Annotated in this window: 102 protein-coding genes, 6 tRNA genes and 1 pseudogene; 42 read left to right on the top strand and 67 right to left on the bottom strand. The window is 52.1% G+C overall.

The window, feature by feature from the left end; all coding sequences use genetic code 11:
- Positions 1-122: 122 nt before the first annotated feature.
- From hemG to pepQ, 4 genes are read right to left on the bottom strand one after another with little or no spacing between them, the layout of a single operon-like run.
- Entirely contained in the window at positions 123-668 is a 546-nt protein-coding gene (gene hemG, locus ACJHX4_RS23075) for a menaquinone-dependent protoporphyrinogen IX dehydrogenase (RefSeq protein ID WP_000853959.1), read from the bottom strand.
- Positions 669-679: 11 nt separating this feature from the next.
- On the bottom strand, positions 680-2,131 hold the full coding sequence (gene trkH, locus ACJHX4_RS23070) for a Trk system potassium transporter TrkH (RefSeq protein ID WP_000545665.1): 1,452 nt from the start codon (positions 2,129-2,131) through the stop codon (positions 680-682).
- A 38-nt stretch (positions 2,132-2,169) separates the two neighbouring features.
- A complete protein-coding gene (locus ACJHX4_RS23065) occupies positions 2,170-2,784 on the bottom strand; it encodes an IMPACT family protein (RefSeq protein ID WP_001295262.1) in 615 nt (204 codons plus the stop codon).
- Positions 2,784-4,115, bottom strand: coding sequence for a Xaa-Pro dipeptidase (gene pepQ, locus ACJHX4_RS23060; RefSeq protein ID WP_000444561.1), 1,332 nt, complete (start codon positions 4,113-4,115; stop codon positions 2,784-2,786). Before pepQ ends, ACJHX4_RS23065 begins: the two co-directional genes overlap by 1 nt.
- A 189-nt stretch (positions 4,116-4,304) precedes the next feature.
- Here pepQ and fadB point away from each other — a divergent pair, with 189 nt between their 5' ends.
- Both fadB and fadA read left to right on the top strand, forming a co-directional pair.
- Positions 4,305-6,494 carry a fatty acid oxidation complex subunit alpha FadB gene (gene fadB, locus ACJHX4_RS23055; protein WP_000965911.1) on the top strand — a complete coding sequence of 730 codons (2,190 nt, stop codon included), beginning with the start codon at positions 4,305-4,307 and terminating at the stop codon, positions 6,492-6,494.
- 9 nt (positions 6,495-6,503) lie between these two features.
- Positions 6,504-7,667: an acetyl-CoA C-acyltransferase FadA gene (fadA, locus tag ACJHX4_RS23050; protein WP_000438747.1), complete on the top strand. Its 1,164-nt coding sequence runs from the start codon at positions 6,504-6,506 to the stop codon at positions 7,665-7,667.
- A gap of 180 nt (positions 7,668-7,847) precedes the next feature.
- Here fadA and fre read toward each other — a convergent pair whose 3' ends face one another.
- Complete coding sequence (gene fre, locus ACJHX4_RS23045; protein WP_000209826.1) at positions 7,848-8,549, bottom strand: NAD(P)H-flavin reductase; 702 nt, start codon at positions 8,547-8,549, stop codon at positions 7,848-7,850.
- Between the two features lie 45 nt (positions 8,550-8,594).
- Positions 8,595-10,088: a 4-hydroxy-3-polyprenylbenzoate decarboxylase gene (ubiD, locus tag ACJHX4_RS23040; RefSeq protein ID WP_000339804.1), complete on the bottom strand. Its 1,494-nt coding sequence runs from the start codon at positions 10,086-10,088 to the stop codon at positions 8,595-8,597.
- Positions 10,089-10,254: 166 nt separating this feature from the next.
- On the opposite strand from ubiD, the gene rfaH reads away from it, so the two are divergent.
- Complete coding sequence (gene rfaH, locus ACJHX4_RS23035) at positions 10,255-10,743, top strand: transcription/translation regulatory transformer protein RfaH (RefSeq protein ID WP_001192400.1); 489 nt, start codon at positions 10,255-10,257, stop codon at positions 10,741-10,743.
- Here the strand turns inward: rfaH and tatD are convergent.
- From tatD to rmuC, 8 genes are all read right to left on the bottom strand, one after another.
- A complete protein-coding gene (gene tatD / locus ACJHX4_RS23030) occupies positions 10,740-11,522 on the bottom strand; it encodes a 3'-5' ssDNA/RNA exonuclease TatD (protein WP_001296604.1) in 783 nt (260 codons plus the stop codon). The genes rfaH and tatD overlap by 4 nt on opposite strands.
- A 41-nt stretch (positions 11,523-11,563) precedes the next feature.
- Positions 11,564-12,340: a Sec-independent protein translocase subunit TatC gene (gene tatC, locus ACJHX4_RS23025; protein ID WP_000109949.1), complete on the bottom strand. Its 777-nt coding sequence runs from the start codon at positions 12,338-12,340 to the stop codon at positions 11,564-11,566.
- 2 nt (positions 12,341-12,342) lie between these two features.
- Positions 12,343-12,858, bottom strand: a complete 516-nt coding sequence (gene tatB / locus ACJHX4_RS23020; RefSeq protein WP_000459601.1) for a Sec-independent protein translocase protein TatB — start codon at positions 12,856-12,858, stop codon at positions 12,343-12,345.
- Positions 12,859-12,861: 3 nt separating this feature from the next.
- On the bottom strand, positions 12,862-13,131 hold the full coding sequence (tatA, locus tag ACJHX4_RS23015) for a Sec-independent protein translocase subunit TatA (RefSeq protein WP_001295260.1): 270 nt from the start codon (positions 13,129-13,131) through the stop codon (positions 12,862-12,864).
- Positions 13,132-13,209: 78 nt separating this feature from the next.
- Positions 13,210-14,850 carry a ubiquinone biosynthesis regulatory protein kinase UbiB gene (gene ubiB / locus ACJHX4_RS23010; protein ID WP_000187545.1) on the bottom strand — a complete coding sequence of 547 codons (1,641 nt, stop codon included), beginning with the start codon at positions 14,848-14,850 and terminating at the stop codon, positions 13,210-13,212.
- Positions 14,847-15,452, bottom strand: a complete 606-nt coding sequence (gene ubiJ / locus ACJHX4_RS23005; RefSeq protein ID WP_001296603.1) for a ubiquinone biosynthesis protein UbiJ — start codon at positions 15,450-15,452, stop codon at positions 14,847-14,849. The genes ubiB and ubiJ overlap by 4 nt, the downstream gene beginning before the upstream one ends.
- Positions 15,453-15,465: 13 nt before the next feature.
- Positions 15,466-16,221, bottom strand: a complete 756-nt coding sequence (gene ubiE, locus ACJHX4_RS23000) for a bifunctional demethylmenaquinone methyltransferase/2-methoxy-6-polyprenyl-1,4-benzoquinol methylase UbiE (protein ID WP_000227959.1) — start codon at positions 16,219-16,221, stop codon at positions 15,466-15,468.
- 94 nt (positions 16,222-16,315) lie between these two features.
- Complete coding sequence (gene rmuC / locus ACJHX4_RS22995; protein ID WP_000347720.1) at positions 16,316-17,743, bottom strand: DNA recombination protein RmuC; 1,428 nt, start codon at positions 17,741-17,743, stop codon at positions 16,316-16,318.
- A 216-nt stretch (positions 17,744-17,959) separates the two neighbouring features.
- On the opposite strand from rmuC, the gene ACJHX4_RS22990 reads away from it, so the two are divergent.
- The 6 genes from ACJHX4_RS22990 to ACJHX4_RS22965 are packed head-to-tail and all read left to right on the top strand — an operon-like array spanning position 17,960 to position 23,399.
- Entirely contained in the window at positions 17,960-18,727 is a 768-nt protein-coding gene (locus ACJHX4_RS22990) for an IclR family transcriptional regulator (RefSeq protein ID WP_000852398.1), read from the top strand.
- A gap of 23 nt (positions 18,728-18,750) precedes the next feature.
- Positions 18,751-19,755 (top strand): 2-dehydro-3-deoxygalactonokinase, encoded by a 1,005-nt coding sequence (locus tag ACJHX4_RS22985; RefSeq protein ID WP_001117531.1) that lies wholly within the window; start codon positions 18,751-18,753, stop codon positions 19,753-19,755.
- Positions 19,745-20,374 carry a 2-dehydro-3-deoxy-6-phosphogalactonate aldolase gene (locus ACJHX4_RS22980; protein WP_001116473.1) on the top strand — a complete coding sequence of 210 codons (630 nt, stop codon included), beginning with the start codon at positions 19,745-19,747 and terminating at the stop codon, positions 20,372-20,374. Before ACJHX4_RS22985 ends, ACJHX4_RS22980 begins: the two co-directional genes overlap by 11 nt.
- 24 nt (positions 20,375-20,398) lie before the next feature.
- On the top strand, positions 20,399-21,373 hold the full coding sequence (locus ACJHX4_RS22975) for a Bug family tripartite tricarboxylate transporter substrate binding protein (RefSeq protein WP_000589797.1): 975 nt from the start codon (positions 20,399-20,401) through the stop codon (positions 21,371-21,373).
- A gap of 16 nt (positions 21,374-21,389) precedes the next feature.
- The gene (locus ACJHX4_RS22970; protein ID WP_001093393.1) at positions 21,390-21,896 is read left to right on the top strand and encodes a tripartite tricarboxylate transporter TctB family protein; all 507 of its coding nucleotides are present in this window, start codon (positions 21,390-21,392) and stop codon (positions 21,894-21,896) included.
- Between the two features lie 12 nt (positions 21,897-21,908).
- A complete protein-coding gene (locus ACJHX4_RS22965; RefSeq protein WP_000463026.1) occupies positions 21,909-23,399 on the top strand; it encodes a tripartite tricarboxylate transporter permease in 1,491 nt (496 codons plus the stop codon).
- Between the two features lie 34 nt (positions 23,400-23,433).
- Here ACJHX4_RS22965 and udp read toward each other — a convergent pair whose 3' ends face one another.
- A complete protein-coding gene (udp, locus tag ACJHX4_RS22960) occupies positions 23,434-24,198 on the bottom strand; it encodes a uridine phosphorylase (RefSeq protein WP_000045178.1) in 765 nt (254 codons plus the stop codon).
- Between the two features lie 261 nt (positions 24,199-24,459).
- On the opposite strand from udp, the gene ACJHX4_RS22955 reads away from it, so the two are divergent.
- The 10 genes from ACJHX4_RS22955 to ACJHX4_RS22910 all read left to right on the top strand — a co-directional run bounded on the left by ACJHX4_RS22955 (position 24,460) and on the right by ACJHX4_RS22910 (position 34,767).
- Positions 24,460-25,269, top strand: coding sequence for a dienelactone hydrolase family protein (locus tag ACJHX4_RS22955; RefSeq protein ID WP_001296602.1), 810 nt, complete (start codon positions 24,460-24,462; stop codon positions 25,267-25,269).
- Between the two features lie 256 nt (positions 25,270-25,525).
- The gene (locus ACJHX4_RS22950) at positions 25,526-26,194 is read left to right on the top strand and encodes a cysteine hydrolase family protein (protein ID WP_000194418.1); all 669 of its coding nucleotides are present in this window, start codon (positions 25,526-25,528) and stop codon (positions 26,192-26,194) included.
- 5 nt (positions 26,195-26,199) lie between these two features.
- Positions 26,200-27,060, top strand: a complete 861-nt coding sequence (locus tag ACJHX4_RS22945) for a DUF2877 domain-containing protein (protein ID WP_001296601.1) — start codon at positions 26,200-26,202, stop codon at positions 27,058-27,060.
- A 94-nt stretch (positions 27,061-27,154) separates the two neighbouring features.
- Complete coding sequence (fdrA, locus tag ACJHX4_RS22940) at positions 27,155-28,714, top strand: acyl-CoA synthetase FdrA (RefSeq protein ID WP_000865632.1); 1,560 nt, start codon at positions 27,155-27,157, stop codon at positions 28,712-28,714.
- Complete coding sequence (locus ACJHX4_RS22935; protein ID WP_001093934.1) at positions 28,711-30,135, top strand: DUF1116 domain-containing protein; 1,425 nt, start codon at positions 28,711-28,713, stop codon at positions 30,133-30,135. The genes fdrA and ACJHX4_RS22935 overlap by 4 nt, the downstream gene beginning before the upstream one ends.
- Positions 30,128-31,084, top strand: a complete 957-nt coding sequence (gene arcC, locus ACJHX4_RS22930) for a carbamate kinase (RefSeq protein WP_000240546.1) — start codon at positions 30,128-30,130, stop codon at positions 31,082-31,084. Before ACJHX4_RS22935 ends, arcC begins: the two co-directional genes overlap by 8 nt.
- A gap of 16 nt (positions 31,085-31,100) precedes the next feature.
- The gene (locus ACJHX4_RS22925) at positions 31,101-31,490 is read left to right on the top strand and encodes a glutamyl-tRNA amidotransferase (protein ID WP_000214035.1); all 390 of its coding nucleotides are present in this window, start codon (positions 31,101-31,103) and stop codon (positions 31,488-31,490) included.
- 25 nt (positions 31,491-31,515) lie between these two features.
- A complete protein-coding gene (locus ACJHX4_RS22920; protein ID WP_001227356.1) occupies positions 31,516-32,739 on the top strand; it encodes a cytosine permease in 1,224 nt (407 codons plus the stop codon).
- Positions 32,740-32,816: 77 nt separating this feature from the next.
- Positions 32,817-33,722 (top strand): LysR substrate-binding domain-containing protein, encoded by a 906-nt coding sequence (locus ACJHX4_RS22915; RefSeq protein ID WP_000470720.1) that lies wholly within the window; start codon positions 32,817-32,819, stop codon positions 33,720-33,722.
- Positions 33,723-33,921: 199 nt separating this feature from the next.
- A complete protein-coding gene (locus tag ACJHX4_RS22910; protein ID WP_001060029.1) occupies positions 33,922-34,767 on the top strand; it encodes a MurR/RpiR family transcriptional regulator in 846 nt (281 codons plus the stop codon).
- Positions 34,768-34,796: 29 nt separating this feature from the next.
- On the opposite strand, the gene tkt is transcribed toward ACJHX4_RS22910, so the two are convergent.
- The 4 genes from tkt to metE form a co-directional block, all read right to left on the bottom strand.
- Positions 34,797-36,794: a transketolase gene (tkt, locus tag ACJHX4_RS22905; RefSeq protein ID WP_001088086.1), complete on the bottom strand. Its 1,998-nt coding sequence runs from the start codon at positions 36,792-36,794 to the stop codon at positions 34,797-34,799.
- Positions 36,795-36,844: 50 nt separating this feature from the next.
- A complete protein-coding gene (gene ptsG / locus ACJHX4_RS22900; RefSeq protein WP_000037971.1) occupies positions 36,845-38,353 on the bottom strand; it encodes a glucose-specific PTS transporter subunit IIBC in 1,509 nt (502 codons plus the stop codon).
- A 41-nt stretch (positions 38,354-38,394) separates the two neighbouring features.
- Positions 38,395-38,952, bottom strand: coding sequence for a 6-phospho-3-hexuloisomerase (gene hxlB / locus ACJHX4_RS22895; protein WP_000339043.1), 558 nt, complete (start codon positions 38,950-38,952; stop codon positions 38,395-38,397).
- A 338-nt stretch (positions 38,953-39,290) separates the two neighbouring features.
- Positions 39,291-41,552 (bottom strand): 5-methyltetrahydropteroyltriglutamate--homocysteine S-methyltransferase, encoded by a 2,262-nt coding sequence (metE, locus tag ACJHX4_RS22890; protein WP_000153956.1) that lies wholly within the window; start codon positions 41,550-41,552, stop codon positions 39,291-39,293.
- A 117-nt stretch (positions 41,553-41,669) separates the two neighbouring features.
- On the opposite strand from metE, the gene metR reads away from it, so the two are divergent.
- Entirely contained in the window at positions 41,670-42,623 is a 954-nt protein-coding gene (gene metR, locus ACJHX4_RS22885; protein ID WP_000573618.1) for an HTH-type transcriptional regulator MetR, read from the top strand.
- Here metR and bioP read toward each other — a convergent pair.
- From bioP to pldB, 3 genes are all read right to left on the bottom strand, one after another.
- Positions 42,511-43,410, bottom strand: a complete 900-nt coding sequence (gene bioP, locus ACJHX4_RS22880) for a biotin transporter (protein WP_001196237.1) — start codon at positions 43,408-43,410, stop codon at positions 42,511-42,513. The genes metR and bioP overlap by 113 nt on opposite strands.
- Positions 43,411-43,485: 75 nt before the next feature.
- Positions 43,486-44,286, bottom strand: a complete 801-nt coding sequence (gene yigL, locus ACJHX4_RS22875) for a sugar/pyridoxal phosphate phosphatase YigL (protein ID WP_000285360.1) — start codon at positions 44,284-44,286, stop codon at positions 43,486-43,488.
- Positions 44,287-44,293: 7 nt separating this feature from the next.
- A complete protein-coding gene (gene pldB / locus ACJHX4_RS22870) occupies positions 44,294-45,316 on the bottom strand; it encodes a lysophospholipase L2 (RefSeq protein WP_000487669.1) in 1,023 nt (340 codons plus the stop codon).
- 110 nt (positions 45,317-45,426) lie between these two features.
- On the opposite strand from pldB, the gene rhtB reads away from it, so the two are divergent.
- Both rhtB and ACJHX4_RS22860 read left to right on the top strand, forming a co-directional pair.
- Positions 45,427-46,047: a homoserine/homoserine lactone efflux protein gene (rhtB, locus tag ACJHX4_RS22865; RefSeq protein WP_000171710.1), complete on the top strand. Its 621-nt coding sequence runs from the start codon at positions 45,427-45,429 to the stop codon at positions 46,045-46,047.
- A 158-nt stretch (positions 46,048-46,205) separates the two neighbouring features.
- Entirely contained in the window at positions 46,206-47,066 is an 861-nt protein-coding gene (locus ACJHX4_RS22860; protein WP_000133649.1) for an Rpn family recombination-promoting nuclease/putative transposase, read from the top strand.
- Positions 47,067-47,103: 37 nt separating this feature from the next.
- Here ACJHX4_RS22860 and rhtC read toward each other — a convergent pair whose 3' ends face one another.
- From rhtC to pldA, 3 genes are all read right to left on the bottom strand, one after another.
- Positions 47,104-47,724 carry a threonine export protein RhtC gene (gene rhtC / locus ACJHX4_RS22855; RefSeq protein WP_000928838.1) on the bottom strand — a complete coding sequence of 207 codons (621 nt, stop codon included), beginning with the start codon at positions 47,722-47,724 and terminating at the stop codon, positions 47,104-47,106.
- Between the two features lie 64 nt (positions 47,725-47,788).
- Positions 47,789-49,618: an ATP-dependent DNA helicase RecQ gene (recQ, locus tag ACJHX4_RS22850; RefSeq protein ID WP_001442069.1), complete on the bottom strand. Its 1,830-nt coding sequence runs from the start codon at positions 49,616-49,618 to the stop codon at positions 47,789-47,791.
- A 124-nt stretch (positions 49,619-49,742) separates the two neighbouring features.
- A complete protein-coding gene (pldA, locus tag ACJHX4_RS22845; RefSeq protein ID WP_001259692.1) occupies positions 49,743-50,612 on the bottom strand; it encodes a phospholipase A in 870 nt (289 codons plus the stop codon).
- Positions 50,613-50,776: 164 nt separating this feature from the next.
- Here pldA and yigI point away from each other — a divergent pair, with 164 nt between their 5' ends.
- From yigI to ACJHX4_RS22825, 4 genes are all read left to right on the top strand, one after another.
- Positions 50,777-51,244 (top strand): acyl-CoA thioesterase YigI, encoded by a 468-nt coding sequence (gene yigI, locus ACJHX4_RS22840; RefSeq protein WP_001277142.1) that lies wholly within the window; start codon positions 50,777-50,779, stop codon positions 51,242-51,244.
- A gap of 51 nt (positions 51,245-51,295) precedes the next feature.
- Positions 51,296-52,186 (top strand): EamA family transporter RarD, encoded by an 891-nt coding sequence (gene rarD, locus ACJHX4_RS22835; protein WP_000339102.1) that lies wholly within the window; start codon positions 51,296-51,298, stop codon positions 52,184-52,186.
- A gap of 94 nt (positions 52,187-52,280) precedes the next feature.
- Positions 52,281-52,661, top strand: a complete 381-nt coding sequence (locus ACJHX4_RS22830; protein ID WP_001532065.1) for a hypothetical protein — start codon at positions 52,281-52,283, stop codon at positions 52,659-52,661.
- Positions 52,662-52,675: 14 nt separating this feature from the next.
- On the top strand, positions 52,676-53,056 hold the full coding sequence (locus tag ACJHX4_RS22825; protein ID WP_000031247.1) for a DUF2628 domain-containing protein: 381 nt from the start codon (positions 52,676-52,678) through the stop codon (positions 53,054-53,056).
- Positions 53,057-53,098: 42 nt separating this feature from the next.
- Here ACJHX4_RS22825 and corA read toward each other — a convergent pair whose 3' ends face one another.
- Positions 53,099-54,049: a magnesium/cobalt transporter CorA gene (gene corA, locus ACJHX4_RS22820; RefSeq protein ID WP_000947159.1), complete on the bottom strand. Its 951-nt coding sequence runs from the start codon at positions 54,047-54,049 to the stop codon at positions 53,099-53,101.
- A 151-nt stretch (positions 54,050-54,200) separates the two neighbouring features.
- On the bottom strand, positions 54,201-54,257 hold the full coding sequence (gene ysgD / locus ACJHX4_RS22815) for a protein YsgD (protein WP_211180520.1): 57 nt from the start codon (positions 54,255-54,257) through the stop codon (positions 54,201-54,203).
- A 161-nt stretch (positions 54,258-54,418) separates the two neighbouring features.
- Between ysgD and ACJHX4_RS22810 the strand changes: the two genes are divergently transcribed.
- Both ACJHX4_RS22810 and ACJHX4_RS22805 read left to right on the top strand, forming a co-directional pair.
- Positions 54,419-55,183 carry a phosphodiester glycosidase family protein gene (locus ACJHX4_RS22810; protein WP_000951146.1) on the top strand — a complete coding sequence of 255 codons (765 nt, stop codon included), beginning with the start codon at positions 54,419-54,421 and terminating at the stop codon, positions 55,181-55,183.
- An 82-nt stretch (positions 55,184-55,265) separates the two neighbouring features.
- Positions 55,266-56,168 (top strand): S-adenosyl-l-methionine hydroxide adenosyltransferase family protein, encoded by a 903-nt coding sequence (locus tag ACJHX4_RS22805; protein ID WP_000751617.1) that lies wholly within the window; start codon positions 55,266-55,268, stop codon positions 56,166-56,168.
- A gap of 54 nt (positions 56,169-56,222) precedes the next feature.
- Here the strand turns inward: ACJHX4_RS22805 and uvrD are convergent, their stop codons facing one another.
- The 6 genes from uvrD to lptM all read right to left on the bottom strand — a co-directional run bounded on the left by uvrD (position 56,223) and on the right by lptM (position 61,846).
- Positions 56,223-58,385, bottom strand: a complete 2,163-nt coding sequence (gene uvrD, locus ACJHX4_RS22800; protein WP_000383407.1) for a DNA helicase II — start codon at positions 58,383-58,385, stop codon at positions 56,223-56,225.
- 83 nt (positions 58,386-58,468) lie between these two features.
- Positions 58,469-59,185: a 5-amino-6-(5-phospho-D-ribitylamino)uracil phosphatase YigB gene (yigB, locus tag ACJHX4_RS22795; RefSeq protein ID WP_001213584.1), complete on the bottom strand. Its 717-nt coding sequence runs from the start codon at positions 59,183-59,185 to the stop codon at positions 58,469-58,471.
- Positions 59,185-60,081: a tyrosine recombinase XerC gene (gene xerC / locus ACJHX4_RS22790; RefSeq protein WP_000130676.1), complete on the bottom strand. Its 897-nt coding sequence runs from the start codon at positions 60,079-60,081 to the stop codon at positions 59,185-59,187. The genes yigB and xerC overlap by 1 nt, the downstream gene beginning before the upstream one ends.
- On the bottom strand, positions 60,078-60,785 hold the full coding sequence (locus ACJHX4_RS22785) for a DUF484 domain-containing protein (RefSeq protein ID WP_000812795.1): 708 nt from the start codon (positions 60,783-60,785) through the stop codon (positions 60,078-60,080). Before ACJHX4_RS22785 ends, xerC begins: the two co-directional genes overlap by 4 nt.
- Positions 60,782-61,606, bottom strand: coding sequence for a diaminopimelate epimerase (gene dapF, locus ACJHX4_RS22780; RefSeq protein WP_001160648.1), 825 nt, complete (start codon positions 61,604-61,606; stop codon positions 60,782-60,784). The genes ACJHX4_RS22785 and dapF overlap by 4 nt, the downstream gene beginning before the upstream one ends.
- A 36-nt stretch (positions 61,607-61,642) precedes the next feature.
- Entirely contained in the window at positions 61,643-61,846 is a 204-nt protein-coding gene (lptM, locus tag ACJHX4_RS22775) for an LPS translocon maturation chaperone LptM (RefSeq protein ID WP_000799889.1), read from the bottom strand.
- A gap of 158 nt (positions 61,847-62,004) precedes the next feature.
- On the opposite strand from lptM, the pseudogene ACJHX4_RS22770 reads away from it, so the two are divergent.
- Together ACJHX4_RS22770 and cyaY are read left to right on the top strand one after the other, a co-directional pair.
- Positions 62,005-62,190: pseudogene (locus ACJHX4_RS22770) on the top strand (DKNYY family protein); the annotation flags it as partial.
- Positions 62,191-62,315: 125 nt separating this feature from the next.
- On the top strand, positions 62,316-62,636 hold the full coding sequence (gene cyaY, locus ACJHX4_RS22765) for an iron donor protein CyaY (protein WP_000999947.1): 321 nt from the start codon (positions 62,316-62,318) through the stop codon (positions 62,634-62,636).
- A gap of 39 nt (positions 62,637-62,675) precedes the next feature.
- Here the strand turns inward: cyaY and cyaA are convergent, their stop codons facing one another.
- Positions 62,676-65,222, bottom strand: coding sequence for a class I adenylate cyclase (gene cyaA, locus ACJHX4_RS22760; protein WP_000281682.1), 2,547 nt, complete (start codon positions 65,220-65,222; stop codon positions 62,676-62,678).
- Positions 65,223-65,608: 386 nt separating this feature from the next.
- On the opposite strand from cyaA, the gene hemC reads away from it, so the two are divergent.
- From hemC to aslA, 6 genes are all read left to right on the top strand, one after another.
- A complete protein-coding gene (hemC, locus tag ACJHX4_RS22755; protein WP_012896879.1) occupies positions 65,609-66,550 on the top strand; it encodes a hydroxymethylbilane synthase in 942 nt (313 codons plus the stop codon).
- The gene (gene hemD / locus ACJHX4_RS22750; protein ID WP_000026072.1) at positions 66,547-67,287 is read left to right on the top strand and encodes a uroporphyrinogen-III synthase; all 741 of its coding nucleotides are present in this window, start codon (positions 66,547-66,549) and stop codon (positions 67,285-67,287) included. The genes hemC and hemD overlap by 4 nt, the downstream gene beginning before the upstream one ends.
- 21 nt (positions 67,288-67,308) lie before the next feature.
- On the top strand, positions 67,309-68,514 hold the full coding sequence (hemX, locus tag ACJHX4_RS22745; RefSeq protein WP_000139093.1) for a uroporphyrinogen-III C-methyltransferase: 1,206 nt from the start codon (positions 67,309-67,311) through the stop codon (positions 68,512-68,514).
- A gap of 2 nt (positions 68,515-68,516) precedes the next feature.
- Complete coding sequence (gene hemY / locus ACJHX4_RS22740; protein ID WP_000921791.1) at positions 68,517-69,713, top strand: protoheme IX biogenesis protein HemY; 1,197 nt, start codon at positions 68,517-68,519, stop codon at positions 69,711-69,713.
- A gap of 49 nt (positions 69,714-69,762) precedes the next feature.
- The gene (locus ACJHX4_RS22735) at positions 69,763-70,353 is read left to right on the top strand and encodes a hypothetical protein (protein WP_001260226.1); all 591 of its coding nucleotides are present in this window, start codon (positions 69,763-69,765) and stop codon (positions 70,351-70,353) included.
- A 629-nt stretch (positions 70,354-70,982) separates the two neighbouring features.
- Positions 70,983-72,638 (top strand): arylsulfatase AslA, encoded by a 1,656-nt coding sequence (gene aslA / locus ACJHX4_RS22730; protein WP_000395838.1) that lies wholly within the window; start codon positions 70,983-70,985, stop codon positions 72,636-72,638.
- A 90-nt stretch (positions 72,639-72,728) separates the two neighbouring features.
- Here the strand turns inward: aslA and ACJHX4_RS22725 are convergent, their stop codons facing one another.
- The 21 genes from ACJHX4_RS22725 to trxA all read right to left on the bottom strand — a co-directional run bounded on the left by ACJHX4_RS22725 (position 72,729) and on the right by trxA (position 91,161).
- Positions 72,729-73,964 carry an anaerobic sulfatase maturase gene (locus tag ACJHX4_RS22725; RefSeq protein WP_001187383.1) on the bottom strand — a complete coding sequence of 412 codons (1,236 nt, stop codon included), beginning with the start codon at positions 73,962-73,964 and terminating at the stop codon, positions 72,729-72,731.
- Positions 73,965-74,110: 146 nt separating this feature from the next.
- Positions 74,111-74,187 (bottom strand) — tRNA-Pro (locus tag ACJHX4_RS22720).
- A gap of 42 nt (positions 74,188-74,229) precedes the next feature.
- A tRNA-Leu gene (locus tag ACJHX4_RS22715) sits at positions 74,230-74,316 on the bottom strand.
- A 20-nt stretch (positions 74,317-74,336) separates the two neighbouring features.
- Positions 74,337-74,412 (bottom strand) — tRNA-His (locus tag ACJHX4_RS22710).
- A 58-nt stretch (positions 74,413-74,470) separates the two neighbouring features.
- Positions 74,471-74,547, bottom strand: a tRNA-Arg gene (locus ACJHX4_RS22705).
- A gap of 102 nt (positions 74,548-74,649) precedes the next feature.
- Complete coding sequence (gene thrP, locus ACJHX4_RS22700; protein ID WP_000774733.1) at positions 74,650-76,035, bottom strand: bifunctional threonine/serine APC transporter ThrP; 1,386 nt, start codon at positions 76,033-76,035, stop codon at positions 74,650-74,652.
- Positions 76,036-76,225: 190 nt separating this feature from the next.
- Positions 76,226-76,966, bottom strand: coding sequence for a lipopolysaccharide N-acetylmannosaminouronosyltransferase (gene wecG / locus ACJHX4_RS22695; RefSeq protein WP_001064038.1), 741 nt, complete (start codon positions 76,964-76,966; stop codon positions 76,226-76,228).
- 2 nt (positions 76,967-76,968) lie between these two features.
- Positions 76,969-78,321, bottom strand: coding sequence for an ECA oligosaccharide polymerase (gene wzyE, locus ACJHX4_RS22690; RefSeq protein WP_000055112.1), 1,353 nt, complete (start codon positions 78,319-78,321; stop codon positions 76,969-76,971).
- Positions 78,318-79,397: a TDP-N-acetylfucosamine:lipid II N-acetylfucosaminyltransferase gene (gene rffT, locus ACJHX4_RS22685; protein ID WP_000217256.1), complete on the bottom strand. Its 1,080-nt coding sequence runs from the start codon at positions 79,395-79,397 to the stop codon at positions 78,318-78,320. Before rffT ends, wzyE begins: the two co-directional genes overlap by 4 nt.
- A complete protein-coding gene (gene wzxE, locus ACJHX4_RS22680; RefSeq protein WP_000050265.1) occupies positions 79,394-80,644 on the bottom strand; it encodes a lipid III flippase WzxE in 1,251 nt (416 codons plus the stop codon). The genes rffT and wzxE overlap by 4 nt, the downstream gene beginning before the upstream one ends.
- Position 80,645: 1 nt before the next feature.
- A complete protein-coding gene (gene rffA / locus ACJHX4_RS22675; protein ID WP_000612067.1) occupies positions 80,646-81,776 on the bottom strand; it encodes a dTDP-4-amino-4,6-dideoxygalactose transaminase in 1,131 nt (376 codons plus the stop codon).
- Positions 81,777-81,780: 4 nt separating this feature from the next.
- Positions 81,781-82,455, bottom strand: coding sequence for a dTDP-4-amino-4,6-dideoxy-D-galactose acyltransferase (rffC, locus tag ACJHX4_RS22670; RefSeq protein WP_001145166.1), 675 nt, complete (start codon positions 82,453-82,455; stop codon positions 81,781-81,783).
- Positions 82,433-83,314, bottom strand: coding sequence for a glucose-1-phosphate thymidylyltransferase RfbA (gene rfbA, locus ACJHX4_RS22665; RefSeq protein WP_000676056.1), 882 nt, complete (start codon positions 83,312-83,314; stop codon positions 82,433-82,435). Before rfbA ends, rffC begins: the two co-directional genes overlap by 23 nt.
- 18 nt (positions 83,315-83,332) lie before the next feature.
- Positions 83,333-84,400, bottom strand: coding sequence for a dTDP-glucose 4,6-dehydratase (gene rffG, locus ACJHX4_RS22660; protein WP_001226629.1), 1,068 nt, complete (start codon positions 84,398-84,400; stop codon positions 83,333-83,335).
- Positions 84,400-85,662, bottom strand: coding sequence for a UDP-N-acetyl-D-mannosamine dehydrogenase (gene wecC, locus ACJHX4_RS22655; protein ID WP_000006608.1), 1,263 nt, complete (start codon positions 85,660-85,662; stop codon positions 84,400-84,402). Before wecC ends, rffG begins: the two co-directional genes overlap by 1 nt.
- Positions 85,659-86,789: a non-hydrolyzing UDP-N-acetylglucosamine 2-epimerase gene (gene wecB / locus ACJHX4_RS22650; RefSeq protein WP_000866670.1), complete on the bottom strand. Its 1,131-nt coding sequence runs from the start codon at positions 86,787-86,789 to the stop codon at positions 85,659-85,661. Before wecB ends, wecC begins: the two co-directional genes overlap by 4 nt.
- 55 nt (positions 86,790-86,844) lie before the next feature.
- A complete protein-coding gene (gene wzzE / locus ACJHX4_RS22645; protein ID WP_001296591.1) occupies positions 86,845-87,891 on the bottom strand; it encodes an ECA polysaccharide chain length modulation protein in 1,047 nt (348 codons plus the stop codon).
- Between the two features lie 11 nt (positions 87,892-87,902).
- Positions 87,903-89,006, bottom strand: coding sequence for a UDP-N-acetylglucosamine--undecaprenyl-phosphate N-acetylglucosaminephosphotransferase (gene wecA / locus ACJHX4_RS22640; protein ID WP_001050960.1), 1,104 nt, complete (start codon positions 89,004-89,006; stop codon positions 87,903-87,905).
- A gap of 239 nt (positions 89,007-89,245) precedes the next feature.
- A complete protein-coding gene (gene rho, locus ACJHX4_RS22635; RefSeq protein WP_001054527.1) occupies positions 89,246-90,505 on the bottom strand; it encodes a transcription termination factor Rho in 1,260 nt (419 codons plus the stop codon).
- Between the two features lie 84 nt (positions 90,506-90,589).
- Complete coding sequence (gene rhoL / locus ACJHX4_RS22630; protein WP_001295255.1) at positions 90,590-90,691, bottom strand: rho operon leader peptide RhoL; 102 nt, start codon at positions 90,689-90,691, stop codon at positions 90,590-90,592.
- Positions 90,692-90,831: 140 nt separating this feature from the next.
- Positions 90,832-91,161 (bottom strand): thioredoxin TrxA, encoded by a 330-nt coding sequence (gene trxA / locus ACJHX4_RS22625; RefSeq protein ID WP_001280776.1) that lies wholly within the window; start codon positions 91,159-91,161, stop codon positions 90,832-90,834.
- A gap of 130 nt (positions 91,162-91,291) precedes the next feature.
- On the opposite strand from trxA, the gene rhlB reads away from it, so the two are divergent.
- Positions 91,292-92,557 carry an ATP-dependent RNA helicase RhlB gene (gene rhlB / locus ACJHX4_RS22620; RefSeq protein WP_000047499.1) on the top strand — a complete coding sequence of 422 codons (1,266 nt, stop codon included), beginning with the start codon at positions 91,292-91,294 and terminating at the stop codon, positions 92,555-92,557.
- 135 nt (positions 92,558-92,692) lie between these two features.
- Complete coding sequence (gppA, locus tag ACJHX4_RS22615; RefSeq protein WP_001296590.1) at positions 92,693-94,177, top strand: guanosine-5'-triphosphate,3'-diphosphate diphosphatase; 1,485 nt, start codon at positions 92,693-92,695, stop codon at positions 94,175-94,177.
- Positions 94,178-94,223: 46 nt separating this feature from the next.
- On the opposite strand, the gene rep is transcribed toward gppA, so the two are convergent.
- Positions 94,224-96,245, bottom strand: coding sequence for a DNA helicase Rep (gene rep / locus ACJHX4_RS22610; protein WP_001238869.1), 2,022 nt, complete (start codon positions 96,243-96,245; stop codon positions 94,224-94,226).
- An 86-nt stretch (positions 96,246-96,331) separates the two neighbouring features.
- On the opposite strand from rep, the gene ppiC reads away from it, so the two are divergent.
- On the top strand, positions 96,332-96,613 hold the full coding sequence (gene ppiC / locus ACJHX4_RS22605) for a peptidylprolyl isomerase PpiC (protein WP_001140251.1): 282 nt from the start codon (positions 96,332-96,334) through the stop codon (positions 96,611-96,613).
- 45 nt (positions 96,614-96,658) lie between these two features.
- Here the strand turns inward: ppiC and ilvC are convergent, their stop codons facing one another.
- Positions 96,659-98,134: a ketol-acid reductoisomerase gene (gene ilvC / locus ACJHX4_RS22600; protein WP_001296589.1), complete on the bottom strand. Its 1,476-nt coding sequence runs from the start codon at positions 98,132-98,134 to the stop codon at positions 96,659-96,661.
- Positions 98,135-98,283: 149 nt separating this feature from the next.
- On the opposite strand from ilvC, the gene ilvY reads away from it, so the two are divergent.
- On the top strand, positions 98,284-99,174 hold the full coding sequence (gene ilvY, locus ACJHX4_RS22595) for an HTH-type transcriptional activator IlvY (protein WP_000365762.1): 891 nt from the start codon (positions 98,284-98,286) through the stop codon (positions 99,172-99,174).
- Here ilvY and ilvA read toward each other — a convergent pair.
- From ilvA to ilvL, 7 genes are all read right to left on the bottom strand, one after another.
- Positions 99,171-100,715, bottom strand: coding sequence for a threonine ammonia-lyase, biosynthetic (ilvA, locus tag ACJHX4_RS22590; protein WP_000785599.1), 1,545 nt, complete (start codon positions 100,713-100,715; stop codon positions 99,171-99,173). The two genes, ilvY and ilvA, sit on opposite strands and share 4 nt — an antisense overlap.
- 2 nt (positions 100,716-100,717) lie before the next feature.
- Positions 100,718-102,568 carry a dihydroxy-acid dehydratase gene (gene ilvD / locus ACJHX4_RS22585; RefSeq protein WP_001127372.1) on the bottom strand — a complete coding sequence of 617 codons (1,851 nt, stop codon included), beginning with the start codon at positions 102,566-102,568 and terminating at the stop codon, positions 100,718-100,720.
- Between the two features lie 64 nt (positions 102,569-102,632).
- A complete protein-coding gene (gene ilvE, locus ACJHX4_RS22580) occupies positions 102,633-103,562 on the bottom strand; it encodes a branched-chain-amino-acid transaminase (RefSeq protein ID WP_000208520.1) in 930 nt (309 codons plus the stop codon).
- Positions 103,563-103,581: 19 nt separating this feature from the next.
- Complete coding sequence (gene ilvM, locus ACJHX4_RS22575) at positions 103,582-103,845, bottom strand: acetolactate synthase 2 small subunit (protein ID WP_000983255.1); 264 nt, start codon at positions 103,843-103,845, stop codon at positions 103,582-103,584.
- Entirely contained in the window at positions 103,842-105,488 is a 1,647-nt protein-coding gene (ilvG, locus tag ACJHX4_RS22570) for an acetolactate synthase 2 catalytic subunit (protein WP_001012588.1), read from the bottom strand. The genes ilvM and ilvG overlap by 4 nt, the downstream gene beginning before the upstream one ends.
- A gap of 2 nt (positions 105,489-105,490) precedes the next feature.
- Positions 105,491-105,541, bottom strand: coding sequence for a peptide IlvX (gene ilvX / locus ACJHX4_RS22565; RefSeq protein WP_001387183.1), 51 nt, complete (start codon positions 105,539-105,541; stop codon positions 105,491-105,493).
- Between the two features lie 86 nt (positions 105,542-105,627).
- Positions 105,628-105,726 carry an ilv operon leader peptide gene (ilvL, locus tag ACJHX4_RS22560; RefSeq protein WP_001311244.1) on the bottom strand — a complete coding sequence of 33 codons (99 nt, stop codon included), beginning with the start codon at positions 105,724-105,726 and terminating at the stop codon, positions 105,628-105,630.
- Positions 105,727-106,078: 352 nt separating this feature from the next.
- Here ilvL and ACJHX4_RS22555 point away from each other — a divergent pair, with 352 nt between their 5' ends.
- Entirely contained in the window at positions 106,079-107,599 is a 1,521-nt protein-coding gene (locus ACJHX4_RS22555; protein WP_001532061.1) for a YifB family Mg chelatase-like AAA ATPase, read from the top strand.
- 24 nt (positions 107,600-107,623) lie between these two features.
- Here ACJHX4_RS22555 and maoP read toward each other — a convergent pair whose 3' ends face one another.
- A complete protein-coding gene (gene maoP, locus ACJHX4_RS22550; protein ID WP_000841001.1) occupies positions 107,624-107,962 on the bottom strand; it encodes a macrodomain Ori organization protein MaoP in 339 nt (112 codons plus the stop codon).
- Between the two features lie 118 nt (positions 107,963-108,080).
- Here maoP and hdfR point away from each other — a divergent pair, with 118 nt between their 5' ends.
- The gene (gene hdfR / locus ACJHX4_RS22545) at positions 108,081-108,920 is read left to right on the top strand and encodes an HTH-type transcriptional regulator HdfR (protein ID WP_000379257.1); all 840 of its coding nucleotides are present in this window, start codon (positions 108,081-108,083) and stop codon (positions 108,918-108,920) included.
- Positions 108,921-109,015: 95 nt separating this feature from the next.
- On the opposite strand, the gene ACJHX4_RS22540 is transcribed toward hdfR, so the two are convergent.
- Positions 109,016-109,091: transfer RNA gene (locus tag ACJHX4_RS22540), tRNA-Trp, on the bottom strand.
- 8 nt (positions 109,092-109,099) lie between these two features.
- Positions 109,100-109,176, bottom strand: a tRNA-Asp gene (locus ACJHX4_RS22535).
- Positions 109,177-109,209: the final 33 nt, after the last annotated feature.

Below are 109,209 nucleotides of genomic sequence, written 5' to 3'. Positions count from 1 at the left end.
TGACCCGGCGGCGTGTTTGCCGTTGTTCCGTGTCAGTGGTGGCGCATTATAGGGAGTTATTCCGGCCTGACAAGAGGAAATTTAAAATAATTTTCTGACCGCGCATTTTTTATTCTTTATGCTTATTTCAGCGTCGGTTTGTCGGTTAAATGGGCGATTTCTCGGGCGAAATTCGCCACCTGCTCCCAATCGGTATAGACAACTTCTTTGCGCGTATCCGTTTCACCGCCTGACATCTTCATAATCAGCTTGATCATAAAACGGTCGTACCAGCGATAACGTGGGTAACGCAGCGCCCCGGCAATGACGGCACAGCGATCGGGACGCCATTGCGAGTTCATCAGAAACTTCCGCGCGTAGCTGTTGGTCTGTGGAGTACGCTTCTCCGGTTTACGCGCCACCAGATTTACGGAATAAAAGGCGCTCGGCATCGAATTCAGTCGCGTCGCATGCTTTTTGACAAATTCCTGGAACGCAGAGTGGTAGTGACCATAGCGAATAGAAGCACCAATAACCACACGGTCATAGTTTTCCCATTGTGGTTCTTCAATGCGGTGCACATTGGCGACATCCGCCTGGATCCCCAGTTCTTTCAGTTCCGAAGCCAGGTAGGAGGCAATCTCGCGCGTTTGTCCGTCCCTTGTTGAGAAAAGAATTAATGTTTTCACGTATTACTCCATCATTCACGCCAGAAAGTCGGGGTAAAGAGCACCAGCAATGTAAAGACCTCGAGACGACCAAACAGCATGTTGGCAATCAGGATCCATTTAGCCACCGGGTTCATACTGGTAAAGTTATCAGCAACCACGCCAAGCCCTGGCCCCAGGTTATTCAATGTTGCAACAACCGAGGCAAAGGCAGAAAAGTCATCCACGCCCGTGGCGATAATCGCCAGCATACTGACAATAAACACCAATGCATAGGCGGAGAAAAATCCCCAAACGGCTTCGAGGATACGTTCCGGCAGTGCGCGATTCCCCAGCTTAATGCTATAGACGGCGTTCGGATGCACCAGTCGTTTCAGCTCACGGTTCCCCTGCTTAAACAGCAACAGGATGCGGATCACTTTCAGGCCACCGCCCGTTGACCCGGCGCAACCGCCGATAAAAGCTGAACATAAAAGCAGTACCGGCAAAAAGAGCGGCCAGCGGGCAATGCTGTCAGTTGTAAACCCGGCGGTTGTCGCCATCGACACCACCTGGAAAAACGCCTGGTTAATTGTCATCAGCGCCGAACTGTAGACATTATGAAACCACAGTACGAGTGTACAAATAACCACCAGTGAAAACTGTACGCCGATAAACATGCGAAATTCCGGATCGCGCCAATAAACCTTCAGACTACGCCCACTTAACAGTGAAAAGTGCAGACCGTAGTTACAGCCAGAGATCAGCAGGAAGATAGCAATGATAGTGTTAATAGTCGGGCTGTCGAAATAACCGATACTGGCATCATGTGTCGAGAAGCCGCCAATAGCGATAGTCGCAAAGCTATGGCCGATGGCATCAAAGGCATCCATTCCAGCAAACCACAACGCCAGCGCACAGGCGACGGTCAGCAAGACATAAATCAACCACAGGGTTTTCGCCGTTTCCGCAATTCGCGGGCGCATTTTGTTATCTTTCAGCGGGCCGGGCATTTCTGCGCGATAGAGCTGCATCCCACCCACGCCGAGGATAGGCAGTATCGCAACCGCCAACACGATGATCCCCATCCCGCCAAACCATTGCAGCATCTGGCGATAAAAGAGGATGGCGTGAGGGAGCGAATCCAGCCCCACCAGCGTAGTGGCCCCCGTGGTGGTCAGGCCAGAGAAAGATTCAAAAAACGCATCGGTAATCGTGAGGTTCGGGCTTTCCGAGAAGATAAAAGGGAGCGCACCGACGCTACCCAGCACGGTCCAGAACAGCACCACTATCAGAAACCCCTCACGGGATTTCAGTTCACCCTTCTCTTTGCGGTTCGGCCACCAAAGCATAGAGCCAATGGCGAGGGCGACAAAAAAGGTCTGGGTAAAAGCGCGGCCCGCTCCATCCCGGTAGATGAGTGCTACCAGCCCAGGGATAATCATGGTCCCTGAAAATAAGATAACCAGTAGTCCAACGATTCGGGTAATGGCGCGAAAATGCATCTCTGCCGCTTCCTTAGTTCTGCAAAACGAAGTGGGGATTATTCTTCAATCGCTAACAATTGCAATGAACCACGGCTAAAATCCGCCAGCTTTGCGGAAAATTCAGCCACTTTCGCCGCCGGAAGCGCCACCCGCAGCAGAACGAATGCCTGATAATCACTGTTGATAATTTTGCCGTCACACTGCCCCAGCAACGCTTCAATGCCGGTTAACTGACTATATTCACATTGCAAAGTATATTCGGTTAACGGTGTCTTGCGTTGGGTCGTTAGCTGGCGCAGCGCCTGATTCACGCCGCCGCCATACGCTTTCACTAACCCACCGGTGCCAAGCAATATGCCGCCGTAGTAGCGCACCACCACAGCGGTAATTTCCCCGACGCCGCTGCCCATTAGTTGGGCGAGCATCGGTTTACCTGCCGTTCCCGCCGGCTCCCCGTCGTCAGAGAAACCCAGCTGTTGAGAATCATCCGGCGCACCCGCCACCCACGCCACGCAATGGTGGCGGGCATCGGGGTGTTCTGCCCGCACCGATTCAACAAACGCTTTTGCCGCCTCAACGCCATCGGTATGCGCCAACAGCGTAATGAAGCGGCTCTTTTTGATCTCTTCAACGACCGTGACCGGTGCCGCAGGAATTAACCAGCTTTCCATCACGCCAGTTTCAGATCCCGGGTCATGTTTTCCACGTTGTTTTCGTGAATCACCACGTTGTCTTCGATACGAATGCCGCCGAACGGTTTCAGTGCTTCAATTTTCTGCCAGTTGAAGTGTTTGCTGAACTGCCCTTCACGCCACGGTGCCAGCAGCGATTCGATGAAGTAGATACCCGGTTCGATGGTTAACACCATGCCCGGCTGGAGAATACGGGTGCAGCGCAGGTACGGATATTTTGCCGGTGCCGCGAGGTGCGTACCGCTATCATCCTGCATAAAACCGGCTACGTCATGCACCTGCAGGCCCAGCGGATGGCCGATACCGTGCGGCATAAACGGTCCGGTGAGATCGTTTTCGACCATCGCTTCTTCACTCATATCGGTGATGATTTGATGTTTACGCAGCAGTTTGGCGATGCGCTGATGGAACTGGATATGGTAATCCACATAGCTGACGCCTGCTTTCATGGTGGCGATCAGCGCCAGTTGCTCATCATTTACGTCTTTCACCAGCTGTGCGTAGTCGTTGTCGCTTTTTGCCGACCAGGTACGGGTCAGATCAGCCGCATAGCCGTTATATTCGGCCCCGGCATCCAGCAGGAAGCTGCGCATCTCTTCCGGTGCCTGGTGGTCCAGTTTGGTGTAATGCAACACCGCAGCGTGTTCGTTAAGCGCCACAATGTTGCTATAAGGTACGTCGGTATCACGATGACCGGTCGCGGTCAGATAGGCAATGTTGATATCGAACTCGCTCATGCCAGAACGGAACGCTTCTTCTGCCGCACGATGACCATTGACCGCCATTTTCTGCGCTTCACGCATACAGGCCAGTTCGTACTCGGTTTTGAAGGAGCGGTAGTAATGCAGGTAGTCGATCACCCCTTTCGGGTTGATGTTGCTGGCCTCAATACCCAGTTGCAGCGCACGTTCCGGCACCGGACCGATATAACCGATATTGCCGCGCGCAGCAGGCAGCAGGCTACCAATGCCATCGGCTTTCGGCAGCGCGATCACTTCTACATCTTCAGTCCAGAAGGAGGTCGGTAGCGGTTCGACGTTGTGCCAGTAATCAACCGGCAGATAAAACCACAGTTTCGGCTTGTTCACGCCATCCACCAGCAGCCAGCAGTTTGGCACCTGAGTTACCGGCACCCACGCTTTGAATTGCGGGTTCACTTTAAACGGATAGGGATGATCGTCGAGAAAAACGTTGAACAGTTCGCCGGAGTGAATAAGTAACGCATCCAGCTTGAAGCGCGCCAGCGCATCGCGAGTCCGTTCTTGTAAGGTAGCGATATGATTTTTATAGAGTGAGGCCAGTGATTCCATTTTTTACCCTTCTGTTTTTTTGACCTTAAGTCTCCGCATCTTAGCACATCGTTCATCCAGAGCGTGATTTCTGCCGAGCGTGATCAGATCGGCATTTCTTTAATCTTTTATTTGCATATTTTTAACACAAAATACACACTTCGATGCATCTGGTACGACCAGATCACCTTGCGGATTCAGGAGACTGACATGCTTTACAAAGGCGACACCCTGTACCTTGACTGGCTGGAAGATGGCATTGCCGAACTGGTATTTGATGCCCCAGGTTCAGTTAATAAACTCGACACTGCGACCGTCGCCAGCCTCGGCGAGGCCATCGGCGTGCTGGAACAGCAATCAGATCTAAAAGGGCTGCTGCTGCGTTCGAACAAAGCAGCCTTTATCGTCGGTGCTGATATCACCGAATTTTTGTCCCTGTTCCTCGTTCCTGAAGAACAGTTAAGTCAGTGGCTGCACTTTGCCAATAGCGTGTTTAATCGCCTGGAAGATCTCCCGGTGCCGACCATTGCTGCCGTCAACGGCTATGCGCTGGGCGGTGGCTGCGAATGCGTGCTGGCGACCGATTATCGTCTGGCGACGCCGGATCTGCGCATCGGTCTGCCGGAAACCAAACTGGGCATCATGCCGGGCTTTGGCGGTTCTGTACGTATGCCACGTATGCTGGGCGCTGACAGTGCGCTGGAAATCATTGCCGCCGGTAAAGATGTCGGCGCGGATCAGGCGCTGAAAATCGGTCTGGTGGATGGTGTAGTCAAAGCAGAAAAACTGATTGAAGGGGCGATGGCGATTTTACGCCAGGCCATTAACGGCGACCTCGACTGGAAAGCGAAACGTCAGCCGAAGCTGGAACCGCTAAAACTGAGCAAGATTGAAGCCACCATGAGCTTCACCATCGCTAAAGGGATGGTCGCACAAACGGCGGGGAAACATTATCCGGCCCCCATCACCGCAGTAAAAACCATTGAAGCTGCGGCCCGTTTTGGTCGTGAAGAAGCCTTAAACCTGGAAAACAAAAGTTTTGTCCCGCTGGCGCATACCAACGAAGCCCGCGCACTGGTCGGCATTTTCCTTAACGATCAATATGTAAAAGGTAAAGCGAAGAAACTCACCAAAGATGTTGAAACCCCGAAACAGGCCGCTGTGCTGGGCGCAGGCATTATGGGCGGCGGCATCGCTTACCAGTCTGCGTGGAAAGGCGTGCCGGTTGTCATGAAAGATATCAACGACAAGTCGTTAACCCTCGGCATGACCGAAGCCGCGAAACTGCTGAACAAGCAGCTTGAGCGCGGCAAGATCGATGGTCTGAAACTGGCTGGCGTGATCTCCACAATTCACCCAACGCTCGACTACGCCGGGTTTGACCGCGTGGATGTTGTGGTAGAAGCGGTTGTTGAAAACCCGAAAGTGAAAAAAGCCGTGCTGGCAGAAACCGAGCAGAAAGTACGCCCGGATACCGTACTGGCGTCGAACACTTCAACCATTCCTATCAGCGAACTGGCCAACGCGCTGGAACGTCCGGAAAACTTCTGCGGGATGCACTTCTTTAACCCGGTCCACCGAATGCCGTTGGTAGAAATTATTCGCGGCGAGAAAAGCTCCGACGAAACCATCGCGAAAGTCGTCGCCTGGGCGAGCAAGATGGGCAAAACGCCGATTGTGGTTAACGACTGCCCCGGCTTCTTCGTCAACCGTGTACTGTTCCCCTATTTCGCCGGTTTCAGCCAGTTGCTGCGCGACGGCGCGGATTTCCGCAAGATCGACAAAGTGATGGAAAAACAGTTTGGCTGGCCGATGGGTCCGGCATATCTGCTGGATGTTGTGGGCATTGACACCGCGCATCACGCCCAGGCTGTCATGGCAGCAGGCTTCCCGCAGCGGATGCAGAAAGATTATCGCGATGCCATCGACGCGCTGTTTGATGCCAACCGCTTTGGTCAGAAGAACGGCCTCGGTTTCTGGCGTTATAAAGAAGACAGCAAAGGTAAGCCGAAGAAAGAAGAAGATGTCGTCGTTGACGACCTGCTGGCAAAAGTGAGCCAGCCGAAGCGCGATTTCAGCGAAGAAGAGATTATCGCCCGCATGATGATCCCGATGGTCAACGAAGTGGTCCGCTGTCTGGAAGAGGGCATTATCGCCACTCCGGCAGAAGCGGATATGGCGCTGGTCTACGGCCTGGGCTTCCCTCCGTTCCACGGCGGCGCGTTCCGCTGGCTGGACACCCTCGGCAGCGCAAAATACCTCGATATGGCACAGCAATATCAGCACCTCGGCCCGCTGTATGAAGTACCGGAAGGTCTGCGTAATAAAGCACGTCATAACGAACCGTACTATCCCCCGGTTGAGCCAGCCCGTCCGGTTGGCGACCTGAAAACGGCTTAAGGAGTCACAATGGAACAGGTTGTCATTGTCGATGCAATTCGCACCCCGATGGGCCGTTCGAAGGGCGGTGCTTTTCGTAACGTGCGTGCGGAAGATCTCTCCGCTCATTTAATGCGTAGCCTGCTGGCGCGTAACCCGGCACTGGAAGCGGCGGCCCTTGACGATATTTACTGGGGTTGTGTGCAGCAAACACTGGAGCAGGGTTTTAATATCGCCCGTAACGCGGCACTGTTGGCTGAAGTGCCGCACTCTGTCCCGGCGGTTACCGTTAATCGCTTGTGTGGTTCATCCATGCAGGCACTGCATGACGCAGCACGAATGATCATGACCGGTGATGCGCAGGCATGTCTGGTTGGCGGCGTGGAGCATATGGGCCATGTGCCAATGAGTCACGGCGTCGATTTTCACCCCGGCCTGAGCCGTAATGTCGCCAAAGCGGCGGGCATGATGGGCTTAACGGCAGAAATGCTGGCGCGTATGCACGGTATCAGCCGTGAAATGCAGGATGCCTTTGCCGCGCGGTCACACGCCCGCGCGTGGGCCGCCACGCAGTCAGGCGCATTTAAAAATGAAATCATCCCGACCGGTGGTCACGATGCCGACGGCGTATTGAAGCAGTTTAATTACGACGAAGTGATTCGCCCGGAAACCACCGTGGAAGCCCTCGCCACACTGCGTCCGGCGTTTGATCCCGTCAGCGGTACGGTAACGGCGGGTACATCTTCTGCGCTTTCCGATGGCGCAGCTGCCATGCTGGTGATGAGTGAAAGCCGCGCCCGTGAATTAGGTCTTAAGCCGCGCGCCCGCGTGCGTTCGATGGCGGTTGTGGGTTGTGACCCATCTATTATGGGTTATGGTCCGGTTCCGGCCTCGAAGCTGGCGCTGAAAAAAGCGGGGCTTTCTGCCAGCGATATCGGCGTATTCGAGATGAACGAAGCCTTTGCCGCGCAGATCCTGCCGTGTATTAAAGATCTCGGGCTAATGGAGCAGATTGACGAGAAGATCAACCTCAACGGTGGCGCGATCGCGCTGGGTCATCCGCTGGGTTGTTCCGGTGCGCGTATCAGCACCACGCTGCTGAATCTGATGGAACACAAAGACGTCCAGTTTGGTCTGGCGACGATGTGTATCGGTCTGGGTCAGGGCATTGCAACGGTGTTTGAGCGGGTTTAACCACTTGCCGGATGCGGCGTGAACGCCTTATCCGGCCCACGGTTCAGAACTTTTGTAGGCCCGATAAGACGCGGCAGCGTTGCATCGGGCACTGTTTGCCGGATGCAACGTAGAGTAATGCCACTGTATAAAGTTTTAGTTGCCGTTCTTCCCGCCTGTCAGGGGCGGGTTTTTTATATCTCAGATAAATGCAAACGCATCGCCAAACAGGCGATCTTCCCGCGCATTACGCTCGCTGCAAAACAGGTCACGGGCAATTTTCGCCATCTCAAAACGTCCGGCAATATAGATATCATGCTCTGCCAGCGTACCATGATCCTGCAATACCGCCGTTAACACGGTGCCAGTACGCCCACGCCAGCCCGCTTCCGGTTGTTCAACCACCGGCACCACTTGTAGACCAGGATGCTTCAACGAAAGCGCCTCAAGCTCGCAGAGATCATACAGATGCTGCTCTTCACGCCCGCCCCAGTAAATGGTGATATCACGGTTTGGGTTACGCGCCAACGCTGTCAGCAAAATCGAGCGGGCATAAGAGAACCCGGTGCCGCCCGCAATCAAAATCATCGGACGCTCTTCATCATCGCGCAGCCACGCTTCTCCGTGGGGAATATCGACCACGATTTGATGATCTTTGAGGATGCGGTCCATGACTGCTTTCGCGTAAAGGTTGATTTCAGAAGCGCCAATATGCAGCTCGATAAACCCTTTTTCATCTGGCGTCGAAGCCATTGAGAACGGACGTTTGTCGCGCTCATCCATCACTACCATCAAATACTGACCAGCACGAAAAGAAAAGGCCGCGTCTGGCACGATGCGGACACGATATACGGTATCCGTGATAGCTTCTACCGAGGTCACTTTACAGCTTAAGGTTGTCATGCGCTTTCTCTGTCGGATCGATAAATAGGGCAAAACAAACGCGCATCAGGCGCTTTTACCGTTGTTAAAAATAGCCAGTTCATCCCAAATGGCGTCAATATGCGCGACAACATCTGGATCTTTTTTGATGGGACGTCCCCATTCACGCTGGGTTTCACCCGGCCATTTATTCGTGGCATCCAGCCCCATTTTTGAACCCAGCCCGGAGACAGGCGAGGCAAAATCCAGATAATCAATAGGCGTATTTTCTACCAGAACAGTATCCCGCGCCGGGTCCATACGGGTGGTAATCGCCCAAATCACATCGTTCCAGTCGCGGGCGTTGACGTCATCATCGCAAACGATCACAAATTTAGTGTACATAAACTGGCGTAAGAACGACCAGACGCCCATCATGACGCGCTTCGCGTGTCCGGCGTACTGTTTTTTGATCGTCACTACCGCCAGACGATAAGAACAGCCTTCCGGCGGCAGATAAAAATCGACAATTTCCGGGAACTGTTTTTGCAGAATCGGCACGAACACTTCGTTCAGTGCTACACCCAGTACCGCAGGTTCATCTGGCGGACGCCCGGTATAGGTGGAATGATAAATCGCATCTTCACGCTGGGTAATATGCGTCACGGTAAATACCGGAAAACTATCGACTTCGTTATAGTAACCGGTATGGTCGCCATACGGCCCTTCCGGCGCAGTTTCGCCTTGTTCGATATACCCTTCCAGCACAATCTCCGCACTGGCGGGCACTTCAAGGTCATTGGAGATACACTTCACCACTTCGGTCTTGGTACCGCGCAGCAATCCGGCAAACGCATACTCTGAAAGCGTATCCGGAACGGGGGTGACTGCACCGAGAATCGTGGCAGGATCGGCACCCAGCGCCACAGAAACCGGGAAACGTTCGCCCGGATGCGCCGCACACCACTCCTGATAATCCAACGCGCCGCCGCGATGCGACAGCCAGCGCATAATCAGTTTGTTTTTACCAATTAGCTGCTGGCGATAAATGCCCAGATTCTGCCGCTCTTTATGCGGGCCACGCGTTACGGTGAGCCCCCAGGTAATCAGCGGCGCGGCATCTTCCGGCCAGCAGGTCATAATGGGAATGCGATTGAGATCGACGTCATCGCCAGAGACGATTTTTTGTTGGCAGGGTGCACCACGCAGTCGCTTTGTCGGCATGTTCAATACTTGCTTAAACTGCGGCAGTTTATCAAACAGGTCGCGGAAACCTTTTGGCGGCTCCGGCTCTTTCAGAAACGCCAATAATTTACCAACTTCACGCAGCGCCGAAACATCTTCCTGCCCCATGCCCATCGCCACGCGCTTTGGCGTACCGAACAGGTTGCACAGCACCGGCATTGAGTAGCCTTTAGGGTTTTCGAACAACAGCGCAGGCCCACCGGCACGCAAAGTGCGGTCAGCAATTTCAGTGATTTCCAGGTGCGGATCCACCGGGAGCGTGATACGTTTTAGCTCACCCTGCTGTTCAAGCAGCGTCAAGAAGTCGCGTAAATCGTTATATTTCATGGCGTCCATTGTAGCCTCTTAATCTGCGCCCATTATACGGCGTTCATCTTTGCGATGCTGTAAATTTGTTAAATTAGCGTGAACTCTGACGGTATAACGCAAACCGGGGAATATAATTAACTTAGCGTAAAGCTTTTGCTATCCTTGCGCCCCGATTAAACGGATAAGAGTCATTATGCAATCCTGGTATTTACTGTACTGCAAGCGCGGGCAACTTCAACGTGCCCAGGAACACCTCGAAAGACAGGCTGTGAATTGCCTGGCACCGATGATCACCCTGGAAAAAATCGTGCGTGGCAAACGTACTGCAGTCAGTGAGCCATTGTTCCCCAACTACTTGTTTGTGGAGTTCGATCCGGAAGTGATTCATACCACGACTATCAACGCGACCCGCGGTGTCAGCCACTTCGTGCGCTTTGGCGCGTCGCCAGCGATAGTCCCATCGGCGGTGATTCATCAGTTATCAGTGTATAAACCGAAAGATATTGTCGATCCATCGACGCCGTATCCTGGTGATAAAGTGATTATTACTGAAGGCGCATTCGAAGGTTTTCAGGCCATTTTCACCGAGCCAGACGGAGAGGCTCGCTCCATGCTATTGCTTAATCTTATCAATAAAGAAATTAAGCACAGCGTAAAGAACACCGAGTTCCGCAAACTCTAAAACGCAATCCCAAACAGTGTTTTGACATTGGCATCCGTGGTGGCAGCCAGCCATGCGGCATCTTCTCCACGCCAGTGCGCAATACGTTGCAAAATATGGGGCAGATGGGCTGGCGCGTTGCGCCGGGATGATGGCTTTGGCGTGAGATCGCGAGGGAGCAGATACGGCGCATCAGTTTCGATCAGCAATTTCTCCGCCGGAATCAACGGCAACAATTCCCGCAGCTCCAGCCCGCGTCGTTCATCGCAAACCCAACCGGTAATGCCGATATAAATTCCACACGCCACGCACGCCTGCATCTCTTCGCGTGTGCCGGTAAAGCAATGAAGAACCGCACCAGGCAGTTTATCCAGCCACGGCTCCAGCAATGTCATAAACCGCTCGTGGGCATCGCGACAGTGCATAAATACCGGCATGTTTAATTCTGCGGCAATGCGTAGCTGGGCAACAAAAGCGCGTTCCTGCTCTTCCGGCGTCGAAAAGTTGCGGTTAAAGTCGAGACCACATTCACCAATCGCCACCACTTCTGGCTGCGCGGCCAGCTCAATAATCGCTTCTTCAGTCACAGCTTGCCACTGGCTGCTGTCGTGAGGATGTACGCCCGCCGTTGACCAACAGGACGAATACTGACGCGCCAGCTTTTGCGCCTGCTGGCTTTCACGCAGATTGGTACCGGTGATGAGTAGCCCATTAACTCCCGCGTCAAAAGCGCGCGCTACAACATCATCACGGTCTTTCGCAAATTGCGAACTGGTCAAATTAACGCCGATATCAAACATCCTGTACTCCATATGACAACCGCCCTGACGGGCGGTTGAATTTATTCTTCAGTTTTTTCGCTTTCTGCTTCAGCGTCGTTTTCCTCTTCCCGGTTTCGCCCTTTACCAACGTAAAAGCGTGAGAAGAAGACACCGATTTCAAACAGGCAGTACATCGGGATCGCCAACAGCGTTTGCGAGAAGACATCCGGCGGCGTCAGCAACATCCCGACAACGAATGCACCAACCAGCACATACGGGCGTTTTTTGCGTAAGTCTTCTGGCGAGGTAATCCCCATCCAGCACAGCAGCACAATTGCCACCGGCACTTCAAAGGAGACACCAAACGCCATAAACAGCGCCATAACGAAGCTTAAATAGCTCGCGATGTCGGTGGATACCTGTACCCCTTCCGGCGCGGTATTGGCAAGGAAGCCAAATGCCAGCGGAAAGACCACAAAGTAGGCGAACGCCATGCCGATATAAAACAGCAGAGAGCTGGAAACCAGCAGCGGCACCACCAGGCGACGTTCATGCTTATACAGCGCTGGGGCGATAAACGCCCACACCTGATAGAGAATCACCGGCGCTGACAGAATCAGCGACACCATAAAGGTCAGCTTGATCGGCGTAAAGAACGGCGAGGCCACGTCGGTGGCGATCATCGTTGAACCTTGCGGCAACTGCTTGATCAATGGCGCGGATACCAGGTGATAGATGTCATTGGCGAAATAGACCAGACACAGGAATATCACGATCACCGAGATAATGCAGTTCAGCAGACGCTTACGCAGCTCAATCAGATGCGTGATAAGCGGTTGAGTATCTTCTACAGACATGTTTACGGTTTATCACTCGACGAAGGGGAAGGTGCAGCGGTTTTCGGTTCAGCGTCCGCAGCAGGTTTTACCACCGGCTCTGGCGTGGTTTCTGGCTTCTGTTCCGGCGAACTGGCCTGCGTTTGTGCAGCAGCAGGCGTTACGCCTTCATGCACAGTTTCATTGTCTTTCACCACCGGGTTATGGATGGTGTGCGCTTCATCGCTCGCCTTTTCAGGATCGTTTGCAACGTAGGAACGCTTCATCGACTCCGCAGCCTGGCGTAATTCATCCATCGACGCTTTCAGTTCGGGCGTCAGGTTAGTGAGGCTCGCCTTTTCAACCTTTTTCAGACTGTCCTGAAACTCCTGGAGTTTTAACTCCTGGGTCAGTTCGTTCTGCACCGTTGTCGCCAGTGAACGCAACGCACGAATCCAGCCCGCTACCGTTTTTACCGCCACAGGCAGTCGTTGCGGCCCCAGAACGACGAGGCCGATGATGAACACCAATAGCAGTTCGCTAAAACCGATATCAAACACAGATTACACCTGCTCTTTATCGTGGCGCTTCGCGTCTTCTGTTTTAGCCTGTTCCTGATTCGTATCCGCCTGCTTATCGGCGATAGTTTTCGCAGTAAAATCAGCATCCTGGCTGGTTTTATCCTGCTTTGGTTCATCATCGCTCATTGCTTTTTTAAAGCCTTTGATCGACGCACCAAGATCGGAACCGATGGAGCCGAGCTTTTTGGTGCCAAAAAGCAGTACAACGATGACGGCAATAATCAATAACTGCCAAATACTGATACCACCCATACATGTTCCTCTGTGGTAGATGATGATTAAACAAAGCCGCATTATACGTTACACGGCCCGCCTTGAGCGATGAAAAAATCAGCGTGTTTTGCGCCAACCGACAAACCAGGCGATCAGACCACCTGCCATTAACCAGCCGGGCATCAGCCCCCATTCAGGTCGGCTGACCAACAAGAATGTGCCACTTAATACTAACGTAGCGCCAATTCCGAGAAAATAACGCGATTGTCCCTGACGTACATGATTTGACTGAAGCTCGCGGGCAATCTTATCAACACTATGCTGTAAATACTTGCCCTGGCGCAAACTGTCGTAAACCAGTTCAGGCAGTTCTGGCATTTTTTCGACCCAGAACGGCGCTTTTTCTTTAAATGCTCTCACCAGCGCAGGAATACCGACCTGATCTTTAATCCACGACTCCAGGAAAGGCTTCGCCGTTTTCCATAAATCGAGTTGCGGATAAAGCTGGCGTCCTACCCCTTCGACGTAGAGCAGGGTTTTCTGGAGTAACACCAGTTGCGGCTGCACTTCCATATTGAAGCGACGCGCCGTATTAAACAGATTTAACAGTACATGTCCAAACGAAATTTCGGCCAGCGGTTTCTCAAAGATAGGTTCACAGACCGTACGAATGGCAAATTCGAACTCTTCAACGTTGGTATCTGGTGGCACCCAACCAGAATCGACGTGTAGCTCTGCCACTTTGCGATAGTCGCGATTAAAGAAGGCGATAAAGTTTTCCGCCAGATAGCGTTTATCTTCTTTGTTTAGCGAGCCAACAATCCCGCAATCAATGCCGATATATTTCGGGTTTTCCGGGTGTTCATAGCTTACGAAGATGTTGCCAGGGTGCATATCAGCATGGAAAAAGCTGTCGCGAAAGACCTGAGTGAAGAACACCTGCACGCCGCGTTCCGCCAGCAATTTCATGTTGGTGCCGTTTTTCTCCAGCGTCGCAACATCAGACACCGGAATGCCGTAAATACGCTCCATCACCATCATCCCTTCACTACAATAGTCAGGGTAAACTTCCGGGATGTAGAGCATCGGGCTGTCTTCAAAATTGCGTCGAAGCTGAATGGCGTTGGCAGATTCCCGCAGCAAATTCAGTTCATCAATCAAGGTCTTTTCGTACTCGCGCACCACTTCGGTTGGGCGCAGACGGCGACCATCCGGCAGCAAACGCGGCACCCAGCGAGCCAGACGGTAGATAAGTTTCAGATCCGCTTTAATGACCGGCAAAATATCCGGGCGGATAACTTTAATCACCACCTCTTTACCATTCGATTTCAATCGCGCGGTATGAACCTGGGCGATAGAAGCAGAAGCCAGCGGCTTGATTTCAAAATCGTCAAACCACGCTTCTACCGGCAAGCCGCCCATTGCAGCTTCAATCTGCTGCTTCGCCAGCTTGCCATCAAACGGAGCGACTTTGTCCTGCAATAACGCCAGCTGATCGGCAATATGCGGCGGAAAAAGATCGCGGCGGGTTGATAACATCTGCCCGAACTTGATCCATACTGGTCCCAGTTCTTGCAGGGCCAGTCGTAGTCGCTCACCTAAAGGTTTGTCTTTATGCCGATTTGGCATCCAGAATAATGAGTATCGCCATAGCCGTAGCGGCAGGGTGATACGCATTTTGGGGATCAGTTCATCAAGTCCGTAGCTTAAAAAAGTGCGAATGATGAAATATAGGCGCCGTACTTCACCTGGCGTCATTTAGCCTCCAGTTTTTCCAGCCGTTTGGTCAGGGCATCAACAGCACGCTCGACGGCAGCCGTCTCTTCCGCAAACCAGGCCACTTCAAGCGGACCGGGTGCCATACGCCACTCTTCAGTAATGGCTTCCGCCACATAACGTTGCTGGCGCTTAATGCCGTGATGCAGGAACTTTGCGCCCCCGCGCAGGGCTTTGCTGATACCTTCAGCGGCGATATCACCGGTATAAGGGGCCAGCAGTTCCGCAGGGTCGAACTCAGCCAGATCTGCCAGCGCAACGAAGTTTTGCACCACCTGAATATCGCCCTGCACTTCCAGCTCACCACTACGAATCAGTGCGGCAAGCTGCTGGCGATCGCGAAGTTTCGGCAACACGCTGGCGTAAGCGATAACGGTGCAGTCAGCATCGCCTGCCCATTCGCCCAGTACATCGACCTGGCGTTCGCTGAACACCAGAATCAATGACGTCGAAAAGCCTTTTACCTCCACGCGCAGCACTTTGCCCAACAGACGCGAGCGGGCCGTTTTCAGCGCGGGTGAGCGATACAGGAAGGTGTTGAGCAGACTTTCAATTCCTGCCGTCACTAAAGGTTTAAAAGGCATTTCCGGTCTCCTGTCAGAACTTATAACCACGATGCAGCGCCACAACCCCTGCCGTCAGATTGTAGTAGTCAACACTTTCGAATCCGGCATCCTGCATCATGGTTTTCAGGGTATCCTGATCGGGATGCATACGGATGGATTCTGCCAGATAACGGTAGCTGTCGGCGTCGTTCGCGACCAGTGAGCCAATACGCGGCAGCACATGGAAGGAGTATGCATCATAGGCTTTGCTCAGCGGCTCGATAATTGGCTTCGAGAACTCAAGCACCAGCAGGCGGCCGCCGGGTTTCAGCACGCGATACATTGAACGCAGTGCTTTATCTTTGTCGGTGACGTTACGCAGACCAAACGAAATGGTGATGCAATCAAAGGTGTTATCCGGGAACGGCAGCGCCTCAGCGTTCGCCTGAACATACTCAACGTTGCCAATCACACCGATATTACGCAGCTTCTCGCGGCCCATTTTGAGCATGGATTCATTGATATCAGCAAGGACCACTTTGCCAGTTTCTCCGACCAGGCGAGAGAATTTCGCTGTCAGGTCGCCGGTGCCACCAGCCAGATCCAGCACGGTCTGCCCACGGCGTACGCCGCTGCAATCAATCGTGAATCGCTTCCACAAACGATGAATACCGAATGACATCAAATCATTCATGACATCGTATTTTGATGCCACGGAATGGAAAACGTGGGCGACCATATCCGCTTTTTGTTCCTTCGCGACGGTCTGAAAACCAAAGTGCGTCGTTTCTTGTGACTTATCCACCATCTCAATGCCTGCTCATCAAAAAATTGTTCCAGAAGTGTAACAGATTGGGCGTCGATGCCCTAGATTTCTACCCGGCTTAACTACCCCCAATGGGCTAGCGCGACTGCTGATTATATTCATCATCGCGTTGATAAGCTTCATCATTCGGCTGCTCCGGAACCGACCGAAGTCGATACTCTTCATCCTGGCTCACCGCCTGTTCAGCCAAATCCGGATTAATCTCGCGTTTAATTTCTACCCCTAAACCGCGAAACGCTTCTGCCTGCGCCAGCACATTTCCGCGACCTGAAGAGAGTTTTTTCATTGCCTGGCGATAGTTATCCTGCGCTTTGTCGAGACTTTGACCAATCGCGGACATGTCATCGATGAACAAACGCATCTTGTCGTACAGCTTGCTGGCACGATCGGCGATTTGCTGGGCGTTGCGGCTTTGATGCTCATAACGCCACAGGTTGGCGATAGTGCGCAGCGCCACCAGCAGCGTAGTCGGGCTAACCAGCATGATATTGTTTTTCAACGCTTCGGTGATCAGCTCCGGCTGACGGTCAAGCGCCAGTAAAAAAGCGGGTTCAACGGGAATAAACATCAGCACGTAATCCAGAGTTCGCAGCCCCGGCAGCTGTTGATAATCTTTGCGTCCCAGCAAACGGATATGGTTACGCACCGACGCGATATGTTCCTGTAGCGCGCTTTCACGTGTGTAGTCATCTTCAGCGTTGAAATAACGTTCATAGGCAACCAGCGTCATTTTGGCGTCGATCACCACATCTTTGCCCTGCGGCAGCCGCACGATGACATCCGGTTGCATTCGCGAACGAGTGTCGGTTTCGATACTCACTTGAGTCTGATATTCATACCCTTCACGCAGACCAGACGCCTCCAGTACGCGGGTTAGCACCACTTCGCCCCAGTTGCCCTGGGTTTTATTGTCGCCTTTCAGCGCACGCGTCAGGTTGATCGCTTCCTGGGCCATTTGCGCGTTGAGTTGCTGGAGATTGCGGATTTCGTGAGTCAGGGTATGACGTTCTTGTGCTTCTTTACCGAAACTGTCCTGAACCTGACGGCGAAAACCGTCCAGTTGTTCACGCAACGGCGACAAAAGACTGTTCAGACTCTGGCGATTTTGCTCATCAACCCGACGATTACTGTGTTCAAAAATACGGTTGGCAAGGTTTTCAAATTGCTCACTGAGGCGCTGTTCGCTGTTGATCATCTGGCGAATTTTATCGTCAGCGTGTTGCTGTGCGGCTTCCATCCGCGTGGTCACTTCACGCAGATCGGCCTCCAGCGAGGTGTTAATACTTTGCAGGCTGCGCACTTCGTTATTGAGCAATTCACACTCTGCGCGCCAGTGCTCGCTTTGGGTAATTTGTTGTTTTGCCGCGCTTAACTCCGCGACCATCTCTTCACGTTCAGCTAATTGCTCGGCTTTTTGCTGCGCATGTTGATAACTGGCAAACAGCCAGCCAATTGCCACACCCACCAACGCAATGACTGCGTAAACCATGATTGAGAAATCCACAACGCCTCCTGACGCAACAACTTACCCGCACAAAATAGAATTGTGCTGTACAAACGTCCAGTTTGAAAGAAGTTTCCTGCGAGGCGCTACGCAAAACGATCGTTAATTTTCATTATTTTATCCCATAATATGAGATGAAGTTTATATTGTGGGATATATCACCTTTTCCCCACGTCATTATGTGGAACACTTCAGCAATATCATCAGGAGAAACGTATGGCAGAAACCTCTTCAACCACCGCAGGCGCACAAACGTTATTACGTGGACTGGCGGTTCTTAATGCTGTTTATAACGGCTGCCATGACCTAAAAAGTATCGGCGAGTTCACCGGCACGACCCGGAGCACAACCCATCGTTTAGTCACCGTTCTGGTGGAACAACGCTACCTGCGCCATGTCCCAACGCAGGGCTACCAACTGGGTGCCAAACTGATCGAATTCGGTGCCAGAGCACTGGAAAGCACCTCGCTGTACGAAATTGCCCAGCCCGTTTTGCAACGCCTTGCCCGTTACACCCTGGACACCGTGCATCTGGGGATCGTTGAAGGCGACGAAGTGCTGTATCTGGAGAAGATCAACAGTCAGCGCGGGCTGGAAATGCGCTCACGCCCAGGCCATCGCATGCCACTGGCAATCACCGGCATCGGCAAGGCATTGATCCTCAACCGAACAGAAGAAGAGTGGCGCACGCTGTTTAAGACCTGTGGTGATGAAACAAAACTGGGCGCATTTATTCAGAACATGCGTCGTTATGCCGCCAGTGGTTTTGCTTTTGATCTGGAAGAGAACGAGCCGACTATCCGTTGCGTTGCAGCGCCGGTTTACAACGCCCGGGATGAAATTGTGGCGGCTATTTCTGTCGCCAGTACCACCACGTATATGTCGCTGGCGCGTCTGGAAGAACTGGCACCTTACGTCAAATCCTGTGCAGAAGAGATATCCGCTGAACTGGGCTGGGGTAAGCACGTCCGCAAAGATAAATAAACCATGATTAAAGGAAACGACTAATGCCGGGAGCACCCTCATTTATTGCCCTGGACTGGGGAACGTCATCGCTTCGGGCATGGCGTTTTGGCGAATCACCAAATCCACAAGAAAAACGTGAATTCCCCTGGGGGATCATGAAATTACCCTCCCAGGCAGCAACACGTGAGGACGCTTTCCACGATACGTTTTTACGTGTCTGCGGCGACTGGCTGGCACAAACCCCATGCCCGGTACTGGCTTGCGGCATGCTCGGCAGTGCGCAAGGGTGGCAACCAGCAGCTTATTTACCTTGCCCGGTCACTCTCGAGGGTCTGGCGAAGCAGTTGACGCCTGTTATCCACCAGCAGCAGACAATGCTGCACATCATTCCTGGCGTGATTAAAGAAGGTGAAATGCCCGAAGTGATGCGTGGCGAAGAGACACAAATCTTCGGTGCTATCTCGATGGAACCGTCCCTGCAAAATGCGATCCATCAGGGTATGCCAGTGCTGATAGGCTTACCCGGCACACATGCGAAATGGGCAGTAGTTGAAAACAACACCATTACCGATTTCCGAACCTTTATGACGGGCGAGTTATTTGATGTTTTATCCCGCCATTCGATTCTCGGTGCCACCATGCATCCTGGAGATGAACTGCACTGGGATGCCTTCACCCACGGGCTGACAGCAGCACAAGAGCATCATCAGACCGGATTATTATCGACGCTGTTTTCGACCCGTTCGCGCCTGCTGACCAGTAATCTTACGTCGTCCTCGCAGGGGGATTACCTTTCCGGATTACTGATAGGCCATGAATTATGTGGTCTGGCATCCAGTTTGCTACGTGATTTACCCGCCACAACACCGATCGCCTTAATCGGTAGCGCAAATCTGAACAGCCGCTATTCACAAGCATTCAGCCACGTTTTTCCCGACAGACAGATACACGCCATTCCTAATGCCACTGAACAGGGATTATGGCGAATCGCCCACGCTGCCGGGTTACTGTCCACCAACGCCAGGGAATGTACCCATGCCATTTAATACGCTTTTGCAAAAAACCGGGTTAGTCGCCATTTTACGCGGCGTGAAACCGGATGAGATTGTCGCCATCGGTGAAAAACTGTACGCCGCCGGATTCCGCCTGATTGAGATTCCTATGAACTCGCCGGAGGCGTTGCAAAGTATCAGTTTACTGCGCGACGCCCTGCCTAAGGACTGCCTGGTCGGAGCCGGAACTGTGCTTTCGGTAGAGCAGGTGGTTGCGGTTAAAGAGGCTGGGGGCCAGATTATCGTGATGCCGCATTGCGATACTGCGGTGATCCGTCGCGCCCGTGCGCTGGGTATGTATTGTGCGCCTGGCGTCGCCACGCCCACCGAAGCCTTTACTGCCATTGAACATGGTGCTAATGCCATCAAGCTGTTCCCGGCTGAACAAATTACGCCAGAAGTTACCAAAGCCTGGCGTGCGGTTATTCCACAATCCGTTCCGATGTTACCGGTTGGCGGTATCACACCGGAAACCATGGCGCGTTATCTGAGCCACGGCGCAAACGGCTTTGGCCTCGGTTCTGCGCTATATCACCCCGGCATGACGCCAGAGCAAGTCTATGAAAATGCAGTACTGTTTATGAACGCATGGAACAATTTAAATAGCAACTAACTGATAAATAAGGATATAAAAGCAATGATAAAACATCTTACCTTACCGAAAAAAATGGCTGCAATGGTACTTCTTGCAGGCGCTGCCCTCAGCATTGCGCCTGTACAGGCTGCCTCCTGGCCAACCAAACAGATCGAGTTAGTCGTTCCCTACGCTGCCGGAGGCGGTACGGATCTGGTTGCCCGTGCCTTTGCTGATGCCGCCAAAAACCATTTACCCGTCAGCATCGGGGTTATCAATAAACCTGGCGGAGGCGGTGCTATCGGCCTGAGTGAAATCGCCGCTGCCCGCCCTGGCGGTTACAAAATTGGTTTAGGCACGGTTGAACTGACCACCCTTCCCAGCCTCGGAATGGTGCGTTTTAAAACCAGCGACTTTAAACCCATTGCCCGTCTGAATGCGGATCCGGCTGCTATCACAGTCCGTGCCGATGCGCCGTGGAATAGCTATGAAGAATTTATGACTTACGCCAAAGCGAATCCCGGAAAAGTACGCATTGGTAACTCAGGCACCGGAGCTATCTGGCATCTGGCGGCAGCTGCACTGGAAGACAAAACGGGCGCAAAGTTTTCTCATGTCCCGTATGACGGCGCAGCCCCTGCCATTACAGGCCTGTTAGGCGGGCACATTGAAGCGGTTTCCGTAAGCCCAGGAGAAGTTATCAACCATGTGAAAGGCGGCAAGCTGAAGACACTGGTAGTGATGGCGGATGAGCGAATGAAAACCATGCCTGACGTCCCGACGTTAAAAGAGAAAGGCGTTGATCTCTCCATCGGCACCTGGCGCGGCCTGATTGTGTCGCAAAAAACGCCGCAGGATGTGGTGGATGTTCTGGCAAAGGCAGCAAAAGAGACGGCTGAAGAGCCTGCATTCCAGGATGCACTACAAAAGTTGAATCTCAACTATGCATGGCTTGACGCTGCCAGCTTCCAGACCCAAATCAGCGAACAGGAAAAGTACTTTGACGAGTTGCTGACTCGCCTGGGCCTGAAAAAATAAACCTGAGGTACGGTTGATGAACACAAAACAGTCTGTTGCTCAACTCGCCGTACCGCACCGCAAGCGCCTTTCATCAACGATGGTGGTGGCGCTGTTACTTTGTGTGGTTGCTGGCGCGGTGATGATTAATGCCGCTGATTTTCCAGCAACTGCCATTGAAACGGATCCCGGTGCAAGTGCCTTCCCTACCTTCTATGCCTGTGCCCTGATTGTGCTCGCTGTCTTGCTGGTGATACGCGATCTTTTGCAGGCAAAACCAGCCTCTTGCGCCAACGCACAGGAAAAACCGGCATTCAGGAAAACGGCAACAGGAATTGCGGCAACCGCGTTTTATATTGTGGCGATGAGCTACTGCGGTTATCTCATTACTACTCCTGTTTTCCTCATCGTCATTATGACGTTGATGGGCTACAGGCGATGGGTACTCACACCGGGTATTGCGCTGCTGTTAACGGCAATCCTCTGGTTGCTGTTTGTCGAAGCGTTACAGGTGCCATTGCCTGTCGGCACATTTTTCGAATAACAGGGGCCAGCAATGTTTGAAAGTGAACTTTTAACTCAGGGTTTTTCGACATTACTCAATAATCCTCAGGCGCTGCTGTTTGCCACTTTTGGGGTGATGCTGGGTATTGTGATTGGCGCTCTGCCTGGTCTGACAGCGACCATGGGTGTGGCGATTTTGCTGCCTTTCACCTACGGCATGGAGCCTGTTTCTGGCTTGTTGATGATTTGCGGCGTCTTTTTTGGCGGCGTCTATGGCGGTTCTATCACCGCAATTTTGCTCAAAATTCCCGGTACGCCTGCCGCCGCAGCCACCGCCATTGACGGATATGAGCTGACGAAGCAGGGAAAAGCAGGGCTGGCATTGAGTGCCGCCACGTTCTCTTCCTTTAGTGGCGGAACGCTCAGCATTATCGTGCTGATGTTTCTCTCTCCGGTACTTGCCAGTTGGGCGCTGAAATTTAGTGCCTCGGAGTCCTTCGCCCTGGCAACCTTCGGACTGAGCATTATTGCCAGTATTTCCGGTGAGTCGCTGATTAAGGGGCTGATTGCCGGGGTTGGCGGATTGCTGATCGCAACGATAGGCCTTGATCCAATGGGCGGTTTTCCACGGTTTACAGGTGGATTTGTGGAGCTGATGAATGTGCCATTTATCCCGGTGATGATTGGTTTATTTGCTGCTTCAGAAGCATTCCGCTCTATGGAGCAAAACCAGCAAATTCGTCAGGGGGCGAAGGTGGCTATCGGCAGTCTGTTACTGCCCTGGCAAACACTACGCCGCATCGCATTAACCATTTTGCGCTCATCAGGATTAGGGGTTTTTATCGGCATGATCCCCGGTGCGGGGGCGGATATTGCAGCTTTTGTTGCCTATAACGAAACTCGTCGTTTCAGTAAGACACCAGAAAACTTTGGTAAGGGTGAAATTAAAGCTGTGGCCTCCTGTGAGGCAGGCGCGAATGGCTGCACCGGTGGCGCATTGTTACCTATGCTGACGCTGGGGATCCCTGGCGATGCGGTAACCGCCATCATGCTGGGCGCGTTAACGTTACAGGGAATGCAACCAGGCCCGCTGATGTTTACCGACCACGGCGATATGGTTTATACACTGTTTGTCGGCATGATCTTCTGTTACTTCATGCTACTAGTTCTTGGACTGCTCTCTTTGAAAGTCATCGGTAATGTGGTGAAAATTCCCGGCAATATTCTCACACCGATGATCCTCGCACTTTGTGTGGTCGGGACTTATGCGTTGAACAATAGCCTTTTTGATGTTGGCATTATGCTGATTGCAGGCGTGGTGGGCTATTTCATGCAGAAAGGAGGATATCCGGCATCACCCGTAGTGCTGGCATTGATTATGGGGCCAATGGCGGAAAGTAATTTTCGCCGTGCGCTGTCGCTTTCTGGTGGGTCACTCGACTTTCTGTATACCCGACCGATCACTCTGGCATTGCTGACTCTGGCAGCCTTTACGCTACTGACGCCAATAATCCGCAAAATAATGCGTTTACGGCGTCAATAACTGATATCGCTCCCCGAAGTTGGGGAGCGTTTTTTTATTTCAGCAGACGACGCGCCGCTTCCACCACGATTTTCACCGCATGGCTTTCGGTTTGTTTCATCGTCTCAGCATTCGGGATCTCTTGCTGGGTGCGGTTAACGATAACCCCCGCTACCATACCGGCACGCAGGCCCTGACTTGCACACATGGTCAGCAGGGTTGCAGATTCCATTTCATAGTTCATTACGCCCATCGCCTGCCACTCTTCCATAGAACCTTTAAAGTGACGAACTACGCGACCAGAGTAAGTATCGTAACGTTCCTGACCTGGGTAGAAGGTATCAGAAGAAGCTGTCACGCCAACGTGAGTCGTCGCGCCAATGGATTTCGCAGCTTCAACCAGCGCAGTCGTACATTCGAAATCAGCGACAGCCGGGAATTCCAGCGGTGCGAAGTGCAGGCTCGCGCCATCCAGACGAACAGACGCCGTGGTAACCAGGACATCACCCACATTAATATGCGGCTGAATAGCGCCCGTTGTACCGATACGCAGGAAGGTGCGAATGCCCAGCTGTGCCAGCTCTTCAACAGCAATAGAGGTAGACGGGCCGCCGATACCGGTAGAGCAGACGATAACAGGTTTACCATCCAGCTCTGCACGCCAGGTGGTGAATTCGCGGTGAGATGCCAGCTTAACCGGCTTATCCATCAGCGCGGCGATCTTTTCCACACGATCCGGGTCGCCAGGGACGATGGCAAGCGTAGCCCCTTGTAAATCGTTTTTAGTGAGGCCGAGATGAAAAACATCAGACTTGGACATATACAACTCCTCTGTGAATCGGTTTAGTCAGAAGAAGCAAAAAGACACTTTACCGAAGGGTTTAACATTTTTTCGTGATACTCATCACCATGACGAAAATGTGTTGCATAAATTTACCCATCAAAAGTGATGCAAATCACATAAATCACTCTTCATTCTGCAGGACTGCATAAAAGATGAGCCGATTCAGGCAATGTGATTTGTTGCATGCTGACTATAGTTAACATTGCGCAACATTTTTATAAGGGTACGGAGAATACCATGGCAACAACACAACAATCTGGATTTGCACCTGCTGCATCGCCTCTCGCTTCGACCATCGTTCAGACTCCGGACGACGCGATTGTGGCGGGCTTCACCTCTATCCCTTCACAAGGGGATAACATGCCTGCTTACCATGCCAGACCAAAGCAAAGCGATGGCCCACTGCCAGTGGTCATTGTAGTGCAGGAAATTTTTGGCGTGCATGAACATATCCGCGACATTTGTCGCCGTCTGGCGCTGGAGGGGTATCTGGCTATCGCACCTGAACTTTACTTCCGCGAAGGCGATCCGAATGATTTTGCCGATATCCCCACGTTGCTTGGCGGTCTGGTAGCAAAAGTGCCTGACTCGCAGGTGCTGGCCGATCTCGATCATGTCGCCAGTTGGGCTTCCCGCAACGGCGGCGATGTTCATCGTTTAATGATCACCGGATTCTGCTGGGGTGGACGTATCACCTGGCTGTATGCCGCGCATAATCCACAGCTAAAAGCCGCAGTGGCGTGGTACGGCAAACTGACGGGCGATAAGTCGCTGAATTCACCGAAACAACCTGTTGATATCGCAACCGATCTTAACGCGCCGGTTCTCGGCTTATATGGCGGCCAGGATAACAGCATTCCGCAAGAGAGTGTGGAAACGATGCGCCAGGCGCTGCGGGCAGCAAACGCGAAAGCAGAGATTATCGTGTACCCGGATGCAGAGCATGCGTTCAACGCCGATTATCGTCCGAGCTATCATGCCGAGTCTGCGAAAGACGGCTGGCAGCGAATGTTGGAATGGTTTACACAGTATGGTGTTAAAAAGTAACGCCATAGTCGCTAAATCTGATGATTAAGCTCACACAATTTCAACGATTTTTTTAATCTCAAAACCATACAGCATCAAAAAATTTGTTGCTGTATGCCACTCTTTGACTCCCTTCACATTCGTCATCACACCACCTGCTGAATGCAAAAATTTCGTTGCTGTGCGGCAAACTTTTTTCCTGTTTTGTGCCGCTTTTCTCCTGAATACTCGTTCTCAGAACAACTGGATCGTTTAAACATCAGACAGGAGATTTACCATGACGCAATCCATTTTTCAGGCTCAACCCTTTGAATTACCTTTTGATCCGCGCACAACTGCACTGGTCATGATCGACATGCAGCGTGACTTTGTCGAAGCCGGGGGCTTCGGTGAGGCACTGGGCAATGATGTTTCACGGGTACGCACGGCTATCGCACCATGTACAGAGGTGCTGGCAGCCGCACGTCAAAAAGGAATTATGGTTATTCATACTCGTGAAGGCCATCGTGCAGACTTAAGCGACTGCCCGCCAGCCAAACTGACGCGCGGCGGAAAAACCTTTATTGGTGAACCAGGACCGATGGGACGCATTCTGGTCAGAGGTGAAGCAGGTCATGACATCATTCCTGAACTGTACCCGGTGGCAGGCGAACCGGTGATTGATAAGCCTGGCAAAGGCGCGTTTTATCAAACCGACTTACATCTGATTTTGCAAAACCACGGTATCAAGACGCTGATAGTTTGTGGTGTAACAACCGAAGTTTGCGTAACCACCACCGTGCGCGAAGCAAATGATCGTGGCTATGAATGCATTATCCCGGAAGATTGTGTCGGCTCCTATTTCCCGGAATTCCAGAAATACGCCCTCGAGATGATCAAAGCACAAGGTGCCATTTTCGGTTGGGTTACTGATTCCAAAGCCATTATTGCAGGTCTGGAAGGCTAACGCCGATGGTACAGGTTACGCTTTGCGCATCGTCGTTGGGATATCTTTTCCCGCAGGATGAAACGCAAGATTTACGTCTACATAGCGCTTTTAAACATGCGGTAAATCTGTATTCAGACGCGGGAACATTCATCACTCTGTTGTGTGCGCAAACGTATCTGAATCTCCCTGATGCTGCCAGAGTCTGGCTACCTGAATGTTGGGACTGGCGAAGAGAGATTGCCCATTCAGATCCCATTCAGTTAACCCCAGGCTTGCTGCGGACACCTCGATTTTGTGTGGCGCTCGATAACGCAACGCTCTGGCAGTCGCCATTTGTGGGGGGAATGCTGACACTTGAGGCATTCCCTTTGGTTTTCCAGCACTACCCAACGATGGCATCGCAACGGCTTTTATTTTGTCTGGAGCATAACGTTCAAAGCACATTGCACCTGCCGGATAGTCTCACGCACCAGGGATTAGCGATTATGGAGCATCCAGATGCGCTGGAACGCCAGGTGCCACAACTGATCGGCTTTGGTAAAGGCTTAACGCCCGATGGAGATGACTATTTGTTGGGCTATCTGGCAGCGCTCTGGTTATGGCAACTCCCTGCACCACTTGCCGATCATCAATACCGGTTGCAGCAGGCAATTGATCAACATGCGCACAACACCACGGATATCAGTCGTCATTATCTGGAGCGTGCGCTTCAGGGACATTTTTCAGAACCGATTTGCCAGTTACTCGCACAACTGGTTGGGAGCGCATCGGCAATGACAATCGCATCCTGTGCAGAACAGGTCATGCAATTTGGCGCAACGTCAGGAGTAGATTGCCTTGCAGGAATGCTGCATGGCTTTCGAACCCTGAACACCATGAATTGATTTCAACCTTTTCTCCCGTAGCCCGTTTATGGGGCTACACGGGGATGCTTTGCCCGAATTTTGCTATCGGGCGGAATGAAACAGGCGTAACAGCATGAAAGTTAAATATAAAGTTTTCAGTAATCTTTATCAGGACTCAGTTTCTCTGATGCAGATTTCCGCGCAAATCAGCAAGTTGCCCGGTATTCAACAGGCCTCGGTCGTCATGGGAACGCCCAATAATCTCGAACAATTGCGCGATGCGGGTCTGGGTAACGAAATCAACGCCAGTCCCAATGATTTAGTGATTGCAGTCATGGGTGAAGAAGATATTTGCAATGAAGCACTGATACTGGCCCAGCAACGTCTGACCAGCAAACCCGATGATGAAACGGATAGTGGCATTAAAACACCGGAAAAGGTCAGCCTGGAAATGGCACTGGAAGCCGAACCCGAAGCCAACCTGGCACTCATTTCTGTACCGGGAGACTACGCCGCCGCCGAAGCAATTAAAGCGTTAAACCTCGGAATGAACGTGATGATGTTCAGCGATAACGTCAGTATCGTGCAGGAAAAATCCATCAAAACGCTTGCCCGAGAACGTCAGCGCATCGTAATGGGACCTGACTGTGGAACCGCCATTGTTAACGGCATTCCGTTAGGCTTCGCTAATGTGGTGAAACGCGGAGCAATTGGTGTTATTGGCGCGTCAGGCACCGGGCTACAGGAAGTGACTTGCCGAATCGACCAGCTCGGAGCGGGTATTTCTCAGGCGTTGGGAACAGGCGGACATGATCTCAGTAAAGAGATTGGTGGAATATCGATGCTCTTCGCTTTAGATGCGCTGGCGCAAGACGATGAAACTCGCGTAATTGTGCTGATTTCAAAACCGCCTTCACCGATCGTTGCCCGGACTATTCTGGAGCGCGCCGAGGCTTGTGGAAAACCCGTGGTGGTGAATTTCCTCGGGGCGAATCCGCATGATCTGGCACGTCCCAATATCACTGCCGCCACCACACTTGCCAGCGCCGCCGACATCGCTGTGGCGTTACTGAATGCTCAGCCACTTCCGGCTGTCGAAACCGATGTACCCTGCGACGATCTCACAATGTTACAAAACGCCTGCCAGCGCCTGCCAGCCCATCGCCAGGCGATACGCGGTGTTTTCGCCGGAGGAACCTTCTGCTACGAAGCGCAACTTATCTGCCAACAAAAGGGATTCAGCGCAGCTTCCAATACGCCAGTTGCGGGTAATCGTGCTCTGGCAAATATCTGGCAAAGCGAAGATCACACGTTGATCGATATGGGCGACGATGATTTCACCCGTGGCAAACCGCATCCAATGATCGACCCGACTCTGCGCAATCAACGTCTGCTCAACGAACTCAACGACTCACACACTGCCGTCGTGTTATTCGACCTGGTACTTGGTTATGGCGCTTCCACGACGCCTGCCAGCGAATTACTGGACCAACTTTCACACATCGACATGAATAACGCTCCGTTGCTGATTGCGCACGTTTGCGGAACGGAAGCTGATCCGCAAATACGCAGTCAGCAGATAAGCGCACTACAAAATGCAGGGGTCATCATCGCCAGCAGCAATGCACAGGCGGCGCTATGGGCCAGCACCGTTGCACAGACTCAGTTGCAGAAAAAGGGGCTAAACGCATGAATACCTTATTTAATCAGCCTTTGAAGGTTGTGAACGCGGGACTACACAGTTTTGCTGACAATATTCAACATGCCGGGGGAAGCGCAATTGCACTCAACTGGCAGCCACCAGCACAAGGCGATATTGACGCTGGATTGGATCTGGCATCGTTGCTACGTCATCCCCTGGTAGAAAATGCCAACCAAATCGCCATGGCACGTTATCTCGAAGCACAGCCCGTGCTGGTGGATGTCATGCTTGCTAAAGAGGCCATTCCAGCAATGGCTGAACAAAAACGTATTTTGCACTCTGGCCCGCCGATTGCCTGGGAAGAGATGTGTGGTCCGGTAAAAGGGGCGATTATTGGTGCCATGCTGTACGAAGGTTGGGCCACCAGCCAGCAAGACGCTGAAAACCAGATAAACGCAGGCGAAATCGACCTTGCCCCTTGTCATCATTATCACGCGGTTGGCCCAATGGCAGGCATCATCAGCCCGTCGATGCCGTTATGGGTGGTAGAAAACAAAACCAACGGCCACCGTACTTTTAGCAATTTCAATGAAGGTCTGGGTAAGGTTCTCCGTTTTGGCGCCAATAACGATGAAGTTCTCAATCGTCTGGCCTGGATGCGCGATGAACTGACGCCGGCAATGAAAGCAGCAATCGCACAACACGGCGAGCTGGAACTCAAGCCATTAATGGCGCAGGCGCTGCATATGGGGGATGAAGTTCATAACCGCAATGCTGCCGCTACCGGTTTGCTGATTAAGCGCCTGCTCCCGGCATTGCTGGCCTGCTCTCTTCCACAGGAACATATCCAGCGCGTCGTGGCATTTATCACCGGTAACGATCACTTCTTCCTCAATCTGTCGATGGCCGCCTGTAAAGCAATGATGGATGCCGCCGCCAATGTACCGTTCAGTTCAATGGTTACGGTGATGGCGCGTAACGGGGTGAATTTTGGTATTCGGATTTCCGGTACTGGCGATCGCTGGTTCCAGGCTCCTGCCAATGCCGTTGAAGGTCTGTTCTTCCCCGGATTTGGCGTTGACGACGCTGCTGCTGACCTGGGTGATAGCGCAATTACTGAAACCGCAGGTGTGGGTGGCTTCGCGATGGCGTCGTCTCCGGCGATCGTCAAATTTGTGGGAGGCACCCCTGCCGATGCCACCAATAACAGCCGTCGGATGCAAGCCATCACCCTCGGCGGTAACCCCGCATTTACACTTCCAGCCCTCAATTTTGCCCCCACCGCAGCAGGGATTGATGCGCGTAAAGTGACCGATCGCGGCATTTTACCGGTCATCAATACGGGTATCGCCCACAAACAAGCGGGGGTCGGGCAAATTGGTGCCGGGATCACCACTGCGCCGATGGCCTGTTTTGTCGCCGCTGTACGTGCACTGGCGGAGATCGTCGCAAAGGAGAACCATCATGGTTAAGCCACTGGCTGTCGTCGCGGTTGGCGGCAATGCGCTCATTCAGGACGAGCAACGCAATAGTATTCCCGATCAATATGTTGCAGTGATGGAAAGCGTGCAGCATATCGTTGATATGGTTGAAGCCGGATGGGACCTGGTGCTAACCCACGGTAATGGCCCGCAGGTGGGCTTTATTCTGCGCCGCTCTGAACTCGCCAGTAACGAAGTTTCTCCGGTTCCACTTGATTACGCCGTGGGTGATACACAAGGTGCAATTGGCTACATGTTCCAGAAAGCGCTGCATAACGAACTCGCTCGCCGTGGCATAAACAAACCGGTAATTGCCCTGGTGACACAAACGCGAGTCAGCCCACATGACGATGCTTTCGCCAGCCCCAGTAAACCGATTGGCGCGTTTCTCGATGAAGCAACGGCCCAACAACGCCAACAACAACTCGGCTGGACGCTGATGGAGGACGCCGGGCGTGGTTGGCGGCGTACAGTTCCCTCTCCTGCACCACTGGAAATTATTGAGCACGACACCATCGCTCACCTGGTGCGCCAGGGATATCTGGTTATTGCCTGCGGCGGCGGCGGTATTCCGGTGGTGCGAGACGGGCAACAACTGAAAGGTGTAGAAGCCGTGATCGATAAAGATCTGGCCTCCGCGCTGCTCGCCAGTCAGTTAGGCGCAGATCTGCTGGTGATCCCCACCGGTGTAGAAAAAGTGGCGATTAACTTTGGTACACCACAACAACAGTGGCTCGACGCTATCAGCGTTGCCGAAGCGCAAACGCTGTTGCGGGAAGGTCAGTTTGGTGTCGGCAGTATGCAACCCAAAGTGGAAGCCATTGTTGATTTCATCAATGCCAGCCAGCAACAAGGCAAACAGGCCAGCGGCCTGATTACTTCACCGCAAACCATAAAAGCAGCCCTGGCGCATCAGAGCGGTACATGGATAACCCTTTAATTCTCTGGAGAACACAATGACTACAACGCTTTTAGCCGTTAACGGAACGCTGATGCGCGGCCTGGAACTCAACCCAAATATGCAAAAAGCGGGCGGTATTTTTGTCCGTGAAGACCGAACTGACGCCCATTACCGGTTGTGGAGTATTAATGATCGCCATCCGGGAATGATTCGCGTGAATGAAGGAGGAACACACGTCGACGTAGAAATTTGGCAATTACCGCTGGCCAGTTTTGCCGCTCTGTTAATGAGCGAACCCGCTGGGCTGGCAATTGGCAAAATCAAACTTGCCGATGGTAGCGAAGTGCTGGGCGTACTGGCAGAAAACTGGCTGACCGAAGGCCAACGGGAAATTACAGAACTGGGTAGCTGGCGTAAATACACCGGGCATTTTCATACTGTGTAACGCGCATTTATAAAGGGAACATACTATGCGTAAAAAAGAAGAGAATCTGAATACGGCATCAGGATTGCGTATTGCCATGATTTTGCTGGGTATTGCCGTCACACCTGTGCTGTTGTCATCCTCAAGCCTCGGCAATCAACTTTCCAGCGGCAGTTTAATTAGCGTCGTATTGTTAGGCGGCGTCATTCTGACCTTACTTTCAGCCATCACCATTAGCGTGGGAGAAAAAGCCCGCCTGCCAACGTATGGCATTGTGAAATATTCGTTTGGCGAAAAAGGGGCCATCGCCATTAACATTTTGATGGCGATAAGTCTGTTCGGCTGGATTGCCGTTACCGCCAATATGTTTGGTCATTCGGTACATGACTTACTGGCTCAACATGGACTGGAAGTTCCACTGGCACTGTTAGTGGCGGCTGGCTGTGTCATTTTTGTCGCCTCTACGGCATTTGGCTTTGCCGTTCTGGGAAAAATTGCCCAGGTTGCCGTGCCGGTTATCGCGCTGGTGCTGTGTTACATCCTCTATGTGGCAACCCATACCGAAGTGGCAGTACCAGCGGCGATTGTGGAGATGAATACAGGTGTCGCCGTTTCCACCGTTGTTGGCACCATTATTGTGCTGGTTGCCACACTGCCTGATTTCGGTAGTTTTGTGCATAACCGCAAACATGCGCTGATTGCCGCAGGCGTGACGTTTCTGGTTGCCTACCCTCTGCTCTACTGGGCGGGTGCAACGCCGAGCGCCATTAGTGGTCAGGGATCTTTACTGGGTGCGATGGCGGTATTCGGTGCAGTTCTGCCTGCGGCGCTGTTGTTGATTTTCGCCTGCGTCACCGGTAACGCGGGCAATATGTTCCAGGGCACGCTGGTGGTTTCCACACTGCTTACCCGCTTTCCCAAATGGCAGATTACCGTGGCGCTGGGTATCCTTTCCGCCATCGTAGGCAGTATGGATATTATGGCGTGGTTTATTCCGTTTCTGCTGTTCCTGGGTATCGCCACGCCACCCGTTGCCGGAATTTATATCGCTGACTTTTTCCTTTATCGCCGTAATGGCTATCAAGAGTCAGTGTTAGCCCAGGAGTCACAGATTAAAGTGCTGACATTCGCAGCATGGATCATAGGCGCAGCGGTTGGCTTTATGACCGTAAAAGGCTTATTCACCCTGACGACGATCCCTTCGGTAGACTCGATTCTGGTGGCATGTATCGCGTATGCGATTCTCAGTCGGGCAAGTCAACACCGCTAATTCCTGGGTATACTCAGGCAATGATTACGGCTGAATCTGGAGAGATTCAGCCACTTTACCACTGACCAGGGAGCCTTATGTTCATCTCAGACGAAACGCTTCGTGTTATTCATCTGGTCGCCAGACACCAGAGCATTACCACCGCAGCCGAGCAGTTAAATAAAGTCCCTTCCGCCATCAGTTACACCATCAAGAAAGCGGAAGAGAGCCTGGGCGTTGAACTGTTCATTCGTAAGGGACGCTATATTGAATTATCGCCAGCGGGAAGTTACTTCATCGAACATAGCAAAACTATTCTTGGCGACCTGGAAGCATTAAAGCGCAACACAGTGCTGATTCACGATGGTATTGAGCGTGAACTGACAATTGCGGTAAACAATATTATTCCTGGTGATTTGCTGGTGGCATTTATTCGAGATTTTGAACGGCAATTCACATCAACAACACTGACGGTAGATCTTGAGGTATACAACGGCTGCTGGGATGCGCTGTACAGTAAGCGTGCTGATCTGGTCTACGGTGCTCCTCATGCAGTACCAAGCAGTGAAGGCATCATTAGCGAACCGGTCGGACAAATGGAATGGGATTTTGTCGTCAGCCCACTCCACCCACTGGCAGCGAAGCGGCATCCATTAGAAAACAGTGAATTGCGTCATTATCCAGCGGTTTGTATCCGCGATACCTCCGTTAACTTCCCCCCGATGCAAGCCTGGTTGTTGGAAGGACAAAAACCCATTTTTGTTCCTGACTTCGCTACGGCAATCGCCTTAATAGAACAAAACGTCGGTATTGGTTATATTCCACATCATCTGGCATTACCGTTATTGAACAGCGGTAAATTGCTTAAAAAGCCAATGCGCGAACATAAACACGCCACCAAGTTATTTCTTGCCGCTCGTTCCGATGGTATGGGCAAAGCCTGTCAGTGGTGCATAGAATATTTAAGAAACCAGCAATTAATGACACGATTTGTATTTAATTGACAATACAATGATAAAAATATAAGTCTTGCTTTAATTAGAGCGCCCGTTTAAATTATTTTTGTGCAGTTGACGTAATTCATGAAAATTAACCGGTCTGTTAATCATTACGTTCACTGCACACCTTCATTTTTTCACACCTATCCACGCCTGAAAACTATGTTATAATCAGCACTTTCTGTCAGAATGAAATTTACTAATTATGAATAACATAACCGTAAAAAGTCTGATTCAAAGCAATTACCCTACACTGCATCAGGCGGAAAAAAAGGTCGCTGACTATATTCTTAGCCACGCACATGAAGTCGTGAACTATAGTGTCACTGAACTATCAGAAAAAAGCCATGCCAGTGAAGCGACTATCGTACGCACCTGTAAGAAATTAGGTTATCAGGGTTATTACCATTTAAAAATTGCATTAGCAAAAGAAGTCATTAATCCTGACAATAGCTATCCTGAAAATACCGACTTCAGCGATATAACATCTTTGGCAACCTTTTTATTAAAAAAACAGGCCGAAGATTTAATACAATCAACGCAATTTTTTAATGCCGACGTGCTTGAGTCCATTCTCAAACTACTTGCTAATTGCGATACTATTTTCTTTTTTGCTGCCGGAAATTCAAACCCACTGGCCGTTTATAGTGCTTATAAATTCAGCCAACTCGGATTAAAAACCGTTGTTCACGTCAGCCCGGAAATGCAAATTAATGCGGCATATTCTATGGGGAAACGCGACCTGGCGATTGGTATTTCTAACTCTGGCAGCACCAACTTAATGGTCGATATCTTTAAAGTGGTGAAAGAGCGCGGTGCCAAATCCGTTTGTATCACTAACTATATTAAATCTCCGTTATCAAAACTCTCCACCCATCAACTCAATACCGCGGTCAGCGATAAAATCTTCTTTGAAGCCTTCGACTCCACTCGCGTTCCGGCAATGGGCGTTATTGATATGCTGGTGCTGTTGTTTATGTATAAAAACAAGGCGCATTACGAGAAATACCGCACCCGTGAAGAGTTTCTTGGCTCCCGTTTCAAGGGGTAAAAGGTCATCCTTTCACCCCTTGTGCAGGTTTAGCTGTTCAGTAGCTCACGCGCCTGCGCCAGGACATTTTCCGGCGTAAAACCAAAGTGTTTGAACAACACATTCGCCGGAGCAGACTCACCAAAGCTCGTCATGCCGATCACTTTACCGTCCAGGCCCACGTAGCGTTCCCAGAATCCGGCGATGCTGGCTTCTACCGCCAGACGTTTGCGTACAGCTTTTGGCAATACCGACTCTTTGTACGCCGCATCCTGATTATCGAAACGCTCGGTACACGGCATGGAAACCACGCGAACTTTACGCCCTTCTTCCGTTAACGCTTTTGCGGCGCTGACCACTAACTCAATCTCTGAACCCGCAGAAATGAGGATCATCTCAGGCTGACCGTCACAATCACTCAGTACATAACCACCACGCGCAATCTCTGCCAACTGTGCAGCGGTGCGCGGCTGTTGCGCCAGAGGTTGGCGCGTTAATACCAACGACGTTGGGCCATCTTTGCGCTCAATCGCCTGTTGCCAGGCCACCGCCACTTCCACCTGATCGCAACCGCGCCAGGTTTCCATATTCGGCGTCAGACGCAGCGACGCCAGTTGCTCAACGGGCTGATGTGTCGGGCCGTCTTCGCCCAGGCCGATGGTATCGTGGGTATAAACAAACACCGAGCGGATCTTCATCAGCGCCGCCATGCGCAGTGCATTACGCGCATATTCCATAAACATCAGGAAAGTACCGCCGTAAGGGATAAACCCACCATGCAGCGCAAGACCGTTCATGATGGCCGACATACCAAATTCACGCACGCCATAGGAGATGTAATTCCCCGCCGGATTTTCTCCGGTGAAATCAACCGATTTCTGATGGCGAGTCAGGTTAGAGGGCGACAAGTCCGCCGAGCCGCCCATCAGTTCCGGCAGCATATCTGCGAAGTGATTGAGGCATTTCTGGCTAACCTGACGGGTTGCCAGCGCCGCCGGATGGGATTGCAGATCGTGCACATATTTCTGCATATTCTCGACCCAGCCAGCAGGCAAATCACCCTTCATGCGACGAGTAAACTCCGCCGCCAGTTCCGGCCACTGCTTCGCGTAGTCGGCAAACAGTGCATCCCATTCCTGTTGAACCTGCGCGCCTTTCTCGGTCGCATCCCATTCGGCATAAATTTCACCAGGAATTTCGAAAGGGGCATACGGCCATTGCAGACGTTCACGCACCAGCGCCACTTCATCTGCACCCAGCGCCGAGCCGTGGCAATCGTGGCTGTTGGCTTTATTTGGCGAACCAAAACCGATAATCGTTTTGCAGCACAGCAGACTGGGCTTATCCGTGACGCTTTTCGCTTCACGCACCGCAGCATCTACCGCTTCTGGATCGTGACCATCAACGCCTTCAATGACATGCCAGCCGTAGGCACGAAAACGGGCAGCCGTATCTTCAGCGAACCAGCCTTCTACGTGACCATCGATCGAAATACCGTTATCGTCCCAGATAGCAATCAGATTGCCGAGCTTCAGCGTTCCTGCAAGACCACAGGCCTCGTGGGAGATCCCTTCCATCAGACAGCCATCACCCAAAAATAACCATGTGTGATGATCAACAATATTAAAGCCCGGTTTGTTAAATTCTGCCGCCAGCGCCTTCTCCGCAATCGCCATCCCCACCGCATTAGCTACGCCCTGCCCCAACGGGCCGGTGGTGGTTTCAACACCCGGCGTATAACCATATTCTGGATGACCCGGCGTGCGGGAGTGGAGCTGACGAAAGTCGCGAATATCATCCATCGACAGGTCGTAGCCTGTAAGATGCAGCAAAGCGTAAATCAACATGGAGCCGTGACCGTTCGACTGAACATAGCGGTCGCGGTTAAACCACTGCGGATTTTTTGGGTTATGACGCAGGTGACGACGCCAGACCACTTCGGCAATATCCGCCATCCCCATCGGCGCGCCCGGATGACCGGAGTTCGCTTTCTGGATCGCATCAACACTTAACATTCGGATGGCATTAGCCAGTAATTGTGAATTCATACTTCAGCTCTCTCTGTCTGGCGGGCTGAAACCAGCCCGCTAATCTCGAATTAGTTAGCACAGGCCACTGTCATTTCTGTCGGGCGCGGTCTGCTCATTACGGTTTTGATTTCGTCGCGCAGGATTTGCGATTTGCCGCCAAATATCACCTGTACACCGCCATCACCCAGTTTCACTAAACCCGCAGCCCCCAACTCCTTCAGCCGTTTTTCATTCACTTTCTTATCGTCTACCAGCGCCAGCCTTAGGCGTGTTGCGCAGGCATCCACATCTTCGATATTGTCGAAACCACCTACTGCTTCGATGATTTGGTATGGACGTTCTTCGCGCGTTAATGTGGTTGCAACGGCAATCTCTTCATCCTCACGCCCCGGTGTTTTCAGATTCAACTTGCGGATCAGTACCCGAAATACGGTGTAGTAAATCGCTGCATAGCCCGCGCCTGCCAGGAACACCAGATACCACGGCGTGCGGTTTGGCATAACGCCATTCAGTACGAAATCAATAAGACCGCCAGCAAAAGGATGACCAATGTGCACATTCAGGATGTTCATCAGCACAAATGAAGTGGCATATAAGAAGATGTGAATGATGTAGAGAACCGGCGCTGCAAACAAAAATGCATATTCCAGCGGCTCCGTAATCCCGGTAACAAATGTGGTCAGCGCACCGGAGAGTAAAAGGCCTTTAATCAGCGCCTTACGTTCCGGTTTTGCTTCCTGATACATCGCCAACGCGGCGGCAGGTAACGCAAACATCATGATCGGGAAACGACCTGTCATAAACAGCCCCGCCGTCAACGGAGCACCGTCGCGCAATTGGGCAAAGAACACCGGAATATCGCCCGTCACCAGTTGCCCGGATTTGGTCATGTAGTCGCCAAAGTTGTAATAAAACGGCACGTTCCAGATATGATGCAGGCCAAAAGGAATCAGCGAACGTTCGCCAACGGCGTAAATAAAGGCCGCGAAGTTCGCGTTATGTCCACTGGTCACCAGCGTTGAAAGCGACGCCAGACCTTTTTGTACCGGTATCCACAGCCACGGCAATAAATAGCCGACAATAATTGCCGCCACAGCCGTAATAATCGGTACAAAGCGTTTTCCACCGAAGAAACCAAGAAACTGAGGCAATTCAATATTGTGGAAGCGGGTATAGAGCAGATAAACAAAGATGGCGACAATCAGACCGCCAAACACTCCCGTTTGTAACGTCGGTACCCCGAGGATCATCGCATAATCACCGTTACTGGCTGCAACGGACTCCGCAGTAATGCCAAGTTGCGTTCCCATCGTGGCATTCATGATCATGTAACTGATAATCGCTGAAAGTGATGAAGAACCATCACCTGTCAGGCCAATCACAATACCGACACAAAACAGCAAAGGAAGGTTGGCGAAAATCAGGCCGCCGCAATTCGCCAGCAGCTCAATGTTAAATGAAATCCCGATGGCTAAAATCAAACCCGCCGCCGGAAGAATGGCGATTGGTAACATCAGAGCAGAAGAAAATTTCTGCAACTTCTTGAAGTTAAACAAGGATGTTATTTTTTTGCTCATTTTTATTCTCCTGTAGGGTATCGAGCAAATAACGGCGACGACTATTCCAGATTGGCGTGGCGCTTAAACAGTTCACTTTCCGGCGCACCACTTTCAGCAGCCATCTTCATCACTAATGCATCGGCAATCACCAGCAAAGCTTGCTCATACAACGACGCCATCGGCTGTGCCGAGCGGAAAACAGAATCTTTTTGATTTTTGGAAGGGGCATTGATTTGCACGATGACGTCGACAAACTCGGTGATAGTGGCGTGTCGATTCGTGGTTAACACCGCCACAGCGCCGCCGAGCTGACGTGCTTTTTTCGCCAGCGCCACCAGTTGTGCTGTCTCACCGGAAGCAGAAGAAACGATAAACAGATCGCCAGGCCCAAAGTTCGGCGTAATGGTTTCCGTCAGGAAGTAAACCTCTTTTCCCATATGCATCAGGCGCATGGTGAAGGCTTTCATAGAAAAACCGGCGCGTCCCAGGCCATAGCAGAAAACGCGCTGGCTTTGCTGAATAGTGTCGATCAATTTGGTGCAGTCATCCTCACGGATAGAGTCCTTAACGAAGGTTAATTCATTGATGATCTCAGTGATGTACAGCTTTGCGTCCATTTCACACCTCATGAAATAATTTTCTCAAACACAAAATCTCATGAAATTTTATTTCATTCCAATGCATCAGTATGAAATGTGAAGCTAGTCACAAGAAAGATCATAGGTTGATATGTTTTTCATTAAAAAACATAGAGATATCAAGTAATTTTTAATATGTGATGGAGAGGCAGATAGAAAAAATGGCGGAAATGACGAAATTTATTTCATGAGAAGGGAATAAAGAAGATTTTCTTAAACAGGGTATGAACTGATATCTGGAATGGTTTACGCAGTATGCTGGGAAGACGTCGCTGTAATGAGAAAAGACCGGGTGGTATTACCACCCGGTTTGGATTTTACCCCCGACGCAAATTCTGCGCCGCCTGCACCATGTTCGCCAGTGCCGCGCGGGTTTCTGGCCAGCCGCGCGTTTTCAGGCCACAGTCCGGGTTGACCCACAGACGCTCTGCCGGAATGCGTTTTGCCGCTTTCTTCAGCAAGGCTTCAATCCATTCCACGCTCGGTACGTTTGGCGAGTGAATGTCATAGACGCCAGGACCGATTTCATTTGGATAATCAAACTCTTCAAACGACTCCAGCAACTCCATGTCGGAACGCGAGGTTTCGATGGTGATGACGTCTGCGTCCAACGCCGCAATCGAATCCATAATGTCGTTGAACTCGCAGTAACACATGTGAGTGTGGATTTGTGTGTCATCTTTCGCCACGGCGGCGTTGATACGGAAAGCCTCCACGCCCCACTGGAGATAGGCATCCCAGTCGCTGCGACGCAGTGGTAAACCTTCGCGCAATGCCGGTTCGTCAATCTGAATGATGCCAATTCCAGCGGCTTCCAGATCGGCCACTTCATCACGCAGTGCCAGCGCAATCTGTTTGGCGATGGTTTCACGGCTGACATCTTCACGCGGGAACGACCAGCAGAGAATAGTCACCGGGCCAGTCAACATCCCTTTCACCGGTTTATCAGTCAGGGATTGCGCATATTTTGCCCACTCCACGGTAATCGGTGCCGGGCGGCTAACGTCACCAATAACAATCGGTGGCTTCACGCAGCGGGAACCGTAGCTCTGTACCCAACCGTTTTGCGTAAAGACAAAGCCATCCAGATGCTCGCCAAAGTATTCCACCATGTCATTACGCTCGGCCTCGCCATGTACCAGCACATCCAGTCCCAAACGTTCCTGCTCAACAATGGCCTGCTTGATATGTTCCGCAATGCCCGTGCGGTAGTTATTGGCGTCGATATTACCCTTTTTAAAATCCAGACGCAGGGTACGAATCTCCGTGGTTTGCGGGAAGGAACCAATCGTGGTGGTCGGCCACGCGGGCAGTTTAAAACGCGCACGCTGGGCTTCAGCACGCACTTCATAGACATTCGCACGCTGACTGTCCTGGGCGGTGATCGCCGCCAGACGCTTTTCTACTGCCGGATTATGTACACGAGTAGAGTGACGACGCGCCTGAATCGGAGCGCTCCACTCTGCCAGAGCTGCCGTATCACCACTGTTCAGCGCATCGCGCAGCAATGCCAGTTCATGACATTTTTGCAGGGCGAAGGCAAACCAGCTTTTCACTTCTGCATCAAGACGCGTTTCCACGCTCAGGTCGATGGGGCTGTGCAGCAGTGAGCAGGAAGATGCCACCCACAAATCACGTTTGCCGACAATGTCCTTAATTTGCGCATATTTCTCGGTAAGATCGGCGCGCCAGACGTTACGACCATTGATAAGACCCGCAGACAGCAGCCAGTCAGAAGGCAGGCGCTTGTGCAGTTCAGCAACGTCATCTTTACCATGTACAAGATCGACATGCAGACCCTGAACAGGCAGCGCAGTAATCGTGTCGAGGTTTGGCGTTACGCCTTCAAAATAGGTGGTCAGCAGCAGTTTCACCTGGCCCTGGAGCGCGTCGTAAGCGGGTTTGTATGCATCCAGCCACGCCTGCGGCAGTTCCAGCACTAGCGCGGGTTCGTCGATCTGTACCCACTCAATGCCGCGTTTCGCTAGTTCTGCCAGCACTTGCTGATAAACCGGCAGAATGTCGTTCAGCAGGCTCAGGCGATCAAACTGTTCACCTTTCACTTTACCCAGCCACAGGTAGGTAACCGGCCCCAGCAGCACAGGTTTCACCTTGTGGCCCAGCGCCAGCGCCTCGTCCACTTCCTCCAGCAGCTGCGTCCAGGTCAGTTTGAACTGTTGGCCTTTAACGAACTCCGGCACCATGTAGTGATAGTTGGTGTTAAACCATTTGGTCATTTCCGCTGCCGCCGCAGGTTCGCCAGTCGGTGCACGTCCACGACCAATACGGAACAGGGTATCGATATCTACCGAACCATCGTTGTTCTGATGACGTTGCGGAACATTACCCAGCAGCAGACTGGTTGTCAGTACATGATCGTACCAGGCAAAATCGCCCACCGGCAGCAGGTCGATACCCGCTTGCTTTTGTTGATCCCAGTGACGAGCACGCAATTCACGCCCTACCGCCAGCAGTTCTTCACGCGTGGAGTTCCCCGCCCAATAACTCTCTTGCGCTTTTTTCAGCTCGCGACGCAGGCCAACGCGAGGGAAACCGAGGGTGTGATTAAGAATTGTCATTATATGCCCCTTATGGAATTTTTAGTATTTAGCCGTCCAGATGTTTACACATCCATAATTGGCGGTTACTGTATATTCCTCAAGCGCAAATTATTCATGCCGAAGTGAAGGACTTTCATGATCGAAGTAAAACACCTGAAAACGCTACAAGCGTTGCGGAACTGCGGCTCACTCGCAGCCGCTGCGGCGACGTTGCATCAAACGCAATCCGCCCTGTCTCACCAGTTTAGCGATCTGGAACAACGCCTTGGCTTCCGGCTATTTGTGCGTAAAAGCCAGCCGCTTCGCTTTACACCGCAGGGAGAAATCCTGTTGCAACTGGCAAATCAGGTGCTGCCGCAAATTAGCCAGGCACTGCAAGCCTGCAATGAACCGCAGCAGACGCGCCTGCGCATTGCCATAGAGTGCCATAGCTGTATTCAGTGGCTGACGCCCGCATTAGAAAATTTCCATAAGAACTGGCCGCAGGTGGAGATGGATTTTAAATCGGGCGTAACGTTTGATCCGCAGCCTGCGTTGCAACAGGGCGAGCTGGATCTGGTGATGACGTCCGATATTCTGCCGCGCAGTGGCCTGCATTATTCGCCGATGTTCGACTATGAAGTACGTCTGGTGTTAGCACCTGACCATCCACTGGCGGCAAAAACGCGTATTACACCGGAAGATCTCGCCAGCGAAACGCTGTTGATTTATCCGGTGCAGCGTAGCCGACTGGATGTCTGGCGGCATTTTCTTCAGCCAGCAGGCGTCAGCCCGTCACTGAAAAGCGTCGATAACACCTTATTGTTGATTCAGATGGTTGCCGCACGGATGGGTATTGCCGCACTACCTCATTGGGTGGTGGAGAGTTTTGAACGCCAGGGTCTGGTGGTCACCAAAACCCTGGGCGAAGGCTTGTGGAGCCGACTGTACGCCGCCGTGCGCGATGGCGAGCAGCGTCAGCCGATTACAGAAGCGTTTATTCGTTCAGCGCGCAATCACGCCTGCGATCATCTGCCGTTTGTGAAGAGCGCGGAGCGACCCACTTACGATGCACCCACAGTGAGGCCAGGATCACCAGCGCGCCTGTAATAAACGTTGGCCAGTGCGGCTGTTGGTGCCAGATAGCCAGGTTTACCAGCAGCCCTGCCGGAACGTGCATATTATTCATAATGCCCAGCGTTCCGGCGTCCACCTGCGTCGCGCCGTAGTTCCACATAAAGTAGCCAATCCCGGAAGCCACCACGCCAAGAAACACCAGAATGCCCCATTGCAACGTGGTTTGCGGCATTTTCTGCGCATTTCCCAGCAAGAACCATGCAATCACTGCCACCAGGAACGCGCCAAGATAGAACCACGCAAAGGCGTTATGCTGCGGCATCGGGCGAGTTTCCATCAGACGTTTGTAACCCACCATGCCGATGGCAAAAGTGATATTGGAGAGTTGCACCAGCAACAAGCCAGTCCAGAAATGGTCGGTGACCTGATCATAGCGAATAATCCCGGCACCAATCACCGCCAACAAGGCGCTAAAAGCATAGCCCCAGCGCAGACGGCGCTTACTCATGATGTCATAAATCAGCGTGATGTAGAGCGGCGTCAGTACGGTGAACAACAGCAGTTCAGAAACCGTCAGGTAGAGATAGGCGCGGAAACTCAGCATATACATCACACCGAGCTGCATCGCGCCCACCAGCATATACAGGCCGACCGTTTTCAGGCTATTGCCACGGGTACGCAGAAACGGCAGAAAAACAAGTGCCGCCAGACCAACGCGCACCAGCACCGCAAAATAGCTATCGACGTGCCCCGCAAGGTACTCGCCATAAAAGCTAAAGGAGAAGGCCCACAGAATCGTGGTGATGATAAGTAGCGCCACAATGGAAAACTCTTTGATTAACGAGTATCCATTGTAGCGAAGTATCAGGTTGACAACTGACCAAATAAAGAACGATTACGATAAATAGAGCTTACGCAGATAATGCGGCACTGCGTCTTCGGCGTTAGTACCAATCACTTCCAGCTCTGGATGCAGATCTTTCAGCCGTTGATGCGCGCTGCCCATAATGCAGCCTTTCCCCGCCATCGACAGCATTTCGGCATCGTTCATTCCATCGCCAAAGGCAATACAATCTTGCAGGCTGTAACCCAGTTTCTTCGCTACCGCTTCCAGGGCATGGCCTTTTGAAACGCCGCCAGCCATGACTTCCAGGCAGGTTAAGGTAGAGAAACTGACATTGACGCGATCGCCCCAGCGAGCGTTAATCGCTTGCTCCAGTGGCAGAAGTTTTTCATGGGAATCGCAGGTGAAGAACACTTTGCTGACGCCTTCCGGCTCCAGCAATCCCGGCTCATACAGCGCATAATTGAACACCGCTTCTTTGAAAAAGCGCATCTCTTCCGGGCGATGGCGATTCATAAACCATTCGTCGTCGCGATAAACGTTAGTAATGATGTCCGGATTGTCGTTGACTACGCCAAACAGATCGCTGGCAATGTCGCGATCCAGGTTATGAGCAAAAATCAGGTTGCCATCCAGATCGTGAACGCGCGCGCCATTGGAGGTAATCATGTAAGACTTAATCTCCAGATTATCGCGAATTTGCCCCACATCAACGTGGTGACGACCGGTCGCAAACACAAAGTTGATGCCGCGCGCGGTGAGCAGCTTCAGAGTTTCTTTGGCGTAAGGGGATAACGTATGGTCGGGAGAAAGTAACGTGCCATCTAAATCAGACGCAACAACCTGGTACATAAGAAATTTAAACCTCTGTAGAGCGGTTTCCGCTGGGTGAGTTATGCCTGTTGAAAAAATCAACGATAGCGTGGAGCGCGACTGAGCGCATTGCGTCCTTTTCAAAAAGGATCTCATGGTACGCACCTTTAATTACCAACGGCCGTCCTCCTTCGACAGGATGGCCCGCAGCGGTGCGTAGTTCACAAAAACGGTCGTGCATGCGGTTATCCACCACGCGTTCCTCTTCAGCTTGTAAGAGAAGCGTTGGCGTGGCGTCATCACCCGCACCGGCTAACACCTGTTCGCCAGCCAGAATACTTTCGCGTACCCAATGGTAGGTCGGCCCACCGACGCGAATCGTTGGGTCATCAGCATAGAAACGTAAGTTACGTCGATATCGCTGTCTGCTGTGGGTCAGTACGTTGATAGCAAACGGCAACGCGCGCCAGCGCCCGGTGCCTATTGCATAGCCATCACGGAAACGTGGATGCGCTTCGGCCCAATTGAGGATCTGCCGTGCCATAAATGACGGCATACGAATCACGATCCCAAACATTGGCGCAGTTAGCGCAATGGCGTCACATACACCTGGATGGCGTTGCAGAAATAATGTGGAGATCGCACCGCCCATCGAATGTGCCAGTATATAGCGTTTACGCCACGGACCGGGCTGAACCTCCTGTTGCCAGAATGCCGCCAGATCATCAACATAATCATTAAAGCGATTAACATGCCCGAGATGTGGATCGGCTAACAGGCGACCGGAACGTCCCTGCCCGCGATGGTCGATGATTAAAACATCAAACCCCGAATGGAACAGGTCGTAGGCCAGTTCCGCATATTTTACGTAGCTCTCAATACGCCCCGGGCAGATAACTACCACCCGGTCATGGTGCTGTGCGCGAAAACGGACAAAGCGAACCGGAATGTCATCCACACCAGTAAACTCTGCTTCATCACGCTGACGCCAGAAATCAGTCAGCGGTCCCATGGTAAAAGCAGCAAACGCGTTTTCTCTTGTTTCCCAGTCTTTTTGCTGCTGAAACATCGGGTAATCTGCCTCTTAAACCACGTAAAATCGTTTTTTTAAGCGTGCCTGACACAACGCTGCGACAGTAGCGTATTGTGGCACAAAAATAGACACACCGGGAGTTCATCATGACCTTAGAATGGTGGTTTGCCTACCTGCTGACATCGATCATTTTAAGCCTGTCGCCAGGCTCTGGCGCAATCAACACCATGACCACCTCGCTCAACCACGGTTATCGCGGCGCGGTGGCGTCTATTGCTGGGCTTCAGACCGGACTGGCGATTCATATTGTGCTGGTTGGCGTGGGGTTGGGGACGCTATTTTCCCGCTCAGTGATTGCGTTTGAAGTGTTGAAGTGGGCAGGCGCAGCTTACTTGATTTGGCTTGGGATCCAGCAGTGGCGCGCCGCTGGCGCAATTGATCTTAAATCGCTGGCCTCTACTCAATCGCGTCGACATTTGTTCCAGCGCGCAGTTTTTGTCAATCTCACCAATCCCAAAAGTATTGTGTTTCTGGCGGCGCTATTTCCGCAATTCATCATGCCGCAACAGCCGCAGCTGATGCAGTATATCGTGCTCGGCGTCACCACTATTGTGGTCGATATTATTGTGATGATCGGTTACGCCACCCTTGCTCAACGGATTGCTCTATGGATTAAAGGACCAAAGCAGATGAAGGCGCTGAATAAGATTTTCGGCTCGTTATTTATGCTGGTGGGAGCGCTGTTAGCATCGGCGAGGCATGCTTAAAACTGGAATAAAGCTCACGTAAATTAATGTGCCTCGAGAGATTGTTACATCCGCGCTCGAGGCATCTCGTAATAAGCGTAATCTGTTAATTTATTTACTATTTACTTCTCTTTGTTAGTGCCAGAATGCCGCCATATTTCACCCACGGATGATGAAAAATGACGGAAGCAACGACACCACATGACGCAATCTTTAAGGCTTTTTTATCCCGACCAGAAACGGCCCGTGACTTTATTGAAATTCATCTGCCGCCTTCTTTAGTTAAACTCTGCAATCTTGATACGCTCCATCTCGAGTCCAGCAGTTTTGTAGAGGAAAACCTACGCCAGTATTACAACGACGTACTTTATTCAGTAGAGACGACGAAAGGGTGCGGATATATCTATGTGTTGATTGAGCATCAAAGTTCACCTGATGAAAATATGGCGTTCCGTATGCTTCGCTATGCTATTGCCACCATGCAGCGGCATCTTGAAGCGGGACATGATTATCTGCCTCTGGTGATCCCCATTCTTTTTTACCAGGGAAAGCGTAGCCCATATCCATGGTCAACAAACTGGCTCGATGGTTTTCCGGATCCGGACATTGCACGCGATCTCTATTTTCATGCTTTTCCGCTGGTTGATATTACGCTAATTCCTGATGACGAAATCATGCAACACCGCAGCATGGCCGCCTTTACGCTGGTACAGAAGCATATCCGTCAACGGGATATGACAACGCTGTTAGATAAGTTATCCCGCTTAATGATTCTGGGGCAGATGAGCGGACAGCAAATACGCATGTTGATAAACTACATGGCGCTGGTAGGTGAAGCACAGGATGTACGAACATTAGTACATGGTCTGGCACAACGAGTGCCTCAACAAGGAGAGGAACTGATGACTTTAGCGGAAGAACTTCGGCGCGATGCCCTTCTCAATGTCGCAAAAGCCATGCTACAGCGTGGCTTTGATTTGCAGTTGATTATGGAAATGACCGGGCTTTCTCAGGAAGACCTTTATCAATTGCAATCCTGATGTTATTCCCCCTGATAGCGTATCAGGGGGGAAGCGCTTAACGCGAAATAATCAAATGAATGCCAAATCCGGCAAATAACGCCCCGGCAAAACCATCAATCCACTTCGCCAGACGTTGATAACCACAGCGCATTTGCGGCAGAGCAAACAGGCTGGCAACGACGGTAAACCACGCCAGTGTTTCGACAATAATCAACGCGAAAATGCCCCAGCGTTCGGTGGTGCCGACATTATCACCGACAAACAGCGAGAACACCGAACCAAAGTAGATAATCGCTTTAGGATTCGCGAGATTGGTCAGTAAGCCCTTAAGAAAACTGCGCCCGCTTTTCGCCAGTTCGACTTGTGGCGCAGGGGCAGAAACAACCTCTTTTTTCAGTGCACCACGTAGCATCTGGTAACCCATCCAGCAGAGATACAGGCCACCGCCCACCATAATCAGCGTATGCAGCCAGGCCATTTTTTCGATAATCAAATGTAGGCCAAGCAACGCAATCCCAGCCCAAACCATTACGCCGCAGGTAATGCCCAGCACGCCCATCATCGCTTCTTTACGGGAACGACTAACAGCGGTCTGAGATACAAAAAAGAAATCGGGACCGGGGCTCATAAGCGCCACAATGTGCACCATGGCGACGGTGAGGAATAACATCAACATACATTAGACTCGCGGGGGGAAACGTTTACGGAGTCTTCATCCTGGCACTTTTTTATGCTGCTGACTACTCTTCGTCGTCACCATCGACATGCGCACGAATCAGCGCCATAAACGGTTTGCCAAAGCGTTCCAGCTTGCGCATACCAACGCCGTTAACGCTGAGCATTTCGCTGGCGGTGATCGGCATCTGTTCAGCCATCTCAATCAAGGTAGCGTCGTTAAACACCACGTACGGCGGGACATTGCTTTCATCGGCAATCGATTTACGCAGTTTGCGTAATTTGGCGAACAGTTTGCGATCATAGTTGCCGCCGAACGATTTCTGCATCGCTTTCGGTTTGAGCGCCACGATACGCGGCACGGCAAGTTGCAAAGAGGATTCGCCGCGCAGCACCGGACGCGCAGCCTCTGTCAGTTGTAGGGCAGAATGCTGGGCAATATTTTGCGTCACCAGGCCGAGGTGAATCAGCTGGCGGATCACGCTCACCCAATGTTCATGGCTTTTATCACGGCCCATGCCATAGACTTTCAGTTTGTCATGACCATAGTCGCGGATACGCTGATTATTAGCACCGCGAATCACTTCCACCACATAACCCATCCCAAACCGCTGATTCACACGACCAATGGTGGAAAGGGCAATCTGCGCATCGGTTGAACCATCGTACTGTTTTGGCGGATCGAGGCAGATATCGCAGTTCCCGCACGGCTCCTGACGCCCTTCGCCAAAATAGTTCAGCAATACCAAACGACGGCAAGTTTGCGCTTCAGCAAACGCGCCCATCGCATTGAGTTTATGACGTTCGATATCCTGCAACTGCCCCTGCGGCTTCTCTTCCAGACAACGGCGCAGCCACGCCATATCAGCCGGATCGTAAAACAGCATCGCTTCCGCGGGCAGGCCATCACGCCCGGCGCGTCCAGTTTCCTGATAATAGGATTCGATATTGCGCGGAATATCAAAATGCACCACGAAGCGAACGTTAGGCTTGTTGATGCCCATGCCGAACGCCACCGTCGCCACCACAATTTGCAGGTCATCGCGCTGGAATTTTTCCTGCACATCAGCGCGAACATTATTTTCCAGCCCGGCATGATAGGCCGCCGCGCTAATTCCCTTGCTTTGCAGGCGCGCAGCGGTGTCTTCTACTTTCGCACGACTATTACAGTAAATAATCCCCGACTTACCGCGTTGTTCCTGTACATAACGCATCAACTGATCGAGCGGTTTGAATTTCTCCATCAGCATGTAGCGAATATTCGGACGGTCAAAACTGCTGATTTGAATCAGCGGATCGTTCAGCCCCAGCAGGCGCACGATATCCTGGCGCGTGGTGTCATCGGCTGTGGCAGTCAGCGCCATAAACGGCAGCGTCGGAAAACGCTGACGCAGCTGACCGAGGGCAGCGTATTCCGGGCGGAAATCGTGACCCCATTGGGAGATACAGTGCGCCTCATCAACGGCTAATAACACCGGATTCCAGTGCGCCAGATGCTCAAGAAAGTTATCCAGCATCAGGCGTTCCGGCGCGATATAAAGCAGGCTGATTTGCCCGGTGCGACAGCCTGTCATCACTTCAAGTTGCTGCTCGCGGGTTTGCGTCGAGTTAAGGCACGCCGCCGCCACGCCGTTGGCTTGCAGTTGATCTACCTGATCTTTCATCAACGAAATCAGCGGTGAGACAACCACGGTAAGGCCGTTTAGCAATAAGGCAGGGATTTGATAGCAAAGGGATTTTCCGCCACCAGTGGGCATGACGACCAGGCAATCGCGACCGGAAAGTACGGTGTCGATAATCTCTTCCTGGCCGGGGCGAAACTGTTGGTAGCCAAAGGTTTCTTGTAAAACCTGTTTAGCTCCGGACTCCAGATTCAACACTTCCGCCTGCGCCACATTCACCCCGATTGCCTGAAATAAAAACAGGCGCTATTTTCAGCGCCTGCGCGAGAAACTGCAATGCTTTTAGTCTCTGAGAGGGTAATCCTGGATGCTGGATTCCAGATTTGCCAACCATTCATCAAAACAGGTCGTTTAGCATAACTCCCACACCAACGCGGGTCTGGTTGAAGTTATAGTCGATGAGCGATTCGCCGTAACCGCTGTAAACCTGAGTATAAAGGCGCACATGTTTGGTGATCGGGTAGCTTAAGCCTAACTCCGCGCCGCCGTAACCGGTGTTCCAGTTGTACTGCCCTTTCGCGCTCAGTACCGCATCACCGAGGTGATAGCCGATTTTAAGCTGGTAGTAACCCATATATTTGGTGATGTCCGGGTTATCGTCCGTATTCCCCACCACATACCACGGCTTCACCTCTACCAACCAGTTACCGTTTTCTGCCATCAGGCGGGTATAAAGGCGGTTCCAGCTGCGGGAAGTCGGGTCTGAACGCCCGTTTGAGTCGTGGTTGTAGCCCATTTCCACATCGCGCAGCGTCCAGCCAGCAAAGTTGTAATCCGTGGCAAAACCGAGGAACAATTGCGGTTCGTAGTTAGTTTCACGAAACGGTGATGACTCATCGCTATTAGAAAGCTGCCACCAGGATTTCTGTGTGTAGGAGGCGCCCAGTACAGAGTTTGGCCCCAAAATCCCACGCCACAGCGGAAACGCCAGGCTCAACTGGAACTTTACTTCATCCTTACGCGCGTTTTCCGCCCAGTCGTAACTGGCAATCGCTTCTTTATTCAGATCGCTGGTTTGGGTGTAGATGATGTAGTTGGTGTCATAAGGATAAAGGGTGAACGGATTGTCATGCTCCTGCAGCATATTGGCGATAATACTGCCACGCACCGCTGGCGCGTCATGCACCTCTTTCACCGTTGCCTCTTGTGCATATACTGCCATAGGCAACATAAACACCGGCAACAACCAGCCCTGCAGAGTCCGCATCGCTCGTGTTCTCCGTAACGAATTATTGATAAGGTGAATATTTTTCTGCGGGCTATTTTACATACTTAACTCCATAGCCGTTAGTTATCCCTTCCTAAAGTAGAAACCAACAATAAATAAGCATAAAATCAACATTTCATTAACTAATGAAGTGTAAGGATGTTATGTCTGCCGTACTGACCGCTGAACAAGCCCTCAAATTAGTGGGTGAGATGTTTGTTTATCACATGCCATTTAACCGCGCATTGGGGATGGAACTGGAGCGTTACGAAAAAGAGTTCGCACAGCTGGCCTTTAAAAATCAGCCGATGATGGTGGGCAACTGGGCGCAAAGCATTTTACACGGCGGGGTCATTGCGTCGGCGCTGGATGTCGCCGCAGGTCTGGTGTGCGTGGGAAGTACCTTAACCCGCCACGAAACCATCAGTGAAGATGAACTACGCCAGCGGCTATCGCGGATGGGGACCATTGATCTTCGCGTCGATTATCTGCGCCCAGGCAGAGGAGAGCGTTTTACTGCTACCAGTAGCCTGTTGCGTGCAGGCAATAAAGTCGCCGTCGCCCGCGTTGAATTACACAATGAAGAACAGCTTTATATTGCCAGTGCCACCGCCACCTATATGGTAGGTTGAAGACATAAAAGCAGGTAAACTGCTGTTACCAATTAAAAATGAGTATTCCCGATGGATGCAAAACAAACGCGGCAGGGCGTATTACTCGCTCTTGCCGCTTATTTTATTTGGGGTATTGCGCCAGCGTACTTCAAACTGATTTACTACGTGCCCGCCGATGAGATCCTGACGCATCGCGTGATCTGGTCGTTTTTCTTTATGGTGGTGCTGATGAGCATTTGCCGCCAGTGGTCCTATTTAAAAACGCTGATTCAGACGCCACAGAAAATTTTTATGCTGGCAGTCTCTGCCGTGCTGATTGGTGGCAACTGGCTACTGTTTATCTGGGCGGTGAACAATCACCATATGCTGGAAGCGAGCCTTGGTTACTTTATTAACCCACTGGTGAACATTGTGCTGGGGATGATTTTCCTCGGCGAGCGATTCCGCCGGATGCAATGGCTGGCGGTGATTCTGGCGATTTGTGGCGTGTTGGTTCAGTTGTGGACTTTTGGTTCACTGCCGATCATCGCGCTGGGGCTGGCGTTTAGTTTTGCTTTCTACGGCCTGGTGCGCAAGAAGATTGCTGTTGAAGCGCAAACCGGCATGTTAATCGAAACTATGTGGTTGCTGCCCGTGGCGGCGATTTACCTGTTTGCTATTGCCGACAGCTCAACCAGTCATATGGGGCAAAACCCGATGTCGCTGAATTTACTGCTGATCGCCGCCGGTATTGTCACCACCGTGCCACTGTTGTGTTTTACTGCAGCTGCGACACGCCTGCGTCTCTCAACGTTAGGCTTTTTCCAGTACATTGGTCCGACGCTGATGTTCCTGCTGGCTGTGACGTTTTATGGTGAAAAACCGGGTGCCGATAAGATGGTGACTTTCGCCTTTATTTGGGTGGCGCTGGCAATTTTTGTGATGGATGCGATTTATACGCAGCGTAGAATTTCCAAATAAAAAATAAATATATTCTGAAAAAATATGCCTGCTCTTGCATAAGAGCGGGAATATTGCCATGCTAACGAAATTCTTACACAAGGATGTAAAATTAATGTTGCGTATATTTATTCCAACATCTAAAGGCAGAATTTCCAGACGCCGCTATATATTTTCATTTATTTTTACAAATCTAATTTGTATCTTACTTATTTCTTTTTTTTCCAATGCCGGGGCTGGTTTCTTTGTTATAACATCTACCATTCTTTTACATTATCTCGTTATCAACATGAATTGCCAACGACTCCGGGATAGTGGTTTTACTTATATAAAAACTTATATTTTTAGTACATTAGTAGTCTATATCATTTCTTTCATCATCATGGTTGCTGAGCATTTTGACTGTTCTGGCAATGGTTCGATGATTTTTTTGATTTGTTATTTTTCCACCTTTGGCATGTTAGTTCTTGCCCCCACTGATTCCCCCCGTAAATAATTAATGGAGATTTTATGAGTAAGGATTATATGGCAGATGGCTCATTAACTGAAAAGTGGAAGTACCGCTTTTCGTTTTATGATGAACATGGCTTCCCTGGATTTTGGGGTGCAAGCCCAGAATATAAACAAGCATTAAAAGGATTAAACACAAGGCAAAAGATAATAATTAGAACAAATGTTATTGCTTTTTTCTTCTCGTGGGTCTATTTATTTGTATTGGGTTTATGGAAGAAGGCTATTGTTGTTCTATTCCTGGCGATATTTTCTTTAATTTTTGGTTACATGATTGGCTATAATGTATTTGGATTCATTATCGCCGCTTATGTTTCATACAATACCAACAGATGGTTCTATGAAAAAGAAGTAAAAGGTATTCATACCTGGAGCCTTTAAATAATCGGTGGCTTAGCCAGGCTAAGCCACCGTTCTCGTTTTTTACAGCCAGTTCTTCCGCTTAAAGTACAGATACGGTGCCAGGCCCGCGAGGATCATAAAGATAATCGCGCCTGGGTAGCCGAAGCTCCACTTCAGTTCCGGCATAAACTCAAAGTTCATCCCGTAGCTGGAAGCGACCAGCGTCGGTGGCAGGAACACCACGGATACCACCGAGAAGATTTTGATGATGCGGTTCTGCTCGATATTGATAAAGCCCATCGCCGCCTGCATCAGGAAGTTCACCTTCTGGAACAGGGATTCGTTATGCGGCAGCAGGGATTCGATATCTCGCAGGATTTCACGCGCCTGCTCCAGTTGCCCACCCGGTAAGCGTGCTTTACGTACCAGGAAGTTGAGCGCGCGCTGGGTATCCATCAGACACAGGCGAACTTTCCAGCCGATATCTTCCAGTTCCGCCAGCGTGGAGAGCGCCTCGTCGTACTCATCGCCCTGATGCCCTTCCATAATTACCCGGCTCAACTGCTCCAGGTCGCTGTAGATATTTTCAATTTCATCTGCCAACTGTTCGATTTTGGTTTCGAACAGATCCAGCAGCAGCTCGTAGGCGTTACCGTCCACCATTGACTGGCTACGGGCACGCATACGATACAGACGAAAAGCGGGCAGTTCACGCTCACGCAGAGTAAACAGACGACCATCACGGATGGTAAATGCCACAGTGGAGTTACCGGCGTGATCTTCCGCATCTTCAAAGAAGAAGAAGGAGTGAATATGCAGGCCGTCATCGTCTTCAAAGAAACGTGCCGATGCTTCGATGTCTTCCAGTTCCGGGCGGGTTGCCAGGCTCTGGCCAAGTTCAGATTGTACGCGCAGTCGCTCGTCGTCGTCCGGTTCGACAAGATCAATCCATACTGCATTTACAAGGGGTTGTGACTCTTCGACTTCCAGCCGGGTCAGTCGGTTATTTTCCAGTTGAAATGCGCTCAGCATGACCGGGACTCCCAATGCTTAAAATATCGGACAGTTCGGTGGGCACACAGAAACAAATTGGGTTTCAGACCATTAAACAGCCTGACTCAGCGCGACGGGAAAAATTGAGGTCGCTGACAACCGCTAAGGCTATCAGCAAAAAGGGATAGCCTTAGGAGTTGATCCTGGATGACAGGATAGTGAGCCAGTATCTACTGGGTGTGTCCAAGGCGAATGTCCTCTTAGAGTGATCGTGCGCGCATGTTACGCCAGCAAAATTTTGCCGTCAACACGCAACAGAACACCACAGAACAATAGTTGAACTTCGCGCTTTTTGGTACTCGTCAAGGTCGCTAACAGGATAAAAAAATCCCACATTCAGGGCCTATAATGGCGCATCGGCTATTCATTGGTAAAGGAATGATCACCTTGAATCTCAAACGGATTTTTCTCACCCTCACCTTACTTCCCTTGTTTGCTGTTGCCGCTGATGATTGCGCACCCTCAGATCCGACGCTGACCGTACAGGCGTATACCGTTAATCCTCAAACAGAGCGGGTGAAAATGTACTGGCAAAAAGCCAATGGCGAAGCGTGGGGAACGTTACATGCGCTGCTGGCGGATATTAATAGTCAGGGTCAGGTGCAGATGGCGATGAACGGCGGCATCTATGATGAAAGCTATGCGCCGCTCGGTTTGTACATCGAAAACGGTCAGCAGAAGGTGGCGTTAAATCTCGCTTCAGGTGAAGGGAATTTCTTTATTCGCCCTGGCGGCGTGTTTTATGTCGCGGGAGATAAAGTCGGCATCGTTCGTCTGGATGCCTTTAAAACCAGTAAAGAGATTCAGTTTGCGGTGCAGTCAGGGCCATTGTTGATGGAAAACGGTGTAATTAATCCGCGTATTCATCCCAACGTCGCCTCACGTAAAATTCGTAACGGTGTTGGGATTAATAAACATGGGAACGCCGTGTTTTTGCTGAGCCAGCAGGCGACAAATTTTTATGATTTTGCCTGTTATGCCAAAGCGAAACTGAACGTTGAGCAGCTGCTTTATCTTGATGGCACAATTTCACATATGTATATGAAAGGCGAGGCAATCCCGTGGCAACGCTATCCTTTTGTCACCATGATTTCCGTCGAGCAGAAAGGTTAAACATTGTACACTCGAGGAGGCCAGACAAACTGGGGCTGGCTACACAGCTGGAAAATCATCAGATAAATGAAGGGAAACAAAAATGAAAAAAACGCTCGCAACATTATTTTTATTAACCTGTCTGGGGTCATCATCCGCTTATGCGGATAACGCTTTGATTTTACAAACGGATTTTAGCCTGAAAGATGGTGCCGTCTCGGCGATGAAAGGGGTCGCATTCGGTGTTGACCATAATCTTAAAATCTTTGATTTAACACACGAAATTCCACCGTATAACATCTGGGAAGGCGCTTATCGCCTGTATCAGACTGCCAGTTACTGGCCGCAAGGTTCGGTGTTTGTTAGCGTGGTCGATCCAGGTGTTGGTACAGACCGTAAATCGGTAGTGCTGAAAACCAAAAACGGTCAGTACTTCGTTTCACCAGATAACGGTACGCTCACGTTGGTGGCGGAATCGCTGGGTATTGAGAGCGTCCGGCAAATCGATGAAAAAACCAACCGTCTGAAAGGTTCCGAAAAGTCATATACCTTCCATGGTCGTGATGTATATGCCTACACCGGTGCGCGTCTGGCTTCCGGGGCGATCACGTTCGAGCAGGTGGGGCCAGAGCTTCCTGCAAAAGTTGTCGAACTTTCTTATCAGAAAGCCAAAGCAACAAAAGGTGAAGTGAAGGGCAATATCCCGATTCTCGATATTCAGTACGGCAACGTCTGGAGCAATATCAGCGACGAGTTGCTGAATCAGGCAGGAATCAAACTCAACGACACGTTGTGTGTGACCATTTCCGAAGGTTCCCAGCAAAAATACGCAGGGAAAATGCCGTATGTCGCAAGCTTCGGCGATGTGCCGGAAGGCCAGCCGATGGTGTATCTGAACAGCTTATTGAATGTTTCCGTGGCGCTGAATATGGATAATTTCGCGCAGAAACATCAGGTTGCGTCTGGTGCTGACTGGAATATTGATGTGAAGAAGTGCGCTAAGTAAGGTGCTGATGCCGGATGCGGTGTAGCGCACCGCATCCGGCAACGGAATCGTAAATTACACCGTCTCCAGTCGGGCGTAAGCCGCCACCAGCCATTTAATACCCTGGCCCTGGAATGCCACCTGCAAACGGCTATGCTCGCCGCTGCCTTCCATATTGACGATGGTGCCTTCACCAAACTTAGCGTGGCGTACGCGCTGGCCGAGCTTGTAGCCGCTGTCGTTCTCGACCATCGGCGTCCCCATACGCTGATGGCTGACCGGGCGGCTTACCGTGGCGCGCAGGCGCACCTCTTCCACACACTCTTCCGGCAACTCACCGATAAAGCGCGACGGGCGATGGTAAACCTCTTTGCCATATAGACGGCGGGTTTCCGCGTAGGTCAGCGTCAGTTTCTGCATCGCGCGGGTTACGCCAACGTAGGCCAGACGGCGTTCTTCTTCCAGACGCCCGCCTTCATCTAGCGACATCTGGCTTGGGAACATGCCCTCTTCCATACCAACGATAAACACCTGCGGGAATTCCAGACCTTTCGCCGAGTGTAGCGTCATCAACTGCACCGCGTCCTGCCAGGTATCCGCCTGCCCCTCGCCCGCTTCCAGCGCCGCATGGGAGAGGAATGCCTGCAGCGGCATTAAATCTTCGTCTTCTTCGTTGTAGCTGAACTGGCGCGTTGCCGTCACCAGTTCCTCTAAGTTTTCGATACGCGTCTGACCTTTTTCGCCCTTCTCCTGCTCGTACATGGTGCGCAGGCCGGAGTCTTTAATTACCCGGTCAGTCTGTACATGCAGCGGCATATCGGCAGTTTCCTGCGCTAAGGCGTCGATCAGCTCCATAAACCGCTGTAAGGCGCTGGCAGCACGTCCGGCGAGGGCTTTTTCCTGCAACAGTTCACGACATGCCTGCCAGAGTGTTAACTGGCGATCTCGCGATGTCTGACGTACCACGTCCAGCGTCCGGTCACCAATACCCCGCGTTGGCGTATTCACCACACGCTCAAAGGCCGCGTCGTCGTTGCGGTTGGCAATCAGGCGCAGATACGAGAGCGCATCTTTGATTTCCTGGCGTTCGAAGAAGCGCATCCCGCCGTAAATACGATACGGCATACTCGCCTGCAATAACGCCTCTTCCAGCACACGCGACTGGGCGTTGCTGCGGTAGAGAATGGCGCACTCAGCGAGCGCCCCGCCGTTGTCCTGCCAGGTTTTGATGCGATTAACCACAAAACGCGCTTCGTCGAGTTCGTTAAAAGCGCAATAAAGGGAAATCGGCTCACCGTCCGCGCCATCGGTCCACAGTTTTTTACCCAAACGCCCGTTGTTGTTTTCAATCAGGGCGTTCGCGGCGCTCAGAATATTGCTGGTAGAGCGGTAGTTCTGCTCCAGACGGATAGTTTCAGCACCGGGGAAATCATTGAGGAAACGCTGAATATTCTCCACCTGCGCTCCGCGCCAGCCGTAGATTGACTGATCGTCATCGCCAACGATCATCACTTTGCCGGTATCGCCCGCCAGCAGGCGGATCCACGCATACTGAATGTTGTTGGTATCCTGGAATTCGTCCACCAGGATATTGGTAAACCGTTCGCGATAGTGCTGAAGGATATGCGGCTTGTTAAGCCACAACTCGTGAGCACGTAGCAGCAGCTCGGCGAAGTCCACCAGGCCCGCGCGGTCACACGCTTCCTGATACGCCTGATACACCTTCTGCCAGGTCTGCTCCACCGGATTACCGTAGCTCTGAATATGATGCGGACGCAGCCCCTCATCTTTCTGGCTGTTGATGTACCACATTGCCTGACGCGGCGGCCACTGCTTCTCGTCGAGATTCATCGCCTTGATCAAACGCTTAAGCAGACGTAGCTGGTCTTCACTGTCGAGGATCTGGAAATCCTGCGGCAGGTTGGCGTCCATATGGTGCGCACGCAGCAGGCGGTGCGCCAGCCCGTGGAAGGTGCCGACCCACATACCGCCCTGGCTAGTGCCCATCAGTTGCCCGATACGATGACGCATCTCCGCCGCCGCTTTGTTGGTAAACGTCACCGCCATAATCGAATACGGCGAGCAGTTTTCCACGCTCATCAACCAGGCGATACGATGCACCAGTACGCGCGTCTTACCACTGCCCGCGCCCGCCAGCACCAGAAGGTTGCTGCGTGGCGCGGCCACCGCTTCGCGCTGTTTGTCATTAAGGCTGTCGAGCAGGTAAGAAACGTCCATTGGCACCGCCGCGTAAAAATAGGTTGGGCGGAGAAGCGCAACGCCCTCCGCCAAAAAGCTGGGTATATATACAGATTTGCTGATTATATCAGCGAGGTCAGAGATGCCAACCGGGAAATTTCCAGATGCGGCAGTAAACGGCTGTCCCAGGTTTGCATCAGATCGCCATTTTCCGGTCTGATCCAACAGGCCTGCATTCCGCTGCGAATTGCCCCACCCACGTCAGTGGTGAGATCGTCCCCGACATGTAAGATCTCGCCGATCGGCACGTTGAGTTTTTCCGCCGCCAGGAAGTACATATCGCTGAACGGTTTTGAGCGCCCGTGCGGGCCAGCGCGCAGCACAAACTCAAAATAATCCCCCAAACCAAACAGTTCCGGCTGGGCGTTACCGTTGGTGATCGCCACCAGCGGCCATTTCTTCGCCAGCTGTTTTAAGGTGTCGTGGGTTTGCTGCGGGACGTCGATCCGGCTGCGCCATTTGGCAAAGTTGATCATTGCTGCATGTGCGCCTGCACTGGCTTCTTCGGCACTCAGCCCGGCGTCGAGCATCGCTTGTTCAATCGAACGAAAACGCCAGCGCGTCACGTCGTGATAAATCTCAGGTTCCGCTTCCCGTACCGCCTGGCGCAGGCGTTGCAGATCTTCATTCTGGAAGCTGCGCAGCGCCGGATGATAATTTTGCACAAAGGTAAGCGCCTCTCGCTCGGTGCGCAAAATCACCGGACGGTTATCGTAAAGGGTATCATCCAGGTCAAAGGTGAGCGCCGAGATGCGCCCCAAAGGCCGGTAAAAACGCATTATTTCCCCCGTTTGGCGCGTGGATGCGCCGCATCGTACACCGAGGCAAGGTGTTGAAAATCAAGATGAGTATAGATTTGCGTGGTGGAGAGGTTGGCATGACCCAGCAGCTCCTGCACACCACGAAGATCGCCGCTCGACTCCAGCATATGGGTAGCGAACGAGTGACGTAATTTATGCGGGTGAACGTGATTATTCAGCCCTTGTTTTATGCCCCATTCGGCAAAGCGTTTCTGCACATTACGCGCGGAGATGCGTTTGCCCAGTTTCGACAGAAAAAGCGCGTCGTCTTCGCTACCAAACAGGTCGCGCAAATCAAGCCAGTGCTCAATCCACGCCACGGCGTTGCGACCAATCGGCAGGCGGCGCTCTTTGCTGCCTTTTCCCATCACCCACACTTCGCCAGACTCCAGGTCGAGGTGTTTGATATCGAGCCCCACCAGCTCGGAAAGACGCAGACCCGCGCCGTACATCACTTCCAGCATTGCCCGATCGCGCACGGCGAGGGGATCGTTGATATCAATATCCAGCAGCCGATTCATATCATCGACGTCGATGTTTTTCGGCAGATGACGCGGCGCTTTCGGTGCCGAAACACCTTTCGCCGGGTTAGCTTTGAGTTCATTCTGGCTGACCAGCCAGTCAAAAAAGCTACGTAGCGCAGAAAGCCGTAACGCCAGACTTGCAGCTCCCAGCCCTTTACGGCGACTGCGTACAGCAAAATTACGCACCATCGTCACATCACATTGCTGCCAGCTTTGCAGGCCGTTTTCGCTGGCAAAATGGATGATCGCCTCAAGCTGTCGCTGGTAGTTAAGCAGGGTTATCGGGCTAAGCTGGCGCTCCACGCTCAGATAACGTAGGTAGCGTTCTACATCGGTGTGTAAATCGGTCATACGCGTTCAATCCAACGCGCCAGAAGCTCCGGCAACATCAGCGCAATTTCATGAAGTAACTGCGTTCCCTGCCCTTGTTGATAGTGACTGGCATCGCGACTGGTAAACAGCACAACCCCCAAATCAGCATCGCTTCCCAGCATCGACATCGCCACCGATCCCACCGCTTTCGCTTCCGGTAGCACCACCAGCAGCTCCGGTCCGTTAAGCGGTCCCAGATAGTGCTGTTCCTGCCCCAGACGCTGAATACGCAGCGGTTCGAAAGACTGACGGCTTAATGCCAGATGAGTGTGGTTCGACGGCGCACCTAAGCGCCAGCGATCTGGAAACAGGCGCAGACTCGCACCTGCCAGGCCGAGATCGCGCGCCCAGCGGTGAAAGCGCATCAGCATATCATCGAGACTGCTGGCGGCGGTGAGACTGCGCTGCAGGTAGAGTAGACGATAAAACAGGCCTTCGTTGGCGATAGCCTGTTCCATCAACAACGCCATGTTCTCTTCCAGAACATGAATATGATTACGTGCGCGGGCCATGTGCCACTCGACCAACGAAACGGTGCCGCGTACCGGATGCGGCACACGTATCGCTTCTACTGCGCGCGCATTGCGGATAAAAAACTCAGGATTTTTAATCAGATAATCGACAACCGCCCGGTCATCAAGCTCCGTGAGTGTTTCCTGCAGTTCTTCCCCTGGTTGCTTCATAGATGAATAAATCCGTCGTAGACATGTACCGCCGGGCCAGTCATATATAACGGGTGACCCGGACCTTTCCAGGCGATATCAAGACGACCGCCAGGGAGTTCCACGCGTACTTCTTCGGCCAGCAAACCTTGCTGAATCCCTACCGCCACCGCCGCACACGCGCCGCTGCCGCAGGCCTGGGTTTCTCCTGCCCCACGCTCATAAACGCGTAAACGAATATGCTCGCGCTTAACCACTTGCATAAAACCGATATTGGCGCGCTCCGGAAAACGTTCGTGGCTTTCCAGAACAGGACCAAGCGTTTCTACCGCCGCAGTATCAACATCATCAACCTGAATCACGCAGTGCGGATTTCCCATCGACACCACGCCGCATAAGATTGTCTGCTCGGCGGCGCGCATAATATAGGTCTTTTCCGCTTTGTTAGCGCGAAATGGCACGGCAGAAGGTTCGAAGTTGGGTTCGCCCATATTGACGCGGACCAGATCATCATCGGTGACGGTCAACACCATCCGTCCGTTGGCGGTGCTGACGCGGATATCGCGCTTATTGGTCAGCCCTTTCAGGCGCACAAAACGGGCAAAGCAGCGCGCACCGTTGCCGCACTGCGCTACTTCACTGCCATCAGCATTGAAAATGCGATAGTGAAAATCCAGTTCCGGATCATACGGTGGCTCAACCACCAGCAGCTGGTCAAACCCTATCCCCAGGTGCCGATCCGCCAGGCGACGAATCAGCTCCGGTGAAAAAAAGACATTCTGCGTTACCGCGTCGACGACCATAAAATCGTTGCCAAGGCCATGCATTTTCGAGAACTGCATCATTTACTCCAATCACGCGGGTACAGAAACTGACTTTTAGTAATTCACCTGGGATGGACCATCGCCAGTGGCGCGGTCGTTTTTGTCCGGCACCGTGGATTGCGTTTGCGTCTCTACCGGTTTGGTCGGCGGCGGTGCGTTTTTATCTGCAGGCGGGAAATAGAGCGGACCTTTCAGACCGCAGCCCGTCAGGCTGAAGAGAGTAAGTAATACAGTGAGTGCCTTAAACACGTTTTTCATTATGGATTGCCTGTAAAGTTCATCGCTTTCTGCTTTCTATCATCGCAGGAGAAGGCGTAAAAGCAAGCGTTTAGCGACTCTTTATGAAGTCTGAAAAGTGAGGAAATGCTGCGAGTATAACGCTTACTCGTGGCGATTTATGTTTTGCTGGTAGTTTCGTGATCGGCACCTCGCGCCAGGATGGCTTTATGCACTATCGCAATGTGGTTTGTTTATTGTCTTGTTCGTTGTTCTTATCATCGGCATGGGGATGTCGGCTTGATGAGCCGGAACATAATATTTACCAGAAACAGGGAAAAGGCGTGGTGTATTTGCGCCCTTATGAAAAGACCAATCTTTCGCTATATAGAGATATTATTATTCCGGTGACGGATGAATCATGCCGGAACGCAGCAGCAGACGGGCAAACTTTGAAGCCCTGACCCCATGCCGCTATACTGCCGCCATCACTTAAAAACAGGATACAACAATGAACGACAGTGAATTTCATCGCCTGGCTGATCAACTGTGGCTGACCATTGAAGAACGTCTGGACGACTGGGATGGCGACAGCGATATCGACTGTGAAATCAACGGCGGTGTACTAACCATTACCTTTGAGAACGGCAGCAAAATCATTATCAACCGCCAGGAACCACTGCACCAGGTATGGCTGGCAACCAAACAGGGCGGCTACCATTTTGATCTGAAAGGCGATGAGTGGATTTGCGATCGCAGCGGCGAAACCTTCTGGGATTTGCTGGAACAGGCGGCGACGCAGCAGGCGGGAGAAACCGTCAGTTTTCGTTAAGAGCTAATGCCGGATAAGCCTCGCTTTCCGGCATTAGCATCAAGAAAAATACTGCTGCAACAGCGGCGCGTCATGCTCCTGATTGGCAGGTGGCATGTTACCGATAGATTTGGTGCGAAACGGAATCACCTGTTCACGACCATCAACCTTCACAATCTGATAGAACTGCGGCAGGTTGAAGTTGATGAAGCTTGAGCCGTAGGTGAAACGGTCGTGCGAAGACGAGTAGAAGCGACTGACGTCACGCACCAGTTCCTCTTTGCTGCCTTCGCAGTGGTGATACACCTCAACCCGGTTGCTTTCGTCGAGAATGTAGATATTAAAGCCATTCTCGTCTTGCGTTTCTTCGAAGAAGAACTGGATGATCCCTTCGCTGGCAAAGCCGTCCACCACCGCCGGTAATTTGACGTGATTGGTTTCAACCTGCACTGACAGGCCGTGCAGTTTGTTATGCGAAATAGCGCCATAAAACTCGATGGCGTTTTCCAGTTTCTGTACCGATACATTCAGCCGTTCGAAGAACAAGCCCCAGGTTTGACCGGAGACGCGCAGCGCCTTGAAGCGCCCGGTTTCCTGGCGGGTGCTGGAAAGACGCAGTTCAATACACTCAGAAACCAGTTGCTGCACGCGAGTACGGATTAACCCGCGCAGATGCTGGCTATAACAGAAGACTTCCACGCTATCTGGCGGTGCGGCGTCCTGATGCATTTTGCCGAGAATAGTTTTCAGGGCTTCGATCATCGATTGCTCGCCGTTGAAGTGCAGCGTACGCACTTCGTTCCACGAGTTGCGATACAGCAGGTCAACGCTACCCACCAGGCAATTTTGATTCTCGCCAAAGCTGAAGACATCCAGCTTACGGAAATCAAAATGCACCACCTGATTGCGGAAGGCTGCCGTCGGGTCATATTCCAGGTTAACGATAATCGCCAGATGGCGGATCTCACACGGGCTGTAGAGCGCCTTCGGTGTCGGTGCAGGTAAGCGCAGCGGGAAATGGTGCGACACGTCTGCGACCATCTCCTGCAACTTAGGCAAATCGACAATGCCGTTACCTTTAATATACAAACGGGTGCGAGAGGTCAGCAGGCCGTTAAACCATGCCCACGCCACCAGTTTATTCAGGTAGCGATTATATTCCAGCGGCTGATGGCTGATGATTGACTCAATATTTGGCGCGCGGTTATACAGATACCAACCTGAACGGTTGGCGCGGCCCGGCGGTACATAAATAAAGGTCAGATTCGGTTCCGAGAGATCGGGCGAAATCTGCGGGTTTACCAGCGTCACTTTACCCGGTAATGCTTCAAACGCGGCGTACAGTTTACGTGTCAGCACGCCGATATCCTGCGGGCTGGCGGAGACGCTAAGGTTATTGCGGCGCGCAAAGCGGATCAGATTACGGTAGCTCTGCATCATTGCGTCGAGCAGCTCGTTGTGCGCCTCACGCACCTGATCTATCTTCCAGTTAGCGCGGTTATCGAGCATTGCCAGACGAGCTTCGTCCCAACCCCACTCGCTCACTAACTGGCTCAACACTGCGCGACGCCAGCCTACACAGGCGCGTTCACGGCTGAGCTTTTCGCACACTTTTAAATAGAAGCAGCGACGCACTAAATCCAGACGGGTGAAATCTTCAATCGCCGTCAGGTATTCAGTAACACGCTCCAGCATCATGCAGTACGGGTCGAGGCCAAACGATACAATCTCGCCGTCGTGCAAACGCTGTTTGATATCTTTCGCCAGCAGACGTGGGTTCGGGTATTCCCAGGAATAGGCTTCCAGCAGCAGTGTTTTCAGCACCGCTTTGTATGGGGAATCGATACTCTTGTAGAGCTGCCAAAGGCTGGCACCAAAGTACTCTTCAGCAGAAAGCGAGCTTAAGCCACCAAGATCCAGCCATTCATTTGGCGTCAGCACGCCCTGCGCGTAAAGCGTCATCACATAGTCGTCGTAATGCTCTTCTTCGTCGCACGGCACCATATTCCACAGAATACGCTTACCGGCGAGACGCACGGCGGTACGATAAAATTCGTCAAGCAGCAGTATATGCTGGGTGGAGCCACAATCTTCGCCCCCCAGGCTGCCGCTTTCATTATGACGGAAGCGGTTTTCATCAATCAGGAAGAAGCTGACTTCCACACCCAGCGAGGCGGCCCAGCTTTCCAGCAGACTACATTTACGTTGTAGCAACTGGCGCTCTTCGCTATCGAGCCAGGATTGATGACAGACCCAGATATCCAGGTCAGAGGAACAACTTTGCCCTACGGACGAGGTGCTGCCCATGGTGTATACACCAGTAATTGGAAGCTCACCTTTCGGTGGGTCCTGTACTGACATTCCACGATACAGTTCAAGCTCGTTCAGGTAGTGGCGTTGAGTTTCATCAGGCGTGTAAAGGCAAATGCCTTTGGGAACGTTACCATCAAGGTAACCCGGCATTAGCGGATGGTGATAGTGCAACAATGTCGGCAGTAGACTGTAGACCTGTTGGAATGCAGGCCCCATAGCAGCAAGCGCGCGATCCACACGCAATTGATTTATGGCATCCAGTCTCTGTTTCAGAGTCTCAATATAGAGGTACAAGACGTATCGCCTGATTTGCTACCCGTCATGACTGTGATTCCGCCAACATCAACGGTAACACGCGGCATTCGGGATATTTCGTATGTCAAAGGTAACCGTTACCACTTTTCGCGCCTGGTTTTTTTAGTTTCACGACGAAAAAATGGTCTAAAACGTGATCAATTTAACACCTTGCTGATTGACCGTAAAGAAAGATGCGCTACATACAAGTGTAGCACCGTTTATTCTCTGTAAATTCCTTATTACGAAGGCTCAAAGCGCCTGTCAGGATCCACTGCCCGACCTCATTTTACGGTTTGCGCAGGCGTCTACGTTTCACCACAACACTGACATCGCTCTGGCAAGGATGTTAGGATGGACCACGGATGATAATGACGGTAACAAGCATGTTAGACAATGTTTTAAGAATTGCCACACGCCAAAGCCCACTTGCACTCTGGCAGGCACACTATGTCAAAGACAAGTTGATGGCGAGCCATCCGGGCCTGGTCGTTGAACTGGTACCGATGGTGACGCGCGGCGATGTGATTCTTGATACGCCGCTGGCGAAAGTAGGCGGAAAAGGCTTATTTGTTAAAGAGCTGGAAGTCGCGCTCCTCGAAAATCGCGCCGATATCGCCGTACATTCGATGAAAGATGTGCCGGTTGAATTCCCGCAAGGTCTGGGGCTGGTCACTATTTGCGAGCGTGAAGATCCTCGCGATGCATTTGTGTCCAATAACTATGACAGTCTGGATGCGTTACCGGCAGGCAGTATCGTCGGGACGTCCAGTTTACGTCGCCAGTGCCAACTGGCTGAACGCCGCCCGGATCTGATTATCCGCTCCCTGCGCGGCAACGTCGGCACTCGCCTGAGCAAACTGGATAACGGTGAATACGATGCCATCATTCTTGCCGTAGCCGGACTAAAACGTTTAGGTCTGGAGTCCCGCATTCGCGCCGCGTTGCCACCCGAGATTTCTCTTCCGGCGGTAGGGCAAGGTGCGGTGGGCATTGAATGCCGCCTTGATGATGCACGCACTCGCGAGCTGCTCGCCGCGCTGAATCACCACGAAACTGCACTGCGTGTTACCGCCGAACGCGCCATGAATACCCGTCTCGAAGGCGGATGTCAGGTGCCAATTGGTAGCTACGCCGAGCTTATTGATGGCGAAATCTGGCTGCGTGCGTTGGTCGGCGCGCCGGACGGTTCGCTGATTATTCGCGGTGAACGCCGCGGTGCGCCGCAAGATGCCGAACAAATGGGGATTTCGCTGGCAGAAGAGCTACTGAATAACGGCGCGCGCGAGATCCTCGCTGAAGTCTATAACGGAGACGCCCCGGCATGAGTATCCTGGTCACCCGCCCGTCTCCCGCAGGAGAAGAGTTAGTGAGCCGTCTGCGCACACTGGGGCAGGTGGCCTGGCATTTTCCGCTGATTGAGTTTTCTCCGGGTCGACAATTACCGCAACTTGCTGATCAACTGGCAGCGCTGGGAGAGAGCGATCTGTTGTTTGCCCTCTCGCAACACGCGGTTGCTTTTGCCCAATCACAGCTGCATCAGCAAGATCGTAAATGGCCCCGACTACCTACTTATTTCGCCATTGGACGCACCACCGCGCTGGCACTACATACCGTAAGCGGACAGAAGATTCTCTACCCACAGGATCGGGAAATCAGCGAAGTCTTGCTACAATTACCTGAATTACAAAATATTGCGGGCAAATGTGCGCTGATATTACGTGGCAATGGCGGTCGTGAGCTAATTGGGGATTCCCTGACGGCGCGCGGTGCTGAGGTCACTTTTTGTGAATGTTATCAACGATGCGCAATCCATTACGATGGTGCAGAAGAAGCGATGCGCTGGCAATCCCGCGAGGTGACGACGGTCGTTGTTACCAGCGGTGAAATGTTGCAGCAACTCTGGTCGCTGATCCCACAATGGTATCGTGAGCACTGGTTACTACGCTGTCGACTATTGGTCGTCAGTGAGCGTTTGGCGAAACTCGCCCGGGAACTGGGCTGGCAAGACATTAAGGTCGCCGATAACGCTGACAACGATGCGCTTTTACGGGCATTACAATAACTCTCATAACAGGAAGCCATAATGACGGAACAAGAAAAAACCTCCGCCGTGGTTGAAGAGACCAGGGAGGCCGTGGACACCACGTCACAACCTGTCGCAACAGAAAAAAAGAGTAAGAACAATACCGCATTGATTCTCAGCGCGGTGGCTATCGCTATTGCTCTGGCGGCGGGCGTCGGTTTGTATGGCTGGGGTAAACAACAGGCCGTCAATCAGACTGCCACCAGCGATGCCCTGGCTAACCAACTTACGGCACTGCAAAAAGCCCAGGAGAGCCAAAAAGCCGAGCTGGAAGGCATTATCAAGCAACAAGCTGTACAGCTTGAGCAGGCGAATCGTCAGCAAGAAACGCTGGCAAAACAGCTGGATGAAGTCCAACAAAAGGTCGCCACCATTTCCGGCAGCGATGCTAAAACCTGGCTGCTGGCCCAGGCCGATTTTCTGGTGAAACTCGCCGGACGGAAGCTGTGGAGCGATCAGGACGTCACGACCGCTGCAGCGTTGCTGAAAAGTGCAGACGCCAGCCTGGCGGATATGAATGACCCGAGTCTGATTACCGTTCGCCGGGCAATTACCGATGATATCGCCAGCCTTTCTGCGGTATCGCAGGTGGATTATGACGGTATCATCCTTAAGCTTAATCAGCTTTCAAATCAGGTAGATAATCTGCGTCTGGCCGATAATGACAGCGATGGTTCGCCGATGGATTCCGACGGTGAAGAGCTTTCCAGTTCCATCAGCGAATGGCGTATCAATCTGCAAAAAAGCTGGCAGAATTTTATGGACAACTTCATTACGATTCGCCGTCGTGATGACACTGCCGTACCGCTGTTAGCGCCAAATCAGGATATCTATCTGCGCGAAAATATCCGCTCTCGCCTGCTGGTCGCAGCACAAGCTGTACCGCGTCACCAGGAAGAGACTTATCGCCAGGCGCTGGAGAACGTCTCCACCTGGGTACGTGCTTACTACGATACTGATGATGCCACCACCAAAGCGTTCCTCGACGAGGTGGACCAGTTAAGCCAGCAAAATATCTCGATGGATCTTCCGGAAACCCTGCAAAGCCAGGCGATGCTGGAAAAATTGATGCAGACCCGCGTGCGTAACCTGCTGGCACAACCGGCAGCAGGGACAACGGAAGCTAAACCTGCACCTGCACCTGCACCTGCACCTGCACCTGCACCGCAAGCTGATGCTCCGGCAGCCGCGCCGCAAGGAGAATAACCATGCTAAAAGTGTTATTGCTCTTTGTGTTGCTGATTGCGGGGATCGTGGTTGGCCCGATGATTGCCGGCCATCAGGGTTACGTGCTGATCCAGACCGACAACTACAATATTGAAACTAGCGTCACGGGCCTCGCGATTATTTTGATTCTGGCGATGGTAGTGCTGTTTGCCATTGAGTGGCTACTGCGGCGAATCTTCCGCACAGGCGCGCACACCCGTGGGTGGTTTGTCGGACGTAAGCGTCGCCGTGCACGTAAGCAGACCGAACAGGCGCTGCTGAAACTGGCGGAAGGCGATTATCAGCAAGTTGAAAAGCTGATGGCGAAAAATGCCGATCACGCTGAACAACCGGTGGTGAACTATCTACTGGCAGCCGAAGCCGCGCAACAACGTGGTGATGAAGCACGCGCCAACCAACATCTGGAACGCGCAGCGGAGCTGGCCGGCAATGACACCATTCCGGTAGAAATCACCCGTGTACGTCTGCAACTGGCCCGTAATGAAAACCATGCAGCACGTCACGGCGTTGATAAGCTGCTGGAAGTTACGCCACGCCATCCGGAAGTATTACGTCTGGCGGAACAGGCGTATATCCGCACAGGGGCATGGAGTTCGCTGCTGGATATCATCCCATCAATGGCGAAAGCCCATGTTGGTGATGAAGAACATCGTGCAATGCTGGAACAACAGGCATGGATTGGCCTGATGGATCAGGCGCGTGCCGATAACGGTAGCGAAGGTTTGCGTAACTGGTGGAAAAACCAAAGCCGGAAAACGCGTCATCAGGTGGCCTTGCAGGTGGCAATGGCGGAACATCTTATTGAGTGTGACGATCATGATACTGCCCAGCAAATTATCATCGACGGCCTGAAACGCCAGTATGACGATCGCCTGCTGCTGCCGATCCCGCGTCTGAAAACCAATAATCCGGAACAGCTGGAAAAAGTGCTGCGCCAACAGATCAAAAACGTGGGCGATCGCCCGCTGTTGTGGAGCACACTGGGTCAGTCGCTGATGAAACACGGAGAATGGCAGGAAGCATCGCTCGCCTTCCGCGCAGCGCTGAAACAACGTCCGGACGCCTACGATTACGCATGGCTTGCCGACGCGCTGGACAGACTGCACAAGCCGGAAGAAGCCGCAGCGATGCGTCGCGACGGTTTGATGCTAACGTTGCAAAACAACCCACCGCAGTAATCTATATCGCCTCGTTCAGGGGCGATATTTTTTTACAAGGATGTCAAACATGCGCACACCGTCCCGCTATATTTTCCGCTTACCATCACATGAAATTAATCCTTTTCGGGCAACGCTCTTGCTGATTTTGTTGATATGTGCCGTTCTGGCTGGCGTAAGTTGGCTGATTCTGTCCTTCGTACGTACAGGCAATACATTCATCTTCTGGTTAACACTTTTTATTGGGTATCTGATAGCCATTGCGAAGCAGGAAAAAATCAAGCTCATCGAGAAGCGCCAGATTATGGCTGATAAACGTCAGGGACTTTCCATTTGTCAGTTCGCACGCCAATTTTCCCCCCACACCGTAGATACATGGGTGATTCGGGCTGTGTGGAATACCTTACAAGGAAACGGCTATATCGATTATCCATTACCACTGAAAGCCAGTGATAAACTGGACGATGATCTGGATTTAGTAAACGATGCAGACGAGTTAGAAGAGCTGGTCGAAGATATTGCCGCTCGTTGTGGGCGCGATCTACGCGGAATAGAAGATAATCCGTTTCTTCCCATCACCACGGTAGGTTCTCTTGTAAGTGTATTAAACGCACAACCGATGACCCAAGAGCGACGTAGCCTGTTGTTTACTCGGTCATAAAAAAACGCCTGCTCTTATTACGGAGCAGGCGTTAAAACAGGTCTGTATGACAACAAGTGGGTGCTTCACTCAACGTTGTGTCCATGGTGTCTGATGAGGCAGAAGCGACATCTGTCAGTGGACGATAAGCACCGTAAACGGCTCTGCGTCATTCCGGAGTTTATGAGGCACTAAGGCGAACATAAGAGATGGAATGAGCATCTACTCGTTTATTATGCCACAGAGAACCGGGAAATAACATCCCTTAACACTTGTTATGAGATAATTCTGTAATCCTCTTTGCTTCCTGAGTAATAACTTCCTGAGTGAATATTTCTCCTGCGCACAATTCTACACATATATATAATGAATAATAAAAGTCATTCAATTAATAACATATATATTAATTGCAGATAAAACTAAAAACAGCATCAATAATCAACGCGATATAACATCACCGCCTTACATATCACCTGCGCCAGAGGTAGGATTGAAAACGCTCTCCTGATTTTCCAATTCATTTTCTGGATAAATAAATAATTTATTTTTATCACCATTATTTATGCAATCATCCTGTCAGGGAGAGGGATCTCAATTATCAATGCTTAATTACGTCATCATTTTGACGACATGAAACCGGAGCATTTTGCATGGAATTTTCGTTTTCACCCAAACTTCTTGTTGTTGCTGTCGCCGCAGCTCTTCCTCTCATAGCCAGCGCAGCAGATACCCCGTCAACCGCCACCGCACGCAAAGGCTTTGCCGGATACGATCACCCAAACCAGTATCTGGTTAAACCGGCGACCACTATTGCCGACAACATGATGCCGGTGATGCAGCATCCTGCACAAGACAAAGAAACCCAGCAGAAACTGGCGGAACTTGAGAAAAAAACCGGTAAGAAACCGAACGTGGTTGTTTTCTTGCTGGATGATGTGGGCTGGATGGACGTTGGCTTTAACGGCGGCGGCGTGGCGGTGGGTAACCCTACACCAGATATCGACGCCGTTGCCAGCCAGGGGCTGATTTTAACTTCGGCGTATTCTCAACCGAGTTCTTCCCCAACCCGCGCCACGATTCTCACCGGACAATACTCCATCCACCACGGCATTCTGATGCCGCCAATGTACGGGCAACCGGGCGGTCTGCAAGGGTTAACCACGCTGCCACAGTTGCTGCACGATCAGGGCTACGTCACCCAGGCTATCGGGAAATGGCATATGGGGGAAAACAAAGAGTCGCAGCCGCAGAACGTTGGCTTTGATGATTTCCGCGGCTTTAACTCGGTATCTGATATGTATACCGAATGGCGTGATGTTCATGTCAACCCGGAAGTCGCCCTGAGCCCGGATCGTTCTGAATACATCCAAAAACTGCCGTTTAGCAAAGATGACGTTCATGCCGTGCGCGGCGGTGAACAGGAAGCCATTGCCGACATTACGCCGAAATATATGGAAGATCTGGATCAACGCTGGATGGAATATGGCGTTAAGTTCCTCGACAAGATGGCGAAGAGTGATAAGCCTTTCTTCCTCTATTACGGCACTCGCGGCTGTCACTTCGATAACTACCCGAACGCCAAATATGCGGGTAGCTCTCCGGCGCGCACCTCTTACGGCGACTGCATGGTGGAGATGAACGATATCTTCGCCAATCTGTATAAAGCACTGGAGAAAAACGGTCAGCTTGATAACACGCTGATTGTGTTCACCTCTGATAACGGTCCGGAAGCCGAAGTTCCGCCGCACGGTCGCACGCCGTTCCGCGGTGCGAAAGGTTCTACATGGGAAGGCGGCGTTCGTGTGCCAACCTTCGTTTACTGGAAAGGCATGATCCAACCGCGTAAATCTGACGGCATTGTCGATCTGGCGGATCTCTTCCCTACGGCGCTGGATCTGGCGGGGCATCCTGGGGCGAAAGTAGCGAATTTAGTACCGAAAACCACCTTTATCGATGGTGTGGACCAGACATCTTTCTTCCTGGGAACAAATGGTCAGTCTAACCGTAAGGCCGAGCATTACTTCCTCAACGGTAAACTTTCTGCTGTGCGTATGGATGAGTTCAAGTATCACGTCCTGATTCAGCAACCTTACGCTTATACCCAGAGCGGATATCAGGGTGGATTCACCGGCACAGTAATGCAAACGGCGGGATCGTCGGTGTTTAACCTGTACACCGATCCGCAGGAAAGCGACTCTATCGGCGTGCGCCATATCCCAATGGGTGTACCGCTACAGACCGAAATGCATGCGTATATGGAGATCCTGAAAAAATATCCACCACGCGCGCAGATTAAATCTGATTAAGCCGGCGCTATCGCTGAGATCTACCTTTGCCGGATGCGATGCTGACGCATCCGACAATCAACCGCAGGCGGCCACAAAATGGCTGCTTTTTTACTTATTCACCACCAGCAAATGCGCCTGCATAATGTCGCTGGCCGGACGACCGTGCGCCAGCAAATCAACCATTGCTTTAAGATATGGCGGTAGATGGCGGAAATAACGCTGATACCCGGCACACAAATAATTCAGCTCGGGTTTGCCGCTGGCATCGAGCATAAAGCGGTGTTTCGGGCAGCCTCCCCAGCACGCTTTTAACACGTTGCAACTGCGACACTGTGCCGGTAACTGCTTGAATTTATCTTCACCAAATGCCTGCTGTTGCGGGGAATCAATCATTTCTGCAATCATCTGCTGAAGCATATTCCCTAGTCGATACTGCGGATAAACATAGTGATCGCAGGCATAAACGTCACCGTTGTGCTCAACAATCACCGAGCGCCCACAGGTTGGCTGATGATGGCAAACCGCGCCCGGTGCGCCGACAAAATTGGCGAACGCCCATTCGATATTCATTACGAAAATCTTGCCGACGTCGCGCTTAATCCAGTGGTCGAAAATCGCCACCAGAAACTCACCGAACTCTTGCGGGCACACCGACCATTCCGTCAGTTCGCCCTGAATATCGCCGGGAGCATGTAGCTTAAGTCCAGCATGAGCAGCCGTTTCATTAGCCAGGCGCTCGACCACCGGAATAAACTGGATGAACTCAACACCTGCATCACACAGAAAATCATAGACTTGCAAAGGTTGTAACGCACTGGTGCGATTGACGCAGACCAGCACGTTATAGTCGACATGATGTTTTTGCAGGAGCGTCAGGGCACGCATCACCAGCTTATGCGTGGGTCTGCCACCTTTGGTCACGCGATATTGATTGTGGATCTCAGCCGGACCATCCAGCGATAACCCTACAAGAAAATGATTTTCTGCCAGAAATCCACACCATTCGTCATCGAGCAGCACGCCGTTAGTCTGGAAGCTATTACTTATCTTCCTGCCAGCACCATATTTCGCCTGTAGCGCCACGGCACGGCGGTAAAACTCCAGCCCGAGTAACGTTGGTTCGCCGCCCTGCCAGGTAAAAGCCACTTCGTTTTGGGTTTCGCTGGCAGCGATATAGTGACGGACATACGCTTCCAGCGTGTCATCGTCCATATGCGTGACTGGCTTTTCGTGGTAAAGGGATTGTTTTTCGAGATAAAAACAGTAGTCACAGTTCAGATTACAATCAGAACCGCTCGGTTTCGCCATCACATGAAAAGCACGCGTTGGAACCTGTTGCTGCATGGTCGCTCCTTGCCTGAAGTCATCCTTCAATAAGTTAAGGGCGAAATCATACCGTGGCGCAATGCGTTATTACGGGCGTTTATTGCGAAGGGAAAGTGACGAAATGCACAGAAAACAAAAAACCCCGCCGAAGCGGGGTTCAAAATTGGTCGGCGAGAGAGGATTCGAACCTCCGACCCACTGGTCCCAAACCAGTTGCGCTACCAAGCTGCGCTACTCGCCGAAATACTGCTTTTTGAATTTTTAGTTCAATTCTTTAAAGTCGTGGTGCGAGGGGGGGGACTTGAACCCCCACGTCCGTAAGGACACTAACACCTGAAGCTAGCGCGTCTACCAATTCCGCCACCTTCGCATTGTCACAACTTCTAATAATGGGGTGGCTAATGGGATTCGAACCCACGACAACTGGAATCACAATCCAGGGCTCTACCAACTGAGCTATAGCCACCACTACAAATCTTGTTACGCGGTATTACTACCACCGCAGCTCAAGCGCCGGGACTAAATGGCGCGCCCGACAGGATTCGAACCTGAGACCTCTGCCTCCGGAGGGCAGCGCTCTATCCAGCTGAGCTACGGGCGCTTAGCGCCGTTGCGGGGGTGGATAATACGGACTTCCCACCCCTCTGTCTAGTCCCTTTTTAAATAAATTGCGCGTTTGGTTACGGTTTGTGCGTTTTGCTGCTTATTCCTCCAGTTTATGCGCTTTACCGTGGCGATTAAGCCCAAAAACTTTATAAATCGCCGTCACCGTCAGCATAAAGATGATGCCGACAAACAGCGACATACGCGTATCTTCATTAAAGTACATGCCGATCAAAACGCAAATCAGGAATGCCATTGTTACGTAGTTGGCCCAAGGGAACAGGATTGAGCGGAACGGATGGCTGGCAATTGCCGCTTTATGCGCACGACGAAAACGCAGCTGGCTAATCAATATCACAAACCATGGCACCATCCCCGGAAGCACGCTGGCACTGTAGACATAGACAAACACACGCTGCGGATTGGGAATGATGTAGTTCAGGCATGAGCCAATTAGCAGAATAGCAATAGATACCGCCACACCCGCAACCGGTACGCCGTGACGGGAAACTTTCGCCATCGCCGCCGGTAACTGACGGTTTTTCGCCAGTGCATAGAGCATACGTCCGCAACTGTACATGCCACTGTTACAGCCAGAAAGCGCTGCCGTCAGCACCACAAAGTTAATAATGCCCGCCGCAGCGGTAATGCCGATTTTGGCGAAAGTCAGTACGAACGGGCTGCCGTTGCTGCCTATTTCATTCCACGGGAAGATGGTAACGATAACGAAAATCGCGCCTACGTAGAAAATCAGGATTCGCCACAGCACCTTGCCTACAGCGCTACGCAGCGTCACCTGCGGATTCTTCGCTTCACCGGCAGTAATGCCAATCAGCTCCACGCCCTGGTAGGACGCCACCACAATACACAATGCGGTCAGGAACCCTTTCCAGCCACCCGCAAAGAAACCGCCATGCTCTGTGAGATTGCTAAAACCAATCGACTGCCCGCCATTGCCAAAGCCAAAGAAAATCACGCCCAGGCCAATGACAATCATCACGATAATCGTGGTGACTTTGATCATCGCGAACCAGAACTCGATTTCGCCGTACAACCTCACCGCAGCCAGATTCGCCAACGCCACCAGCGCCACCGCGATCAATGCGGGTATCCACTGCGCCATCTCCGGGAACCAGAACTGGACATAAACGCCAATGGCGGTGATTTCTGAGATCCCCACCGCCATCCACATAAACCAGTAAGACCAGGCGGTGAGATAGCCAAAGAACGGGCTCATATAACGATGCGCGTAAACGGCGAACGAACCGGTAACCGGTTCGAGGAACAACATTTCGCCCATTGAACGCATGATGAAAAAGACGAACAGCCCGGCGATGATATAGGCCAACAATACGGATGGCCCGGCCCATTTCAGGGTACTGGCGGCCCCCATAAACAGGCCGACGCCAATGGTGCCCCCCAGGGCGATGAGTTCGATATGTCGAGCTTCCAGCCCACGCTGTAGCTCTGGTTTGTTATCTGCCATAAATCCTCGTGTTGTGTTTGCATGCTTTCCGGTGTTACCGGTTATCGTTATGGGTACATCGAGTGTTGCGAATGTTTTCGTAATTCAGGAGAAATGGCAAATAAAGCATTAAAAATTTGAATGCTTTGTGTAATAAAAAAGCAGACAGGCGACGGAGTGACCACTTCGTCGCTTTACAAAGAGAGGAAAATCAGAGGTTGCCGGTATAGTGCCAGCGTAAATAACGCAGCAAACGAAGCTGACGCTTAATGCGGCTCGGCTGCGAAAGCAGGCGGTAGAGCCACTCCAGCCCCAGCGTTTGCCAGATTTTCGGTGCGCGTTTTACGTGACCGGTGAAAACATCGTAGGTCCCGCCAACGCCCATATACAGCGCATCTGGATGCACCAGACGGCAGTCGCGCATGAAGATCTCCTGCTTTGGCGATCCCATCGCAACGGTGACGATTTGCGCTCCGCTGGCATGAATGCGTTCAAACAGCGCCTGACGCTGCTCGGGTTTAAAATAACCATCCTGGCTGCCAACGATATTCACATTCCACTGGTTGCGCAGTTTAGCTTCAGTTTGCGCCAGCACTTCAGGTTTACCGCCCACAAGAAATACCGGTGTCCCTTCTTTGCCTGCGCGCGCCATCAGCTCTTCCCAGAGATCGGCCCCAGCAACGCGGGAAACCTGCGCCTGCGGGTACTTTTTACGTACTGAACGTACAACGCTTATGCCATCCGCATATTTAAATTCGGCAGCGTTAATTAGCTCCCGGACCTCGGCGTTATCTTCAATGGTCAGCATTTTTTCGGCATTAATGGCAACCAGCGTTCCTTGCTTAAGCTGCCCGTCAGCGAACAGATAATCGAGGGCGTGCTGCATATCACGCCAACCAATCAACTGTAAGCCACGCAGCGTATAGGTCGGTGCCGTGGTGTTGTTATTCATTATTATCCTTCAACCTGCGTCCGGAGCGATGATTTTGTTCGTTTATGAATGAGTCCGGCGCTTTCAAAAAGCCAGTACAACAGTTTTGCGATCATCAGACATGCGCCGAAGACCACGATAAAAAAGACCACGCGTGAGACAAACGAATCCAGCCCTTCACGCGCCAGCACGATCATATTGAAGATCGCCCCGAAGCAGAAACTGTGCAATATCGCAGCCTTATAGCGATTAGTCTCGCGGTTGCCCAGCTCATACAGCCAGTCGAACCATTTGATGATCAGTCCAACAACAATCGCCCCGAGCGGGATGAACAACGCGCCGCCCATCACCACCAGTGAGCCTATAAGCGTAGGCGAGATCGCCAGTCCGGAGTGGTTATTCAGCACTTCCCAGGTAAAGTAGTTGGCGGAGTTCAGCACCATACTCGGGCGACCCGGCCACAGCCAGGAAGGGATAAAGACATAGAAATCGCGGACAATTGGAGCCAGGCCCTGGAAGTCGATGTTGTCGTAGTTCTGCAACAGCAACGCCAGATTCTCCCACGGTGAAAAGGTGTCGCGAGTGAGATAGAGAAACGTATAGAACGCTTCATCGCCGCTCACATTCATTCCATAGCGTTTTAACGCCAGCCAGAACATGCCCACAATCCCCAGCACGCCCGCCGCCGCCAGCATCCACAACGAAATCCAGCCGCGAATAATGCCAATAAACAGGAAGATAGCGAATGCGATGATGATATTGGCGCGAGTGCCGCCGACAATCATATAAGTCAGCAAGCCAAAAGCGACCGTGCTGACGAGGAAAAACAGCCACGCTTTGCTGTCCTGGCGCAGAAAGTAGACCACCAGCATCGCCGGGATGAAAAAGTAAAAGAAGCGTTTTAACGCCACGCCGGAGACTTCACTGGAGAAGATCTGACTGTAGGAGTTAAGCCGGAACAGCAAAAAGCCGTTGTGCATGAAGAAGATGCCGACGCTTACCAGCGCGATGCCCATCAGGATCACCCACGTGAGATTGGTTTCCACGCGGTTCATGGTAAACAGCGGACGGCGCGGTACATCAGCAACGCGTTTGCGTAGGCGGGTTTTGTAGGTGACGTAGTAAACCGCGTAGAAGCAGCCCGCAGAAAGCAACGCCTGCAACAAGATTTCTGGCGGCGCGGCACCAACATCAAAGCGAAAAACCAGCACGCTGGTCAGCGGGAAGCCGAAGAAAAAGGTGAGCAAAAACAGCAATGAAAAGAAGACATTGAAGTTAAAGCGCACACGGCGAAACTCAAACCAGGTCAGCGTGGCAATAAACAGCGTGCAGAGCAGCCAGACAACAAACAGGCCACTGAATTGCAGCAGACTCATGCGACCTCCCCGGCGGCAATCGCCAACGCCCGCTGCCAGCCTTGCAGATAGTTCGGGCTAAAGAAGGCAATGGTGTTTTTATCCACCGACACCAACTGGCGCTGCGCTTCACGCACAATATCCTCGTTGAGATCGTCGGTAGTAAACAGCACCGGCAAATGCTGTTCCGTCATATCCTGCCAGAACGGATTTTCCCGGTTAAGCACACAAGGAATGCCCGCCTGAATCAGTAAGCACAGCGTACCAATGCCCTGCTGGCGGGCAAAAATAAAGTAACCAAGATCGCACTGACGAAGTAGCGCCAGATAGGCGTCAAATTCCAGTTTTTCGCTCAGAGTTTGTAGATTTTCTTCGCTGAATAACTCCAGCCCCGCCTGACGAACTTCCTCGATGTACGCTTCGTTATTAGGCGGATATCCCATCGGCACCACCACTTTTACCGTATCGCCAAATTGCTGATAAACGGCGCGCAAGGCAGCAATATGTTCATTGCTGCGGTCACCGGAGTTCCCCACCAGAATGGTCATTTTCCCTTCACGTTGCCGATCATTCGCCATCATATTGAGTGAAGGGTCCATCCGCGTCGGGAAGTACAGCAGTTCTCCCCGCACCTTTGGATGCGTTTTGGCAAAAAAGCTCAAATCACCGCGGGTGGCAAATACACAGCCGACTCTCTTTTGCGCCAGGCGACGTAGCGGGTAAAAAAGCTTATATCTCAAGCCACTGGAAAGCTCGTACAGGTCTGCCCCCCAGATATGCCAGTAAAACTGGCTGGGCTTAATGCCACCACTCAGCAGAGCCAGCCACAGTGTGGGATTGAACTGACCGTGGAAGAAAAAACGCTGCTGACGGTTAGCTTTTGCTTTCGCGATGACCGCTTCCGCCAGCGATTTTTTCCCAGGGAAAAATTGCACAGAAAGCGCCGGACAGCTATCACTTAAGCCGTCGTCCTTGCCAACAACCATAAACTCGCGCGCGTGCTCGCTCGTCGCGGCCAGCGCGTCATTGAAAAACCGCAAAACGGTTCGGTTATGGTGAGGGATATCCGATCCCAGTACGTGAATCAGTACAGTCATGCCCGCCTACGCCAGAGTAAAAACACGCCACAACAAAGAGAAAAATAGACGATATAGGTTGCCATATAGGCCTGCGCCGCGCCCAGTGCACCATGCGCAGGGATTAGCCAGTGGGCAAATACCATCAATAAAGTGAACTGGCTGACTTCCGCCAGAATATAAAACCGCAGTGACGCTTTGGCGATCACCAGATAACCAAAGACATAAGCGCCCACTTTTAACACATCACCCACCAACTGCCAGGCAAAGAGATCGCGCATAGCGGTAAATTTATTCGACAACAGCAGCCAGATAGCAAAATCACGCAGCAACCAGACGGTAAAACTCGCCGCCGCCACTGCCGGCAAGACGAATTTAAGCGATTTAACCACTTCCCGGGTGATATCGCGCTTTTCCGTTAGCCGCGACAACGTGGGCAGCAAATATACGCTGAACGATGCCGTAATAAATTGCAGGTAGGCATCGGAAATACTGCTCACCCCTTGCCAGATCCCCACCTCATCCCAGCTATACTGCGCCGCCAGCAGTTTACGCATCATGATGTAAGCAACAGGCAAGGTCACCGACGTAATCAACGCCATGAGCGTAAATTTGCTCAACTGCCCTGCCAGACCGTTATCCCAGCTGGGTTTCAGATAGCTTAACGGGATGACACCACGTTTGATCAACATGATGGCGGCAGGAATTACCACCAGCGCGGGAATCAGCGCCAGACCCAGCAACGCCCCTTCATAACCGCCCAAACGGTAACTGACGTAGTACGCGAGAACGCCAATCAAGCTGCCAACAATCAGAGATAACGCATTACCTGCGGCATCGCGAAAGCCTTTCATCAGCGCCAGTAACAGGTTGCCCCAGGCGATCCCCATTTGCACCAGCGCCACTAAACGCACCAGCCCCTGATAGTCGGTATTACCAAACAATCCCTGGCTGATTGGCGCAGCTGCCAGCACAAAAACCAGCGCCATCAGCGTAGAGAAACCAAGTACCATCGCTGATGAAGTGCCGACCACGCGGCGCAGCTGTTGCGGATTATCATGGTACTGGGCAACGTATTTGGTTACACCGTTAAAGATGCCAGCCCCGGCAAGCACGCCGAGCACGGTAATCAACTGGCGGAAATTTGCCGCCAGCCCAAGCCCCGCCGGACCAAATGACACCGCCAGCAACTTACCGACTAGTAACCCGGCACCAATCTTGACCAGTGTACTGGCCGCCGTCCACAAGGACGCTTTTGCCAACGACATATCAGGAGAAGTAGTTCAACAAAGTCGCAATTACCGTACGCTGATTGACGGGCGACAGGTTGTAGAACAGCGGCAGGCGCAGCAGGCGCTCGCTCTCTTTGGTGGTGTAGCGATCTTCACCGTGGAACTCACCAAAGTGTTCCCCCGCAGGGCAACCGTGCAGCGGAATGTAATGAAACACCGCCATGATTTCCGCTTCTTTCAGAAAGTTAATCAACGCGCTCCGGTCATCAATATCCCGCAGTTTAATGTAGAACATATGCGCGTTCTGCACGCAGCCATCGGGAATCGACGGCAGCTCGATACGCCCATTTTTTGCCAGAGGCGCCAGTGCATCGTAGTAGTTTTGCCACAGCGCCAGACGCTGCTGATTGATACGATCCGCTGCTTCCAGTTGCGCCCACAGGTACGCTGCTTGCAGATCGGACATCAAATAGCTGGAGCCAATATCGCGCCAGGTATATTTATCGACCTGACCACGGAAGAACTGGCTGCGGTTTGTGCCTTTTTCACGGATGATCTCGGCTCGTTCGATCAACGCTTTATCGTTAATCAGCGTCGCGCCGCCTTCACCACCCGCCGTGTAGTTTTTGGTTTCATGGAAGCTAAAGCAGCCAATATGACCAATGGTTCCCAGCGCACGCCCTTTGTAAGTGGACATCACGCCCTGAGCGGCATCTTCCACCACAAATAGATTATGCTTCTTCGCCAACGCCATAATAGTGTCCATTTCGCAGGCCACACCCGCGTAATGGACCGGCACGATAACGCGCGTTTTGTCGGTGATCGCCGCTTCAATCAGCGTTTCGTTGATGTTCATGGTGTCCGGGCGAACATCCACAAAGACGATTTTCGCGCCACGCAGCACAAAGGCATTGGCGGTGGAGACAAAGGTGTAGCTCGGCATGATCACTTCATCGCCAGGCTGGATATCGAGCAGCAGCGCCGCCATCTCCAGCGAAGCGGTGCAGGACGGCGTCAGTAACACTTTGGCGCTGCCAAAACGTTGCTCCAGCCACTGCTGGCAGCGACGGGTAAAACCACCATCGCCGCACAGTTTGCCGCTACCCATTGCCGACTGCATATAGTCGAGTTCGGTTCCCACCACCGGCGGTGCGTTAAATGGAATCATGTGATCACCTGTATAACCAGTACGCGGTGCTTTCTACATTCGCACCACTTTGTATGTATCGTTTAAGCGCGGCGGTGTTGCCCATCTGGGTCGCCACCCGCAAAGTTGTTTTACCGCGAGCATACGCCCAGTTTAGCGCCGTTTGCATTAGCTCAGCACCTGCACCGCGTCCAGCCAGCAGGCCAATTCGCGCATCTGTCGCATTGAGTTCCCGTAAAGAGACATAACCGCGAATATCGCCGGACGCCGCACGTAAAATCAGACATTGATGATCAAAGGTGCCGCGCACGGCATTTTCAATCCACTGTGCATAAAAGCGACCGCTGGCGTCAGGCGCATACCACGGCGCACGAAAACGGCTTTGCGCAAATGCGGCGCTGGCTAACTGACGTAATGCGGGAATATCGGTCTCTTGTGCCACTACTGCACCGCTATCACTGACATTGTTCACGGGTAGTGCCAAATCAACTTCACCTTCTATCAGGGAGAATCCCAGCTGTTGCAGAGCATCCAGTTCACCCGTATTTGATGCCGCAATTTTGGCCTGCACCCGTGACCACGGCGCTAAGGCGTCTGGCGTCAGGAGTGCCGCGTCAGGGCTAATACGCACAATGGCGCTGTTAACACCAAAGAAGGCGTTTTCCCAGGTTAGTGGCTCAATACTGGCGCGGACGGGCACGAAGTAACTCCAGCAGATATTGGCCGTAGCCAGTTTTCGCTAATGAACTGGCAGCACGCTTCACACCCTCGTCATCGAGCCAGCCGTTACGCCAGGCAATCTCTTCCAGGCAGGCAATCTTAAAGCCCTGGCGTTTTTCTACTGTCTGCACAAAAGTGCTGGCCTCAATCAGGCTGTCGTGAGTGCCGGTATCCAGCCAGGCAAATCCGCGCCCGAGCAGTTCAACGGTCAGGTTGCCCGCCTCGAGGTACATCTGGTTGATGGAGGTAATCTCCAGTTCACCACGCTCCGACGGCTTCACCTGCTTTGCGTACTCCACGACTTTACTGTCGTAGAAATAAAGCCCGGTCACCGCCCAGTTTGATTTCGGCTGTTTTGGTTTTTCTTCCAGCGAGATAGCGCGGAAATTGTCGTCAAACTCCACCACGCCAAAGCGTTCCGGGTCCATCACCTGATAGCCAAATACCGTCGCCCCTTCCGTGCGCGCCGCAACATGACGCAGTTTCGGACTGAAGCCCTGTCCGAAGAAGATGTTATCGCCCAGCACCAGACAAGAAGGTTCACCGTTGAGGAAGGTTTCACCGATGATAAAGGCCTGCGCCAGGCCGTCCGGACTGGGCTGTTCGGCATATTCCAGCTGGATACCGAACTCACTGCCGTCACCCAGCAGGCGCTGGAAATAACCTTTATCTTCCGGCGTAGTGATGATGAGAATTTCGCGGATACCGGCCAGCATCAGCACCGACAGCGGATAGTAAATCATTGGCTTATCGTAAATCGGCAACAGTTGCTTAGATACGCCGCGCGTAATCGGATGCAATCGGGTGCCGGAACCGCCCGCCAGGATAATACCTTTCATGTTTGCCTCCGCTGAAAATTAGCCTTTCAGACCTAAACGCTCGCCCTGATAGCTGCCGTCCTGCACCTGCTTCCACCAGCTTTCATTAGCCAGATACCACTGCACCGTTTTACGCATTCCACTTTCAAAGGTTTCCTGCGGCAGCCAGCCAAGTTCACGGGCAATTTTCGAAGCATCAATGGCATAACGCAGATCATGCCCCGGACGGTCAGCGACAAAGGTGATCAGGTCACGATAGTGCGCCACGCCGTGCGGCTTATTCGGAGCCAGTTCTTCCAGCAGCTCGCAAATGGTTTCCACAACATCGAGATTCTTACGCTCGTTGTGACCACCAATATTATAGGTTTCACCGACTTTCCCGGTGGTCGCCACGCAATACAGCGCGCGGGCGTGATCTTCAACATACAGCCAGTCACGGATTTGCTGCCCGTTGCCATATACCGGCAGCGGTTTACCCGCCAGCGCGTTGAGGATCATCAGCGGGATCAGTTTTTCCGGAAAGTGGTAAGGACCGTAGTTATTCGAGCAGTTGGTGATAAGCGTCGGCAGACCATAGGTCCGCAGCCAGGCGCGCACCAGATGGTCGCTGCTGGCTTTTGACGCGGAATAAGGGCTGCTCGGCGCATACGGCGTGGTTTCGGTGAAGAAATCATCCGTCGAGTGCAGGTCACCATATACTTCGTCGGTGGAGATATGATGAAAACGGAACGCTGATTTTTTATCTTCCGTCAGCGCAGTCCAGTAAGCCCGCGCCGCTTCAAGCAGTGTATAAGTCCCGACAATGTTGGTTTCAATAAACGCTGCCGGGCCGTCAATAGAACGGTCAACATGGCTTTCGGCTGCCAGATGCATGACACAGTCTGGCTGATACTCAGTGAATACGCGCGCCAGTTCTGCCCGATCGCAGATATCAACTTTCTCAAAGGCAAAGCGCTCGCTTTGCGCGACCGGTGCCAGCGACATCAGGTTTCCGGCGTAGGTCAGCGTATCGACCACCACCACCGCGTCGCTCGTTTCGTTGATGATATAACGCACCAGCGCCGAGCCAATAAACCCGGCACCACCTGTTATCAGAATCTTTCTCATCAGCGCCAGACTCCTTTGGCATCGACGACATACTGCTGATGGACGTTGTCGCCATTGATAACTTTGAACTGACTATGATCGACCAGCATCACCAGCACATCTGCCGTTGCCAGCGCCTCGTCAAGCTGCGCCAGAGTACAAAGCCCGGTCAGTTTCTTCGGCAACTGGTGGATGTTAGGCTCAACAACCAGCGTTTCGCCGCTGTGCCACTGGGCGATCAGTTCAGCGATTTCCATTGCCGGACTTTCGCGCAGGTCATCAATATTCGGTTTAAACGCCAGACCAAAGCAGGCGATTTTCAGTTCATTGGCGCGTTTATCGGTAGCAGCCAGACAATCAGCCACCGCCGCTTTCACCTGATCGATAACCCAGAACGGTTTGTGATCGTTCACTTCGCGCGCGGTACGGATAAGCCGCGCCTGCTGGGGGTTCTGTGCCACGATAAACCACGGATCAACAGCGATGCAGTGACCGCCCACGCCAGGGCCTGGCTGAAGAATATTGACGCGAGGGTGACGATTCGCCAGGCGAATCAGTTCCCAGACGTTAATCCCCTGATCGGCACAAATCAGCGACAATTCATTAGCAAAAGCGATATTCACATCGCGGAAGCTGTTTTCGGTGAGCTTACACATTTCCGCCGTCCGCGAGTTAGTGACGACACACTCACCTTCGAGGAAAATTTTGTACAGTTCGCTGGCGCGGGCCGAACAAACCGGCGTCATACCACCAATCACGCGATCGTTTTTAATCAGCTCGACCATAACCTGGCCCGGTAATACGCGTTCCGGGCAGTAAGCAATGTTGACGTCCGCCAACTCGCCCACCTGCTGTGGGAAAGTGAGATCTGGACGCATCTCTGCTAACCATTCTGCCATCTTCTCGGTTGACCCCACCGGCGAGGTGGATTCAAGGATCACTAACGCGCCTTTTTTCAGCACTGGCGCAATGGAGCGAGCAGCCGATTCAACGTAGGTCATATCTGGCTCATGATCGCCTTTAAACGGTGTGGGTACAGCAATCAACCAGGCATCCGCTTCAACTGGCGTCGTGCTCGCTCGTAAAAAACCGCCTTCTACGGCAGTTTTTACTACGCTCGCCAAATCAGGCTCGACGATATGGATTTCGCCACGATTGATGGTATCAACCGCGTGTTGGTTGATATCGACACCAATCACCTGTTTTTGCCTTGAGGCAAACGCAGCTGCTGTAGGCAGCCCGATGTAACCCAGTCCGATAACAGAAATGGTCGCAAAACTCATAGTGATATCCGATTATTTTTTAACGCTTCCAGAATGCGAGAGCATGCCTGACCATCACCATACGGGTTATGGGCGCGGCTCATAGCTTGATATTCGTTTTCGTCTTTTAAAAGACGCGTCACTTCCTCGACAATTCGCTGCTTATCCGTGCCGACCAGACGCACCGTACCCGCCGTCACCGCTTCCGGACGCTCAGTGGTATCGCGCATCACCAGCACCGGTTTCCCCAGCGAAGGCGCTTCTTCCTGAATGCCGCCTGAGTCGGTCAAAATCAGCCAGGCGTGGTTCATCAGCCAGACAAACGGTAAATACTCCTGGGGATCGATCAGAATGACATTTTTCACATGCCCCAGAATGCGATTGACCGGCTCTCTGACGTTCGGGTTGAGATGCACCGGATAGACAATCTGGATGTCCTGGTGCGTGGTGGCGATGTCTGCCAGCGCATGGCAGATTTCTTCAAAGCCACGACCGAAGCTCTCACGCCTGTGACCGGTCACCAGAATCATCTTTTTATCGGGGTCGATAAACGGGTAATTTGCCGCCAGTTCTGAACGCAGCGTATCGCTGCTCATCACCTGGTCACGCACCCATAACAGTGCATCAATGACTGTATTACCAGTAATGAAGATTCGGCTATCCGCAACGTTTTCACGCAGCAAGTTTTGCCGGGAAGTTTCGGTTGGAGAAAAATGATACATCGCCAGATGCCCGGTCAATGTACGGTTAGCCTCTTCCGGCCACGGCGAATAGAGATCGCCCGTGCGCAGACCAGCCTCAACGTGACCAACAGGAATACGCTGATAAAACGCCGCCAGGCTGGTTGCCAGCGTCGTCGTAGTATCGCCGTGAACCAGCACGACATCTGGTTTGAACTCGGCAAGAATAGGTTTTAGCCCTTCCAGAATCCGACAGGTTATCTCTGTAAGGCCTTGTCCTGGCTGCATTATGTTGAGATCGTAGTCAGGTACAATGGAAAAGAGTTTCAGCACCTGATCGAGCATCTCCCGATGCTGCGCAGTGACGCAAACTTTAGCCTCAAAAAAAGGATCTTTTGCCAACGCATGCACCAACGGTGCCATCTTGATGGCTTCCGGGCGCGTACCAAATACAGTCAGTACTTTCACATCGATTCTCTTCGAATAAGCGGCGAGCGCCTTTGCGCTCACCGCAGCAGTGTTGCTATTTCGAGCAACGGCGGGTTAATGCGACACCAGCCCCGATCAGTCCCCCGACAATGCCCCACATAATCATCAGGAAGGCACGACGTGGGCTATCGCGTTTTACCGGTTCTTCCGGCGTACGCAAATAGCGATAGGTCTGAAAACGCGGATCCAGGGTTGGACCAACATTCAGGGTGTTTAACATGGCCCGATTTTGATCATAGTCGAGATCAAAGGCCGGACCGACGGCCTGTAAATTTTCCAGTCGAGCCTGGAGCATTGGACGCCCAAGCAGGAACATTTCTGAATCAGGTAATTCCTCGGCAGGCACATCTGTCGCACTGCGCGAAATATTATGCTGCTCAGCAATTTTCAGCGCCTGTTCAATACTGTTCATCCGGCGGTCATAGATGGCTTTCGCCACCTCTTCCTGACGCTTCACCTGAGCTTTCATCTGGATAGTGCGTGCCGCCCATGCGCCTTTCAGCTCATCATTCAGATGGCTGGCTGCACGCTGGCTGGCAAAAGCAACATACTGACGTAACAGGTTATTAGCGTCAGGCGCGGTTTCGGCAATAAGCTTCACGCTGTCATTGACCGCGCGGGTAAAGTCACCGGGAATAAACACGATGTTGTTAATCATTTCATCCAGCAACGCCGCATCGGCTTTGCTGTTGCCCACCATCCGCTGTTTGTAATAGTCGGTTTGCAGCCAGAACTCTCTGCGGGTATCCCACGAGGCCAGTTGCATAACAAACTCTTTATAAGCTTCGTCCATGACCGATGGTTGGTCGGCAGAAGCCATGTTTGAACGGACATCCAGGTTACGCAAAAATTGCTGCTGTGAGTAGTACCCGCCCAGCATATTCACCGTTGGACGATCGGTAATCGCCGTCGCGCTCCACTCCTGACGAGCAAAAAAAGTATACGCCAGCGCGATTAACGCAAACGCCAGCCCCATGCCAATAATCCATAGCTTCCCAGCCCACAAGGTACGAAACAACCCACGAATATCCAGTTCATTTTCAGCGTCTTCGGCCGGTTTCCCAGGCATTGGTTGTGTCATCACATCCTCATTTATTTGGTTAAATTGGGGCTGCCACCACGATTTCTACGCAGTCTGCGTTTTACGCGCTTAATAAAGCGAGCAACTTTCCAGGCACGCTTGATGCAATATCCATAGAGGAAGAATGCTAGCAAAAAGAGCACCAGCATGACCCACTCCGGGACAAAATGAGAATATTCTGCCAGCACGCCAATGGAAGCGAGCAATGCTGCGGCAAGGGTAATCAGCACAAACGCCTGGCGGGAAGTAAACCCGGCACGCATGATCAAATGGTGAATATGCTGACGGTCTGGAGAGAATGGGCTCATGCCTTTACGCAGGCGACGGTACATAATCGCCACCATATCCATTAGCGGAATGGCGATAATCCACAAAGCGGTAACCGGGCTGATGGGATGAGTTTTGCCCTGGGTCGTTTCGAGCAGGATCCAGATAACGGTAAAACCAATCAGCGTACTGCCCGCATCCCCCATAAAGACTTTGTAGCGGCGACCCAGGATACCAAGGTTAAGCATGATGTATGGCAGGATGGCGGCGATCATCGCAAAGCACCAGATTGCGAGACTGGTTTGCCCGTCGAACCACAAAATCATACCGATTGCTGCAAACGAGACGCAGGACAACCCGCCCAGCAAGCCATCAATGCCATCAACCATGTTGAACGCATTAATGGCCGCCCAGACGGCAAATAGCGTCAGGAAGTAACCAAACGGTCCGAGCACCATCTCCCAGGAGCCAAAGATATAACCCAGGCTACTGAGATAAAGTTTGCCGAACACCATCATAACAATGCCAACAGCGGCCTGTATGGTGGCTCGGATTTTTACGCTGATATCAAAACGGTCATCCAGCGCGCCAATGAAAACAAGCACACCAGCACAAGCGAGATAGAGAGATGCATGCGGAATATAGTAGTCGACAATTCCGAACGTGAAGCAAATCCCTGCGTAAACCGAAATCCCCCCAACGAGAGGTATCAATCCCTGGTGACGTTTGCGGAAGTTTGGTTTATCCACTAAACCGACTTTTTTTGCCACCTTACGGGCAAAAAACAGAAACAGTGTCGTGAATAAAAAAATACTGATGAGATCAGTACTCACTGTCAGTAAATTCACAATGCATGCTCTCAGAGAAAATTATTAGCAGAAGTATAACCACGAAGACCTTTATTCAGAAAGGAAAGTCCGTTCCGAACCTACCAGCACTATGCGAAAATTAACCACTTGATATGCAAATTGCATAACACACCAGCAAATTCCAGGAATTTTCCTAACATCGCCAGCGCGGCATTAAGATTACAGATATAAAAGCAAAACGCCACGTAAACACGTGGCGTTTTTGGCATAAGACAAATTTATGAGCGTTTCATCATTTCGAAGAAATCGTCATTGGTCTTGGTCATTGCCAGTTTATTAATGAGGAATTCCATTGCATCGATTTCGCCCATCGGGTGAATGATTTTGCGCAGGATCCACATTTTCTGCAGTTCTTCCTGAGTCGTGAGCAGCTCTTCTTTACGGGTACCGGAACGGTTGTAGTCGATAGCCGGGAAGACGCGTTTTTCAGCGATCTTACGAGAGAGGTGCAGTTCCATGTTGCCTGTACCTTTAAACTCTTCGTAGATAACTTCGTCCATTTTAGAACCGGTATCGATAAGCGCCGTCGCGATAATGGTCAGGCTGCCGCCCTCTTCCACGTTACGCGCCGCACCGAAGAAGCGTTTCGGACGATGCAGGGCGTTGGCGTCCACACCACCGGTCAACACTTTACCTGACGCCGGAACAACGGTGTTGTAAGCGCGCGCCAGACGAGTGATGGAGTCGAGCAGAATGATAACGTCTTTCTTGTGCTCAACCAGGCGTTTCGCCTTCTCGATCACCATTTCCGCAACCTGAACGTGGCGAGATGCGGGTTCGTCAAAGGTAGAAGCAACAACTTCACCTTTTACCAGTCGCTGCATCTCGGTTACTTCTTCCGGACGTTCGTCGATCAGCAGAACCATCAGCACACAATCCGGGTGGTTGTAAGCAATGCTCTGAGCAATGTTCTGCAGCAGCATGGTTTTACCGGCTTTCGGCGGTGCCACAATCAGACCACGCTGACCACGACCGATAGGTGATGCCAGATCCAGTACGCGAGCGGTTAAATCTTCCGTAGAACCGTTACCACGTTCCATACGCAGACGAGAGTTTGCGTGCAGCGGGGTTAAGTTCTCAAAGAGGATTTTGTTGCGGGCGTTTTCAGGTTTGTCGAAGTTAACTTCGTTAACTTTCAGCAGCGCAAAATAGCGTTCACCTTCTTTCGGCGGGCGAATCTTACCAGAGATGGTATCACCAGTGCGGAGGTTGAAACGGCGGATTTGGCTAGGGGAAACGTAGATGTCATCAGGACCGGCGAGGTAGGAGCTGTCTGCGGAACGGAGGAAACCAAATCCATCCTGCAATATCTCCAGTACGCCATCACCAAAGATATCTTCGCCACTCTTTGCGTGCTGCTTCAGGATGGCAAAAATAATGTCCTGCTTACGCATACGAGCCAGGTTTTCCAGCCCCATATTTTCGCCGAGAGTGATCAGCTCAGAAACCGGCGTATTCTTTAATTCGGTAAGATTCATAGTGGTGTGAGTTCTTAAACTTGGGGTAAATCTCGAACTTAATGTTGTGAATGGTATGGCAGGATCATCCATGCCTGTTTACGGTCATCGACTCATGTCTTTTCGCTGCCTGGTCACAGGAGAGTACGCAGAACTGAAACGACAAGACGGATTGAGTGACGAGCCAGAAATCTGTTCACTTCGCATTTAAGATAAAACGGGAAGCGTTGGAAATTACAAGATTCAAACTTAATAAGGTATGTTTAATACGAAGTCAACACTAAGTTAGCATGACTCACGCCGGGCGTCCAGTTTTTAGCGACGGGGCACCCGAACATGAAATTCCCTTACGCCAGGTTAGCGTCGAGGAACTCTTTCAACTGACCTTTAGACAGTGCGCCCACTTTGGTTGCCGCCACTTCACCGTTTTTGAACAGCAGCAGAGTCGGGATACCACGGATGCCATATTTCGGCGCAGTGCCAGGGTTTTGATCGATGTTCAGTTTTGCAACGGTCAGTTTGCCCTGATATTCGTCAGCGATTTCATCCAGAATCGGGGCGATCATTTTGCACGGACCGCACCACTCTGCCCAGAAATCGACGAGGATCGCCCCGTCCGCTTTGAGTACATCCGTGTCAAAACTGTCGTCAGTCAGGTGAATAATTTTATCGCTCATATATAACTCCACAGGAATAAGCCTGGCGTGTTGGTTTCGTTGTTGGTGTAACATTAACCAACTAAAGGTTGACTTTATTTCACCGGATACGCTTTCGTAAAGCAATAGTAAGCTGATATTCTACCACACTATGAGCAAAACACATTTAACAGAACAGAAGTTTTCCGACTTCGCCCTGCATCCGAAGGTTGTAGAAGCCCTTGAAAAAAAAGGGTTTCATAACTGTACGCCCATTCAGGCACTGGCCCTTCCGCTGACGCTGGCGGGTCGTGACGTAGCCGGGCAGGCGCAAACCGGTACCGGGAAAACGATGGCGTTTCTTACGTCAACGTTTCATTATCTTCTCTCTCATCCCGCGATTGCTGATCGCAAGGTGAATCAGCCGCGTGCCTTAATTATGGCACCGACGCGTGAACTTGCCGTGCAGATCCACGCCGACGCGGAACCGCTGGCGGAAGCTACCGGCCTGAAGCTGGGTCTGGCTTACGGTGGTGATGGCTACGACAAACAGCTGAAAGTGCTGGAAAGCGGCGTTGACATTCTGATTGGCACCACGGGTCGTTTAATTGACTACGCCAAGCAGAACCACATTAACCTCGGTGCCATTCAGGTGGTGGTGCTGGACGAAGCCGATCGCATGTACGATCTGGGCTTTATTAAAGATATCCGCTGGCTGTTCCGCCGTATGCCGCCTGCAAACCAGCGCCTCAACATGCTGTTCTCCGCCACGCTTTCGTACCGGGTACGTGAACTGGCGTTCGAGCAGATGAACAATGCCGAATATATTGAAGTGGAACCGGAACAGAAAACGGGCCACCGTATTAAAGAAGAGCTTTTCTACCCTTCTAACGAAGAAAAAATGCGTTTGCTGCAAACGCTGATCGAAGAAGAGTGGCCAGACAGAGCGATTATTTTCGCCAACACCAAACACCGTTGTGAAGAGATCTGGGGCCACCTGGCGGCAGATGGTCATCGTGTCGGTTTATTGACAGGCGATGTCGCGCAGAAAAAACGTCTGCGTATTCTTGATGAATTTACCCGTGGCGATCTGGATATTCTGGTTGCCACCGACGTTGCCGCGCGTGGTTTGCATATTCCTGCTGTGACACACGTCTTTAACTACGATTTACCCGATGACTGTGAAGATTACGTTCACCGTATTGGTCGTACAGGTCGCGCTGGCGCAAGCGGTCATTCCATCAGCCTGGCGTGTGAAGAGTATGCATTGAATTTGCCTGCTATTGAGACCTATATTGGTCACTCAATTCCGGTAAGTAAATACAATCCGGACGCATTGATGACCGATCTGCCAAAACCGCTGCGCCTCACGCGCCCGCGCACAGGCAATGGTCCGCGTCGTACTGGCGCTCCGCGTAATCGTCGTCGTTCAGGTTAAAGAAAAAATGTCATACTCCAAATCATTCAAGCTGTATCAAGATGGCAAGAGAATGAATCCCGATGAGTTTACTGTCGTAAGTGATTCAGGTGAAAGAATGCAGCCAACACAGAGACAGATTGAAGGATGAAGAGTATGGGTTCCACCTCGTCGCTGTATGCAGCCATTGATCTCGGTTCGAATAGTTTTCATATGCTGGTTGTGCGCGAGGTGGCTGGAAGCATCCAGACGCTGACGCGAATAAAACGCAAAGTGCGTCTGGCTGCTGGCCTGAATAGCGAAAATGCCCTGTCTAATGAAGCAATGGAGCGCGGTTGGCAATGTCTGCGCCTGTTTGCTGAACGTCTGCAAGATATCCCTCCCCCGCAAATTCGCGTTGTCGCTACGGCGACATTACGCCTTGCCGTCAATGCGGGTGATTTTATTGCCAAAGCGCAGGAAATCCTCGGTTGTCCGGTACAGGTGATCAGCGGTGAAGAGGAAGCGCGTCTGATTTATCAGGGCGTTGCTCACACCACTGGCGGTGCCGATCAGCGCCTGGTGGTGGATATCGGCGGAGCCAGTACTGAACTGGTAACCGGCACGGGTGCACAAACCACCTCTTTGTTCAGCCTGTCGATGGGCTGCGTTACCTGGCTGGAACGCTATTTTGCCGATCGTAATCTGGGGCAGGAAAATTTTGATGCTGCAGAAAAAGCGGCACGCGAAGTGTTACGTCCGGTTGCCGATGAATTACGGTATCACGGCTGGAAAGTGTGCGTTGGCGCTTCCGGCACCGTGCAGGCGTTACAGGAAATCATGATGGCACAGGGGATGGATGAACGCATTACCCTGGAAAAGTTGCAGCAACTGAAACAACGCGCCATTCATTGCGGTCGGCTGGAAGAGCTAGAGATTGACGGGCTGACGCTGGAACGTGCGTTAGTGTTCCCGAGTGGTCTGGCGATCCTGATAGCCATTTTTACCGAACTGAATATTCAGTGTATGACCCTGGCGGGCGGTGCGCTGCGTGAAGGCCTGGTCTACGGTATGTTGCATCTTACCGTCGAGCAGGATATTCGCAGCCGTACGCTGCGTAATATTCAGCGCCGCTTTATGATCGATATTGATCAGGCACAGCGCGTAGCCAAAGTTGCGGCTAACTTCTTCGAACAGGTGGAAAATGAATGGCATCTTGAAGCAATAAGCCGCGATTTGCTCATCAGCGCCTGTCAGCTTCATGAAATCGGCCTGAGCGTTGACTTCAAACAAGCGCCGCAACACGCTGCTTATCTGGTGCGTAACCTGGATCTTCCCGGTTTTACCCCCGCACAGAAAAAACTGCTGGCGACGCTACTGCTCAACCAGACTAATCCGGTCGATCTCTCATCGCTGCATCAGCAAAATGCCGTACCACCGCGCGTCGCAGAACAACTCTGCCGTTTACTCCGCCTGGCTATCATTTTTGCCAACCGTCGCCGTGACGATCTCGTGCCAGAGATGACATTACAGGCTAACCATGAACTGTTGACCTTGACGCTTCCGCAAGGTTGGCTAACCCAACATCCGCTGGGTAAAGAGATTATTGATCAGGAAAGCCAGTGGCAGAGCTATGTCCACTGGCCGCTGGAAGTGCATTAATGAGTAAGTGCCGGATCCGATGCTGACACATTTTTTCCGGCCTTGATTATTTCCCTCGTTTTGCCGCCATCATCGCTTTCAGATTCGCCAGATGGCTTTGCCCTTTCTGCATCCGTTCTTCGGCGCTGACCACTTTGCGCTCCTGTTCCCAAATCAAATCATCCTGCGGCAGCTCCAGCAGGAAGCGGCTCGGCTCCGGGCGCACCAGTTCGCCGTACTGACGGCGTTCTTTACACAGCGTAAAGGTCAATTCCTTCTGGGCGCGGGTAATGCCGACATAGGCCAGCCGCCGCTCCTCATCAATATTGTCTTCATCGATGCTGCTCTGGTGGGGCAAAAACCCTTCTTCCATACCAACCATGTAGACATAGGGAAACTCCAGCCCTTTCGACGCGTGCAGAGTCATCAGTTGCACCTGATCCAGTTCTTCCTCGCTCTCGCCGCGCTCCATCATGTCGCGCAGAGTAAAGCGCGTCACCACCTGGGTGAGCGTCATCGGCTCATCCAGTTCGCTGCCTTCCAGCATCTCCGTCATCCAGCTAAACAGTTGGTTGACGTTCTTCATGCGCATTTCGGCAGCTTTCGGGCTGGGCGATGTTTCGTACAGCCAGGATTCATAATCCATGCCGTGGATCAGATCGCGCACCGCGGCAATCGGCTCCCGCTCCGCCAGACGCTGGATTTCTGCCAGCCAGTGAGTGAAGCGGGTCAATGCTTCATAACCACGTCCGCTAAGCGTCTGACTCAGGCCCATATCAAAGCTGGCGGTAAACATGCTTTTATTGCGCGTCATCGCCCATTCACCTAGCTTTTTCAGCGTCGCCGGGCCAATCTCTCGCTTCGGCGTGTTAACGATACGCAGAAATGCGCTGTCATCGTCCGGGTTAGTCAGCACGCGCAGATAAGCCAGCAAGTCCTTGATTTCAGGACGAGAGAAAAACGACGTACCGCCAGATATTTTGTACGGGATGCGGTTTTGCATCAGGAATTTTTCAAATACCCGCGACTGATGGTTGCCGCGATAAAGAATGGCGTAATCTTTGTACTGCGTTTTATTGACGAAGTGATGGGCGATCAGCTCGCCGGTGACGCGCTCGGCTTCATGTTCCTCGTTATTCGCGCTTAAAACTTTTAGCTCTGTGCCGTAACCCAGTTCGGAGAACAGACGCTTTTCAAAGACGTGCGGGTTATTGGCGATCAGGATGTTCGCCGCTTTCAAAATACGTCCGGAAGAGCGGTAGTTCTGCTCAAGCTTAATCACCTTCAGCGCCGGAAAATCCTGGCTCAGCAGCACCAGATTCTGCGGACGTGCGCCGCGCCAGGAGTAGATCGACTGGTCATCGTCACCCACCACGGTAAAGCGCGCGCGGCTGCCCACCAGCAGTTTCACCAGTTCATACTGGCTGGTGTTGGTGTCCTGATACTCATCCACCAGCAGGTAGCGAATTTTGTTCTGCCAGCGCTCGCGGACTTCTTCATTGCGTTGCAGCAGCAACGTCGGCAATAAAATCAGATCATCGAAGTCGAGAACGTTACAGGCTTTCAGGTGTGCATCATACAGCCCATAACAATGGGCAAAAATACGGTCCCGCTCGCCCTTTGCCTCTGCCGCCGCCTGCGCCGGTGTTTTGAGATCGTTCTTCCAGTTGGAGATGGTCGAAATTAGCTGTTGCAGGAGAACTTTGTCATCTTCAATCAGCCCCTCGGTCAACTCTTTAAGCAAAGCAAGCTGATCGGTATCGTCAAACAGCGAAAAGTTAGCCTTCATCCCCAGCGCCGCATACTCGCGTTTGATGATATCCAGCCCCAGCGTGTGGAAGGTGGAAATCATCAGCCCACGCGCCTCTTTGCGCCCCAGCGTCTGCCCGACACGCTCTTTCATCTCGCGTGCCGCCTTATTGGTAAAGGTCACAGCCGCGATATGTCGCGCCTGATAACCGCAACCGCGGATCAGATGGGCGATTTTATTGGTGATAACACGAGTTTTACCGGAACCCGCGCCCGCCAGCACCAGGCAGGGGCCGGTAACGAATTCGACAGCTTGTTGTTGGCCGGGGTTTAGACGCATAGGAAAATCGCTCAATGAAAGTCGGGAGGGGAAAATAACAGCGTGGTAGTATAGCCAGCCTCATCCTTACCACTCAAGGCACGATCATGGCAAAAACAGCAGCAGCACTGCATATCCTTGTAAAAGAAGAGAAACTGGCTCTGGATCTTCTCGAGCAGATCAAGAATGGTGCCGATTTCGGCAAGCTGGCGAAGAAACACTCCATTTGCCCGTCAGGCAAACGCGGCGGTGATTTAGGTGAATTCCGCCAGGGTCAGATGGTTCCGGCGTTCGATAAAGTGGTGTTTTCTTGCCCGGTGCTGGAACCAACCGGACCGCTGCATACCCAGTTCGGTTACCACATCATTAAGGTGCTATACCGTAATTAACAGCAAGGCCTTCTCCGGGAGAAGGCCTTGAACTCTGAATCGCTATTAACCCGCAACAGCAATGCGTTTCATATCTGTCATATAGCCGCGCAGTTTCTTACCTACCTGCTCAATCGCATGGCTGCGAATCGCTTCATTTACATCACGCAGCTGCGCGTTATCTACCGCACCTTCCGGAATAGCTTTACCCAGGTCGCCCGGTTGCAGCTCTGCCATAAACGGTTTCAGCAGTGGCACACAAGCGTAAGAGAACAGATAGTTACCGTACTCGGCAGTATCGGAGATAACCACGTTCATTTCGTACAGACGCTTACGGGCGATGGTGTTGGCAATCAGCGGCAGTTCGTGCAGTGATTCATAGTAAGCAGATTCTTCGATGATGCCAGAATCAACCATGGTTTCAAACGCCAGTTCAACGCCTGCTTTTACCATCGCGATCATCAGTACGCCTTTATCGAAGTACTCCTGTTCGCCGATTTTGCCTTCATACTGCGGCGCGGTTTCGAATGCGGTTTTGCCAGTCTCTTCACGCCAGGTCAGCAGTTTCTTATCGTCGTTGGCCCAGTCAGCCATCATGCCGGAGGAGAATTCGCCGGAGATGATGTCGTCCATATGTTTCTGGAACAGCGGCGCCATGATCTCTTTCAGTTGCTCAGAGAGCGCGTAAGCACGCAGTTTCGCCGGGTTAGAAAGACGGTCCATCATCAGGGTGATGCCGCCCTGTTTCAGCGCTTCGGTGATGGTTTCCCAACCGAACTGAATCAGTTTTTCTGCGTATGCCGGATCGGTGCCTTCTTCCACCAGCTTGTCGAAGCACAGCAGAGAGCCAGCCTGCAACATACCGCACAGGATGGTTTGCTCGCCCATCAGGTCAGATTTCACTTCCGCAACGAAAGAGGATTCCAGAACGCCCGCACGGTGACCGCCGGTTGCAGCCGCCCAGGCTTTAGCGATCGCCATGCCTTCGCCTTTCGGATCGTTTTCCGGGTGAACGGCAATCAGCGTCGGTACGCCGAATCCACGTTTGTACTCTTCACGTACTTCGGTGCCAGGGCATTTCGGCGCAACCATTACGACGGTGATGTCTTTACGGATCTGCTCACCCACTTCTACGATATTGAAACCATGAGAGTAGCCCAGCGCCGCGCCGTCTTTCATCAGCGGCTGAACGGAACGCACTACGTCAGAGTGCTGCTTGTCTGGCGTCAGGTTAACCACCAGATCCGCCTGCGGGATCAGTTCTTCGTAAGTGCCAACTTTGAAGCCGTTTTCGGTTGCTTTACGCCAGGATGCGCGCTTCTCGGCAATCGCTTCTTTACGCAGAGCGTAGGAGATATCGAGACCAGAATCACGCATGTTCAGGCCCTGGTTCAGACCCTGTGCACCACAGCCGACGATGACTACTTTTTTACCCTGAAGATAGCTCGCGCCATCGGCGAATTCATCGCGCCCCATAAAGCGACATTTGCCCAGCTGTGCCAGCTGCTGGCGCAGATTCAGTGTATTGAAGTAGTTAGCCATGGTGATTCCTCGTGATGTTGTGCTTCTTATTGTTCGGTTCGCGTTTGCGAGATTGAATTCACTATATGACAGGAAATTTATTGCGGAAATTGATATATTCACAACGTCACATTGCAATTTCTGCAACGTCAACATTAAGGGCTGCGCCATTGGATTTACGCGATCTGAAAACCTTCCTGCATCTGGCGGAAAGCCGCCATTTTGGCCGCAGCGCGCGGGCAATGCACGTTAGCCCGTCCACGCTCTCTCGGCAGATTCAGCGCCTGGAAGACGATCTCGGTCAGCCGCTGTTTGTGCGCGATAACCGCACGGTAACGCTAACCGAAGCAGGCGAAGAACTGCGCGTTTTCGCCCAGCAAACGCTGTTGCAGTATCAACAGCTGCGCCACACCATCGATCAGCAAGGACCGTCGCTCTCTGGCGAATTACATATCTTCTGCTCGGTGACCGCTGCCTACAGCCATCTGCCGCCGATTCTCGATCGCTTCCGCGCGGAACACCCGTCGGTGGAGATTAAACTCACGACTGGTGATGCGGCAGATGCGATGGAAAAGGTCGTCACTGGCGAAGCGGATCTGGCGATTGCCGGGAAACCGGAGACTCTGCCCGGCGCAGTGGCGTTTTCGATGCTGGAGAATCTGGCAGTAGTGCTGATTGCCCCCGCGCTACCCTGCCCGGTGCGTAACCAAGTTTCGGCAGATAAGCCGGACTGGTCTACAGTGCCGTTTATCATGGCCGATCAGGGACCAGTACGCCGGCGCATTGAGTTGTGGTTTCGACGCAACAAAATCAGCAACCCGATGATTTACGCCACGGTCGGCGGGCATGAAGCGATGGTGTCGATGGTGGCGCTCGGCTGTGGCGTAGCCTTGTTGCCGGAAGTGGTGCTGGAAAACAGCCCGGAACCGGTGCGTAACCGCGTGATGATTTTAGAGCGCAGTGATGAGAAAACGCCGTTTGAACTGGGCGTGTGTGTGCAGAAAAAGCGGCTACATGAGCCGCTGATTGAGGCATTCTGGAAGATTTTGCCGAACCATTAACCCGCCAAAAAGAACCTGAACGCCGGGTTATTGGTTTCGTCGTGGCAATCGTAACCCAACTCATTCAACCGGGTTTCGAAATCCGGTTCATGGTCGCCAAGTTCGAACGCCGCCAGTACGCGCCCGTAGTCGGTGCCATGGCTGCGATAGTGGAACAAAGAAATGTTCCAGTGCGTACCCAGCGTGTTGAGGAAGCGCAACAGCGCGCCCGGCGATTCCGGGAATTCGAAGCTGTAGAGGCGTTCCTGCAACGGATGCGACGGACGCCCGCCGACCATATAGCGCACATGCAGCTTCGCCATTTCGTCGTCGGAGAGATCCACTACGCTGTAGCCGCCATCGTTGAGCATCTGCAAAATTTCTTTGCGCTCTTCGAGGCCACGGCTCAGGCGCACACCGACAAAGATGCAGGCGTTTTTGGCATCGGCAAAACGGTAGTTGAACTCGGTGACCGAGCGCCCGCCAAGCAGCTGGCAGAACTTCAGGAAGCTGCCCTTCTCTTCCGGGATGGTTACCGCCAGCAACGCTTCACGCTGTTCGCCCAGTTCGCAACGTTCCGAGACGTAGCGCAGGCCGTGAAAGTTCACGTTAGCACCAGAAAGAATATGCGCCAGCCGCTCACCGCGAATGTTGTGCTGGGCGATATATTTTTTCATTCCCGCCAGTGCCAGCGCGCCAGAGGGTTCCGCTACCGCGCGCACATCTTCGAACAGGTCTTTCATCGCCGCACATATGGCATCGCTATCGACGGTGATGATGTCGTCGAGATACTCCTGGCATAAACGGAAGGTTTCGTCGCCGATGCGTTTCACCGCAACACCTTCGGCAAACAGCCCCACGCGTGGCAGATCAACCGGATGACCTGCATCCAGCGCCGCTTTCAGGCAGGCGGAGTCTTCCGCTTCCACGGCAATCACTTTGATTTGCGGCATCAGTTGTTTGATCAGTACCGCCACGCCCGCCGCCAGACCGCCGCCGCCGACTGGCACAAATACGCGGTCGAGATGGGCGTCCTGCTGGAGCAGTTCCAGCGCCAGCGTGCCTTGCCCGGCGATCACCATCGGATGGTCGAACGGCGGCACCCAGGTGAAGCCCTGCTGCTGTGACAGTTCGATCGCTTTCGCTTTTGCTTCATCAAAGTTCGCGCCGTGAAGAAGCACTTCGCCGCCGAAGCCGCGCACCGCGTCGACTTTGATATCGGCGGTGGCGGTTGGCATGACGATCAGTGCCTTCACGCCTAACCGTGCGGAAGAAAACGCGACGCCCTGCGCGTGGTTACCCGCAGAAGCGGTGATCACGCCGTGCGCTTTCTGTTCTTCCGTCAGGCCCGCCATCATGGCGTATGCGCCGCGCAGCTTAAAGCTATGAACTGGCTGACGGTCTTCGCGTTTCACCAGAATCACGTTATCGAGACGCGACGAGAGTTTTTCCATTTTTTGTAGCGGCGTGACCTGCGCCGCTTCGTAGACCGGCGCGCGCAGCACCGCTCTTAAATATTCGGCGCCTTCCGGGGCGCCGGAGAGAGGTTGTGAGTCTGCCATCATTAACCCCCCAGTTTCGATTTATCACGCACCGCGCCTTTGTCGGCGCTGGTTGCCAGGCTGGCGTAGGCACGCAGCGCAAAGGAAACCTGACGTTCACGATTTTTCGGTGTCCAGGCTTTGTTGCCACGAGCTTCCTGCGCTTCACGACGCGCCGCCAGTTCGGCATCGCTTACCTGTAACTGAATGCCACGGTTCGGAATGTCGATAGCGATCAAGTCACCATCTTCAATCAGGCCAATGCTGCCGCCACTTGCCGCTTCCGGTGAGACGTGGCCGATGGAAAGACCAGAGGTGCCGCCAGAGAAACGACCGTCGGTGATCAGCGCACAGGCTTTACCGAGACCCATTGATTTCAGGAAACTGGTTGGGTAGAGCATTTCCTGCATCCCCGGACCGCCTTTCGGGCCTTCATAGCGAATTACTACCACATCTCCGGCGACAACTTTACCGCCGAGAATCGCTTCTACCGCGTCGTCCTGGCTTTCGTAGACTTTCGCCGGGCCAGTGAATTTGAGGATGCTGTCATCGACGCCTGCGGTTTTAACGATGCAGCCGTTTTCTGCGAAATTACCGTAGAGTACCGCCAGGCCGCCGTCTTTGCTGTAAGCGTGTTCCAGCGAGCGGATACAGCCATTGGAGCGATCGTCGTCCAGCGTATCCCAGCGGCAATCCTGCGAGAATGCCTGTGTAGTACGAATGCCCGCCGGGCCAGCGCGGAACATATTTTTTACCGCATCATCCTGGGTCACAATGATGTCGTATTGTTCCAGCGTTTGCGGCAACGTCAGGCCAAGTACATTTTTCACATCACGGTTCAGTAACCCCGCACGATCCAGCTCGCCGAGAATACCGATAACACCACCAGCACGGTGAACATCTTCCATATGGTATTTTTGGGTGCTCGGCGCGACTTTACACAGCTGCGGTACTTTGCGGGAGAGCTTATCGATATCACTCATGGTGAAGTCGATTTCCGCTTCCTGCGCCGCCGCCAGCAGGTGAAGAACGGTGTTGGTAGAGCCGCCCATCGCGATATCCAGCGTCATGGCGTTTTCAAACGCCGCCTTACTGGCGATGTTACGCGGCAGTGCGCTTTCATCATCCTGTTCGTAGTAACGTTTGGTCAATTCAACAATGCGTTTACCAGCATTGAGGAACAGTTGCTTGCGATCAGCGTGGGTTGCCAGCAGCGAGCCGTTGCCCGGCTGCGACAGGCCCAGCGCTTCGGTCAGGCAGTTCATTGAGTTAGCAGTAAACATCCCGGAGCAGGAACCGCAGGTTGGGCAGGCGGATCGTTCAACCTGATCGCTCTGGGAGTCAGAAACTTTCGGGTCTGCGCCCTGGATCATCGCATCAACCAGATCGAGCTTAATGATCTGATCGGACAGTTTGGTTTTCCCGGCCTCCATCGGGCCGCCGGAAACAAAGATCACCGGAATATTCAGGCGCAGGGAAGCCATCAGCATCCCCGGGGTGATTTTGTCGCAGTTAGAGATGCAGACCATGGCGTCGGCGCAGTGGGCGTTGACCATATATTCAACGGAATCAGCGATCAGTTCGCGAGATGGCAGTGAATAAAGCATGCCCCCGTGGCCCATAGCGATCCCATCATCCACCGCAATGGTGTTGAACTCTTTGGCAACGCCGCCCGCCGCTTCAATTTGTTCGGCGACCAGTTTACCGAGATCGCGCAGATGAACGTGACCCGGTACAAATTGGGTGAACGAGTTCACAACCGCGATAATCGGCTTACCGAAATCGGCGTCGGTCATTCCGGTGGCGCGCCACAGCGCACGAGCACCCGCCATATTACGACCATGAGTGGTGGTGGCGGAACGGTACTTAGGCATACTTTATTTACTCCCAGTGTCTGTCTCGTAAATGGGACGGTGCGTGCCGTCCCATTTTTTGTATTTATTGATTAACTTGATCTAACCAGCCCCATTTATCTTCGGTCTCGCCAGTGAAGAGGCCGAAGAAGGCTTGCTGAATGCGTTTGGTAACCGGGCCGCAACGGCCTTCACCAACCTGAATACCATCTACACTGCGCACTGGCGTGATTTCTGCCGCCGTACCGGACATAAAGACTTCATCCGCCAGGTACAGGGATTCGCGCGACAGCACCTGCTCACGCACTTCAATTCCCAGCTCTTTCGCCAGTTTGATGATGGCATCACGGGTAATACCCGGCAGCGCGGAGGAGGTGAACGGTGGAGTAAACAGCACACCGTCTTTCACTTCAAACAGGTTTTCGCCTGCGCCTTCAGAGATATAACCATTCACATCCAACGCGATACCTTCCTGATAACCGTGGCGGCGCGCTTCGCTACCCACCAACAGGGAAGAGAGGTAGTTACCACCAGCTTTCGCTGCGGTTGGGATGGTGTTTGGTGCAGCACGGTTCCAGGAGGAAACCATCGCATCGATCCCCTGCTCCAGCGCTTCTGCGCCCAGATACGCCCCCCACGGGAAAGCGGCGATAATCACATCGGTTGAGTATCCCGCTGGCGGGTTTACGCCCATGCCAACATCACCGACGAAAATCAGCGGACGGATATAGGCGCTGGTGAGATTGTTTTTGCGGATCACGTCGCGACAAGCTTCCATCAGCTCATCAATGCTCTGCGAAACCGGGAAACGATAGATTTTGGCGGAGTCATGCAGACGCTGCATATGCTCACGATGGCGGAATACAACCGGTCCTTTGTGCGAGTCGTAGCAACGGATGCCTTCAAAAACCGAGGTGCCATAGTGCAGCGCGTGCGACATCACATGCACCTTCGCGTCTTCCCAGCGAACCATCTCCCCATTGAACCAAATGTAATCAGCTTTCTTCGTGGTCATTTTTATATTCCTTTTGCGCTCAGGCGCGGATTTGTTGTGATGTGGTTGTGCTCTGGCAGATAGCAACGTGTGCGACGTCCACCAGTTTATTTAACTGACTAAACAGTAAGTCGACCGACCGTGGGCTGGCAACGGTCAATTCGATATTTATATTTTGTGCATCGCTGGCGGCAGCCATATTCATTGAGCAGACGTGGAAACCACGATGACGCACCACGCGTAAAACACGTTCTAAGGTTTCCGGATTGAAGCGAGCCGATACATTGACCTGATGTTGCATCATGATAATTTCTCCAACATTTCAGAATTACTGGCACCAGGCGGCACCAGCGGCCAGACGTTCTCAAGTTCGTCGATTGAGACATGAAGCAGGTATGGCCCATCACTGTTCAGCATGGTGTCGAGTGCCGCTTCAACCTGGTCTTTATGGGTGATGTGTTGGCCAGGGATGCCGAAGGCGCTGGCTAACATGAGGAAATCGGGGTTATCGGTAAGGGTGGTTTCGCTGTATCGTTCCTGGAAAAACAGTTGCTGCCATTGTCGAACCATCCCTAACCGTTGGTTATCGAGTAAGACGATTTTCAACGGTAACTGCTTGCGTTTTACGGTGCCCAGCTCTTGCACATTCATCATAAAAGAGCCGTCACCGGAGATACAGACGACAGTATCGTTCGGTCGCGCGACTTGTGCGCCAACCGCCGCCGGTAAACCGAAACCCATGGTGCCTAAGCCGCTGGAGGTGATGAAGTTTTCCGGGCGAGTGTGGACGATGTGCTGGGCAGCCCACATCTGGTGCTGCCCCACATCTGTGGTCACGATGCAATCCGCAGGTTTACGATCCGACAGTTGTTTTAACAACAACGGCGCGTAGATAGCGTCACCAGGATGGTCGTAACGCCAGGCATGTTCATCACGCAGTTGCGCGCAGTGTTGCTGCCAGTCATCGATATTTAACGGCTGCTGTAATGCTGGTAACAGAGCATTTAAATCACCCTGTAATGCCACATGTGCCTGACGCAGCTTGTTCATTTCTGCCGGATCGATATCCATATGGATAACGCTGGCGTGTGGTGCGAAGGTGTTCAGTTTGCCGGTCACCCGGTCATCAAAACGTGCGCCCACGGCTATCAGTAGATCGCACTCCTGCACTGCGAAGTTCGCCGCTTTGGTGCCGTGCATCCCCAGCATGCCCAGATAGTACGGATAATCTGCTTCTACTGCGCCCAGCCCTTTCAACGTACAGGTGGCAGGCATTTTTGTGGCAGCGAGAAATTCACGCAAAGCCGAAACTGCCTGCGCCATGCCCACGCCACCGCCAACGTACAGCATCGGTTTTTGCGCTTTTGCCAGCATCTGACGCGCTTGCTCGACTTCGGCATGTGGGAAAGTCACTTCGTTTTCAACAGTGGTGAACCACGGTTCCAGATCGCCGCTGGCTAACTGGATATCTTTTGGAATATCGACCAAAACCGGACCAGGACGACCAGAGCTGGCGACGTCAAACGCTTCGGCCATGATACGCGGTAACTCTTCCAGTGATTGCACCAGGAAACTGTGCTTGGTGCAGGCTAACGACAACCCCAGAATATCCACCTCCTGAAATGCGTCAGTGCCGATAAACGGTGCGGATACCTGACCGGTGATAGCAACAACGGGGATGGAATCTAACAGCGCGTCCGCAAGCCCGGTTATCAGGTTGGTTGCACCTGGGCCAGACGTGGCGATGCAAACGCCAGTTTTGCCGGTAGCACGGGCATAACCGATAGCCGCCATTGCTGCACCTTGCTCGTGTCGGCACAGCAAGTGTTCCACGCCACCGTCATACAATGCATCGTAAACCGGCATAATTGCGCCACCCGGATAACCGAAAACGGTGTTTACACCCTGTGCCCGCAACGCATGTACCACCCACTGTGCACCATTCATAGTTAGTTCCCCGTCCTGAATCTTGAGAAACAGAATTTTGTGCTGTTATTCATTGTCTGCTCCTCAGTTATGTTTTTAAGGTCAAAAAAAACCCCCGGACCTTTCGGTGCGGGGGTCTTAGTTCGTTAAGGCTTGATCTCTAAGCCTTTCCTCGTCCAAGTGCAGCCCCGCACGGTGGGATAATAATCACCACCACGCTAATCACGACCAGGCTAATCACTCGTAGAAGGGCTGTCATTTTGTCTTTTCTTGCATCTTGTTCGAAGGAATGCCTAAAGAGTTACCATAGATTTTGCGAATAGCACAAGATATTTTTTGGCCGATTTTTATGATGTCTTTAATAATCTCAAGAGAAATTGTTGTTTTTTAAAAAGAAAATAGTGAGTGAAAAAAATTCAATTTCAGTATGAATGTTGTTCCCTTCCTCGTAGTTCATCCTTTGCCCGCTGCATTTTTGCGAGCATCATTCCACCGCCAGAACAACTCAACTTCACTTGCACAAATAAACAGGAATCAGCCACTAAAATTCACGAATTTGCGGGCTACAGCAGCGATATCTTATGCACATAATGGTGACTCAAGGAGGGCTTATGTCACTGTCAATTGTTCATACCCGCGCAGCCCTGGGAGTAAATGCGCCCCCAATCACTGTTGAGGTACATATCAGTAAAGGTCTACCAGGCTTAACGATGGTGGGCTTACCAGAAACAACGGTAAAAGAAGCTCGCGATCGCGTGCGCAGCGCCATTATCAATAGCGGATATGAATATCCGGCGAAAAAAATCACCATCAACCTTGCTCCAGCCGATCTGCCAAAAGAAGGGGGACGATATGATTTGCCTATCGCTATTGCGTTGCTGGCGGCCTCAGAACAGCTTACAGCCAATAAGTTAGATGAATATGAATTAGTCGGAGAACTGGCGCTTACAGGCGCTCTGCGTGGCGTTCCCGGCGCAATCTCCAGTGCAACTGAAGCTATTAAGTCGGGCAGAAAAATTATCGTCGCGAAAGATAACGAAGATGAAGTGGGGCTAATTAACGGTGAAGGATGCCTGATAGCCGATCATCTGCAGGCTGTCTGCGCGTTTCTGGAAGGTAAGCACGCTCTCGAACACCCGAAACCAACTAATGCAGTATCCCGGGCGCTACAACATGATCTCAGTGATGTTGTCGGTCAGGAGCAAGGAAAGCGAGGACTGGAAATTACCGCCGCTGGCGGGCACAACCTTTTACTGATTGGACCGCCGGGAACAGGTAAAACAATGCTCGCCAGCCGTATTAATGGCCTTTTGCCAGATTTAAGCAATGAAGAGGCACTGGAGAGCGCTGCGATATTAAGTCTGGTAAATGCTGAATCAGTACAAAAACAATGGCGGCAACGCCCGTTCCGCTCACCTCATCACAGTGCGTCGTTAACTGCGATGGTGGGCGGTGGTGCAATTCCAGGGCCAGGTGAAATTTCGCTGGCGCATAACGGCGTGCTTTTTCTTGATGAGCTACCTGAATTTGAACGGCGTACACTGGATGCCTTGCGAGAGCCGATTGAATCCGGGCAGATCCATCTTTCACGCACACGAGCAAAAATAACCTATCCAGCCCGTTTCCAGCTTGTCGCGGCGATGAATCCCAGCCCTACCGGACATTATCAGGGAAACCATAACCGCTGCACACCAGAACAGACATTACGTTATCTCAACCGGCTCTCGGGGCCCTTTCTCGACCGCTTCGATCTCTCACTGGAGATCCCATTACCGCCTCCCGGCATTTTGAGTAAAACGGTAGTGCCGGGAGAAAACAGCACCACCGTTAAACAACGTGTAATGGCCGCCAGAGAGCGCCAATTTAAGCGGCAGAATAAACTGAACGCCTGGCTGGATAATCCGAAAATACGCCAATTCTGCAAGCTTGAGAGCGAAGATGCGCAGTGGCTGGAAGAAACGCTGATCCATCTGGGGTTATCGATTCGTGCCTGGCAGCGGTTATTGAAAGTTGCACGAACCATTGCTGATATTGATCAGTCTGACATTATCACACGTCAGCATTTGCAGGAGGCAGTTAGCTATCGTGCGATTGACCGTTTGCTCATCCATCTGCAAAAACTACTGACATAAAAAAAGGGCATTTCGCCCTTTTTATTAATCGTCAGAATCGGTGTAGTCTTCAGCACCTTCAACCTGCGGTTTACCGCCGGAAAGGGTGTGAAAACGTTTTGGACGCTTGATACGCGTCATATACTTGGACCACACGCGTTCTGCTTCTGTCACTGGTTCACGTTCGCCACGGCATACTGCTACGAAGAGTTTCTCTTCCTCGGTAACCGGCTCGCGTTTGCCAAGATCCAACTCATTGAAGGCATAACCATGACGCTCAAGCAGTTGTGCCTCTTTGATGGTGAAGTCACCATGACGAGAGAATCCACGTGGATAATGTTTATTGTCGAAATATCGATTAGTCGTCGTAAAGCTTTCCGCCATCCTGCACGCTCCTAATTCTTTGACCGAGCTAGTTATGGCGCGGAGTATTAGTTACGCTTGACAGAGTGTAAAACAAAACATTTAAATCATAACGACAAATAATTTTGCGGAGAGCACTGTGGATACGGAATTGTTAAAAACTTTCCTGGAAGTTAGCCGAACGCGTCACTTTGGTCGAGCGGCTGAATCGCTCTATCTGACCCAATCAGCCGTGAGCTTTCGAATCAGACAACTGGAAAATCAACTGGGTGTGAATCTTTTCACCCGCCACAGAAACAATATCCGTTTAACCGCTGCCGGAGAAAAGCTTCTGCCTTATGCAGAAACGCTCATGAGCACCTGGCAGGCCGCCCGCAAGGAGGTGGCGCATACCTCACGACATAATGAGTTTTCTATCGGTGCCAGCGCCTCGCTGTGGGAGTGTATGCTTAATCAGTGGCTGGGACGCTTGTATCAAAATCAGGATGTCCATACAGGCTTACAGTTCGAAGCGCGAATTGCCCAACGGCAGTCTCTGGTAAAACAGTTGCATGAACGCCAGCTTGATCTTCTTATTACAACTGAAGCCCCCAAAATGGACGAATTTTGTAGTCAGTTGCTGGGGTATTTCACTTTAGCGCTTTATACCAGTGCCCCTTCTAAACTAAAGGGAGATCTTAACTATCTGCGACTAGAGTGGGGGCCAGACTTTCAACAGCATGAGGCAGGTTTGATCGGTGCTGACGAAGTTCCCATTCTGACAACCAGTTCTGCTGAACTGGCACAGCAACAGATTGCGATGCTTAATGGTTGCACCTGGCTACCCGTCAGTTGGGCACGTAAAAAAGGCGGCCTGCATACCGTTGTCGATAGCACAACACTTTCACGGCCGCTTTATGCCATATGGCTACAAAATAGCGATAAAAATGCGTTGATTCGCGATCTATTGAAAATTAACGTGCTGGATGAAGTGTATTAATCTGAATGGCTGGCAAGGATGCCGGTAGAAGGATTTACTTCGGAGAGGGTTATTTCAGATAAAAAAAATCCTTAGCTTTCGCTAAGGATGATTTCTGGCAGGGGCGGAGAGACTCGAACTCCCAACACCCGGTTTTGGAGACCGGTGCTCTACCAATTGAACTACGCCCCTAATTAGGGTGGCGGAACGGACGGGACTCGAACCCGCGACCCCCTGCGTGACAGGCAGGTATTCTAACCGACTGAACTACCGCTCCACCGAATTCTTTTACAACCACCGGTTTTATGAC

It is taken from the genome of Escherichia sp. WS2035, assembly GCF_046487065.1.
Lineage (GTDB): Bacteria > Pseudomonadota > Gammaproteobacteria > Enterobacterales > Enterobacteriaceae > Escherichia > Escherichia coli.
This window is presented reverse-complemented; position numbering and strand designations above follow the sequence as displayed.

Coding starts and splice junctions, on each gene's coding strand:
- trkH (WP_000545665.1), bottom strand. CDS start 2,131: ATGCATTTTCGCGCCATTACCCGAATCGTTGGACTACTGGTTATCTTA.
- ACJHX4_RS23065 (WP_001295262.1), bottom strand. CDS start 2,784: ATGGAAAGCTGGTTAATTCCTGCGGCACCGGTCACGGTCGTTGAAGAG.
- pepQ (WP_000444561.1), bottom strand. CDS start 4,115: ATGGAATCACTGGCCTCACTCTATAAAAATCATATCGCTACCTTACAA.
- fadB (WP_000965911.1), top strand. CDS start 4,305: ATGCTTTACAAAGGCGACACCCTGTACCTTGACTGGCTGGAAGATGGC.
- fadA (WP_000438747.1), top strand. CDS start 6,504: ATGGAACAGGTTGTCATTGTCGATGCAATTCGCACCCCGATGGGCCGT.
- fre (WP_000209826.1), bottom strand. CDS start 8,549: ATGACAACCTTAAGCTGTAAAGTGACCTCGGTAGAAGCTATCACGGAT.
- ubiD (WP_000339804.1), bottom strand. CDS start 10,088: ATGGACGCCATGAAATATAACGATTTACGCGACTTCTTGACGCTGCTT.
- rfaH (WP_001192400.1), top strand. CDS start 10,255: ATGCAATCCTGGTATTTACTGTACTGCAAGCGCGGGCAACTTCAACGT.
- tatD (WP_001296604.1), bottom strand. CDS start 11,522: ATGTTTGATATCGGCGTTAATTTGACCAGTTCGCAATTTGCGAAAGAC.
- tatC (WP_000109949.1), bottom strand. CDS start 12,340: ATGTCTGTAGAAGATACTCAACCGCTTATCACGCATCTGATTGAGCTG.
- tatA (WP_001295260.1), bottom strand. CDS start 13,131: ATGGGTGGTATCAGTATTTGGCAGTTATTGATTATTGCCGTCATCGTT.
- ubiB (WP_000187545.1), bottom strand. CDS start 14,850: ATGACGCCAGGTGAAGTACGGCGCCTATATTTCATCATTCGCACTTTT.
- ubiJ (WP_001296603.1), bottom strand. CDS start 15,452: ATGCCTTTTAAACCTTTAGTGACGGCAGGAATTGAAAGTCTGCTCAAC.
- ubiE (WP_000227959.1), bottom strand. CDS start 16,221: ATGGTGGATAAGTCACAAGAAACGACGCACTTTGGTTTTCAGACCGTC.
- ACJHX4_RS22990 (WP_000852398.1), top strand. CDS start 17,960: ATGGCAGAAACCTCTTCAACCACCGCAGGCGCACAAACGTTATTACGT.
- ACJHX4_RS22985 (WP_001117531.1), top strand. CDS start 18,751: ATGCCGGGAGCACCCTCATTTATTGCCCTGGACTGGGGAACGTCATCG.
- ACJHX4_RS22980 (WP_001116473.1), top strand. CDS start 19,745: ATGCCATTTAATACGCTTTTGCAAAAAACCGGGTTAGTCGCCATTTTA.
- ACJHX4_RS22975 (WP_000589797.1), top strand. CDS start 20,399: ATGATAAAACATCTTACCTTACCGAAAAAAATGGCTGCAATGGTACTT.
- ACJHX4_RS22970 (WP_001093393.1), top strand. CDS start 21,390: ATGAACACAAAACAGTCTGTTGCTCAACTCGCCGTACCGCACCGCAAG.
- ACJHX4_RS22965 (WP_000463026.1), top strand. CDS start 21,909: ATGTTTGAAAGTGAACTTTTAACTCAGGGTTTTTCGACATTACTCAAT.
- udp (WP_000045178.1), bottom strand. CDS start 24,198: ATGTCCAAGTCTGATGTTTTTCATCTCGGCCTCACTAAAAACGATTTA.
- ACJHX4_RS22955 (WP_001296602.1), top strand. CDS start 24,460: ATGGCAACAACACAACAATCTGGATTTGCACCTGCTGCATCGCCTCTC.
- ACJHX4_RS22950 (WP_000194418.1), top strand. CDS start 25,526: ATGACGCAATCCATTTTTCAGGCTCAACCCTTTGAATTACCTTTTGAT.
- ACJHX4_RS22945 (WP_001296601.1), top strand. CDS start 26,200: ATGGTACAGGTTACGCTTTGCGCATCGTCGTTGGGATATCTTTTCCCG.
- fdrA (WP_000865632.1), top strand. CDS start 27,155: ATGAAAGTTAAATATAAAGTTTTCAGTAATCTTTATCAGGACTCAGTT.
- ACJHX4_RS22935 (WP_001093934.1), top strand. CDS start 28,711: ATGAATACCTTATTTAATCAGCCTTTGAAGGTTGTGAACGCGGGACTA.
- arcC (WP_000240546.1), top strand. CDS start 30,128: ATGGTTAAGCCACTGGCTGTCGTCGCGGTTGGCGGCAATGCGCTCATT.
- ACJHX4_RS22925 (WP_000214035.1), top strand. CDS start 31,101: ATGACTACAACGCTTTTAGCCGTTAACGGAACGCTGATGCGCGGCCTG.
- ACJHX4_RS22920 (WP_001227356.1), top strand. CDS start 31,516: ATGCGTAAAAAAGAAGAGAATCTGAATACGGCATCAGGATTGCGTATT.
- ACJHX4_RS22915 (WP_000470720.1), top strand. CDS start 32,817: ATGTTCATCTCAGACGAAACGCTTCGTGTTATTCATCTGGTCGCCAGA.
- ACJHX4_RS22910 (WP_001060029.1), top strand. CDS start 33,922: ATGAATAACATAACCGTAAAAAGTCTGATTCAAAGCAATTACCCTACA.
- tkt (WP_001088086.1), bottom strand. CDS start 36,794: ATGAATTCACAATTACTGGCTAATGCCATCCGAATGTTAAGTGTTGAT.
- ptsG (WP_000037971.1), bottom strand. CDS start 38,353: ATGAGCAAAAAAATAACATCCTTGTTTAACTTCAAGAAGTTGCAGAAA.
- hxlB (WP_000339043.1), bottom strand. CDS start 38,952: ATGGACGCAAAGCTGTACATCACTGAGATCATCAATGAATTAACCTTC.
- metE (WP_000153956.1), bottom strand. CDS start 41,552: ATGACAATTCTTAATCACACCCTCGGTTTCCCTCGCGTTGGCCTGCGT.
- metR (WP_000573618.1), top strand. CDS start 41,670: ATGATCGAAGTAAAACACCTGAAAACGCTACAAGCGTTGCGGAACTGC.
- yigL (WP_000285360.1), bottom strand. CDS start 44,286: ATGTACCAGGTTGTTGCGTCTGATTTAGATGGCACGTTACTTTCTCCC.
- pldB (WP_000487669.1), bottom strand. CDS start 45,316: ATGTTTCAGCAGCAAAAAGACTGGGAAACAAGAGAAAACGCGTTTGCT.
- rhtB (WP_000171710.1), top strand. CDS start 45,427: ATGACCTTAGAATGGTGGTTTGCCTACCTGCTGACATCGATCATTTTA.
- ACJHX4_RS22860 (WP_000133649.1), top strand. CDS start 46,206: ATGACGGAAGCAACGACACCACATGACGCAATCTTTAAGGCTTTTTTA.
- rhtC (WP_000928838.1), bottom strand. CDS start 47,724: ATGTTGATGTTATTCCTCACCGTCGCCATGGTGCACATTGTGGCGCTT.
- pldA (WP_001259692.1), bottom strand. CDS start 50,612: ATGCGGACTCTGCAGGGCTGGTTGTTGCCGGTGTTTATGTTGCCTATG.
- yigI (WP_001277142.1), top strand. CDS start 50,777: ATGTCTGCCGTACTGACCGCTGAACAAGCCCTCAAATTAGTGGGTGAG.
- rarD (WP_000339102.1), top strand. CDS start 51,296: ATGGATGCAAAACAAACGCGGCAGGGCGTATTACTCGCTCTTGCCGCT.
- ACJHX4_RS22830 (WP_001532065.1), top strand. CDS start 52,281: ATGTTGCGTATATTTATTCCAACATCTAAAGGCAGAATTTCCAGACGC.
- ACJHX4_RS22825 (WP_000031247.1), top strand. CDS start 52,676: ATGAGTAAGGATTATATGGCAGATGGCTCATTAACTGAAAAGTGGAAG.
- corA (WP_000947159.1), bottom strand. CDS start 54,049: ATGCTGAGCGCATTTCAACTGGAAAATAACCGACTGACCCGGCTGGAA.
- ACJHX4_RS22810 (WP_000951146.1), top strand. CDS start 54,419: ATGGCGCATCGGCTATTCATTGGTAAAGGAATGATCACCTTGAATCTC.
- ACJHX4_RS22805 (WP_000751617.1), top strand. CDS start 55,266: ATGAAAAAAACGCTCGCAACATTATTTTTATTAACCTGTCTGGGGTCA.
- uvrD (WP_000383407.1), bottom strand. CDS start 58,385: ATGGACGTTTCTTACCTGCTCGACAGCCTTAATGACAAACAGCGCGAA.
- yigB (WP_001213584.1), bottom strand. CDS start 59,185: ATGCGTTTTTACCGGCCTTTGGGGCGCATCTCGGCGCTCACCTTTGAC.
- xerC (WP_000130676.1), bottom strand. CDS start 60,081: ATGACCGATTTACACACCGATGTAGAACGCTACCTACGTTATCTGAGC.
- ACJHX4_RS22785 (WP_000812795.1), bottom strand. CDS start 60,785: ATGAAGCAACCAGGGGAAGAACTGCAGGAAACACTCACGGAGCTTGAT.
- dapF (WP_001160648.1), bottom strand. CDS start 61,606: ATGCAGTTCTCGAAAATGCATGGCCTTGGCAACGATTTTATGGTCGTC.
- lptM (WP_000799889.1), bottom strand. CDS start 61,846: ATGAAAAACGTGTTTAAGGCACTCACTGTATTACTTACTCTCTTCAGC.
- cyaY (WP_000999947.1), top strand. CDS start 62,316: ATGAACGACAGTGAATTTCATCGCCTGGCTGATCAACTGTGGCTGACC.
- hemC (WP_012896879.1), top strand. CDS start 65,609: ATGTTAGACAATGTTTTAAGAATTGCCACACGCCAAAGCCCACTTGCA.
- hemD (WP_000026072.1), top strand. CDS start 66,547: ATGAGTATCCTGGTCACCCGCCCGTCTCCCGCAGGAGAAGAGTTAGTG.
- hemX (WP_000139093.1), top strand. CDS start 67,309: ATGACGGAACAAGAAAAAACCTCCGCCGTGGTTGAAGAGACCAGGGAG.
- hemY (WP_000921791.1), top strand. CDS start 68,517: ATGCTAAAAGTGTTATTGCTCTTTGTGTTGCTGATTGCGGGGATCGTG.
- ACJHX4_RS22735 (WP_001260226.1), top strand. CDS start 69,763: ATGCGCACACCGTCCCGCTATATTTTCCGCTTACCATCACATGAAATT.
- aslA (WP_000395838.1), top strand. CDS start 70,983: ATGGAATTTTCGTTTTCACCCAAACTTCTTGTTGTTGCTGTCGCCGCA.
- ACJHX4_RS22725 (WP_001187383.1), bottom strand. CDS start 73,964: ATGCAGCAACAGGTTCCAACGCGTGCTTTTCATGTGATGGCGAAACCG.
- thrP (WP_000774733.1), bottom strand. CDS start 76,035: ATGGCAGATAACAAACCAGAGCTACAGCGTGGGCTGGAAGCTCGACAT.
- wecG (WP_001064038.1), bottom strand. CDS start 76,966: ATGAATAACAACACCACGGCACCGACCTATACGCTGCGTGGCTTACAG.
- wzyE (WP_000055112.1), bottom strand. CDS start 78,321: ATGAGTCTGCTGCAATTCAGTGGCCTGTTTGTTGTCTGGCTGCTCTGC.
- rffT (WP_000217256.1), bottom strand. CDS start 79,397: ATGACTGTACTGATTCACGTACTGGGATCGGATATCCCTCACCATAAC.
- wzxE (WP_000050265.1), bottom strand. CDS start 80,644: ATGTCGTTGGCAAAAGCGTCCTTGTGGACGGCGGCCAGTACACTGGTC.
- rffA (WP_000612067.1), bottom strand. CDS start 81,776: ATGATTCCATTTAACGCACCGCCGGTGGTGGGAACCGAACTCGACTAT.
- rfbA (WP_000676056.1), bottom strand. CDS start 83,314: ATGAAAGGTATTATCCTGGCGGGCGGTTCCGGCACCCGATTGCATCCG.
- rffG (WP_001226629.1), bottom strand. CDS start 84,400: ATGAGAAAGATTCTGATAACAGGTGGTGCCGGGTTTATTGGCTCGGCG.
- wecC (WP_000006608.1), bottom strand. CDS start 85,662: ATGAGTTTTGCGACCATTTCTGTTATCGGACTGGGTTACATCGGGCTG.
- wzzE (WP_001296591.1), bottom strand. CDS start 87,891: ATGACACAACCAATGCCTGGGAAACCGGCCGAAGACGCTGAAAATGAA.
- rho (WP_001054527.1), bottom strand. CDS start 90,505: ATGAATCTTACCGAATTAAAGAATACGCCGGTTTCTGAGCTGATCACT.
- rhoL (WP_001295255.1), bottom strand. CDS start 90,691: ATGCGAAGTGAACAGATTTCTGGCTCGTCACTCAATCCGTCTTGTCGT.
- trxA (WP_001280776.1), bottom strand. CDS start 91,161: ATGAGCGATAAAATTATTCACCTGACTGACGACAGTTTTGACACGGAT.
- rhlB (WP_000047499.1), top strand. CDS start 91,292: ATGAGCAAAACACATTTAACAGAACAGAAGTTTTCCGACTTCGCCCTG.
- gppA (WP_001296590.1), top strand. CDS start 92,693: ATGGGTTCCACCTCGTCGCTGTATGCAGCCATTGATCTCGGTTCGAAT.
- rep (WP_001238869.1), bottom strand. CDS start 96,245: ATGCGTCTAAACCCCGGCCAACAACAAGCTGTCGAATTCGTTACCGGC.
- ppiC (WP_001140251.1), top strand. CDS start 96,332: ATGGCAAAAACAGCAGCAGCACTGCATATCCTTGTAAAAGAAGAGAAA.
- ilvC (WP_001296589.1), bottom strand. CDS start 98,134: ATGGCTAACTACTTCAATACACTGAATCTGCGCCAGCAGCTGGCACAG.
- ilvA (WP_000785599.1), bottom strand. CDS start 100,715: ATGGCAGACTCACAACCTCTCTCCGGCGCCCCGGAAGGCGCCGAATAT.
- ilvD (WP_001127372.1), bottom strand. CDS start 102,568: ATGCCTAAGTACCGTTCCGCCACCACCACTCATGGTCGTAATATGGCG.
- ilvE (WP_000208520.1), bottom strand. CDS start 103,562: ATGACCACGAAGAAAGCTGATTACATTTGGTTCAATGGGGAGATGGTT.
- ilvM (WP_000983255.1), bottom strand. CDS start 103,845: ATGATGCAACATCAGGTCAATGTATCGGCTCGCTTCAATCCGGAAACC.
- ilvG (WP_001012588.1), bottom strand. CDS start 105,488: ATGAATGGTGCACAGTGGGTGGTACATGCGTTGCGGGCACAGGGTGTA.
- ilvL (WP_001311244.1), bottom strand. CDS start 105,726: ATGACAGCCCTTCTACGAGTGATTAGCCTGGTCGTGATTAGCGTGGTG.
- ACJHX4_RS22555 (WP_001532061.1), top strand. CDS start 106,079: ATGTCACTGTCAATTGTTCATACCCGCGCAGCCCTGGGAGTAAATGCG.
- maoP (WP_000841001.1), bottom strand. CDS start 107,962: ATGGCGGAAAGCTTTACGACGACTAATCGATATTTCGACAATAAACAT.